General features: G+C 51.8%; 105 protein-coding genes and 2 riboswitches (1 of these 107 running past the window's edge). Of the genes, 74 read left to right on the forward strand and 31 right to left on the reverse strand.

The window, feature by feature from the left end:
* Positions 1-395: 395 nt before the first annotated feature.
* Complete coding sequence (locus T320_RS13860; protein ID WP_051608590.1) at positions 396-1,112, forward strand: DUF6033 family protein; 717 nt, start codon at positions 396-398, stop codon at positions 1,110-1,112.
* A gap of 129 nt (positions 1,113-1,241) precedes the next feature.
* Here T320_RS13860 and T320_RS04395 read toward each other — a convergent pair whose 3' ends face one another.
* The 3 genes from T320_RS04395 to T320_RS04405 form a co-directional block, all read right to left on the reverse strand.
* Positions 1,242-1,532, reverse strand: a complete 291-nt coding sequence (locus T320_RS04395; RefSeq protein WP_026759773.1) for a hypothetical protein — start codon at positions 1,530-1,532, stop codon at positions 1,242-1,244.
* Positions 1,533-1,622: 90 nt separating this feature from the next.
* Positions 1,623-2,102 carry a Gx transporter family protein gene (locus T320_RS04400; protein ID WP_037353386.1) on the reverse strand — a complete coding sequence of 160 codons (480 nt, stop codon included), beginning with the start codon at positions 2,100-2,102 and terminating at the stop codon, positions 1,623-1,625.
* 5 nt (positions 2,103-2,107) lie between these two features.
* A complete protein-coding gene (locus tag T320_RS04405) occupies positions 2,108-2,488 on the reverse strand; it encodes a NusG domain II-containing protein (protein WP_197019371.1) in 381 nt (126 codons plus the stop codon).
* A 60-nt stretch (positions 2,489-2,548) separates the two neighbouring features.
* On the opposite strand from T320_RS04405, the gene alr reads away from it, so the two are divergent.
* Positions 2,549-3,655, forward strand: coding sequence for an alanine racemase (alr, locus tag T320_RS04410; RefSeq protein WP_037353389.1), 1,107 nt, complete (start codon positions 2,549-2,551; stop codon positions 3,653-3,655).
* 259 nt (positions 3,656-3,914) lie between these two features.
* Here alr and T320_RS04415 read toward each other — a convergent pair whose 3' ends face one another.
* The 3 genes from T320_RS04415 to T320_RS04425 form a co-directional block, all read right to left on the reverse strand.
* Positions 3,915-4,196, reverse strand: a complete 282-nt coding sequence (locus T320_RS04415) for a DUF4160 domain-containing protein (RefSeq protein ID WP_037353390.1) — start codon at positions 4,194-4,196, stop codon at positions 3,915-3,917.
* The gene (locus T320_RS04420; protein ID WP_026759778.1) at positions 4,189-4,458 is read right to left on the reverse strand and encodes a hypothetical protein; all 270 of its coding nucleotides are present in this window, start codon (positions 4,456-4,458) and stop codon (positions 4,189-4,191) included. Before T320_RS04420 ends, T320_RS04415 begins: the two co-directional genes overlap by 8 nt.
* A 345-nt stretch (positions 4,459-4,803) precedes the next feature.
* On the reverse strand, positions 4,804-5,274 hold the full coding sequence (locus tag T320_RS04425; RefSeq protein WP_177166225.1) for a hypothetical protein: 471 nt from the start codon (positions 5,272-5,274) through the stop codon (positions 4,804-4,806).
* Positions 5,275-5,428: 154 nt separating this feature from the next.
* Here T320_RS04425 and T320_RS04430 point away from each other — a divergent pair, with 154 nt between their 5' ends.
* The 17 genes from T320_RS04430 (at position 5,429) to T320_RS04510 (ending at position 24,344) form a co-directional block, all read left to right on the forward strand.
* A complete protein-coding gene (locus tag T320_RS04430) occupies positions 5,429-6,235 on the forward strand; it encodes a Cof-type HAD-IIB family hydrolase (protein ID WP_037353393.1) in 807 nt (268 codons plus the stop codon).
* A 14-nt stretch (positions 6,236-6,249) separates the two neighbouring features.
* Positions 6,250-7,191: an RNase adapter RapZ gene (gene rapZ / locus T320_RS04435; protein ID WP_051608591.1), complete on the forward strand. Its 942-nt coding sequence runs from the start codon at positions 6,250-6,252 to the stop codon at positions 7,189-7,191.
* A gap of 3 nt (positions 7,192-7,194) precedes the next feature.
* Positions 7,195-8,511, forward strand: a complete 1,317-nt coding sequence (yvcK, locus tag T320_RS04440) for a gluconeogenesis factor YvcK family protein (RefSeq protein WP_037353396.1) — start codon at positions 7,195-7,197, stop codon at positions 8,509-8,511.
* A 21-nt stretch (positions 8,512-8,532) separates the two neighbouring features.
* A complete protein-coding gene (gene whiA / locus T320_RS04445; protein ID WP_037353399.1) occupies positions 8,533-9,474 on the forward strand; it encodes a DNA-binding protein WhiA in 942 nt (313 codons plus the stop codon).
* A gap of 17 nt (positions 9,475-9,491) precedes the next feature.
* Positions 9,492-10,289: a polysaccharide deacetylase family protein gene (locus tag T320_RS04450; protein WP_081824773.1), complete on the forward strand. Its 798-nt coding sequence runs from the start codon at positions 9,492-9,494 to the stop codon at positions 10,287-10,289.
* A 26-nt stretch (positions 10,290-10,315) separates the two neighbouring features.
* Complete coding sequence (locus T320_RS04455; RefSeq protein ID WP_037353402.1) at positions 10,316-11,566, forward strand: hypothetical protein; 1,251 nt, start codon at positions 10,316-10,318, stop codon at positions 11,564-11,566.
* 56 nt (positions 11,567-11,622) lie between these two features.
* Positions 11,623-13,572 carry a methionine--tRNA ligase gene (gene metG / locus T320_RS04460; RefSeq protein WP_037353403.1) on the forward strand — a complete coding sequence of 650 codons (1,950 nt, stop codon included), beginning with the start codon at positions 11,623-11,625 and terminating at the stop codon, positions 13,570-13,572.
* Between the two features lies 1 nt (position 13,573).
* The gene (locus tag T320_RS04465) at positions 13,574-14,353 is read left to right on the forward strand and encodes a TatD family hydrolase (RefSeq protein ID WP_037353405.1); all 780 of its coding nucleotides are present in this window, start codon (positions 13,574-13,576) and stop codon (positions 14,351-14,353) included.
* A gap of 193 nt (positions 14,354-14,546) precedes the next feature.
* Positions 14,547-15,362, forward strand: coding sequence for a G5 and 3D domain-containing protein (locus T320_RS04470; RefSeq protein ID WP_037353406.1), 816 nt, complete (start codon positions 14,547-14,549; stop codon positions 15,360-15,362).
* Between the two features lie 132 nt (positions 15,363-15,494).
* Positions 15,495-15,676, forward strand: a riboswitch (cobalamin riboswitch).
* A gap of 124 nt (positions 15,677-15,800) precedes the next feature.
* Complete coding sequence (locus tag T320_RS04475; protein WP_037353408.1) at positions 15,801-16,793, forward strand: ABC transporter substrate-binding protein; 993 nt, start codon at positions 15,801-15,803, stop codon at positions 16,791-16,793.
* A gap of 13 nt (positions 16,794-16,806) precedes the next feature.
* Positions 16,807-18,651, forward strand: a complete 1,845-nt coding sequence (locus T320_RS04480; protein WP_081824774.1) for a TonB-dependent receptor plug domain-containing protein — start codon at positions 16,807-16,809, stop codon at positions 18,649-18,651.
* The gene (locus T320_RS04485) at positions 18,651-19,478 is read left to right on the forward strand and encodes an ABC transporter ATP-binding protein (RefSeq protein WP_037353411.1); all 828 of its coding nucleotides are present in this window, start codon (positions 18,651-18,653) and stop codon (positions 19,476-19,478) included. Before T320_RS04480 ends, T320_RS04485 begins: the two co-directional genes overlap by 1 nt.
* 20 nt (positions 19,479-19,498) lie before the next feature.
* Entirely contained in the window at positions 19,499-20,494 is a 996-nt protein-coding gene (locus tag T320_RS04490; protein ID WP_037353593.1) for a FecCD family ABC transporter permease, read from the forward strand.
* Positions 20,495-20,500: 6 nt separating this feature from the next.
* The gene (locus tag T320_RS04495) at positions 20,501-21,142 is read left to right on the forward strand and encodes a MotA/TolQ/ExbB proton channel family protein (protein ID WP_037353412.1); all 642 of its coding nucleotides are present in this window, start codon (positions 20,501-20,503) and stop codon (positions 21,140-21,142) included.
* Positions 21,129-21,542 (forward strand): ExbD/TolR family protein, encoded by a 414-nt coding sequence (locus T320_RS04500; RefSeq protein WP_037353414.1) that lies wholly within the window; start codon positions 21,129-21,131, stop codon positions 21,540-21,542. The genes T320_RS04495 and T320_RS04500 overlap by 14 nt, the downstream gene beginning before the upstream one ends.
* 1 nt (position 21,543) lies before the next feature.
* On the forward strand, positions 21,544-22,338 hold the full coding sequence (locus tag T320_RS04505) for an energy transducer TonB (protein ID WP_037353418.1): 795 nt from the start codon (positions 21,544-21,546) through the stop codon (positions 22,336-22,338).
* 23 nt (positions 22,339-22,361) lie between these two features.
* Entirely contained in the window at positions 22,362-24,344 is a 1,983-nt protein-coding gene (locus tag T320_RS04510) for a TonB-dependent receptor plug domain-containing protein (protein WP_231465846.1), read from the forward strand.
* 91 nt (positions 24,345-24,435) lie between these two features.
* Here T320_RS04510 and T320_RS04515 read toward each other — a convergent pair whose 3' ends face one another.
* Complete coding sequence (locus tag T320_RS04515) at positions 24,436-24,744, reverse strand: hypothetical protein (RefSeq protein WP_026759797.1); 309 nt, start codon at positions 24,742-24,744, stop codon at positions 24,436-24,438.
* Between the two features lie 94 nt (positions 24,745-24,838).
* Complete coding sequence (locus T320_RS04520) at positions 24,839-25,165, reverse strand: helix-turn-helix domain-containing protein (protein WP_037353420.1); 327 nt, start codon at positions 25,163-25,165, stop codon at positions 24,839-24,841.
* 415 nt (positions 25,166-25,580) lie between these two features.
* Between T320_RS04520 and glpA the strand changes: the two genes are divergently transcribed.
* The 6 genes from glpA to T320_RS04550 all read left to right on the forward strand — a co-directional run bounded on the left by glpA (position 25,581) and on the right by T320_RS04550 (position 32,415).
* The gene (gene glpA, locus T320_RS04525; protein WP_037353423.1) at positions 25,581-27,191 is read left to right on the forward strand and encodes an anaerobic glycerol-3-phosphate dehydrogenase subunit GlpA; all 1,611 of its coding nucleotides are present in this window, start codon (positions 25,581-25,583) and stop codon (positions 27,189-27,191) included.
* Complete coding sequence (glpB, locus tag T320_RS04530) at positions 27,188-28,432, forward strand: anaerobic glycerol-3-phosphate dehydrogenase subunit GlpB (protein WP_037353426.1); 1,245 nt, start codon at positions 27,188-27,190, stop codon at positions 28,430-28,432. Before glpA ends, glpB begins: the two co-directional genes overlap by 4 nt.
* Positions 28,433-28,450: 18 nt before the next feature.
* Positions 28,451-29,683 (forward strand): anaerobic glycerol-3-phosphate dehydrogenase subunit C, encoded by a 1,233-nt coding sequence (locus tag T320_RS04535; RefSeq protein ID WP_231465847.1) that lies wholly within the window; start codon positions 28,451-28,453, stop codon positions 29,681-29,683.
* A gap of 27 nt (positions 29,684-29,710) precedes the next feature.
* Positions 29,711-30,019, forward strand: a complete 309-nt coding sequence (locus T320_RS04540; protein WP_026759802.1) for a PTS sugar transporter subunit IIB — start codon at positions 29,711-29,713, stop codon at positions 30,017-30,019.
* A 62-nt stretch (positions 30,020-30,081) separates the two neighbouring features.
* Entirely contained in the window at positions 30,082-31,581 is a 1,500-nt protein-coding gene (gene glpK / locus T320_RS04545) for a glycerol kinase GlpK (RefSeq protein WP_026759803.1), read from the forward strand.
* A 93-nt stretch (positions 31,582-31,674) separates the two neighbouring features.
* Positions 31,675-32,415, forward strand: coding sequence for an MIP/aquaporin family protein (locus T320_RS04550; RefSeq protein ID WP_026759804.1), 741 nt, complete (start codon positions 31,675-31,677; stop codon positions 32,413-32,415).
* Between the two features lie 101 nt (positions 32,416-32,516).
* On the opposite strand, the gene T320_RS04555 is transcribed toward T320_RS04550, so the two are convergent.
* Entirely contained in the window at positions 32,517-33,260 is a 744-nt protein-coding gene (locus T320_RS04555; protein ID WP_037353429.1) for a hypothetical protein, read from the reverse strand.
* Between the two features lie 156 nt (positions 33,261-33,416).
* On the opposite strand from T320_RS04555, the gene T320_RS04560 reads away from it, so the two are divergent.
* From T320_RS04560 to ychF, 7 genes are all read left to right on the forward strand, one after another.
* Entirely contained in the window at positions 33,417-34,109 is a 693-nt protein-coding gene (locus T320_RS04560; RefSeq protein WP_037353432.1) for a hypothetical protein, read from the forward strand.
* A gap of 41 nt (positions 34,110-34,150) precedes the next feature.
* Entirely contained in the window at positions 34,151-35,647 is a 1,497-nt protein-coding gene (locus T320_RS04565; RefSeq protein ID WP_037353606.1) for a flotillin family protein, read from the forward strand.
* 236 nt (positions 35,648-35,883) lie between these two features.
* Entirely contained in the window at positions 35,884-37,380 is a 1,497-nt protein-coding gene (glpK, locus tag T320_RS04570) for a glycerol kinase GlpK (protein WP_037353435.1), read from the forward strand.
* Positions 37,381-37,762: 382 nt separating this feature from the next.
* Positions 37,763-38,203, forward strand: coding sequence for a ribose 5-phosphate isomerase B (gene rpiB, locus T320_RS04575; protein ID WP_026759815.1), 441 nt, complete (start codon positions 37,763-37,765; stop codon positions 38,201-38,203).
* Positions 38,204-38,284: 81 nt separating this feature from the next.
* Positions 38,285-39,538 carry a serine hydroxymethyltransferase gene (gene glyA, locus T320_RS04580; protein WP_037353438.1) on the forward strand — a complete coding sequence of 418 codons (1,254 nt, stop codon included), beginning with the start codon at positions 38,285-38,287 and terminating at the stop codon, positions 39,536-39,538.
* A gap of 13 nt (positions 39,539-39,551) precedes the next feature.
* Positions 39,552-40,190: a uracil phosphoribosyltransferase gene (gene upp / locus T320_RS04585; RefSeq protein WP_026759817.1), complete on the forward strand. Its 639-nt coding sequence runs from the start codon at positions 39,552-39,554 to the stop codon at positions 40,188-40,190.
* A gap of 73 nt (positions 40,191-40,263) precedes the next feature.
* Positions 40,264-41,370: a redox-regulated ATPase YchF gene (gene ychF / locus T320_RS04590; protein WP_026759818.1), complete on the forward strand. Its 1,107-nt coding sequence runs from the start codon at positions 40,264-40,266 to the stop codon at positions 41,368-41,370.
* A 21-nt stretch (positions 41,371-41,391) separates the two neighbouring features.
* On the opposite strand, the gene T320_RS04595 is transcribed toward ychF, so the two are convergent.
* Entirely contained in the window at positions 41,392-42,186 is a 795-nt protein-coding gene (locus tag T320_RS04595; RefSeq protein ID WP_037353439.1) for a carbon-nitrogen family hydrolase, read from the reverse strand.
* A gap of 34 nt (positions 42,187-42,220) precedes the next feature.
* Between T320_RS04595 and T320_RS04600 the strand changes: the two genes are divergently transcribed.
* Positions 42,221-42,421 (forward strand): DUF951 domain-containing protein, encoded by a 201-nt coding sequence (locus tag T320_RS04600; protein WP_026759820.1) that lies wholly within the window; start codon positions 42,221-42,223, stop codon positions 42,419-42,421.
* Here the strand turns inward: T320_RS04600 and T320_RS04605 are convergent.
* A complete protein-coding gene (locus T320_RS04605; protein ID WP_026759821.1) occupies positions 42,406-42,732 on the reverse strand; it encodes a hypothetical protein in 327 nt (108 codons plus the stop codon). The two genes, T320_RS04600 and T320_RS04605, sit on opposite strands and share 16 nt — an antisense overlap.
* Before the next feature lie 133 nt (positions 42,733-42,865).
* Between T320_RS04605 and T320_RS04610 the strand changes: the two genes are divergently transcribed.
* The 3 genes from T320_RS04610 (at position 42,866) to nagE (ending at position 48,267) form a co-directional block, all read left to right on the forward strand.
* A complete protein-coding gene (locus T320_RS04610) occupies positions 42,866-43,651 on the forward strand; it encodes a response regulator (RefSeq protein WP_037353442.1) in 786 nt (261 codons plus the stop codon).
* Positions 43,652-43,668: 17 nt separating this feature from the next.
* Positions 43,669-46,800, forward strand: coding sequence for a response regulator (locus tag T320_RS13865; RefSeq protein WP_051608593.1), 3,132 nt, complete (start codon positions 43,669-43,671; stop codon positions 46,798-46,800).
* 87 nt (positions 46,801-46,887) lie between these two features.
* A complete protein-coding gene (gene nagE, locus T320_RS04620; protein WP_026759823.1) occupies positions 46,888-48,267 on the forward strand; it encodes an N-acetylglucosamine-specific PTS transporter subunit IIBC in 1,380 nt (459 codons plus the stop codon).
* 41 nt (positions 48,268-48,308) lie between these two features.
* On the opposite strand, the gene T320_RS04625 is transcribed toward nagE, so the two are convergent.
* Positions 48,309-48,509 (reverse strand): helix-turn-helix domain-containing protein, encoded by a 201-nt coding sequence (locus tag T320_RS04625; RefSeq protein ID WP_037353444.1) that lies wholly within the window; start codon positions 48,507-48,509, stop codon positions 48,309-48,311.
* 67 nt (positions 48,510-48,576) lie between these two features.
* Positions 48,577-48,756, reverse strand: coding sequence for a 50S ribosomal protein L32 (gene rpmF / locus T320_RS04630; RefSeq protein WP_026759825.1), 180 nt, complete (start codon positions 48,754-48,756; stop codon positions 48,577-48,579).
* Positions 48,757-48,966: 210 nt separating this feature from the next.
* On the opposite strand from rpmF, the gene T320_RS04635 reads away from it, so the two are divergent.
* The 3 genes from T320_RS04635 to T320_RS04645 all read left to right on the forward strand — a co-directional run bounded on the left by T320_RS04635 (position 48,967) and on the right by T320_RS04645 (position 52,516).
* Positions 48,967-49,872, forward strand: a complete 906-nt coding sequence (locus T320_RS04635) for a DMT family transporter (protein ID WP_197019373.1) — start codon at positions 48,967-48,969, stop codon at positions 49,870-49,872.
* 342 nt (positions 49,873-50,214) lie between these two features.
* Positions 50,215-51,084, forward strand: coding sequence for an NAD(P)-dependent oxidoreductase (locus tag T320_RS04640; RefSeq protein WP_037353613.1), 870 nt, complete (start codon positions 50,215-50,217; stop codon positions 51,082-51,084).
* Between the two features lie 94 nt (positions 51,085-51,178).
* Entirely contained in the window at positions 51,179-52,516 is a 1,338-nt protein-coding gene (locus T320_RS04645; RefSeq protein ID WP_037353446.1) for an amino acid permease, read from the forward strand.
* A 103-nt stretch (positions 52,517-52,619) separates the two neighbouring features.
* Here the strand turns inward: T320_RS04645 and T320_RS04650 are convergent, their stop codons facing one another.
* Together T320_RS04650 and T320_RS04655 are read right to left on the reverse strand one after the other, a co-directional pair.
* Positions 52,620-54,617 (reverse strand): molybdopterin-dependent oxidoreductase, encoded by a 1,998-nt coding sequence (locus T320_RS04650; protein WP_037353449.1) that lies wholly within the window; start codon positions 54,615-54,617, stop codon positions 52,620-52,622.
* A 33-nt stretch (positions 54,618-54,650) separates the two neighbouring features.
* Positions 54,651-55,547 (reverse strand): ATP-binding protein, encoded by an 897-nt coding sequence (locus T320_RS04655; RefSeq protein WP_037353452.1) that lies wholly within the window; start codon positions 55,545-55,547, stop codon positions 54,651-54,653.
* 126 nt (positions 55,548-55,673) lie between these two features.
* On the opposite strand from T320_RS04655, the gene T320_RS04660 reads away from it, so the two are divergent.
* Positions 55,674-58,850 carry a DEAD/DEAH box helicase gene (locus T320_RS04660; protein WP_037353454.1) on the forward strand — a complete coding sequence of 1,059 codons (3,177 nt, stop codon included), beginning with the start codon at positions 55,674-55,676 and terminating at the stop codon, positions 58,848-58,850.
* A 61-nt stretch (positions 58,851-58,911) separates the two neighbouring features.
* Here T320_RS04660 and T320_RS04665 read toward each other — a convergent pair whose 3' ends face one another.
* Complete coding sequence (locus T320_RS04665; RefSeq protein WP_037353456.1) at positions 58,912-59,871, reverse strand: bile acid:sodium symporter family protein; 960 nt, start codon at positions 59,869-59,871, stop codon at positions 58,912-58,914.
* A gap of 172 nt (positions 59,872-60,043) precedes the next feature.
* Here T320_RS04665 and T320_RS04670 point away from each other — a divergent pair, with 172 nt between their 5' ends.
* The 5 genes from T320_RS04670 to T320_RS04690 all read left to right on the forward strand — a co-directional run bounded on the left by T320_RS04670 (position 60,044) and on the right by T320_RS04690 (position 66,019).
* The gene (locus tag T320_RS04670; protein WP_037353458.1) at positions 60,044-60,571 is read left to right on the forward strand and encodes an ECF transporter S component; all 528 of its coding nucleotides are present in this window, start codon (positions 60,044-60,046) and stop codon (positions 60,569-60,571) included.
* Between the two features lie 177 nt (positions 60,572-60,748).
* On the forward strand, positions 60,749-62,299 hold the full coding sequence (locus T320_RS04675; protein WP_156032744.1) for a gluconokinase: 1,551 nt from the start codon (positions 60,749-60,751) through the stop codon (positions 62,297-62,299).
* A gap of 12 nt (positions 62,300-62,311) precedes the next feature.
* Complete coding sequence (gnd, locus tag T320_RS04680; RefSeq protein WP_037353459.1) at positions 62,312-63,721, forward strand: decarboxylating NADP(+)-dependent phosphogluconate dehydrogenase; 1,410 nt, start codon at positions 62,312-62,314, stop codon at positions 63,719-63,721.
* A 37-nt stretch (positions 63,722-63,758) separates the two neighbouring features.
* Entirely contained in the window at positions 63,759-65,075 is a 1,317-nt protein-coding gene (locus T320_RS04685) for a gluconate:H+ symporter (RefSeq protein ID WP_037353462.1), read from the forward strand.
* A gap of 98 nt (positions 65,076-65,173) precedes the next feature.
* Positions 65,174-66,019, forward strand: coding sequence for a MurR/RpiR family transcriptional regulator (locus T320_RS04690; RefSeq protein ID WP_037353464.1), 846 nt, complete (start codon positions 65,174-65,176; stop codon positions 66,017-66,019).
* Here the strand turns inward: T320_RS04690 and T320_RS04695 are convergent.
* Positions 65,997-66,461 (reverse strand): low molecular weight protein-tyrosine-phosphatase, encoded by a 465-nt coding sequence (locus T320_RS04695; protein WP_037353466.1) that lies wholly within the window; start codon positions 66,459-66,461, stop codon positions 65,997-65,999. The two genes, T320_RS04690 and T320_RS04695, sit on opposite strands and share 23 nt — an antisense overlap.
* A gap of 150 nt (positions 66,462-66,611) precedes the next feature.
* Here T320_RS04695 and T320_RS04700 point away from each other — a divergent pair, with 150 nt between their 5' ends.
* The 6 genes from T320_RS04700 (at position 66,612) to T320_RS13875 (ending at position 72,819) form a co-directional block, all read left to right on the forward strand.
* A complete protein-coding gene (locus tag T320_RS04700; protein ID WP_037353468.1) occupies positions 66,612-67,166 on the forward strand; it encodes a 4Fe-4S dicluster domain-containing protein in 555 nt (184 codons plus the stop codon).
* The gene (locus T320_RS04705) at positions 67,153-68,328 is read left to right on the forward strand and encodes a PucR family transcriptional regulator (RefSeq protein ID WP_037353471.1); all 1,176 of its coding nucleotides are present in this window, start codon (positions 67,153-67,155) and stop codon (positions 68,326-68,328) included. Before T320_RS04700 ends, T320_RS04705 begins: the two co-directional genes overlap by 14 nt.
* Positions 68,329-68,695: 367 nt before the next feature.
* On the forward strand, positions 68,696-69,274 hold the full coding sequence (locus T320_RS13870; RefSeq protein WP_051608594.1) for a TorD/DmsD family molecular chaperone: 579 nt from the start codon (positions 68,696-68,698) through the stop codon (positions 69,272-69,274).
* The gene (locus T320_RS04715; RefSeq protein ID WP_037353473.1) at positions 69,264-71,453 is read left to right on the forward strand and encodes a molybdopterin-dependent oxidoreductase; all 2,190 of its coding nucleotides are present in this window, start codon (positions 69,264-69,266) and stop codon (positions 71,451-71,453) included. The genes T320_RS13870 and T320_RS04715 overlap by 11 nt, the downstream gene beginning before the upstream one ends.
* A 14-nt stretch (positions 71,454-71,467) precedes the next feature.
* Positions 71,468-72,031, forward strand: coding sequence for a 4Fe-4S dicluster domain-containing protein (locus T320_RS04720; RefSeq protein WP_037353476.1), 564 nt, complete (start codon positions 71,468-71,470; stop codon positions 72,029-72,031).
* Positions 72,028-72,819, forward strand: a complete 792-nt coding sequence (locus tag T320_RS13875) for a dimethyl sulfoxide reductase anchor subunit family protein (RefSeq protein WP_081824775.1) — start codon at positions 72,028-72,030, stop codon at positions 72,817-72,819. The genes T320_RS04720 and T320_RS13875 overlap by 4 nt, the downstream gene beginning before the upstream one ends.
* Positions 72,820-73,080: 261 nt before the next feature.
* Here T320_RS13875 and T320_RS04730 read toward each other — a convergent pair whose 3' ends face one another.
* Together T320_RS04730 and T320_RS04735 are read right to left on the reverse strand one after the other, a co-directional pair.
* Positions 73,081-74,202: a GGDEF domain-containing protein gene (locus T320_RS04730; protein WP_037353478.1), complete on the reverse strand. Its 1,122-nt coding sequence runs from the start codon at positions 74,200-74,202 to the stop codon at positions 73,081-73,083.
* Between the two features lie 128 nt (positions 74,203-74,330).
* A complete protein-coding gene (locus T320_RS04735; RefSeq protein WP_037353480.1) occupies positions 74,331-76,904 on the reverse strand; it encodes a cell division FtsA domain-containing protein in 2,574 nt (857 codons plus the stop codon).
* A gap of 135 nt (positions 76,905-77,039) precedes the next feature.
* Between T320_RS04735 and T320_RS04740 the strand changes: the two genes are divergently transcribed.
* Positions 77,040-78,296 (forward strand): DAK2 domain-containing protein, encoded by a 1,257-nt coding sequence (locus tag T320_RS04740; RefSeq protein WP_037353481.1) that lies wholly within the window; start codon positions 77,040-77,042, stop codon positions 78,294-78,296.
* A 167-nt stretch (positions 78,297-78,463) separates the two neighbouring features.
* Here T320_RS04740 and T320_RS04745 read toward each other — a convergent pair whose 3' ends face one another.
* A complete protein-coding gene (locus T320_RS04745; protein ID WP_037353484.1) occupies positions 78,464-79,531 on the reverse strand; it encodes a glycosyltransferase family 9 protein in 1,068 nt (355 codons plus the stop codon).
* Positions 79,532-79,610: 79 nt separating this feature from the next.
* Here T320_RS04745 and T320_RS04750 point away from each other — a divergent pair, with 79 nt between their 5' ends.
* Positions 79,611-82,934 carry a DEAD/DEAH box helicase gene (locus tag T320_RS04750; RefSeq protein ID WP_037353487.1) on the forward strand — a complete coding sequence of 1,108 codons (3,324 nt, stop codon included), beginning with the start codon at positions 79,611-79,613 and terminating at the stop codon, positions 82,932-82,934.
* Between the two features lie 124 nt (positions 82,935-83,058).
* Here T320_RS04750 and T320_RS14805 read toward each other — a convergent pair whose 3' ends face one another.
* Entirely contained in the window at positions 83,059-83,256 is a 198-nt protein-coding gene (locus T320_RS14805; protein WP_197019374.1) for a hypothetical protein, read from the reverse strand.
* Positions 83,257-83,277: 21 nt separating this feature from the next.
* Here T320_RS14805 and T320_RS04755 point away from each other — a divergent pair, with 21 nt between their 5' ends.
* From T320_RS04755 to T320_RS04805, 11 genes are all read left to right on the forward strand, one after another.
* Positions 83,278-83,637: an arsenate reductase family protein gene (locus T320_RS04755; RefSeq protein WP_037353490.1), complete on the forward strand. Its 360-nt coding sequence runs from the start codon at positions 83,278-83,280 to the stop codon at positions 83,635-83,637.
* Positions 83,638-83,684: 47 nt separating this feature from the next.
* On the forward strand, positions 83,685-83,840 hold the full coding sequence (locus tag T320_RS14810) for a hypothetical protein (protein ID WP_197019375.1): 156 nt from the start codon (positions 83,685-83,687) through the stop codon (positions 83,838-83,840).
* Between the two features lie 400 nt (positions 83,841-84,240).
* A complete protein-coding gene (locus T320_RS13880) occupies positions 84,241-85,242 on the forward strand; it encodes a hypothetical protein (protein WP_051608596.1) in 1,002 nt (333 codons plus the stop codon).
* A gap of 389 nt (positions 85,243-85,631) precedes the next feature.
* Positions 85,632-86,057, forward strand: a complete 426-nt coding sequence (locus T320_RS04770) for a SoxR reducing system RseC family protein (protein WP_037353495.1) — start codon at positions 85,632-85,634, stop codon at positions 86,055-86,057.
* Between the two features lie 33 nt (positions 86,058-86,090).
* Entirely contained in the window at positions 86,091-87,470 is a 1,380-nt protein-coding gene (gene rsxC / locus T320_RS04775) for an electron transport complex subunit RsxC (protein WP_037353497.1), read from the forward strand.
* Positions 87,467-88,486: an RnfABCDGE type electron transport complex subunit D gene (locus T320_RS04780; RefSeq protein ID WP_037353499.1), complete on the forward strand. Its 1,020-nt coding sequence runs from the start codon at positions 87,467-87,469 to the stop codon at positions 88,484-88,486. The genes rsxC and T320_RS04780 overlap by 4 nt, the downstream gene beginning before the upstream one ends.
* A complete protein-coding gene (locus tag T320_RS04785) occupies positions 88,483-89,043 on the forward strand; it encodes an RnfABCDGE type electron transport complex subunit G (RefSeq protein WP_037353500.1) in 561 nt (186 codons plus the stop codon). The genes T320_RS04780 and T320_RS04785 overlap by 4 nt, the downstream gene beginning before the upstream one ends.
* Positions 89,043-89,681, forward strand: a complete 639-nt coding sequence (gene rsxE / locus T320_RS04790; protein ID WP_037353502.1) for an electron transport complex subunit RsxE — start codon at positions 89,043-89,045, stop codon at positions 89,679-89,681. Before T320_RS04785 ends, rsxE begins: the two co-directional genes overlap by 1 nt.
* Before the next feature lie 3 nt (positions 89,682-89,684).
* Positions 89,685-90,260 (forward strand): electron transport complex protein RnfA, encoded by a 576-nt coding sequence (locus T320_RS04795; RefSeq protein ID WP_026759855.1) that lies wholly within the window; start codon positions 89,685-89,687, stop codon positions 90,258-90,260.
* 10 nt (positions 90,261-90,270) lie between these two features.
* Positions 90,271-91,101 (forward strand): RnfABCDGE type electron transport complex subunit B, encoded by an 831-nt coding sequence (gene rnfB, locus T320_RS04800; protein WP_037353504.1) that lies wholly within the window; start codon positions 90,271-90,273, stop codon positions 91,099-91,101.
* 304 nt (positions 91,102-91,405) lie between these two features.
* On the forward strand, positions 91,406-92,278 hold the full coding sequence (locus tag T320_RS04805) for an NAD(P)/FAD-dependent oxidoreductase (protein WP_037353508.1): 873 nt from the start codon (positions 91,406-91,408) through the stop codon (positions 92,276-92,278).
* Here T320_RS04805 and thiD read toward each other — a convergent pair.
* Genes thiD through thiM form a run of 3 tightly spaced genes read right to left on the reverse strand, consistent with a single transcriptional unit; the run spans position 92,271 to position 94,526 of the window.
* The gene (gene thiD, locus T320_RS04810) at positions 92,271-93,068 is read right to left on the reverse strand and encodes a bifunctional hydroxymethylpyrimidine kinase/phosphomethylpyrimidine kinase (protein WP_037353510.1); all 798 of its coding nucleotides are present in this window, start codon (positions 93,066-93,068) and stop codon (positions 92,271-92,273) included. The two genes, T320_RS04805 and thiD, sit on opposite strands and share 8 nt — an antisense overlap.
* Before the next feature lie 2 nt (positions 93,069-93,070).
* Positions 93,071-93,715, reverse strand: coding sequence for a thiamine phosphate synthase (thiE, locus tag T320_RS04815; RefSeq protein ID WP_037353512.1), 645 nt, complete (start codon positions 93,713-93,715; stop codon positions 93,071-93,073).
* Positions 93,702-94,526 (reverse strand): hydroxyethylthiazole kinase, encoded by an 825-nt coding sequence (thiM, locus tag T320_RS04820; protein WP_197019377.1) that lies wholly within the window; start codon positions 94,524-94,526, stop codon positions 93,702-93,704. The genes thiE and thiM overlap by 14 nt, the downstream gene beginning before the upstream one ends.
* Positions 94,527-95,000: 474 nt before the next feature.
* On the opposite strand from thiM, the gene T320_RS04825 reads away from it, so the two are divergent.
* The gene (locus T320_RS04825; protein WP_037353517.1) at positions 95,001-95,975 is read left to right on the forward strand and encodes a LacI family DNA-binding transcriptional regulator; all 975 of its coding nucleotides are present in this window, start codon (positions 95,001-95,003) and stop codon (positions 95,973-95,975) included.
* A 320-nt stretch (positions 95,976-96,295) separates the two neighbouring features.
* Here T320_RS04825 and dcuC read toward each other — a convergent pair whose 3' ends face one another.
* Positions 96,296-97,681 carry a C4-dicarboxylate transporter DcuC gene (gene dcuC / locus T320_RS04830; RefSeq protein WP_037353520.1) on the reverse strand — a complete coding sequence of 462 codons (1,386 nt, stop codon included), beginning with the start codon at positions 97,679-97,681 and terminating at the stop codon, positions 96,296-96,298.
* 271 nt (positions 97,682-97,952) lie between these two features.
* On the opposite strand from dcuC, the gene T320_RS04835 reads away from it, so the two are divergent.
* The 3 genes from T320_RS04835 to nirJ2 are packed head-to-tail and all read left to right on the forward strand — an operon-like array spanning position 97,953 to position 100,783.
* The gene (locus T320_RS04835; protein ID WP_037353523.1) at positions 97,953-98,561 is read left to right on the forward strand and encodes a TetR/AcrR family transcriptional regulator; all 609 of its coding nucleotides are present in this window, start codon (positions 97,953-97,955) and stop codon (positions 98,559-98,561) included.
* 29 nt (positions 98,562-98,590) lie between these two features.
* On the forward strand, positions 98,591-99,772 hold the full coding sequence (nirJ1, locus tag T320_RS04840; protein ID WP_037353525.1) for a putative heme d1 biosynthesis radical SAM protein NirJ1: 1,182 nt from the start codon (positions 98,591-98,593) through the stop codon (positions 99,770-99,772).
* A 12-nt stretch (positions 99,773-99,784) separates the two neighbouring features.
* The gene (nirJ2, locus tag T320_RS04845; RefSeq protein ID WP_037353528.1) at positions 99,785-100,783 is read left to right on the forward strand and encodes a putative heme d1 biosynthesis radical SAM protein NirJ2; all 999 of its coding nucleotides are present in this window, start codon (positions 99,785-99,787) and stop codon (positions 100,781-100,783) included.
* 535 nt (positions 100,784-101,318) lie between these two features.
* On the opposite strand, the gene proC is transcribed toward nirJ2, so the two are convergent.
* Entirely contained in the window at positions 101,319-102,101 is a 783-nt protein-coding gene (gene proC, locus T320_RS04850) for a pyrroline-5-carboxylate reductase (RefSeq protein ID WP_037353531.1), read from the reverse strand.
* A 180-nt stretch (positions 102,102-102,281) separates the two neighbouring features.
* Here proC and T320_RS04855 point away from each other — a divergent pair, with 180 nt between their 5' ends.
* The 5 genes from T320_RS04855 to T320_RS04875 all read left to right on the forward strand — a co-directional run bounded on the left by T320_RS04855 (position 102,282) and on the right by T320_RS04875 (position 108,139).
* On the forward strand, positions 102,282-103,628 hold the full coding sequence (locus tag T320_RS04855) for an MATE family efflux transporter (protein WP_037353534.1): 1,347 nt from the start codon (positions 102,282-102,284) through the stop codon (positions 103,626-103,628).
* Positions 103,629-103,718: 90 nt separating this feature from the next.
* On the forward strand, positions 103,719-105,167 hold the full coding sequence (gene hydG / locus T320_RS04860) for a [FeFe] hydrogenase H-cluster radical SAM maturase HydG (protein WP_037353535.1): 1,449 nt from the start codon (positions 103,719-103,721) through the stop codon (positions 105,165-105,167).
* 69 nt (positions 105,168-105,236) lie between these two features.
* Positions 105,237-105,340, forward strand: a riboswitch (TPP riboswitch).
* Positions 105,341-105,395: 55 nt separating this feature from the next.
* A complete protein-coding gene (thiC, locus tag T320_RS04865) occupies positions 105,396-106,709 on the forward strand; it encodes a phosphomethylpyrimidine synthase ThiC (protein WP_037353537.1) in 1,314 nt (437 codons plus the stop codon).
* Between the two features lie 126 nt (positions 106,710-106,835).
* Entirely contained in the window at positions 106,836-107,351 is a 516-nt protein-coding gene (locus tag T320_RS04870; protein ID WP_037353539.1) for a nitroreductase family protein, read from the forward strand.
* Positions 107,352-107,455: 104 nt separating this feature from the next.
* Positions 107,456-108,139 (forward strand): hypothetical protein, encoded by a 684-nt coding sequence (locus T320_RS04875; RefSeq protein WP_037353541.1) that lies wholly within the window; start codon positions 107,456-107,458, stop codon positions 108,137-108,139.
* A 64-nt stretch (positions 108,140-108,203) separates the two neighbouring features.
* Here T320_RS04875 and T320_RS13885 read toward each other — a convergent pair whose 3' ends face one another.
* The 3 genes from T320_RS13885 to T320_RS04890 are packed head-to-tail and all read right to left on the reverse strand — an operon-like array spanning position 108,204 to position 112,883.
* On the reverse strand, positions 108,204-110,729 hold the full coding sequence (locus T320_RS13885) for an ATP-binding protein (RefSeq protein ID WP_051608597.1): 2,526 nt from the start codon (positions 110,727-110,729) through the stop codon (positions 108,204-108,206).
* Positions 110,722-111,840, reverse strand: coding sequence for a BMP family ABC transporter substrate-binding protein (locus T320_RS04885; RefSeq protein ID WP_051608598.1), 1,119 nt, complete (start codon positions 111,838-111,840; stop codon positions 110,722-110,724). The genes T320_RS13885 and T320_RS04885 overlap by 8 nt, the downstream gene beginning before the upstream one ends.
* Positions 111,837-112,883 carry an HD domain-containing phosphohydrolase gene (locus tag T320_RS04890; protein WP_026759878.1) on the reverse strand — a complete coding sequence of 349 codons (1,047 nt, stop codon included), beginning with the start codon at positions 112,881-112,883 and terminating at the stop codon, positions 111,837-111,839. Before T320_RS04890 ends, T320_RS04885 begins: the two co-directional genes overlap by 4 nt.
* Before the next feature lie 138 nt (positions 112,884-113,021).
* Here T320_RS04890 and T320_RS04895 point away from each other — a divergent pair, with 138 nt between their 5' ends.
* Positions 113,022-114,341, forward strand: coding sequence for a sensor histidine kinase (locus T320_RS04895; RefSeq protein ID WP_037353543.1), 1,320 nt, complete (start codon positions 113,022-113,024; stop codon positions 114,339-114,341).
* Positions 114,342-114,417: 76 nt separating this feature from the next.
* On the opposite strand, the gene T320_RS04900 is transcribed toward T320_RS04895, so the two are convergent.
* Positions 114,418-114,807 carry a P-II family nitrogen regulator gene (locus tag T320_RS04900; RefSeq protein WP_026759880.1) on the reverse strand — a complete coding sequence of 130 codons (390 nt, stop codon included), beginning with the start codon at positions 114,805-114,807 and terminating at the stop codon, positions 114,418-114,420.
* Positions 114,804-115,343, reverse strand: the end of a protein-coding gene (locus T320_RS04905; RefSeq protein WP_037353545.1) for an ammonium transporter. Its footprint extends 771 nt past the window's final position; only the last 540 of its 1,311 coding nucleotides appear in the window; the start codon falls outside the window, past its right edge; its stop codon occupies positions 114,804-114,806. The genes T320_RS04900 and T320_RS04905 overlap by 4 nt, the downstream gene beginning before the upstream one ends.

Genomic DNA, 115,343 nt, shown 5'->3' on the forward strand with positions numbered 1-115,343 from the left:
TCGTAGTACATTTTTTGTTTACATCTATGTGGTAAGCCGCCGTGGTGGCAGATAATACTTTTCCTTTGCTTATACAGGCTTGTCTAACGCGCCGGAAAAACATCATCTGCCCCCACGGCTTTTGTACGTTGTATACGCCGCTTACAATTTCGTGCTAAGATTAAGGCGGGCTGGGGAGGCAATGGCTTTCGGTCGCGTTAGGCAAGCCTGCATAAGCAGACGAAAGTTATTGCCTCCCCGGCCCGCCGCCTTATGTATCGAACAAAAATCGTCTGTATACATTTTTTGCACCTTGTAAGTGTCTGAAAATATATGCTATACTGATAATAACGAGCTATGCCCTGTGGGGGCTGGCGTTGAAAAGGATTTCGGTTTTGTCACAGGAGGAGATTGACATGTCAAACAACATCAGTGCGAATTTTGCGGCCTCGTTTTATCAGAATATGGGGCAGGTAGGGAAGAAGGGGCAGGGTGCTCAAAAGAAAGAGCAGGCACAGGAGCCTTTTTCACAGTATATGCAGGATACTCAGGTGGAGTTTTCGGCAGATGGGCTGGCATTAGCGGGACAGCAGAAGGCTGGGGGTACGCAGCTTTCACAGAAGGCGCAAGATTTATTTGCCAAGCTGCAGGAAAAGTATGGGGACTATGATTTCTTTGTGGCGGAAAATCAGGACGACATGAAGAATTACATGGACAAGGGCACCAAGCAGTATTCCGTGGTCTTTACCAAGGAAGAACTGGAGAAGATGGCAAGTGATGAGGAATATGCCGAGAAGGTTATCGGTCAGATGGAATCGGCGATTGATATGACCAAGCGCATTGAGAAAAGCGGCCAGCTTGGTGAAGGCGTGCACTTTAAGCAGGTTTCGATTACCTTTGACGGTGAAGGTAATATGAAGCTCTTTGCCCAGTTGGAGAAGATGAGTGCTGACCAGCAGGAACGGCTCGAAGAGGCGAAAGAGAAGAAGGCTGAGGAAAAAGAAAAAGCCGCCCAGGAGGCGGAGAAGGAGAAAAAAGAGGAGCAGGCCAAGAAAGTCCAAAGCAATATCGTGGAGATAGAGGCCAGCTCCGAAGAAGAATTTTTGGAGAAGCTGTTGGGAATCAAGTGGTAAAACGATGTATAAAACGTGGTATAAAGACGCCCGCCCTGTGGGTAATAGCTTTCCTTCGCTGAGACAAGCTTGTCAAACGCTACGGAAACCTATTACCCACAGGGCGGGCTTTATTGCGTGCTTAATGGCTTAGTTGCTTAATTCTACTCTAAACGCATCCTGGGCGTAGTGGTCCATTTCCTGCTGCTCGCTATTGATATCCACAGCAAAAGCGGGCTGGGGAGCGTGGCCTAAGTTTTCCAGTTCCGTGGCGCCTTGTACGGCGTCCAGACTGGCCATCAGTGAATGAAGGGGGGGCAGGCTGCTGGCAGCATCCTGATTTTCCGTTTTCACTGCCGTGATGGCACTGATAAGACGGCCTTGCTGGCTTTTTAGTACATCAACATTATTATGCGGCAGTACTGACATCTTTACATCCATGTTCGCAACCTCCTCTACTTATGGTTCTGTAAATAAAAGTTTACACTTTGATGGTAGCAGAAAAAAAGGTGGAAGTCAATTAGAGGTGGATTAGAATTGTCGTTGGATTTTGGCGGCCAGCCAGCCGATAAGCAGGCCAGTGATAAGGCCGCAGGTGCCCAGGATGGGAAGGTAACGGAAGATGTTCAGTGTCTCTGCGGCAACGGCGGCAACTATGAGCTGCCCGAGGTGATGGCAAAAACCGCCAGCGGCGCTGATGCCCATAATGGAGAAGCGGGCGGTATGCTTGAGTGCTGTCATGGCAGCAAGGCTTAAGAGGCCTCCTGCCAGGCTGAAGAGAAAAATCGTGGGCCCGCCGCCGAAAAAGGAGGCCAGTCCTGTGCGCAGCAGGATGATAAAGAGACAGCTGCGGGGACCGATGGTGTAGAGCGCATAGACTGTAACGATATTAGCCAGCCCCAGTTTGGCACCCGGCGCGATAAAGGGCAGGGGGATAAGGCCCTCCACCAGAAACAGCACCAGAGAGATTGCTGTCAGCAGGGCGATATGAAGATAATTTCGCAGTTCCATAGGGATTACTCACTTTTGATTTCAATGATTAATTTATGGGGCAGGCAGGCGATGATTTCTCCCGGTTTAGAGATGGCACCTGTCTGTACACAGATTTTGTCGGGGCAGTCGGCTTCGTCGATGGCGATGGTTTCATTTTTTACGCGGATGTGGTTGTGATGTTCCTGCATGTCCGACTTATAAGGCACATTTAATTCGGTAACTCCCACATGGCCGGTGAGCTGGATGCGCTCGATAACCTGTCCGTCCTGCCGGACTTCGGCAAAGCAGGCCGCTTCGGGCTGCCCAAATTTTGCCAGTGGCACGAGGGAAAAGCCAAAGAGCAGGACAATCAGCACAATATCCGCTTTTTTCAGCAATTTCATCATAGCTATATCATAACACATTTGGTATACTAAGAGGGTGATTTTTCGCATAGAGTTTAATATAAAAGGAGCGTGGGACTAATGCCAAATCGTCCGGTCTGGGCCGAGGTAAGTTTGCAGGCGTTACGTCATAATTATAGAGAGATAAAGAAACAGCTGGCGGCAGGCGTGAAGCTTTGTGCTGTGGTCAAGGCCAATGCCTATGGTCATGGTGCGGTAGCTGCCGCCAGAGTAGCAGTTGAAGAAGGTGCAGAATATCTGGCCGTAGCAACCTTGTCCGAGGGCATAGAACTGCGGCAGGCCGGCTTTACGACGCCGATTTTGGTACTCGGACTGGTTATGCCGGAGGATGCCAAGGATGTGGTGGATTATGAACTGACCCAGGTGGTCTGTGAATTGTCTTTGGCTGAGGCCCTTTCCCGTGAAGCTGTACGCCAGCAGAAAAAAGCCCGCGTCCATCTTAAAGTGGACACGGGCATGGGGCGCATTGGCGTGCGTCCGGAGGAAATCGGAGATTTGTCGGCAAGTATTGCCAAGTTGCCGAATCTTGCGATTGAAGGCATGTTCTCGCATTTTGCCATGGCGGACTGCAAGGACAAGAGCTATACGCAAAAGCAGCTGGCGGCGTTCAAGGAGGCCGTTGCCGCAGTGGAAGGCCGGGGCGTGAAGCTGGCCATTAGGCATATTGCAGAATCGGCGGCGATTTTGGAAATTCCCGAAGCGCATTTCGATATGGTGCGGGCGGGGGTTATCCAGTATGGCCTTTGGCCGTCGGAGGAAGTGACCCATCCCATTGATTTGCAGCCGGTGATGAGTCTTAAGGCCAAAGTCGTGTGGCTTAAAACGCTGCATAAGGGCGAAAGCATTGGCTACGGGCGGCAGTTCATTGCCGAGCGGGAAAGCCGCATTGCGACCTTGCCGATTGGCTATGCGGATGGTTATATAAGGGCCTATGGCAAAGAGGGCTTTGTGGAAATTCGCGGCCAGAAAGCGCCGATTGCCGGCCGGGTGTGCATGGACCAGGTCATGGTGGATGTGACGGATATCGCTGATGTGGAAATTGGGGATGTTGTTACATTGTTTGGCAGTGACAGCTTGACCATTGATGAGGTGGCGCGCTGGGGTGATACCATCAATTACGAAATTCCCTGTTTGCTTAGTGCGCGGGTGCCGAGAGTATATCGTTAATTTGCAGTACGAAGTACGCCGCCAGCGGTGATGCTTGCCACGCGGTGCTCGGCGGCTCGCTAAAAAATCTCCTTTGCCTTTAATTAAACATGGCTAAAAGTCAAAACTCGCTGCGCTCAAACAGTAGACTTTTAACCATGATATTAAGGTGGGCACAGGAGATTTTTCTTTACGCTCGCTCGCCTAACGCTCCGCTTAGGTAAGCATCACCGCTGGCGGCTAGTTGGGCCGGTCAGATTTTGATTGTCAGTATCTATGATTATTTTTCCTTAAAATCAGTTCTGCCGAATCTGGTGGCCCACTCAACGATAACGGTATTTTTATTCTCGTTAATGAAGTTTAGTAGTTCCTTTAGTTCGTTGCGGGGGATTTGACTGTTGTTGTGTTCAAGTCTGACACCGTTTCTTGTCACCCATATCTTGGTGGCGTTGGGAGTGGGGCGGCCTTTGGATACGTGCACATGTACTGGTTCCAGTGGTTCGCTTTCGTTGAGCCAAAAGTAGATTGCGTAGCCAAGGAAGTCAACTAACGCTTTAGGCACAGAGCTCACCCCTTGCCATGCGCCAAATTGTGACGGCGTTATCTTTGAGGAAATTTTTTATCTCCATTAATTCGCTTTCTTTGAAGCCATAAGCATGATGGCAATGGTAAGCGGGGAGGGTGAATTCGGCATAGATGTCCATATCGTCCTCGCATTCCACGCGCATTTCCAAATTTTCGCCGTTCTCGTCCGTTTCCCATATCCGCATAATGGCGAATATGAGCGTATGGTTCTCCTTGTAGAGTTTGCAATACTCTTTCATAAGTAGTTCTCCTTTCGCCTTTTGTTACCTAAATTATATCATGGTACTAATTTTTTTACACCAATTTATTATGTAGTTGTTAGAGGGAAACTCTTTTGCTGTAGTATCGTCAATAAAGACGGAGGCGGGGCCGGGCAGATTTTGCCCCAGCGAAGCGTTGGGCGGCAGGCGTTAAGAACCTGTTTTTTGCCCACCTAAATATTAGCGGGAAAAGGCTTTTGTTTGAACGAAGTGAGTTTAAGCCGTTCCCGCTAAATCAAGGCAAAAAATAGGTTTAGCCTGTCGCACAAGCGCAGTCGGGGTAAAATCTGTCCGGTCCCGCCGGACTAACTTATTACAACGAATTTATTGTACCTGTCTTTTCCAGTATTCCAAATCCGGCTCATTCAGCGGCAAGTCGATTGTCTGTCCATTATCGTAGTAGAAGCGGAACCGTACGGTTTCCGCTTTTTTGATGGCGGGCAGGCTGGAGCGAGGCAGTTCGACGAAGAGTTTGTTTTCGTTCTGCCAGGCATGGTCGCGGCTGTCATGGGGGGGCGGGGTTTGTTTGGTGGCGGCTTTCATTTCCCAGGCATCTCCATCGGTGTAGAGGACGGCTTCGTTTTTGAGCTTGGCATTGTCGTAGCGCCAGTCCCAGATGGTCAGCACTGCTCCTTCAAGTTTTCCCTGTGCCGTATGCGACGTTTGGAAATCAATGCGGCAGTAGGCTGACAAACTCTCGGCTGTGCGGTGGTCGATATGCCAGGTGTAGGACAGGCCGAAGATGCCGATAACCATCAGCAGCAGGCCGATACCCATAAAGATTTTTTTTATCATCAGTAAGATTCCTCTCTATCATTCATGAATTTTACGAATTTACATAGATAGTATAACATATTCGAGTTTTTCCTTGCAATTTCAGCGGGATGTGAGAAAATAGAAGTATTGATTATAAATAGGAACAGTAAAAATACCACGAGGGGGCATTTTTATGACGATAAAATTGTTGGCAACGGATTTGGATGGCACCCTTTTGCGGGGAGGCCAACCTGTGTCGGCAGGCAATATTGCAGCGGCGCAGGCAGCGGCCAAGGCGGGTACCATTGTGACCATTGCCACCGGGCGCATGTACCGGGCGGCTATGCCGGTGGCTGAGGCTTTAGGGCTGGATGTGCCCATCATTACCTATAATGGAGCCCTCATCAAATCCACTTCCGGCAAGATTTATTACGAGCAGTATTTAGATGAAGATATTTGCCGCCGGATTACGGATTTTGCGGCAGCAAGAGGCTGGTACCTGCAGACCTATAGCGGTGATGAACTCTATTATTCCGATTACGGCGAATTTTCCAAGCGCTATGAGCACAGCCAGAAAGTCATTGGCGAAAATATCGGCTATGCAGGCATGCGGGAAAAGGTCAGCCAGATGTACAAGATGCTGATTATTACCCCTGACCCTGCGGTTACGCAGGATTGGATGGCAGAACTTGAGGCTGAATTTGGGGATAGTGTTACGCTGACCCAATCTTCCAAGGACTTTATTGAGATTATCAGTCCGGGTGTGTCCAAGGCTTCGGCGCTGGTGCGGCTGGCAGAAATGCTGGATATCGACATCAGCGAGACCATGGCGATTGGCGATGCAGCAAACGATCTGCCTATGCTGAGGGCTGCTGGTTTCAGCGTCGCCATGGGCAATGGTACGGAAGAAGTCAAGGCCGTAACCGATGCCGTGACGGGCAACTGTGATGATGACGGCTGGGCGCAGGCTGTGTATAAATACGTTCTCAAGACAGAGTAAGGCAGGTGGATTAGATGGAACAGGAATTTGAAGAAGGCAAAGAAGTTCAGGAACAAACCAAAGAAGATAAATTCCGGCTGGTGGTTGTCACTGGCATGAGCGGCGGCGGTAAGACCCAGGCCTGCCGTTATATGGAAGATTTAGGCTATTTCGTGGTGGATAATCTGCCGCCTGTCTTTATACCCAAGTTCGTGGAACTTTGCAAGCATGCGGGTGACCATGTGGGCAAGGTTGTGCTGGTGGTGGATACCCGCAGCCGGGAATTTTTTGACACCTTCATCCATGTGCTCGACGATATGGACAAGGAAGATGTCCCCTATGAAATGCTCTTTATGGATGCTTCCGATGCCTGCATTATCCGGCGTTATAAGGAGACTCGCCGCCGCCATCCCATGGCACCGTCTTCCCGCATTTCCGACGGCATTGCCAAGGAGCGGGAACGTCTGTCCCCGGCCAGAGCCAAGGCAACCTATATTATCGATACGTCGGAACTCAAAAAGGTGGAACTGCGCGACAAGATTCACCGGATTTTTGGCAACAGCGACGGAGAGCAGATGAGCATCAACGTGCTGTCCTTTGGCTTCAAGTTCGGTATGCCGCTGGATGCGGATATGGTCTTTGATGTGCGCTTCCTGCCCAATCCCTTCTATATTGAATCCATGCGCCATAAGAGCGGTGCTGTGCCGGAAGTGGCAGAATACATTGCGGGCTTCCCAGTGACGCAGGATTTCATGGAGCATTTGGACGGCATGATGGATTTCCTTGTGCCCCAGTATGTGAAGGAAGGCAAGAGCCAGCTGGTCATTGCCGTGGGCTGTACCGGCGGCATGCACCGCAGCGTCTTTATTGCCAAACATGTTTTTGACCGGCTCAAGGACAAGGGCCTGCCGGTGAAACTGGAGCATAGGGACTTAATGAAAAACGATGTGTGGGAACACGTGCGTGAGGAGTGCTAAGATATGCATTTGTTAAAATGGCTGTATCCTGGCATGAAATTCAAGCGCTGGCTCGTGCTGTTTTCGGCAGGAGTTATGCTGGTGAGTCTGGGATTGGCCCTCGTTTTTAACTATAAATATCTCGATGCCATTGAAGAAGCCATCTTTCAGGCGGTTTACCTCTGGAAGGGGACGTATGATTATTCCATCACCACGATTATCGGTATTCTCGTAGTGGCGCTGGGGGCGGTATTGATGCTGGCGGCTACCCGCTACGTCATTCGCTCGGTTATCATGGTGCTGCTGCCGGATAATTCCGAACGGCTGGTGGATATTATCTATGAAAAGCGACGGCTGGGCAAAGGCCCTAATGTTACCGTAGTGGGCGGCGGCCATGGCCTGTCGGTACTGCTCAGGGGCATTAAGGCTGCCACCAGCAATGTCACCGCTGTGGTGACAGTAGCCGATGATGGCGGTTCCTCTGGCCGCCTGCGGGAGGAATTTGGCATTATCCCTCCGGGAGATTTGCGCAACTGTCTGGTGGCGCTGGCCGATACAGAACCGTTGATGGAAAAACTCTTCCAGTACCGCTTCAAAGGGGAGTCGGAACTGGCAGGTCACAGCTTTGGCAATCTCTTTATCGCCGCCATGAATGAAGTGACGGGCGATATGGAGCAGGCCCTGCGGGAATCCTCCAAGGTTTTGGCGGTGAAAGGTCAGGTACTGCCGGCTTCGAAAGACCATGTGCGGCTGGACGCCATCATGGAGGATGGTACTGTAGTGGAAGGGGAATCCCAGATTCCCGAAGTCCATAAGAAAATTCATCGGGTGCGTTTGTTCCCGGAACAGGTGCAGCCGGTGCAGTCGGCGCTCGATGCACTTACCAATGCCGATGCCATCATCTTAGGGCCAGGCAGCCTTTACACCAGCATCATGCCGAATCTATTGGTGGACGGCGTGGCGGAGGCTATCCGCAAGAGCAAGGCCATCAAGATATACATCTGCAATGTCATGAGCCAGCCCGGGGAAACCGATGGCTATACGGCTTCCATGCATGCCAAGGCCATTATCGACCATGGCGGCAAGGGCATCATCGACTACATGCTGGTCAATGATTCGCCGATTTCGCCGGAGATGCAGGATTACTATGCGGCTAAGGGCGCCTATCCGGTGGAAGTGGATGAAGATGCCATCAACGCGCTGGGCGTAGGCTTCGTCAAGGCGGATATCATCAACGAAAAGGAACTCATCCGTCACGACCCGGATAAGCTCAGCAAGGCGGTTATGAATATGGTTTACCATCTTCAGCCCAGTGCCTTGAAGAAATACGAAATCAAGTAACTTGGGAAAAGGAGGAGGCTTATGCCATCCTTTGCCACAGAGGTAAAGAATGAACTGGCAAGGCTTTATTATGAGGATGCCTGCTGCCGGGGAGCGGAGCTGGCGGCGCTCTTGCGCATGGGAGCCAACCTTACCTTTGGCGCCGGTCATACCTTTGGCCTGAATTTTACCTCGAAAAATGCGGCTGTGGCCCGCAAGGTGCTGCAGCTATTAAAAAGCGAAGGGGAGAATCTGCGGACGGAAATCACCGTGCGCCGCTCCCGGCAGCTCAATAAGAATAACAGTTATACCGTGCGGGTAGTGCCATCCCTGAAGGTCAACGAGCTCTTTACAAGGATTGGCTTTCTCCATGATGACAGCCTCAATATGGAAAATGACCGGGGCATCCTGAAGAAGCAGTGCTGCCGCATTGCCTATCTGCGGGGGGCTTTTCAGGGGGGCGGCAGTGTGAACCGTCCCGAGGCGGCCTATCATCTGGAATTGGTGACGGGGAGCTTCGAGCTGGGCAATCTGCTCTATGATTTGCTGCGACGCATGGGCTTTCCGGCGGGCTTTGTGGACCGCAAGGATTCCTATATCGTCTACATGAAGGAAGGCGATTCCGTAATTGATTTCCTGGGCATGTTGGAAGCGGATGAAGCGGTGGAAAGCTTCGAAGTGGCCCGCAATGTCAAGGAAGTCCGGGAGCAGGTGAACCGGCTGGTGAACTGCGAAACCGCCAATTTGCAGAAGGCGGTGGATGCTGCCGGCCGGCAGCTGGCGATTATCCGGGCGCTGGAAAAAGATGGCAAACTGGCCAGCCTGCCACCCAAGGTGCGGGCGGCGGCCAAAGCCCGTCTGGAGAACCCCGATGCCACTTTGCAGGAACTGGCGGAAATGCTGGGCATCAGCAAGTCCGGCATGAACCATAGAATGAGAAAACTAAAAGAGATAGCAGAACAGCTCGAAGCTGCTATAAAATAAGGAAGAGGGATGTAAGTTTGCGTTATGTGAAGTATGGGCTGGGCATCTTGGCCTTTGTCCTGTTGGTTTTTATTTCCTGGCTGACCATGACACCGGCGCCACGGGGCGTACTGGTGCTCGAATATCATCATGTCTGTGATGATGTGGATGAGGAAGGCTGGTCCTATGCAGTGCCGGTGGCGGAGTTTAAGGAGCAGCTCGATTATCTGCAGGCACAGGGCTATACCACCATTTCCATGCAGGATTTTGTGCGGGCCAAGAAGGGCAAGCAGGAATTGCCGGATAAGCCGGTGATTCTGACCTTTGATGACGGCTATGAGGACAATTACACCGTTCTTTTGCCCATGCTGGAGGAAAGAGGCATGAAGGCCACAGTTTACATGGTCACCAACAGCATTGGCCGCAAGGGGTATCTGTCCTGGAATCAGCTGCGGGATATGCAGAACCGGGGCATTGAGCTGGGGAGCCATACGGCCAACCATCAGCCGCTGACCACTTTGGACAGGGAGAAGCAGGCAGAGGAAATGAAGCTTTCCAAGCTTCTGATGGAGTGGAACGGCCTCAAGACCATCTTCACCTTTTCTTATCCGAACGGGGCTTATGATGAAGGCATGCCGGAACTTTTGAAGGAAAACGAATACCTCACAGCAGTGACCGGTGATGGGGGACTCAATACATTCAAGACCAATCCCTATCTGTTGCAGCGCACCAATATTCCGCATCCCCGTTTGGGGCTGACGGAGTTCAAGCTGCGTCTGTTCAAGGGCGAGGTCATGACCCGTCTGGGAATTCATCAGCATATAGTCAACGAGTAATACTTTAGTAAGGATGTTTTGATTTAATGAAAGGAACTAAGAAAATACTGGCTGTGCTGGCCGCGGGCATCATTATGATGCCTGCACTGGCACAGGCCCGCCATGCAGAGGATAAGGGCGCTGCGATTGTGCGCACCGACCGAACTGCAGCTCATCAGCAGGTAAAGGGGGCATCGGATACGAAAATCCTGGACCGCATAAAAAATATTCTGCAGTCGCGAGACGTAAAGCAGACACAGGACGAGCAGAACCCGCAGGGGCTGGCCCGTTGGGATATGGACAGCCGGGATGAAGGGGGCACCCTGATTTTCTCCGACAGTCCAGAGTATGTGGACCAGAACGGCATTCTCTATCAGGATTCTGTCAAGGGGGATGCCCGTGTGCTGTTTTACCATCTCAATAACACCAGTGAACCCAAGAAACTGGCGGTCGTACTCAAAAATGAGTATAACGGCGCCAATACGGTAACCATTACCCGCGGCGGCAATGGCCAGCCCAGCAGCGATTACCTCAAGGTGGGCAAGGCCACACAGCTGGAGTATTTCAGCCAGGAAAAGAATCAGAAAATCGACCTGCAGCCCGGGATGTCCCGCCTGCTGCAGGAAGATATGAATATGACCATTTTGCAGCCCGGAGAACTGACCTATGGTGTCTTTGACTTCCATGCCGATCATTCCGTGCTGGTGTCGGTAATCATGTTGGATGCCTATGGCGACCCTGTGACGGCAGTGAGCAATCTGCCGGTACTGCCCAAGGATGAAATGCGCCTCAGAGGCACGTTTAAGGGCATGAATCGGGTGCTTTCGGCCCGCAAAGTGTATAACCCTGGCGAGGATGGGGGCGTATACTTCATGCTGGCTGATAACAAGTCTGATAAATACCGTAAGGGCATTGATGCCACCGATGGCAGTGCCGTCACCAACTACGGCAACTACGGTATCAATTACCGCATTGAACTGCCGGTGCAGGACGGGGATGTAGACTACTATCTGAGTCCCCTTGGCGGCGTTTACGCTGGAGCCATGCGCAGCTTCCAGGCCACCAAGACATATACGCTGTTCCCCACGCCGGGTGCACGCGAATACTTTGGTGACAGAACCGCACCGGAAACCGATACAATGCAGGCTCAGCGTGAAGCGGGCAAATGGCAGCTGGCCCAGAATACGGAGCTCGCGCCTTTAGGTGAAAGCATCGGCAAAGGGGAAACCGTTTTTGAATTCTCCCCGCCGGGCGCGTCCAATCTGCCGGTAGCTGTGGTTATGCTGCCCAAGAAGTAACAACGCATACAACACCCGAATCATTTGCGGGTGCAATATAAGGAGGATCATTTTCCATGTCTGAAAAGAAACCATTTTACATTACCACGCCGATTTACTATCCCAGTGCCAAGCTGCACATCGGTCATGCTTACTGCACGACCATTGCGGACTCCATTGCCCGCTACCACCGCCTGGCCGGGGATGATGTATTTTTCCTGACGGGCTCGGATGAGCACGGCCAGAAGATTCAGCAGAAGGCCGAAGAAGCCGGCATTAAGCCCATCGAATACACGGACAAAATCGTGGCTGGCTTCCAGAACCTTTGGCAGAAGCTCAACATCAGCAATGATGACTTCATCCGCACGACGGAAAAACGCCATGAAAAAGTGGTGCAGGAAATTTTCCGCCGCATTTATGCCAAGGGCGATATCTACAAAGGTTCCTATAAGGGCCTCTACTGCACGCCCTGCGAAAGCTACTGGACGGAGCATCAGCTCGATGAAAACGGTTGCTGCCCGGACTGCGGCCGTCCTGTGCAGGAAGTGTCCGAAGAAGCCTACTTCTTCAAGATGAGCAATTATCAGGATAAGATTCTCGCCTATATCGAAGAACATCCGGATTTCATTCAGCCGGTATCCCGCCGTAATGAGATGATTAACTTCATCAAGCAGGGCCTCGAAGACCTTTGCATTTCCCGTACGTCCTTTGACTGGGGTATTCCTGTGCCCATTGACGAAAAGCACGTTATCTATGTGTGGTTCGATGCACTGACCAACTACCTGACGCCGATTGGCTTCCTCGATGACCAAGAGAAGTTCAATAAGTACTGGCCGGCTGATTTGCACCTCGTGGGCAAGGAAATTGTGCGTTTCCATACCATCATATGGCCCTGCATCCTCATGGCCCTCGACCTGCCGCTGCCGAAAAAGGTTTACGGCCATGGCTGGCTGATTGTGGACGGCGACAAGATGAGTAAGTCCAAGGGCAATGTCATCGACCCCATCGGCCTCATTGACGAATTCGGTGCAGATGCTATCCGCTACTTCCTGCTCCGTGAAATCAACCTCGGCCAGGACGGCAACTTCAGCCGTGATGCGCTGATTGGCCGCATCAACAGCGATTTGGCCAACGACCTCGGGAACCTCCTGCACCGCACCCTCAACATGGTGGGCAAGTTCCAGGATGGCGTGCTTATCGCTCCACAGGGCGAAAGTGACGTGGATAAGAGCCTCAAGGCCGACGCCGCTGAAACGGTTGCTTACTTCGCCGAAAACATGGAGAAGATGGAACTTTCCCTGTCCATCAAGAAGGTCTGGGCATTCATCAGCCGTGCGAACAAATACATTGATGAAACGGCTCCCTGGGCACTGGCCAAGGATGAGAGCAAGAAGCAGGAACTGGCTAATGTCATGTACAATCTGGCTGAATCCCTGCGCCATATCAGCGTGCTGATTAGCCCCTTTATGCCGATTACGGCAGAACGTATCTGGCAGCAGCTCAACCTGTCGGGCAGCTTTGCTGATGTTCAGCTTGACGATATTAAGACCTGGGGTGGCATCGAAGGTGGCCACAAGGTTGGTACGCCGGAACAGCTTTTCCCGCGCATTGAAGTAGAGAAGGAAGAAGCTCCTGCCAAACAGGAAAAACCGGCTAAGAAAAACAAGCAGGAAAAGAAAGCGGACAAAAAAGAACAGGCTGACGATAATGCAGAAGTCAGCATTGACGATTTTGCCAAGATTCATCTGCGGGTAGTCAAGGTTCTCGCAGCAGAACCCGTGCCCAAGACGGAAAAACTCTTGAAACTCACGGTGGATTTGGGCGATGAACAGCGTGAAATCGTGTCCGGCATTGCCAAGCACTATGAGCCTGCTGAACTTATTGGCAAGAACGTGGTCATGGTCATCAATCTGAAACCAGCCAAGATTCGCGGCATTGTTTCCCACGGCATGGTGCTGGCCGCTTCTCAGGGCGATGAATTGAAGGTTGTGTCGGTGGATATGCCGGTCGGCTCCACGGTGCGCTAAGATGGCAGCTTTTGAACTGGTAGACACGCATACTCACCTTAATGATGGGAAATTTGCGGGACAGGAAGCGGAAGTCATAGCCCGGGCAAAGGAAGCCGGTATTACCCGCTTGATTAATATGGGCGATACCTTAGAAGCCTCTGCCAAGGCGGTGGAACTGGCCGCTGCTTATGAAGGTGTATACGCCGGTGTGGGTATCCATCCCGAGGAAATCTATGAACTGACTTCTGCCGATGATGACCAGCTGGCTCGCTGGTCCGAAGCGGAGCGTGTGGTGGCCATCGGCGAAATCGGCCTTGATTACTACTGGGAAAAGGATGAAGATAAGCGGGCGCTGCAGCGGCGCATGTTTATCCATCAGCTCGATTTGGCCCGGCAGCTGCATCTGCCGGTCTGCATCCATGATAGAGAGGCACATGGGGACACGCTGGCCATCCTCAAAAAGGAAGGCAAAGACCTAAAAGGTGTCCTGCATTGTTTCTCCGGTAGCTTCGAAATGGCTCAGGAAATCTATAAAATGGGCTGGTATATCGGCGTGGATGGCCCGCTGACCTACAAAAACGCTGCGAAACTTCCAGAAATCGTGGAAAAATTCCCGTTGGAACGCATTTTAGTGGAGACAGATGCCCCATATTTGGCACCTGTACCCATGCGCGGCAAGCAGAATGAGCCGGCTTTTGTCCGTTATGTGGCGGAGAAAGTTGCCGAAATAAAGGGAATTTCTGTGGAAATGGTGGCTAAACAAACCTCAGAGAGCGCTGAGGAATTATACGGTATCTAAAACGGGAATTTGCCTGTTTTTGAGCAAAAGTGGTGGACGAACTATGAAAATAGCCGTCCACTGCTTTTTTATTCCCATTTTTCATGTGTTTTTCAGCTAAATGTGGGAGAATATATCGGTGGGATTTGACAAGGGTTCAAATCTCATGCTATACTGCTAAAAGTTCTTCACCAAACCTTGAAGGGGGCTTTTAATGAGTTTAAAGAAGCTGTTAACATTCAATCATAAAGAACAGAAAATCGTAATGTGCGTGGTGCTGGCCATTATGATGATGATGACAACTGGTTTTACCAAAACCACGTTGCCGGACGATTGGCACCAGGTGACCATTGTGGCCGATGGCAAGACAATTACGACCACGACTAATCATACGAATCCAGCTTTTATCTTAGGAAAAAATGGCGTGAAACTTAGAGCCAATGACGAATACCATCTGGAAAAGGATGGCAAGAACACGAAAATCACCGTTTACCGCGCGGTTCCGGTAACGGTAACGTACAATGGTCAGGCAAAACAGATTGTGACCAGCAAGCAGACCGTAGGTGACGCCCTGATCGAGTTGGGCTATAATCTGGAGGACGTGGAAACGCCTCTGGGACTGGATGCGAAAATTCAGGAGAACCTAGACATAGTAGTATCTGACAGTGCCAAAAAACGCGAGGCACTGCAGCGTATGCGTGAAGAACAGATGAGACCCAAGGTGCAGACGGAAATGGGCATGATGGCCTATACCGCCGCCTACACTATGGAAGCAACGGCTTACCTCCCCACAGATGGGAGCGGCGCAGGCATTACCGCCACTGGTATTCCTGCCCGCCGCGGTGTCGTTGCGGTTGACCCTGGGGTCATTCCATTGGGGTCCCGGGTATATATCCCGGGGTATGGCGTGGCTATCGCTGCCGATACCGGCGGTGCTATCCGCGGTCAGAAAGTGGACCTGTGCATGGAAACTTACGGCGAATGCATGAACTTCGGCCGGAGAAACATTGAGGTTTACGTACTAGCTTAAAAAGTGGGCTGCTACACGAGTATTGAACGTGTAGCAGCCCACTTTTTGTATGAATGGCTTTTAGAAGAACAAAGTTACTAGCATTGACAACAAATATAGATAATGATATTATATAAAACATATTGTAAACAATAAATTTTATAGGGATTAGGTGTTGTAATACTTAATAGAAAAGCCGGTTAAATTCCGGCGCGGTCACGCCACTGTAATGGGGAGCGAATCTGCAAAAGTAACGTCACTGGGGGAAACCTTGGGAAGGCGCAGAGGTGCAACGAACCAGAGCCAGGAGAACTGCCTAATTGACAATCACCGTTATTACCTGCGAGGGATGGGGAGGGGATTAGCCGTATTTTCTGTGCCATTAGGTAATTTTATAGTGCAGGCTTTCAGCTGTCCTTTTACGAGGATGGCTTTTTTGATTGTTTGGAGGGATGGAATATGCAAAAACCTTTTCGCTGGATATTGGCAATAATGTTGGTATTGAACCTGGCATGTTTGGCTGGATGTAAAGGGAATACGGCAGAACAAAAAGATAACGCGGCCTATACGGTGATGGATGTACAGGGGACGTCGGTTAACATCCAATCAAAACCACGGCGCATTCTGACGATGTCCATGAGTACGGATGAAATAATGTTGGGATTGGTAGAACCAGAGCGCATGGCAGCAGTTAATGCCATGCTGGATGATCCAGCGAGTTCCAACGTAGTAGAGTTGGGAAAACAGGTGGCGAACAAAATCCGTTATCCTTCGGTGGAGGAGATAGCTGCTTTGCAGCCAGATTTGGTGATTATTCCTGATTGGGGAGATTTGTCCCGTGTGGCAGCGCTGCGCGATTTAGGGATTCCAGTGGTGGTTTGTAAGGGGCCTCGCAGTTTGCAGGAGATTAAGGAGACAATCACGCTGCTGGCTCAGGCTGCTGGCGAACCAGAGCGAGGGGCGATATTGCTATCCAAGATGGATAAAAAGCTTGCGGATATTGGGGAAAAGGTGGAAAAAATACCTGCTGAGCAGCGACGCAGTGTGGTGCTGATTTCCTTGATGAAGGGCTATGGTGGTGCAGGCTGTTGCTTTGATGAAGCATGTCAGTTGGCTGGTGTAATCAACGGGCGAGCAGCCGCAGGCATTAAAAACGGCGAAGAGATGAGCAAGGAAAAATTGGTGGAGATAAATCCAGATATTTTATTTTTACCAACATATAATAATCATGGTCAATTTGATATTAACCGCTTCCGGTCCGAATATCTGGATGATCCTTCGCTGCAAAATATGCAGGCGATAAAAAATGGTCAGCTGTTAGAACCGGATGAAGGATATATATATAATTGTTCACAGGATTTTGTTTTTGCTGTACAAGAGATAGCCTATCGCGTCTACGGCGACAAGTTTAAATTGCCACCACAGCAGCACTTGTCAGCAATCGAGAATTAAGGGGGAATCTTAAGTGCAGAATAATTTGACGAGGAAGGCATTGACGGCATGTGCTATGGGGAGTTTGTGCTTGGGGGCGACAATCTGTCAAGCTGAAACAGTAAATGAGGACTTGGGTGATGTCGTGGTAACGGCAGAGCGTATGCCCTCCACCCGGATGCGCACGCCGGCAGATGTCACGGTAATTACGGCTCAGCAGATTGAGGATAATCGCTATCAGACCGTAGGGGAGGCTCTGCGTAATGTCAATGGAGTGGTCATTACCAATGGGAATGCCAATGGCGATGCGGAGGTAATTATCAATGGTGATCAACGTGTGGTTGTTTTGCTTGATGGTCAGCGCCTAAATAATGACCAGGGGTCGATGACTCGTGGCAGTATTAGCTTGGGGATGCTGCCATCGGTGAAAAATATTGCGCGTATTGAAGTGGTCAAAGGGGCGGGCTCTGCGCTTTACGGCAGTGATGCAGTAGGGGGCGTCATCAATATCATTACACGACAGGGAGAAAAAGCCGAGACTACTTTGGATATGAATATGGGGTCTTTCGGTCAGCATAACTATGAATTGACAAATCAGGGAATAGCAAATGGGTGGAGCTGGTTTGTAACGGGAGGCTTACAGAAACGGGGAGACTTCAATTACAAAGGGGGCGGAAGTTCCAGCAACCAAATGCCAAATAGCGACTATGACAATCAGAGCATATCGCTGCGGCTCGATAAGCAATTGACGAAGCAGGAGTCTTTGCGTTTTACTTTTACGCATCGTTCATTGGATGCCGGTATAGCTGGTAAGAGTAATGGCAGACAGGAACATATCTATAATTATGGTGCTTTAACATGGAATTTTAAACAGAATAAGCCGGTAACTGGTTTTCTGCGTTATTTTGCCAACTATAAGTCCACATCATATCAGGGAAAATTTGACACCCATATGCAAGGCCTAGACTATCAGAATGGCTGGCAGCTGGGAGCGAATAATAAACTGGTATGGGGCGCTGAATGGCATCAGAGTCAATCCTCGAATAAGCAGAGTGGCTACGAAAATAAGACGATTACCACGCAGGCGCTTTTCGTACAGGATACCATGCGCTTGAGTGACAAGTTTTACGTGGTACCGGGGCTGCGTATGGATCATCATGATGCTTTTGGCATCCATTGGACGCCGAAGCTTGCTATGAATTACCGGCCTGATAAACATACAAAGATGTATGCATCTTGGGGAAGAGTTTTTAAGGCACCAACGGCTGATGATATGTTTTATACGGATGCCTGGATGCGTGGTAATCCCCATTTGAAACCTGAGTCTGGCCATGCGGAAACCGTGGGAATCAGCCATGAATTTTCCCCGAAAGCAGCGGTGGATGTAAGCTACTTTTGGAGCTCTTTGGATGATGCCATTAGGTGGGTATATGATCCAGTAACTTCCTTGACAAATGCCGAAAATGTCAATCATGAGAAAAAGCAAGGAATTCAGATTACCTTTACCGGCAAAACTTCTGCACATTGGTCATATGATATTGGCTATTCCTATATCGACAGCAAGTTGAATGGCGATAAGGTGGCTTTTTATCAACCAAATGGATATCGGCTGGGGATTCACTATAAATGCAACCGTTGGACGGCAAATCTTTTAGGACGTATGGGCAGCGGACTGGATGCTGATCTTTATGGTTGCCGCAGTTATGCAGTTTGGGATTTCAACACCACTTATGCGGCAGAAAAGAATGTTGATGTTTATTTCAAAATAAACAATCTGACGAATCAGGTTTATAATCTCTATGCCAAGTCCAGTTATACCGGCTTTGCTTATCCGCTGGCAGGTCGCTCCTTCCAATTGGGAATAAAGGTTAGATTCTAATGGCTGAACGATTATTGTATGTGCGAAATTTGCAGGCTGGTTATGGGAATAAGCATGTTTTTAGCCAGGTTACTTTTGCTGCCGGCGGTGGGGAACTTATCGGTATAATCGGTCCTAATGGTGCTGGTAAAAGTACGCTGTTAAAGTCTCTGCTAGGTCAGCTGACGGCTTCAGGCAGGATTGAATTGATGGGAAAGAGTTTATCTGCTTATAGGCAGCAGTCATTGGCACGAATGGTGGCGTATCTGCCACAGCAAAGTCAGATACCCTTCGAATTTACGGTGCAGGATGTGGTGTTAATGGGAAGAGCGCCGCATATGCGTTGGTGGCAGAGGGAAGGGACGCAGGATATAAGAATCGCGCAGGCGGCCATGGAGTACATGGCAGTGGCTGATTTTGCAGCGATGTCGGTCAATGACTTGTCTGGCGGTCAGCGTCAACGGGTATTGCTAGCTAAGGTATTGGCACAGCAGACTCCGCTGCTCCTACTGGATGAACCAGCCAGCGGTTTGGATTTATTTTATCAGGAAGAATTGTTCCGCTTTTGTCGGGAACTGTGTCAGGCTGGACGAACCATTTTGGTGGTGGTACATGATTTGGCTCTGGCGGCTAGATTTTGTTCGCGACTGTTATTGTTAGGAAAAGGGAATCTGCTGGCTGATGGTCCGCCAAGGATGGTTTTGCAGCCGCAGGTATTAACGCGAGCTTATGGTGTGCCTGTATGTGTCGATTTTCATCCCCATACTGGTCACGCTGATATTTATACCAGACGGGTGGTACAGGATAGTAAACTGCTGCCTTTATTGGTGGGAGGTGCTATCCATTGAAGACAAATTTTGCCAAGGTAATGGCGGCTATGTTTTTTATTTTGTTGCTTTTATCGGTACTCTCCCTTAGTTGGGGGCAGATGGACATCCCTTTTACGCATGTGCTGGATGCTATGGGCAGTGTGGCAGGAATTGCACCTGTGCATGGATTGACACCAAATGAAGAGGCAGTTATCTGGCACATTCGTCTGCCTCGTACGTTGGTGGGGCTATTGACGGGAGCTGCTTTGGCTGCCGCTGGGGCTACGCTGCAGGGACTTTTTGCCAATCCTCTGGCAGATCCTGCGATTATCGGTGTGTCCAGTGGGGCTTCAGTGGGGGCTATTGTCGCCATAGCCACCGGTTTTTCAGCAGTAACGTTATTTGCATTGCCCCTATGTGCACTATTGGGTGCTTTGTTGGCCGTGAGCCTGACGATTGCATTGGCTTTTCGACGTGGGCGAATTCCAGTGCTGACATTATTATTGGCTGGTGTGGTCGTTGGTATGTTTCTGGCGGCGGTGGCAGCTATGCTGTTGACAGCATTAAATGAAAACAAATTACAGGAGTATCTCTTCTGGACAATTGGGGGACTGGATTACCGGCGTTGGGAACATGTATGGCTGGGCCTGTTGCCGATTTCCCTATGTGTAGGTTTTATGTGTTTACTGGCACGTCAGCTTAATATTCTGTCACTAGGAGAAACAGAAGCCAAGGCTGTGGGGCTTCCGGTAATCCGTTTTCGCCTGTTGTTCCTGTTTTTGGCAGCTTTTTCCACGGCAACTGGGGTGTGTATCAGCGGCAATATTGGTTTTGTAGGTCTAGTCGTGCCGCATATGCTGCGGATGCTCATCGGCCCTGACCATCGGCGGCTGCTGCCAGCAAGTGTTTTGGCTGGAGGTATCTTCCTGCTTTTCTGTGATGTTGCAGGCCGAGTGCTTTGGGATGGCACAGAGATTCGCGTGGGTATCATGACGGCCTTTATCGGTACACCGTATTTTTTGTATCTATTGAGAAAACAACAGCGAATGGAGTAGATGTCAATGGAAAATATTGTTGCAGGTTTGGCGCTCTTTCAAAAGGGCGGACTGGTTATGTATGTACTGCTTTTATGTTCTTTGTTTGTCATGGCCATCGGCTTGGAGCGTTTCCAATATTTCCGCCGCATGGATTCGGGGCGTGATTTTGCCCGGTCGTTTGCTGAATTAATGGAAGCGGATGATTATGCGGGGGCGTTGAGATTGGCGCAGGAAACATCCGGAAATATAGCTGATATTGTTGTGCAGGCAGCAGTACGGGCCGCTGACGGTCAGGATGTCAGCAGCTTTATGGAAATTCAGTCAGGTGTAACGCTGGCACATTTTCGGCAGCGCTTGTATTACCTGCATGTCATTGTGACGATGGCGCCGTTGTTAGGGTTATTGGGAACAATCAGCGGCATGATTTCGGCTTTCAGCGTTTTCAATATGCAGTCGGCACAGGCTGCGGCCATTACCGGTGGGGTCGGGGAAGCTTTGATTGCCACGGCCTTTGGCCTATGTGTAGCAATTATGGCTTTAGCTGTACATGCTTTTTTCGTGCAATGGGTAGAAAATATTGTCACGGATATGGAACAGGTTTTTTCGTTGGTTGAGGCCAGCCAGGCGGAACTGACAAAGGTGGGTGCTGCTTATGCGTTTGCGTGATCGCCGTCATATGGAGAAGCCGGAAATCATCATCATTCCTATGATTGATATTATGTTTTTCCTGCTTGTGTTCTTTATGCTGAGCACGCTCTACATGGTGAATCTCAAGACTGTGGATATCAATATGCCTCAGGCAGTCCATGCCGAAACACAGCTCAAGGTGACCTATGTAATTACGATGAAAAATGATGGCAGCTTGTGGCTGGAGGATAAGCCGATTGCCGAGCAGGAACTGTTGCAAAAAGCAGCCCGCCAGCAAGCTAGTAATCCGCGGTTTTCTGTGGTGGTGCGGGCTGATCAGAAGCTGGATTATGGCATGGTCATGGGACTGTTGGACAAGATAAAAGGCGCTGGGGTGAGCAGGGTTGGTCTGGCTGCAGCCAGTGCCGGGGGACAGTGATATGCGGCCGGAAAAGAAAGCAGAACTAAAGGCCTGGGCAGTTTCGTTGGGCCTGCATGGTGTTGTATTCGTATTGCTGGCATTTAGTGGCTTGTTTCTGCTGGTCAAACCGGTACAGGAAGCAGACCCGGTAGATGTGGCGCTGTTAGATGATGATGGCGCTGCTGGCGGTAGTTTGGTCGGTGGAGCAACTCCGGCATCAGCGCCTGATTCTGTTGCCCCGCCACTGGATGTGGTTTTGCCCACCCATAATCTGCCGCCAATTCAGGAAAGCTATACGCAGGAGCCGCAGAAGCAGCAGGAATACCGCCAGCAGCATCAGGTCCAGGCAAGCGTTTCGACAACAACTGTGGCGGGAAGTGCGGCAGGCGAAAATAAATTCGCTGCCAATGGGCAGGGCAGCGGTGTAGGTACAGCGTCAAGTAATGGGCAAGCTGGCGAGGGCATGGGCAGTGGTGCTGGCCATGCTGCCAGTGTAGGCAATGGCAATGGAACCGGCGCGGAAAATATGCAAGCCGGCACGGAACGTGTGGCGGCACGCTGCATCTATCGCCCCAGTCCTGTCTATCCGGAAAGTCTGCGTCAGCAGGGCGTGGAAGGTTCTGTGCAGGTACTGATATTAGTGGCCGAGGATGATTCCATCGAAGCGGTGGAAGTGGTGAAATCCTCTGGGTATCCGGACATGGATGCTGCAGCAGTAAACGCAGCCTATGGCTGTCACTTTCAGATGAATGGCCACCGCGGACGCTATACCACAACTTATGGATTTCAGCTCATTGATGAAGATGACTGGTAATAGAGAATGTAGTTTTTAGAGAGATGATGATTTTGCAGAATAAAAAAATATGGTCACAGCAGATTGCTTTGGGGGTGACGGCGGTAATGCTATCTGGCAGCTATTCTTTGGCGGAGGCTGCTGACAAACAGATAGTGACGGAAAATCTCGGTGATGTGGTGGTAACGGCAACACGCAGCCACAAACGGGAAGTAGATACTCCGGCAGCTACGGAAGTCATTACGGCGCAGGAAATCAGGGAATCTGGCAGCAAGACGGCGGCGGAAGTATTAGAAAAAGCAGATGGCGTGGCATATGGTGCTTTTGGCCATAACGGAGCAGCTATGGGTACTATGTCTAATGAAATCAATATCCGCGGCGTGGACAATGGTACACTGGTACTTATGAATGGTAACCCCATTTCCTGGCGTGGCAAGTATGATTTGTCTGCGATTCCTGCCGATACGATTGAACGTATTGAACTGGTTAAGGGCAGCGGCTCGGTACTTTACGGTAGTGAGGCCATGGCCGGTGTGGTAAATATCATTACCAAGAAAAAAGCAGCCAATATGGTAACGGTGGGAATTGGGAGTTCCGGGCAGCATCATTATGCTTTAAATGTAGGGGATGACCGATTGGTTATTCATGGTGACTTCAGCGAATGGAAGCATGGTGTGGACGTCAGCAGGTCAGATGTTGGTACTGCGGGGCATACGCGTACGAATCTGAATAATGTCAAGAAACAATCCATAGGGATAAGCTACGCCATAACCAAGAACCTGGATTTCTTGTATAATCATTTTGAGACTGAGTCTACATATGATCGTTGGCTTACGGATGTAGTCAAACCTGCGGATGCGGCAAAGGTGGGGACACTCTTCAACAGCCGTACGTACGAAACACAGCGTCATATTACCCAACTTAATTATCATGACAAAAAATGGAAAGCTAGTCTGTATTGGAATGATGGTACAGTAGAATCACATGGGCCGACTAGCTGGACTTCGGCATTGAAAAAGACTACAGGCACGGGTAGATTTTACAACACCAGAGAGAGAAATGTGACCTATGGTCTGGACGTGCAGCGCCGTTGGCAGCTTTCTCCGCGCACCAAATGGATTGGTGGCTTGAGCCTGCAGAGGGAAAGGTACCAGAAACTCTATGCGCACAGTACTGCGAAAGCAGAAGACTATTCTCGCAATAATTGGGCCGTATTTGCCCAGCTGGAGCAAAAATTTGATGATAAAAACACAGGGATTTTTGGCATACGTCAGACGTGGACAACAGGTGCATGGCGTAGCCAGAATTATCATAATTTCAGTGCTTCGGGGCAGTGGCTGCATAAAATGGACAAGGCGAATAACCTCTATGTTAACATTAGTCAGTCGTTTATCATGCCGACATTTTCCCAAATGTATGGAGCTACGGACGCAGGAGTTCCCAATCCGGACTTAAAGCCGCAAAAAGGTGTAAATTATGAGATTGGCTGGAAACAAAATCATCATAATCATGCTTGGAAATTGGCATTGTTCCATATGGATATTGCCGATAACATCAGCGCAAAATGGATTTCAGGCCGCAGCCAATATACCTATGAAAATGAAGACTTTCGCAATACTGGTGTGGAATTAGCTTGCGATATCAAAAGCAATAATACATTGTCTTATCATTGGGGAATCACCTGGCAGAATCCACAGGTAAAGAGCACGAAGAAAGACTACTGGGACAGAAAATTTGGCAGGTTGCAGTTGACTGGTGGCGTTACCTATAAAAAGGGTAAATTGATTTCAAATCTTTCCGGGTCGTATCTTTGCGAACGGGTACAGACACCGTCCAGTGAACACTCGTTTGAGACAAAGCCATATTTCCTTACCAGCTGGCATACCAGTTATAAGCCGGATGCTGTCCAAGAAATTACGCTGACCGTAAATAATGTGTTAAATCGCCATGATGTAATTTCACATTCAGCATCAACCTATTATGATGCTCCGGCAAGTTACATGCTGAATTATACATGTAAATTTTAAAATGGAAAAAGAACAAGTGTAAATAAATCTTTGAGGATACAAAACGAGGTCGTTGCACGTTTCATGCAACGACCTCGCTTTGTATGCGTTACTACTCGACTTCGACGCCGTGTTTTCTGCATTCGTTGAAGAAGAAAACGGCATTGGTGTCCTTGGGATTTTCGCTCCAGAATTTGATAAGTTTCTTGGCCATATCGTACTTCTCCTGCATGAAGGGCAGGAGGTTTTCGGCGGTTACAGGGCCACCGACGGTCATAAACACATCAATGTTATGGCTGAGGGTTTCAAGCATTTCCTCGGTACATTCATTCTTCGCCAGAGCTTCAGCAAAGCGTATACCCTGTTCCACATCATCAGCGTAGCCACGCTTTAACAGCCAGACGGCGATTTGTTTTTCCATGGAAGTCCCTCCCTTTTTCGCTATGTGTTAGACTTATTCGCTATCGGGTTGGGAATTTCCTGCCTGCTGGCAGGGAATATATTCGTGTTATGAATTACTTGTCGGCCAGTAACAGTTTTAAGGCAATTTGCTTCTCTGTCGGCAGGTTTTGCAACAGTTTTAACAGTTGCGGGTCAATGCCGGCTGTTTCAGAAGCAGGAGGCTCGTCCGTATCCATTTTATCCGCCAGATTGTTGAGGTCTTCAATGCGGATGTTCAGAGCCCCACAGATTTTCAACACGTTGTCCATGGCAGCACCGCCAATGGAGCCATTGAGAATGGACAACAAAGTAGTGTAAGGCATATTGATTAACTTGGCGAAGTCTTTCATGGTGTAACCATGGGACTTAATCAAAGCCTTGATGTAATCCTCTCTGTTCATTGTAACTAATCCCTTCCTCATCCCATAAATAACTAGTTATTATTGTACAAGTAAATCGCGAAAAAGAAAAGACCTCAGGCAGGAAAACTACGAAAAAAATTCTCAATAAGAAAAACGATGAAAAATAATAAATAAAAATCATATTTCGTATTGACTAGTATGGAATTTTGTAGTAGTATAAGCATGTAAACGAAATATAGTATTTATGACGGGCACAAAAACGAAATTCCCTTTTTGTGAGAAAATATCGAAACGACTAACGATATGGAGAAGGGATTCGCGCCCTAAAAAAATGTACTTTTTATGATTGAAAATTTATTATTACCCAAATTGTCTATAAATTTACAATCATAGAAATAAATAATCGCTTAGGCGGTTAAAAATGTGTGTTATTCCGGAGAGGATGAGATTTACGATGGAAAAAGCAACGGTCGTTGTTATTGGCGGCGGGGCTACTGGCGTAGGCATTCTGCGCGACCTTTCCATGCGCGGGGTAGATACGCTGCTGGTGGAAAAATGCGACCTGGTAAATGGTGCCAGTTCCCGCTATCATGGTTTGCTGCACAGCGGTGGCCGCTATGCGGTGAAAGACCAGGAGGCAGCCAAGGAGTGCATTATCGAAAATCAGATTTTGCGAAAGATTGGCAAGTCCTGTGTAGAGACGACCGGGGGGATGTTCGTAAGACTCAACATTGATGACCCGGATTACGAAGAAGCCTGGGTAAAGGGTTGTGCGGAGAGTGGAATTGAAGCCAAGCCGATTACCTTGGAAGAAGCCTTTCGGCTGGAGCCGCTGCTCTCGAAAAATGTGCAGTCGGCATATCTGGTACCAGATGCCGCCATCGACGGTTTCCGCATGAGCTGGCAGAATGTAGAATCTGCCAAACGCTATGGCGGACGCAGCTTGACCTACCGCGAGGTCATCGGGATTGAACAGGCTAATGGCGAGCTTAAAGGCGTGAAAGTACGAAATACCATCACCGGTGAGGAAGAAATCATCGAATGTGAAGTCGCCATCAATGCGGCCGGTGGCTGGGCTGGCAAGGTTGCCGCTCTGGCAGGCCTCGAAGTTGGTGTTCAGCCGGATAAGGGCACGCTCTTAGCCTTCAACCAGCGCATTACCAATCACGTAGTCAACCGTCTGCACAAATCTTCCGATGGTGATATCTTCGTGCCGCATGGTTCCATCACCATTCTGGGTACTTCTTCCATGAGTATTCCCGATGCGGAAGATACCAGCACTTCCCGCGCGGAAGTGGAAAACCTGCTATCTATCGGTGAAAAGACCTTTGAGCATCTGCGGGATTACCGCATGCTTCGCGCCTTTGCCGGTTCCCGTCCGCTCTATATACCGCCAGGAGGAGCAGTCGGACGCAGTGCTTCCCGCGGCTTTGCCATCGTTGACCATGAGGATGACGGCCTCAAGGGAATGTTCACCATCGTGGGCGGCAAGTTCACCACCTACCGGCTCATGGCTGAAAAGATGGCCGACAGGGTTTGTGCAAAGCTCGGCAACACGGAAAAATGCCGTACCGCCGAAGAACCGCTGGTTCCGGAGGTCAGCGAGGATGCCAAGAAGGCAGCCCGCAAGTACTTCCCGGCTTATGGTACGAATCTGGCCGCAACCCGCTTAGGCCCCGAACGTTTCGCCAAGGTCGTAAAACGCTTGGAAGAAGCGCCGGAGAAACGGGAACTCGTTTGCGAATGCGAAAACGTAACGCTGGCTGAATTTGAAGAAATTGCGCAGGAAGAATCCTGCTATCAGATTAATGATATTCGCCGCCGTACCCGAGTGGGTATGGGCACCTGCCAGGGCAACTTCTGTGCCCTGCGCTCCGCCGGCCTGTTTGCTAAATACGGCAAGCACGAACGGGCGGCAGAAACACTTACTCGCATGAAGGAATTTTTGCAGGGCCGCTGGAAGGGCATCCGTCCGGTGCTCGTCGGCAGAACCCTGCGGGAAACACAGATGACTCGGGCTTTATATGAACTGTCCTTTCATGTGAATGGAGGCAAAAAGGAATGAAACATGCGGATACCCTGGTAATTGGCAGCGGCTTTGCCGGCCTGATGGCGGCTTTGGTCAGTGCCAATCAGAGAAAAAAAGTGACCTTGCTAACCTGCGGGTCAGGTTCACTTTCCTTAAATAGCGGCGTAATTGATGTGCTGGGCTATGATGAGAAGCACAATTATGTAGAATGTCCCAAAGAGGCCATCAAGAGCCTGCCGGCTGAACATCCCTATAGCAAAATCGGGATGGAAACGGTGGAAAAAGCCGTGAACTTCTTCCTGGACTTCACCCGGGATTACGGCTTCCCCTATCGTGGTTCTCTGGACCATCAGCTGCTGGTTCCCACCGCTGTGGGCACCATGAAGCCGACCTGCCTGGCACCTCATTGCCTCGATGGCACCAGCCTCCATGGTGAGGAACATATCGTCATCGTAGGCATCAAGGGACTCAAGGATTTCTATGGCAATATCCTGCAGGATAACCTCCAGCAGTCCTTAAATGGCCAGACCAAGTTCCCGGTAGTGGAAGTGGAAACGCCGCTTCTGGGCGGCCGCGACATCACCACCATTGATGTGGCCCGCTGGCTGGATACGCAGGAAGGCCGCGATTCCTTTGCTTCGCAGCTTCGTCCTTATGTTCAGTCTGATAACACGGTGTTCCTGGTTCCGCAGGTACTCGGCACGAAAGGTCAGGAATGTGCCGCCTATATCCATGAGAAATTAGGCGCTGAAGTTTTGGAAACCACCTGCCTGCCGCCATCTGTCAACGGCCTGCGTCTGCAGAAGATGCTGAAACAAGCCCTGAAGGATATGAACGTGGAAATTGTGGAAAATACCAAAGTTCTCCGGGCGGTAAGCGATGGCAAAAAGGTTACGGGAGTTGTAGCTGAAGCTTCGATTCGCGAAAAGACCTATTATGCAGATAAGTTCATTCTAGCTACCGGCGGCCTCTACAGCGGCGGCATCACGGTGCGGGAATTTGAACATCCGCAGGAAATGATTTTTGATTTGCCTGTATATATTGAATCCGGCGAGGAAAACTGGAGCAATGCAGAACTGTTCTCTGCAAAACCTCAGGGCTTTGCCAAGACCGGCGTGCGCACGGACACGAGCCTGCGCCCTGTAGATGCTAATAACGAGCTCGTCTATGAGAATGTCTATGTGGTTGGCAGCAATCTGGGTGGTTATGATTTCTGCTTTGAACATTCCGGCAACGGTGTGGCGTTAGCTTCGGCCTACAAAGCCGCATTGATGTGAGGAAGGGAGACTTTGGCGATGAGCGATATTAGTAAGAAAATAGAAGAAATGGAATCGGCTCTCTCGACTGCTGACCATTGCCTGTCCTGCACATCCTGCATGTCCAGCTGCCCGGTGATGGAAGCAGAAAAGAGCTACCGTGGCCCGAAACTTGTGGGCCCGGCCCACAGCCGCATGCATTTTTCGCAGGATGATTTTGAAGACAGTCTGGACTTCTGCTCCAACTGTAAGAGCTGCGATAGAGCCTGCCCCTCCGGGGTAGCGGTATCCACGCTGAATATGCTGCAGCGGGCCAAGTATTATGAAACGCATGAGCATTCCCAGCGGGATGATATGCTGGCTCATGGTGAGCGCATGGCAAAACTTGTCCGCTCTCTGCCCTTTGGTGCAACCTTTGCCAACTTAGGCATGAGCATCGGCAAGAGCCTGGGCGTGTTCTCGGCTATGGGCATAGCCGGTGAGCGCAGCATGCCGGCTTACGCTTCGGAAAGTTTTATGCAGCTTTTCAAGGGAATCAAGCAGCCCAAGAGCGACAAAAAGGTGGTGTTCTTCCCCGGCTGCTTCATCAACGACAACGAACCGCAGGTGGGTGTGGCCTTTGTCAAGGTCATGAATGCCAACGGCTATGAAGTCCTCGTGGATGAGAAGTTCAACTGCTGTGGCTCGCCGCTGGTGGTTACGGGGTATCTCGATGAGGCTCACGAACACGCAGATAACAATGTGTCCCGCATTTTGGAATGGAAGGAAAAAGGCATCCCCGTGGTTGCCTGCTGCACCAGTTGTTCGCTGATGCTCAAACAGGAATATCACGAGTTATTTAATGAAGAAAAGATGCACGAAGCGGGCGAAAACGTCTATGACGCTTTTGAATTCCTGGAGATTCTCGCCGATAAGGGGCAGCTCAATACAAACTTTAAGCAGGTCGGGGAAAAACTCATGTATCACGTTCCCTGCCACCTCAAGAGTCAGGGCTTCGGTGTTCCGGCCGCCAAGATTTTGGCGCAGGTTCCCGGGGTTACGGTAGAACAGGCTGATGCCGGTTGCTGCGGCATGAGCGGTAACTACGGCTTCAAGGGAGATAAATACGAAATCTCCATGAAGATTGGTGAAAAACTGTTCAACCGGATTAAGGAATCTGCTAGTGACGAAGTCATCTGTGACTGCGGCACCTGCAGACTACAGATCCAACATGGTACGCAGGCCAAAACCTGCCATCCCGTTGAGATATTAGCCAAGGCTTATGGGAAATAACCCATAGTTAAGGAAGGAGGATTTTCGATGATTCGGAGAATTGTACTGATTTGTTCTGCCGGTGTGTCCACCAATATGCTGGTGCGCCGCATGGAGCATGAGGCAGCAAGACTGGGGTATCCTTGCTCGGTGACTTTCTATCCTATTCAGGAAGTCAAGGAAGCAGCCCAGTTCGCTGATGTAATGCTTCTGGCTCCCCAGTCCGCATTTGAACTGCCGGAGATTCAGGTCAAGTATCCCAATGTCAAATCAGCGGTCATTCCCAAGGATTTGTATGCCAGCATTGACTCGGTAAAAATCCTGGACCTGGCACAGAAAATTGCCGGGGATTATTAAGAATTATCTAAATCTTAATTTGAGTCTTAATTGACTTCACAAGAAAGAAGAGGGGTTTCACAATGGCAAAGAACTATGTAATGGCTTTGGATGCAGGTACGACGAGCAATCGCGCAATCATTTTCGACAAGAACTCGAAGATTGTCGGCGTTTCCCAGAAGGAATTTACCCAGTACTTCCCGGAACCGGGCTGGGTTGAGCATGATGCTGATGAAATCTGGAGCTCCATGACCACGGTTATGAAAGAAGCTCTTGAACAGTCTGGTCTCGTAGCCAGCGATATCGCTGCTATCGGTATCACCAACCAGCGCGAAACTACGGTTGTATGGGATAAGAACACGGGCCGTCCTGTGTACAATGCTATCGTTTGGCAGTCCCGCCAGACGGCTCCCATTGCTGAAGACCTGAAGAAAAAAGGCCTTGTGGATGAGGTTAAGGACAAGACTGGTCTTCTGATTGACGCTTATTTCTCCGCTACGAAAATCAAATGGATTCTCGACAAGGTGGAAGGTGCCCGCGAAAAGGCAGAAAAGGGCGACCTGCTCTTTGGTACCATTGACACCTGGCTGATTTGGAAACTCACGGGCGGCAAGGCTCATGTGACGGATTACTCCAACGCTTCCCGTACGATGCTCTACAACATCAACGAACTCAAATGGGATGACGCACTCCTTGGTTATCTCGATGTTCCTAAATGCATGCTGCCGGAAGTTAAACCGTCTTCCTGCGTATACGGCGAAACCATTCCGTCCATCCTTGGTGCGCCGATTCCTGTTGCTGGCGCTGCTGGTGACCAGCAGGCAGCTCTCTTCGGCCAGAACTGCTTCGAACCGGGCATGGCTAAGAACACCTACGGCACTGGCTGCTTCATGCTCATGAACACCGGTACGGAAATTCACAAATCCAAGAACGGCCTCGTAACGACCATCGCTTGGGGCCTGGATGGCAAAGTTGAATACGCTCTGGAAGGTTCCATCTTCGTAGCTGGTTCCGCTATCCAGTGGCTCCGTGACGGCGTCCGCATGGTAGACTCCGCTCCGGACTCCGAATGGGTTGCCAAGAAGGTGAAAGACAACGGCGGCGTTTATGTAGTACCTGCTTTCGTAGGTCTGGGCGCTCCGTACTGGGATATGAATGCCCGCGGTGCTATCATCGGCATCACTCGCGGCACGACGAAAGCCCATATCGTTCGTGCAACCCTCGAATCCCTGGCTTATCAGACCCGCGACGTTCTGGAAGCTATGGAAGCTGATTCCGGCGAAAAACTCTCCGCTCTCAAAGTTGACGGCGGTGCTGTTGCTAACAATCTGCTCATGCAGTTCCAGGCTGACCTCCTCGGCGTTCCTGTTGACCGTCCGCAGATTACGGAAACCACGGCTCTCGGCGCAGCTTACCTCGCTGGTCTTGCTGTTGGCGTTTGGACGAACAAAGAAGAACTCAAGAGCAGCTGGAAACTGGATTCCCGCTTTGAATCCCAGATGGAAAAAGAAGAATCCGATCGCCTCTACAAAGGCTGGCGTAAAGCTGTTAAACACTCCATGCATTGGCTGGATGAAGAGTAATTCAAGAGAGGCTTGTTGAGATAGTTTAGCCGGGCGGTTCGTCCGTCCGGCTGCTATACAGCTATAATCTATTTATAAGAAAGAGGGATAATCATGGTAACAGGTACGGAAAACTTGTTCGGCGAGTTCATGGGCACGATGGTCCTGCTCGTCTTTGGTTGCGGCGTTTGTGCAAATATGACGCTGACCAAATCCAAAGGCCAGGGTGGCGGCTGGATTTGCATAGGCTTCGGATGGGCATTTGCCGTTACTCTCGGTGTATTCACGGCTACGACGCTGGGCGCGCCTCAGGGGGATCTGAACCCGGCTGTTACGTTGGCTAAGATGATGGCTGGTATTTATACCTTCAACCAGTTCGTGATGACTTCTATCGTACAGATTCTCGGTGGTATCGTTGGTGCTGCTATCGTATGGCTGGCATACCTGCCGCATTGGGCTGAAACCGAAGATCCGGCTGCTAAGCTCGGCGTATTCTCCACGGGCCCGGCTATCCGCAATCCGGCTGCTAACTTCCTCTGCGAAGCTATCGCTACGTTCTTCCTGATGTTCGTCATCTGGATGATTTTCTCCAAACCGGTTGGCACGCTCGTTCCGGGCTATGGCCCCTACATCGTTGGTATCTTGATTCTGGCTCTTGGTCTTTCCCTGGGTGGCCCCACGGGTTATGCCATGAACCCCGCCCGTGACCTTGGTCCGCGCATTGCCCATGCAATCCTGCCGATTGCTGGCAAAGGCAGCTCCGATTGGGGTTACGCTTGGATTCCTGTTGTTGCTCCTCTGTGCGGTGCACTGGTAGCTTATCTCGTTGCTTCCAGCTGCGGCGTTCTTGGATAAAAAATCTCCTAAGTTCATTTTTCCCCTAAAGATTCCATAACAACAAATACGCTGCGGTCATGAGAAATTCTCATGACCGCAGCGTATTTTAGTAGGAAAAATTATTTCGATTCCGGCATTTGCAGATAGTCATTGCCGTCTTCGCCGAAGAGGTATTCACCAGAGAAGAATTTGATGGGGATGGCGGTAAGCAGGCCACCGAGCAGGAACATGAAAGTTGTGGGAATCAAAACAGTATAGCGTATAGCTTCGTAGAAGGTCTGGCCACTGGCAATTTCCTTGGACAGAAGCTGCCAGAGAAGCGCGGTGCTGCCCAGTCCTTCAACCAGACTGATGAACAGAATCATATTCACAGTACTGGGGGTAGCAATTCCGCGCGTCAGGGCTGCTACGATAACGGAGCCGACGATTATAAGAGCCGTGCACCAAACGATGAAGCGAAGGTAATTCTTGCGCAGGGCAAGAATCTTAAAATATTTGCGATTCACATAGATAGAAGCAACAAACCATAAAACCAGAGCAGCGGCACCAAGTATGTTGCTGAAGATGTTCATCAGAATCATGCTGACAAATACACAGGGCAGTAAGCGCAGCAGATAGTGCAAAACCTTATTCTTATAATAAATGTAGAGACTGACGACAATCAGACTGAGCGAGACAACGACCTGCAGCAGAGCTGCGGGCTTAAGAAAAGTCCGGATGGATAAATCTGTGGAAAATAAAGTGTACTGGAAAAAGAAATTGACGAGAGCAAAGACCGCCAGGAATGAAATAAACTTGTTGCAGCGGCTTTGTTCTTTAGGAGAAAAATCGTTTTGGTCTAAACATGCTTTTACTGTACTCATATAAACCTCCTGAAAATGAAAATAACATGAAAACAATGAGAGTATAACAAGCTTAGATTAAAGTTTGCTTAAATTGCTACAATTCTAATACAAATTTAATAAATTTATCGTAGCATAATTATTGTCCGATGAAACAGGATATGGAGAGCGATAACTATGGATAGTCAGGACTTCAAAAAACGCTGTGAATATGAACTGCTGCGGGAGAATATGGCAGAGCTGTTTCAAAAATATGAGACGGGAGCCTTAAACTCCAGCGCTGCCTATGGGGAGTCTGGAAATCTGCTGGAATATGACAAGCATTGTGCAGAAGGGCTTTTTTTGAGGTTCTATGCCCTGCGGCATCTGGTGAAGCCGGAGCAGAAGAATCCAGATTTCTTTGCCCATGAAGACCGGGCGGAGGTTAAAATCCTGCGGCAGCTAATGACGGCAGAGCTTCATTATTACCTGCTGGATAAGCAGGCGATATTGGACCGTGTCAGCAAGGAATTTTACGGCTATCTCCATGCATTTTATGCGGCGGATAATTATCTGGCGATGGTGCAGAAAATCAGCCTGTTTGAGGGAATCTGCATAGGAAGCAAGCTTCCTATGGATGCGCACTGCCTGAGGTTTGTCCAGCCTTACCTCAACTATATAATCGGCATGGCCGGTAATATGACGGCAGCGGAAGCCGGACGGTTCCATAGCATCTTTGCCAAAATCAGCGGGATTATGGCAGAAAAAGCCCGGGAACTGTCGGAGCGGCAGGCGTCGCTCCGGGAGATTGAGTTCAGCGTACTGGAAAAAGAGCTGGACGGTATTTTACAGGACATTCAATCGCCAAAGCGGATTGAACATAAATTATAGATTTCCTTAAAGAAAGGGTGTTGATTTTGGTATTTTATTTGATGTTGGTTGGTCTTTTGGCCTTTATCGTTATGGCGATTGCCCTTACCTGTTGGGTAAAGGCACCGCCCGATGTCGCGTTTATTCTCTCCGGCTGGCGGGCTAAGCCGCGCATGCTCGTGGGCCAGGGCGGCGTGAAGGTGCCGCTTCTGGAACGGGTTGACCGTTTGTATCTCGGTCAGATGACGGTGGATATCCGCACTCAGCAGAGTGTGCCCACCAATGACTTTATCAACGTCAAGGTGGATGCCGTGGCTAAGGTTTCCGTGGATGATTCCGATGAAGCTCGCTTGCTGGCTTCCAAGAACTTCCTGAACCTCACGCCGGAACTCATCGCCGACCAGCTGCGTGATTCTCTCGAAGGCAATATGCGTGAGATTGTGGGCACCTTGTCCTTGAAGGAAATCAGCACCAACCGCGATTCGTTCTCGGAACAGGTTAAGGCTGCCGCTGCACAGGATATGGAACGCTTGGGTATCAAGGTGATTTCCTGCAACATTCAGAACATCACCGATGAGACGGGCCTCATCACGGATTTGGGTGCGGACAACACGGCCCGGATTCGCAAGGACGCTTCCATTGCCAAGGCTTTGGCTGACCGGGATGTCAGCGTAAAACAGGCCGAGGCCATGAAAGAAGCCAATGATGCCAAAGTCAAGGCGGAACTGGAAATTGCCCAGCGTCAGAATGAGCTGGCCATCCGCAAGGCAGAGCTCAAGCGGGAATCCGACATCAAGCAGGCAGAGGCCGATGCGGCTTATGCCATTCAGGAACAGGAACAGCGCAAGGCCATCGAGACGGCCACGGTGGATGCGGAAATCGCCAAGGCCAACCGCGAAGAAGCTCTGCGCAAACAGCAGGTAGCTGTCCGCGAGCAGGAACTGGCGGCAGAGGTTCAGAAGAAAGCGGATGCGGAAAAGTACAACATCAGCAAGCAGGCTGAAGCTGAACTGGCCAAGCGCCAACGCGAATCCGAAGCAAAACTCTACGAACAGCAGAGAGATGCCGAAGCCCAGAAAGCCCAGGCCGAGGCTAAGAAATATGCCATGGAGCAGGAAGCTGCCGGTATCACCGCCAAGGCGCAGGCCGAAGCCGAAGCCATCCGCTTGAAAGGTGAAGCAGAAGCAGCCGCCATGGACAAGAAAGCCGAAGCGCTCAAGAAGTACGGCAAGGCCGCAATGGCACAGATGGCCATTGAAATTTTGCCCAAGGTTGCCGCTGAAGTGGCTAAGCCATTAGGCACCATCGACAAGGTCACGATTTTTGGCGGTGGCAATGGCAGCGGCATGTCCTCCATGAGCGACAACGTGCCCCTGGTCATGGCCAAAACCATTCAGACCATCAAAGAAGCCACCGGCGTAGACATCGCCGAAATCATGCGGGCGGAATCCTATGACGCCAGAACGACGAAGAATATCAACGTCGCCGGCATGACGGAAAAAGAAGCCCGGGAAGCAGTAGCCACTGCCACCATGGCCGAAGCCATCCCTGCAAAATAAGCAGAAATAAAAGCCATATACAGAAAAATACAGTTAATACAATAAATAAGTAAGACCTAAGAGTCCGGTATCCCCTTTTCCACAGCGTTTGGCAAGACTGTTTGAGCGTAGGGAAAGGGGATACCGGACTTCGTCTTGTCATAACGATGTATGCACGGTCTTTCTATTGCGCAACGAAACTACTTATTATATACTATTCCTAGTGATTTAATGGAATGAAGGAAGGGATTTTCTCAATGAGTGAAAAGTATGTTTTGGCGCTGGATTCGGGTACGATTAAAAACCGCGCAGTTATTTTCAACTCTAAGGGCGAAATGGTTTCCTATGCGGAAAAGAAAATCAGCGTGAACAAGCCGCACAAAGGCTGGGTGGAGCAGGACCCGGATGAAATTTGGAGCACGCAGCTCTGGACGGCTAAGGAAGCTATTCAGCTGGCGAAGATTTCCCATCGGGACATTGCAGGCATCGGTGTCACCAACCAGCGGGAGACGACCATTGTCTGGAACAAGAATACGGGCCGTCCCATTTATCCGGCTATCAGCTGGGAATCCCAGCAGACGGAAGACATCTGCAAACGTCTGGTTAATGCTGGCTTGCAGGAGGAAATCAAACAGAAGACCTCGCTGGTTATCAATCCCTATTTCTCGGCTACAAAACTCTGCTGGATTTTGGAAAATGTGCTGGGCGCCAAGGAGATGGCAGAAAACGGCGAACTGCTGTTCGGTACGGTGGATACCTGGCTCATGTGGAAACTCAGCGGCGGGGAGATTTTTGCTACGGATTATTCCAATGCTTCCCGTACCATGATGTTCAATCTGCGCAATCTGGACTGGGATGATGATATTCTGGAACATCTGGGTATTCCTCGCAAGATGCTGCCGGAAGTGTGCCCTTCCAGTCATGTTTACGGCGAGACGGATGCGGCGGTTATCGGCTCCCGTATTCCCATTGCGGGCTGCATCGGCAACCAGCAGGCGGATTTGTTCGGCGAAGCCTGCTTCAAGAAGGGCATGGCCAAGAATACTTATGGCGAAGGCTCCTTCTTCCTGATGAATGCGGGCAAGAAGTACCACAGCTCGAAGAACGGCCTGATTACTACGATTGCCTGGGGCATTGGCAAGGAAATCACCTATGCATTGGAAGGCAGTGTGTTGGTGTCCGGTGCCACTTTGAAATGGGTCAAGGAAGGTCTGGGGCTTATCGATTCCCTGTCGGATTCCGAGTGGCTGGCCAAGCAGGTGCCGGATGCGGACGGCGTTTATTTCGTTCCCGCCTTCCGCGGCCTGTCGGCGCCGTACTGGGATATGGAAACCAGCGGCATGATTATCGGCATCAACGAGGATACCCAGCGTGCCCATATCGTGCGGGCGGCTTTGGAAGCGCTGGCTTATCAGGTGCGTGATGTATATGAATCCGTTGTCTCGGATACGGGCATGGATATCAAGAGTCTGCATGTGGATGGCGGTGCCAGCCAGAACCATGCGCTAATGCAGTTCCAGGCTGACCTCCTGAATATCCCGGTAATCCGTCCTTACGTGGCGGAAACCACGGCGCTGGGTGCTGCCTTTATGGCAGGTCTGGCCACCGGCGTATGGGAAAGCGTGGATGAGCTCAAGAAACTCTGGCGGGAAGGCATGCGCTTTAAGCCGTCCATGAGTGAGCGGGGCCGTGCGACCCTCTACGATGGGTGGCAGGAAGCTGTTTCCCGCGTAATGGGCTGGCCTAACAAATAAAAAGTTATTACGATGCGTGGGGCTGGCGGTTTGCCACCGCTCAGCTCTTGCTGTCGCAGGTGAAGTGCAAAAAAGAAAAAAGTAACTACGAGTGGGGCGGGCATCCCTGCCGAAAGCGAAGCGTTTTGCCTAAGGGCGTCCGAAAAGGATTTTTGCTTACCTTAGTGTTATCGGGAAAAGTCTACTGTTTGAGCGCAGCGAGTTTTGACTTTTCCCGATACTTAATGGAAGAGCAAAAATCCTTTTCAGCCCGCAGGCAAGAGCTGAGCGTCGGCAGGGCTGCCCGCCCCACGAAGGCAATTATTACCTGTTAATTTTGGGTAGGATTTTTTCGCTTATTGTGCTAAAATGTACTTTAGTATGTATGAAAGGCGGGAATTTCATGAAAATAACGATTGGCAGCGATCACGGCGCTGTCCAGCTCAAAGAAGAAGTCAAGATGGTTCTGAAGGAATACGGCGACGTTGAGGTAAAAGATGTCGGCACCTTTGGTACCGATTCTGTTGATTACCCGGATATTGCCGAAAAGGTTTGCGGTGATGTTGTAAGCGGTAATGCCGACCGCGGCATTGTGCTCTGCGGCACCGGCATTGGCATTTCCATTGCCGCCAACAAAATCAAGGGCATCCGCTGCGCACTCTGCAATGATGTGTTCTCGGCCAAGATGAGCCGTCAGCACAATGATGCCAACGTGTTGGCCATGGGTGGCCGGGTCTTGGGCTTTGGCCCTGCCGGGGAAATCGTCCGGGCCTTCGTGGAAGGCAAGTTTGAAGGCGGCCGCCATGAACGCCGGGTAAATAAAATCATGGCTCTGGAAAAATAAGCAAGATTAAAGCAAGTAAGGTAGTGAAAGTCAGGTAAAGTTTTTTGGTCCGAGCCACAGTGGCTCAAAGGAGGCAACCACATGAATCTTATGGAAGTTCTGCAGCAGTCGGATCCGGATGTAGCAAAGCATGTAGGCAGTGAGCTGAACCGCCAGCGGGAAAAGCTGGAGCTTATCGCGTCGGAAAACATTGTAAGCAAAGCTGTGCTGGCAGCTCAGGGCAGCGTGCTTACCAATAAGTATGCGGAAGGTTATCCCGGCAAGCGTTATTATGGCGGCTGCGAATTCGTGGATGAAGTGGAGACTCTGGCTATTGAGCGGGCCAAGAAACTCTTTGGTGCAGAGTATGCCAATGTGCAGCCTCACTCCGGTGCTCAGGCCAATATGGCCGTGTTCTTTGCCCTTTTGCAGCCCGGTGATACGGTGATGGGCATGAACCTCAACGATGGCGGTCATCTGACGCATGGTTCCCCGGTCAATATGTCCGGTAAGTATTTCAAGATTGTGCCCTATGGCGTGGACAAGGAAACGGAAACCATCGACTATGATGCGCTGGAGGCGCAGGCTAAGGAATGCAAGCCGAAACTGATTGTGGCAGGCGCTTCTGCCTATGCCCGCACGCTTGATTTCCCGCGACTGGCGGAAATTGCGCAAGGTGTTGGCGCCTATCTGATGGTGGATATCGCGCATATTGCCGGCCTTGTGGCGGCAGGTGAACACCCCAGCCCCATTCCCTACGCGGATGTGGTGACGACCACCACCCACAAGACCCTGCGCGGCCCGCGCGGCGGCATGATTCTCTGTAAAGATGCAGAGTTCGGCAAGCAGTTCAACAAGGCGGTATTCCCCGGCATTCAGGGCGGTCCCTTGATGCACGTTATCGCGGCTAAGGCTGTGGCTTTGGGTGAAGCGTTGAAACCGGAGTTCAAGGAATACGCCAAGCAGGTCATTAAAAATGCGGCAGTGCTGGCGAAAACCTTGCAGGAGGAAGGCTTCCGTATTGTGTCCGGCGGTACGGACAACCATCTGATGCTCGTAGACCTTACGAACAAGGGAATTACGGGCAAGGTGGCGCAGACGGTGCTCGACGAAGTGAACATCACCGCCAACCGCAACACCATTCCCTTCGAGCCACTGTCTCCCTTTGTGACCAGCGGCCTGCGTTTGGGAACGCCTGCCCTCACTACCCGTGGCTTTAAGGAAGCCGATTTGCAGGAAGTCGGCAAAATCATCGCTCTGGTTCTGAGCGATGTGGAAAATGAGGAAAAGAAAGCAGAAGCACGTAAGCGGGTAGCCGCCCTGTGCAAAAAATACCCGCTTTATGCCGGTATGTAAAAGGAGAAAGAAAATGTCTGATAAGCTTAATGTAAATGTAATTGACCATCCCCTGATTCAGCATAAACTCACCATGATGCGCCAGAAGGACACGGGCACGAAGGATTTCCGCGAACTTCTCGAAGAAATCGCCATGCTCATGACCTATGAAATCACCCGGGATTTCCCGCTGAAAGACATTGAAATTGAAACCCCGGTGTCCAAGTGCACGGCCAAAGTGCTGGCTGGCAAGAAGGTGGGCGTTGTGCCTATCCTGCGCGCAGGCTTGGGCATGCTGAACGGTGTGGTTAACATGATTCCCGCTGCCCGCGTTGGTCACGTGGGTATGTACCGTGACCCCAAGACCTTGAAGCCGGTAGAATACTATTGCAAGCTGCCCGGTGATGTGGAAGAACGCACGCTGATTGTGGTTGACCCCATGCTGGCCACGGGTGGCAGTGCTTCCGCAGCCCTGACCCTCTTGAAGGAAAAAGGCGCAACCAGCCTGACGCTCATGTGCCTCGTGGCTGCTCCCGAAGGCATCAAGGTTATCAACGAAGACCATCCCGATGTGCCGGTTTATGTAGCCGCTGTTGATGAAAAACTCAACGAAAAGGGCTATATCGTACCGGGCCTCGGCGATGCCGGTGACCGTATTTTCGGTACGCTGTAAGAAGAAGTAAGAGAGCCTTCTCCTTGAGGAGAAGGTGTCAGCCGACAGGCTGACGGATGAGGTGTTTTAGAAATTGAGTAATTTAGAAGTCGGCATTGTGGGCCTGCCCAACGTAGGCAAGAGCACCCTCTTTAATGCCATCACTAAGGCCGGAGCAGAAGCGGCCAACTTCCCCTTCTGCACCATCGAACCCAATGTAGGCGTGGTAGCCGTTCCCGATGAACGACTGAATGTCCTGCATAAGATGTATGATTCCAAGAAGACGACTCCGGCTTCCGTCCGTTTCGTGGACATTGCGGGCCTTGTAAAGGGCGCTGCCAACGGCGAAGGCCTCGGCAACAAGTTCCTCGAACACATTCGTCAGGTAGATGCTGTGGCTCATGTGGTGCGTTGCTTTGACGATGCCAACATCACCCATGTGGAAGGTGGCGTTGACCCGCTGCGCGATATCGACATCATTCAGACGGAATTGTGCCTGGCTGACCTCGAAGTTGTGGAAAAGCGCATCATGCGTCTGGCTAAGATTGCCAAGTCCGGCAATAAGGAAGCCAAGGTGGAAGATGAAATCCTGCGCCGTATCAAGGAAAGCCTCGACAATGGCAAACCGGCCCGTCAGGTGGAACTCACCGCAGACGAGCTTGAAATGATTAAGGACATTAACCTGCTGACATTGAAGCCGACTCTCTATGTCACGAACGTGGCTGAGGATGAAGTGGCTACGGCTTATGAGGAAAATGCCTATGTGCAGAAGGTCAAGGAATTTGCCAAGGCTGAAAACGCTGAGGTTGTGGCTATCTCTGCGCGCGTAGAAGCGGAAATCGCTGAACTCGATGCCGAAGAAGCCAAGGCATTCTTGGAGGATTTGGGCGAAACGGAAAGCGGTCTGGACAGACTCATCAAAGCTGCTTTTGACCTCTTAGGTCTGCAGACATTCCTGACCGCCGGCCCGGATGAATGTCGTGCCTGGACGATTACCAAGGGCACCACGGCACCGAAGGCCGCCGGCAAGATTCACACGGACTTTGAGCGCGGCTTTATCCGCGCCGAAATCGTCAACTACGATGACCTCGTGGCCAACGGCAGTGTAGCTGCTGCCCGCGAAAAAGGTCAGGTTCGCGTGGAAGGCAAGGACTATGTGATGCAGGACGGCGACGTAGTAAACTTCCGTTTCAACGTATAAAAGCATAAGAAAAAACTCCCATTAGTTGGGAGTTTTTTTATAAAGTTCCGGCCGTCTGTCGCCGAATATATCCATTGTCTCTTTGATTTGGGCCTGTATGGGCAGCCGCAAGTTGCCCTGAAGGATTTCTTCATCTTCCCCGGCTTCCGCCAGGATTTCTCCCCAGGGGTCGATGATGGCGGAGTGGCCTGCCAGCTGTTCCTCACTGCCGTCGATACCTGCTTCGTTGCAGGCAACGACAAAGACCTGATTCTCAATGGCCCGTGCCCGAATCAGGGTCTGCCAGTGGATGAGCCGCTTCAAAGGCCAGGCGGCGGGGAGGAAGAGTACCTGCGTGTCCTCCAGTGCCAGTTTCCGTGCGGCCTCGGGAAAGCGGATATCATAGCAGACTAAGATGCCGCATTTCACGCCGTCCAACGTGAAGGTCACGAGGTTGTCCCCGGCGGTGAAATCTTCGTGTTCCCCGCTGGGGGAGAACAGATGGGTTTTGTGGTAGGTGGCCAGCATGCGCCCATTGCGGTCGAATATGTAGCTGGTGTTAAAGACTTTATCGCCAATGGCGTTGGCCACGGTACCGCCGACCACATTGACCTGATATTTTTGGGCGATAGCAGCAAGCGCCTGCCGGGTCTCCTGCCCATCGGCATCGGCATAGGAGAGCACAGGCTTTGGATAGAAACCCAGCCGCCAGAGCTCCGGCAATAGCAGGACATCCGGCCGCGCCTTCATGGCCTGAGCGGCCAGACGGTAGAGAGCGGCGGTATTTCTTTCCGGTGCACCGAGCGTCACCTGCATTTGCAAAACTGCGACCTTCATAACAGTACCTCATTACTCAGGAAAGGAACGAAACATGGAAAAGATAACCTATGAACTGGGCGATATTGTTCGTCTGAAAAAGAAACACCCCTGTGGCAGTTTCAACTGGGAAATCCTGCGGGTTGGCATGGACTTCCGCCTGAAATGCCAGGGGTGCGGCCATCTTATTCTCATTCCCCGCACCAAATTTGAAAAGATGGTCAAGGGAAAAGTGGAAAATCAGCCGAAGAACTGATAGTAGAGGTTAATCAGGAACAGGGCCACAGCCAGACCGATGGAACCCATGCTGGCGGCATTGACATAAGCCTTGATTTTTTCCGAGAAGTTCCCGTGACGGTAGAGATAAGTCAGCGTCAGAGAAAGCGTCAGCAAGAAGTACATGGCCCGATTGGTGTTATCGAAATGCTCCCAGCCCACGAAGGTCAGGACGAAGGTGATGGCAATCATAATCAGCAGCAGATAATCTTTGCCTTCCTTGTACTTCGGTTCCTGTTTCACTGCTTTGGGATGCAGCTTGTTCTGCAATTTCTTGTATTGTTTGGACATACTTATAGCTCCTATCTAATGGAATAATATAAAACCTGCTCTTAGTATACCATAGAGCAGGTTTTTTGGCTATTGTGGCGAAGTAAGAAAACAGAGTGACGCAATTAAAAAGTGAAGGGGAGGGCAGACCGTCATGCAGAAAAAAGTCCTGCTGATTCATAAAGGCAAGTCCTTTATGCTCAATACCATTGTAAAAAATCTGGTGGATGATGGCTATGAAGTAGTGGAAGCGGCACCGGAGATGGAAGAAATTGCCGCCCATAAGGGGGAAACGGAACTCATACTCATGTATCTGGGGGATTATGTGGATGATGCTGCCGGTGCTTTGGTATATTTGAAGGATATCTGCACCGAGGAAGATAAGCTCTTGGTACTCGTGGGCACAGCTACGGAAATCGAAACCGTGAACAAATCCATTCCTGCGGCATTGGTGGCGGCTACCGTGGAACGTCCTTTTGATATGAAGAAACTGGTGGAACAGCTGGACTGGCTGCTGTCCGCTAATGATGACTTAGCCCGGAGAAAAAATATTTTGTTGGTGGATGATGACAGCACTTTTCTAAAGATGGTCAAAGACTGGCTTTCTACGAAATACCGCGTGACCATTGTGACCTCCGGCGCCCAGGCGCTTATGTACATTGCCGACAACAGGCCGGACTTAATCCTGCTCGACTATGAAATGCCGGTGACCTCGGGGCCGCAGGTGTTGGAGATGATTCGTAGCGAAACCAAGGTGGATTCCATTCCCGTGATTTTCCTTACGGGCAAGGGAGATAGGGAAAGCGTCATGAAGGTCCTGGCCTTGAAGCCTGACGGTTATCTCCTGAAATCCATGGACCGGCCGAAGCTGATTGCCGCCATTGATGATTTCTTCGAGAAGCGGAAGTATCAGAAACTCCACGACAATAACATCCAGTAAGCCGGGAGGTGAACACGGTGCTGCAGGAACATTATGAGTTGTCCCTGGAAATCGGACGGGAAAATTTTTTGACCGGGGTAAAGGCACTGATGATGCAGAAGGCGGAGGAAGCTGCCCAACGGCAGGACAGTGCCGTCTACATTCATCTGCTCTTTTGCATGATTGAAAAGGATGTGGCGAAGGACGTTCGGGAAACCATCCGCCAGTATCTGCCACAGGCAGTTGTTACGGGGATGTCGGAAACTTTGTTCGGCAGCGACCGCAAGGAGATTTCCGTCAAGATAAATTTCACCTTCTTCGCATCGTCGCAGGTACAGCTTATCTGTTACGATGGCTTTCCTGCTGATTATGGGGAGGAAGGCCAAGTCATGGGCAGGCAGCTGGCGGCAATCAAGGGCGCGAAAGCTGCGGCGGTCTTTGCTTCCGGTATGTCCACGGAGTTTCATAAATTCCTGCGCGCGTTTGCGCAGGACAATGAGAATATCGTGATTTTTGGTTCGACAGCCGGGATGTTTGAATACAGTGCTGACGAGCCGGAAAGTTATCGCAATCTCCATGCCTTCAATAAGAAGAATAAAATTGAGCAGCAGTATGTGATGGGCAATAAGCTCTGTTCCTTTGGGGTAGTGGCAGCAGTGTTCAGCGGCGATGAGCTGCACGTGCAGGGGGATTATGTCTTTGGCTGGAAGCCGCTGGGCAAGGAGATGAACATCACCCATTCCAGTCGGGAAAATGTCATTGACCGCATTGACGACATGCCTGCCGCTGAGATTTACCGCTGTTATCTGAAGGTGAAGCCAGACGAAAATTTCGTGATGAATATTTCGGAGTTTCCGCTGACGATTCTGCGCAATGAATGTCTGATGGGACGTGTTCCCCCGCGTTATGATGAGGAAGGGCGGCTGTTTTTCAGTGCCGATGTATATCAGGGGGAAAAACTGCGGCTGTCCTATGCGGTGAAGGATGATTTGCTGCAGTGTACAGAACGCGCCAGTGAAGATATGTGCGGCTTTGCACCGCAGGCGATGTTTCTGGTGCTCTGCGGCAACCGCACTCTGTTCTTGCGGGAAGATGCGCATAAGGAAGTGGATTATTATCGCCGTTTTGCCGCGAAACTCTCGCTCAACTATGGCACATCGGAGATTTTCTGCTATCAGGGGCAGGGCGGTATCTTAAACAGTGCCCTGTTGGCCGTGGGTATGCGTGAAGGTGTTGCACAGCCGGCGGACTGTTATTTGGAATTCGTGCAGCGTACCGAGGAGGATCACCGCCTGATTCCGTTGGAGGAACGCATGGCGGCCTTTTTGGAGGCGGTGACGGCAGAACTGGGAGAGATGGCACAGACTGCGGAAGCGGCCAGCCGGGCCAAAAGCCAGTTTCTCTCCGGCATGAGTCATGAAATCCGCACGCCAATCAATGCAGTGCTGGGCATGGATGAGATGATACTGCGGGAAACGCAGGAGGATAACATCAGGCAGTATGCAGAAAATATCCGTACGGCCGGTACGACGCTTTTGGGCCTTATCAATGATATTCTGGACTTCTCCAAGATTGAAGCGGGCAAGATGGAACTCATTCCCGTGGAGTATGCGGTGAGTTCCTTGCTCAACGATTTGGTGAATATGATTCGGCAGCGGGCGGATAAAAAGGGACTGGCTCTTTACGTCGAAGCGCCAGAAGATATGCCCAGCATCCTGTATGGAGATGAAATTCGTTTCCGTCAGGTGGTTACCAACATACTCACCAATGCGGTGAAATACACGGAAAAGGGCAGTGTTACCCTGCGGATGACGTATGAGAAAACGGGGGAGAACAGCGTTGACCTGCGTGTCAGTGTCAAGGATACGGGCATTGGCATCAAGCAGGAAGATATTGACAAATTGTTTCATCCTTTTGAGCGCATAGAGGAAAACAGGAACCGTACCATTGAAGGCACTGGTCTGGGCATGAACATCACCCAACGGCTGTTGGCGATGATAGGGCGGAAGCTGGAGGTCAACAGCGTTTACGGGAAGGGCACGGAATTTGCTTTTACCGTCACCCAAAAGGTGCTGAATTGGGAGCCCATGGGCAATTATGAAGAAGCCTACCGCCGGGCAATGGCGGCGCGTCAGACCTATAAGGAAAGTTTTATTGCGCCCGAGGCGCAGATTCTGGTGGTGGACGATACGGCCATGAACCTCACCGTGGCCAAGGGGCTGCTGAAGCAGACGCAGGTACAGGTCAAAACCGCGATGAGCGGCTATGAATGTTTGAAGCTGGCGGAGGAAACTGCTTATGATGTGATATTCCTCGACCACCGGATGCCGGGCATGGATGGTGTAGAAACTTTGCATAAACTCCAGGCACTGGGAGAAAAGGCGGATTTCCCCAATGCGCATACACCGGTTATCGCATTGACGGCCAATGCGGTGAGCGGGGCGCGGGAAGAATATATGGCGGCAGGGTTTGATGATTATCTGACCAAGCCCATCGACAGCCACAAGCTTGAGCAGATGCTGCAAAAGTATCTGCCTGCCGCCAAGGTCAAGCAGGTGGAGGCGGTAGCGTCCACAGATGCAGCAGACGAAAAATTGCCTGACTGGTTGGAATATGTCAGTGGTCTTGAGCCGCATAAAGGCGTGGAACATTGCGGCTCGGTGGCGGCCTATCTGGATGCCCTGCGTGTCTTTGCCGAATCCATTGAAAGCAACGCTGCGGAGATACAGCGTTACTTTGAAGTGGAGGACTGCCGGAACTATACGACCAAAGTCCATGCGCTCAAAAGCACGGCCCGGGTTATCGGTGCCACGGAACTATCCGAAAAAGCCCGCCGTCTGGAAGATGCCGGCAACAATGGCTATGCGGAGGAAATCAAGGCCAACACCCTGCCATTGCTGGAACTGTACCGCAGTTTCGCCGTCAGTTTGTCACCGATTATTCCCAAGGAAGACACGGAGGAAAAACCTCCCATCAGCACCGAGGAATTGGCTGAAGCTTGGGAATCTATGGGCGAGATTGCGGCAAGCTTTGACTACGACAGCCTGATGTATATGCTGGGCGAATTGGATGGCTACAGCCTGCCTGTGGCCGATAAGGAGAAGCTGGCAAAAATCAAACAGGCAGCCAGTGTCCCTGACTGGGAAACATTGAAACGTATTTTGTATTAGCATTGTAATATTTAGATAATTGTGCTAAAATGAGCGAGGCAGTATTAACTGCCTCGCATTAATTTTTCCCTATAAGGAGTGAATTTTATGAGCAATTGGTTTACCAAGCTGCAAAGCATTGGCAAGGCCTTGATGCTGCCTATCGCGGTTCTGCCGGCAGCGGCTTTGCTGCTGCGTCTCGGTGCGCCGGATGTGTTGAACATTCCGTTTATCACCAAGGCCGGTGGAGCGGTCTTTGATAATCTGGCGCTTATCTTTTCTATCGGTATCGGTGTGGGTCTGGCTAAGGACAACAACGGTGCGGCAGGTCTGGCCGGTGCTATCGGTTATCTGATTCTGACCTCGGCTCTCAAGACCATTGACGAAACGTTGAACATGAGTGTTCTGGCTGGTATCGTCAGCGGTATTGAAGCCGGTATCCTCTACAACCGCTATCATACGACGAAACTGCCCGAATATCTGGGCTTCTTCGGCGGCCGCCGTTTCGTACTGATTGTGACGGCAGCAGTATCCATTATTCTGGCCGCTATCTTCGGTGTAATCTGGGGGCCGTGCCAGACCTTTATCCACGCAGTGGGTGAATGGATTATCGGCGCTGGTGCGCTGGGCACCTTCGTCTATGGTGTGCTCAACCGCCTGCTGATTCCGGTGGGCCTGCACCACATCCTCAACAGCTTCATCTGGTTCGTGTTCGGTGAGTATACCAATCCGGTGACCGGGGCTGTGGCTACCGGTGACCTCAACCGCTTCTTTGCGGGCGACCCCACGGCAGGTATGTTCATGGCAGGCTTCTTCCCGATGATGATGTTCGGTATGCCGGCTGTGGCTCTGGCTATGTATCATGCCGCAAAGCCGGAGAATCGTGCTAAAATCGGCGGTATGCTGGCTTCTGTAGCCTTCACGGCTTTCCTGACCGGTATCACGGAACCCATCGAATTCATGTTCATGTTCCTGGCTCCGGCACTCTACGCCGTGCATGCGGTACTGACGGGCCTGTGCCTGGCGGTTACGTATTCCTTCGGCGTACTGGACGGCTTCGGCTTCTCGGCCGGGTTTATCGACTATGTAATTGACTGGGGACTGGCCACCAAGCCGGAAATGATTCTGGTCATTGGCGTAGGCGTATTTGCACTCTACTATGGCATTTTCAGCTGGGCTATCCGCCAATTCGATATTCCGACCATCGGCCGCTATGATGAGGATATGCCTGTTAGCAGCGAGAAAGTCACGATGAGTGAACTCTCTGAGCAGGTGCTGGCAGCCTTGGGCGGCAAGGAAAATCTGGAGGAAATCTCCAATTGTGCGACCCGCCTGCGCTGCACGGTCAAAGACGTCAACAAGATGGATTTGGAGCGCGTCAAAAAAGTTAACGGCGTACGCGGCGCCTTTGCTACGGGCAATGCGGTACAGGTCGTAATCGGCACCAATGCTGAGCATGTGGCCAACGAGATTATCGCGCAGTCATAATAGTATAAGAAAAACCTTCCCGATGTTTGGGAAGGTTTTTCTTATACGGTGGCAATATCGAGACGGCCGAGAGCTGCCAGAATCTTATTGTAAGTTTCGCGGCAAATGGGGCGTTTGCCTTGTTCAAATTCGATAATCAGGGAAGGCCGCATGCCGCACATGATAGCCAGGCGGCTGCAGGACAGGCCCTGGTCTAAGCGGGCGCTGCGCACGAGGGAAATTGACTTAAATGATTTAACCATACACACACTCCTGGATAAAAATAAAATAACCGGATAATCGCAAGATTATCCGGTTAAGAGGTACTGCTTATTCAGCAGCGGCAACCACTTCTTTGCCGTCATAGTAGCCGCATTCGGGGCATACATGATGAGGCATTTTCGGTTCGTGGCACTGCGGGCAGGAAACAAAGCCCGGTGCTTCTAACTTCCAATTAGCACGGCGCTGGTCGCGGCGGGCCTTGGACATTTTTCTCTTTGGTACTGCCATTTTGGTTTCACCTCCGGAACAATCCGACTTACTGTTTAGTGAAATCCATACAAACTAGGGTTGATGCTGAATGGATTCATTTCACAATTGATATGTGCATTGACACATGATAGTATTTTACCGTTTTTGGCGGAATAATGCAAGCTTTTTTTGGCAAAAATTGTCAGCTGGCGTTATAATGGAAGTAATTGGTTTGGGAGGAGGAATTTTGTGAGCGATAAAGTCAGGGGCAATGTGATGCTCTTGCTCACTGCTATGATTTGGGGCGGGGGCTTTGTGGCCCAGAGTGCGGGCATGGATTATATCGGCCCCTTTACCTTTTGCGCGGCGCGCTATGTGCTGGCCATGCTGGCGCTTATCCCGGTGATTTTTTTCTTCAGCGTGCAGGTACGGAAAAATCCGCAGGCCAGCTTGGGGAAAAAGTTTGCACCGGACAGAGTTACCCTTTGGGGCGGCTTATATTGCGGCCTGACTTTGGGCGTGGCCGATGCTCTGCAGCAGGTGGGTATCTGTTATACCACGGCAGGGAAGGCGGGCTTTATTACGGCGCTCTACATCATTATGGTGCCGCTGATGGGGCGCGTGGTGGGACAGCGTATTCCCAAGGTTCTGGCCTTTTGTGTGCTGATGGCCATTGTGGGCTTTTATTTCCTTTGCGTCAATGAGGAGCTTAGCGTGGGCTATGGAGATTTTCTGACTTTGTGCTGTGCGGTGTTTTTCTCCCTGCATATCTGGGTCATTGATTATTTTATGAAGCGCAAGGCCGATGGCATAAAACTGTCGTGGGTGCAGTTTGCGGTGGCCTTTGTATTTGCCAGCGGGTTGGTGGGCGGTTTTGAAGCGCCTAGCTTGGAAAGCCTTTGGGCGGCCCGCTATCCGTTGCTGTTTGCGGGCGTGATTTCTAGCGGCATTGCCTACACCCTGCAGATTTTGGGGCAGAAGTACACAGACCCCACCATTGCCACACTCTTGATGAGTTTGGAGTCGGTGTTTGCAGTAATCGCTGGCTGGGCGGTGCTCGGAGAAGTGATGAATGGGCGCGAGATTTTTGGATGTGTGCTGGTGTTTATCGCGGTGCTGTTGGCGCAGCTGCCATTGCCGGCGTTAAAAAGATAGGCAACGGCACTGGAGAGGGTCTTAATTTGCAGATTGCGCTAAATGTCTGGCATGGAAGGTCGAGGTGTCCAGCAGCTTGCGCCGGTTACCACGGCGCGAGTTTTCCATTATTTCCAGTGACGTTTGGTTTGCCAGCCAGCGGAGCAGTCGCTCCATCTGCAAATCAAGCCCCTCGCCATAGCTTCTTTCGCAGAATGTTGGTTTGCATTATAAGCCTTCCCCTTGAGGGGAAGGTGCCCCGTAAGGGGCGGATGAGGTGTTTTGCAGGAGAACGAGACAAGTATAGCGAATTTCTTAGTGTTCATAGTTATAGTGACATTCAGGAGGTTGAACGTAATGGGCATCAAGAATATCGGCTTTATTGGTACGGGCATTATGGGCGCGGCTATGGCTGGGCATTTGATGGATGCGGGGTTTAAGGTTAGCGTTTACAACCGCACGAAGGCTAAGGCGGAAGAATTGCTGGCCAAGGGGGCTAAGTGGTGTGACAGTCCCGGTGCCTGTGCCAAGGGGCAGGATGTGGTGATTACCATTGTGGGCTATCCCAAGGATGTGGAGGAAGTTTATCTGGGGGATGACGGCATTCTGGCCAATGCCAAGGCCGGGGCTTATGTGGTGGATATGACTACGTCTTCACCGATTTTAGCGGAAAAGATATTTGCCTGCGCGAAGGAAAAGGGTATTTTTGCCGTGGATGCTCCAGTGACCGGCGGGGATGTCGGGGCGAAGAATGCCACGCTTTCCATCTTGGTGGGCGGCGAGGAAAATGATTTTGAAGCTCTGCGGCCGGTGTTCTCCGCCATGGGGACGAATCTGGTCTATATGGGGACGGCTGGAGCCGGGCAAAAGGCCAAGGCCTGCAATCAGATTGCCATTGCTGGTGCCTTGGCAGGCGCCTGCGAAGCCTATGCTTATGCGAAAGCTTCTGGTATCGATTTGGAGAAAACATATCAGGCTATTTCTGCAGGAGCTGCAGGCAGCTTCCAGATGAGCAATGTTGTGCGCCGCGGCTTAGATGGTGACTTTGAGCCGGGCTTTATGATGAAGCACTTCGGCAAGGACTTGGCCATCGGCACGGAAACTTCGGCGGCTTATGGTGCGGCTCTGCCGGTATTGGGCCAGGTTTTGAGCCAGGTGCGGCAGATGGAACGGCTGGGCGAGGGAAATAAGGGAACCCAATCGCTGTTGCATTACTATGGTCTGGGTAAGTAAGAGAACATATTTTATAGTACTGTAATATTGTAAGGTACCTGCCTGAAATGGTATAATAGGCAGGTACTTTTATTTTTAGAAGGGGAATAATTTTATGAACGAGAATGGTAAGTTAAAGCGGGGGCTTAAGAACCGCCACCTGCAGATGATTGCCTTGGGCGGAGCCATTGGCACCGGGCTGTTCTATGGTTCGGCATCCACCATTGCTCTGGCGGGGCCTGCCGTTATGTTGGCTTATTTAATCGGCGGCATTATGATTTTCTTCATCATGCGCATGCTGGGGGAAATGGCGGTGGATGAGCCGGTATCAGGTTCTTTCAGCCACTACGCGACAAAATATTGGGGCAAGTTCCCGGGCTTTATGTCCGGCTGGAATTATTGGTTTAACTATGTGCTGGTATCCATGGCGGAACTTACGGCCGTGGGCATCTATATGCAGTTCTGGTTCCCGGATTTGCCGCAGTGGATTGCGGCGCTTATCTGTCTGGTGGCCATTACGGCGCTGAACCTCATCAATGTGCGTCTTTATGGCGAAACCGAATTTTGGATGGCGCTTATCAAAATCACCGCCATTGTGCTGATGATTGTGCTGGGGCTGTACATTCTGGTGGGAAGTCCGCAGCCCTTCCCGGATAATCTCAGCAATCTCTGGTCTTATGGTGGTTTCCTCCCCAATGGTGTATGGGGCTTGGCATTGGCCATTGCAGTGGTCATGTTCTCTTTTGGCGGTATCGAGCTTATCGGTATCACTGCCGGGGAAGCGGAAAATCCCGACAAGACCATTCCCCAGGCCATCAATCAGGTTATCTGGCGTATCCTGATTTTCTATGTGGGCACCATGGCGGTGCTGATGGCCCTTTGGCCTTGGAAGGAAGTAGGCATGGAGGCCAGCCCCTTTGTGCAGATTTTCATGAGCGTGGGGATTCCGGCGGCGGCACATATTCTGAACTTCGTGGTGCTGACGGCGGCGGTATCGGTTTATAATTCCGCCATCTACAGCAACAGCCGCATGCTCTACGGTTTGGCGGCCAAGAATGAAGCACCGAAATTCTTGGGCAAGCTTTCCAGCCACGGTGTGCCGGTGCGGGGCATCCTTGTTTCTTCGGGCATAACGCTTATCTGCGTAGCTTTGAACTACTTTTTTCCGGGAAAGATTTTCATGCTCTTGATGTCCATTGCCACCATCGCGGCCACCATCAGCTGGCTGACCATTGTCATCACGCATCTGAAATTCCGGGCCCATTGCCTGGCAACAGGGAAGGCGACGAAGTTCAAATCGCCCCTGTATCCCTTGGTCAATTATCTCTGTATAGCCTTCCTGCTGAGCATCTGGGGGCTTATGACCCAGATTGAAGGCATGGATTTGGCAGTTTACATTTTGCCCGCTTGGCTTTTGTGCTTGTGGATTGGGTTTAAGTATCAGAACAAATAAGATATACAGTAACTTGAAAAGGCCGGTATGACTTTTTCCGTAACGTTTGAAGCGCAGCTTCTAAGTGAAGGAAAAAGTTATACCGGCCTTTTGTGCGTGGCTTTTATTTTGGTCTGATATTGACGAATACATCATAGAAGGCCAGCCCGGAGGCGGCTGTGGTCAAAATCCCTAAATCTGTGGGCACTCCGGCATTGAGGAGGTTAAGGCCTCCTTTTTGACTGGCGCCCTGAATACTCAGGATGATATCCGGCGACAGGTCCTCGCGGAACTGGACGCTGACAGGCACTTCGCCCTGTTCATTCCAGACAATGGCGGGATGTTTATCCTGCAGGTGAAGTGCCTGCCCCACAGCGGGATGGATATAGACCCAAGGATATTCCGGCAGTTTGTGCTGCTGGGGGTAGCTTTGGCCATTGATATGTTCCTGTGAGTGTGGGGTGAGGAAATGGAAGGGATATTCCTCGCTGGGGAGCAGCTGGGAAAAATTATCCGGCACGCTGCAGCAGTGGAATTTGCCATCATCTGTGGCAAATTTTCCTCCGGCCCAGGGGAAGGGCTGGTAGCGGAAGCGTACGGGGCCGTTGTATAGGTCCTGCCATTTTTTGATATGCAGAGCCTGACAGACTTCCGGGGTAAATTCTGCGTCGAGAAATTCCTCATCGGTAAGCTGAGCGGGAAAGGTGCTTGTGCCCGGAGCCAGTTCATTCAAGCGGCGGGTCAGCAGGCGGGCGATTTCCAAATCGCTTTTGGCTTCTCCACGCGGGGGAATGGCGGGCTCGTTAATGCTGATACGGTGGCGGAAATAACCGCCGTAGACATCCAGTTCTTCAAATTCTGTGGTCACGGGCAGAACAATGTCAGCCATCTGCGTAGAGTGGGTCATAATCTTGTCGGCGGCCACCACCAGTTCAAGCTGGGGCCAAAGTTCTTTCAGCTCCGTCAAGCCCGCATCCTGACGAAGCGGGTTACGACAGGCAATCCAGAGCAGTTTTACCGGTGGAGCATTCAGATTATGCAAGCCATGAGCGAAGTTATTGATATTGATAAAACGGGTGTCTGACCGCTTTTGCATAATGTGGTAGGGGAAAATATCCATGCCCATGTCGGCAAAATTCACCCCGCCACCGGGAATGCCGATATTGCCGGTGAGCATGGAGAGGGCATCGATGAGGCGGATGGTCAGACCACCCTGAATGTGGCGTTGAAGGCCATAGCCGCACCAGATATGCATGGGGCGGTTTTGCAGGATGAGCTCTGCCAGAAAATCAATGACTGCTGCTGGCTGACCTGTAGCTTTTAACAAGGGGCGGGCAGGAGTTTTTGCGATGGCGGCTAGCAATTCCTTGGCGCCGGTGATGTTGTCCTCGTTATAGGATAGTTTATTGTAGGCGGCCAGCTTTTTGAGCAGTAAAAGGGCCAGCGCGGCGTCGCCACCGGGGCGCAGCTCGATAAAATAGTCTGCCTTGCGGGCGGTTTCTGTGTACACCGGGTCAATGACTACCACCTTGGCGCCCCGTTCCTTGGCAGCGTAGATGAAGGGCATGGAATGGACGGAGGTCCAGGCGGGATTTATGCCCCAGAGGATAATCAATTTTGCTTCGAGCAGCTGACGGATATCGGCGGTTTCATTGGCGCCAAAGTCCAGCTTCTGGGCGTCCAGTCCGGAAGAAAAACAAGGCGTGCCGGTGGTTTGGGTGGTGGGGCCCAGACTGTTGAACATGCCCTCTATGGCATAGTGCAGCAGGCTAAAATTGCCGGAATACTTGTTGAGGCACAGGGGCAGGGCGGAGTGATAGCGCTCCTTTAGTTCCAGAATCTTTCGGGCAATGGTATCAATCGCTTCGTCCCAGGAAATCCGCTGCCAGTTCCCGGAACCGCGGACGATTTGTCGTTGGGGATAGAGCAGGCGCTGAGGATGGTAGACCGAGGCGAGAATTTCCGCCTGTTTGCTGCAGAGCCGTTCGGAAGCGCCGTCCTGCTTGTCCCCCTTGATGTACTCGATTTTCCCGCCACGGGTAAAGGCCAGCATGGGACAGGAATCGTAGCAGTTGCGGGGACAGATATGACGGGTGACCTGATAATTATCCTGTAAAAACATACATAGCCTCCTTTCCGGGATGTAATCCGTTAATCAGCCGCGCTGCAGGGTAAAACTGCTGTCAGCAGGTGGAGCAGGTGGAGTTTCCTCCTGCAGAGAAAATTCTGTCTGCCCCGCAAAGCTGGGCAGCAGTTTTAGGATGCTTTGCGGACAGTTGTTGACACAAAGACCGCAGGCGGTGCATTTGATGGGATTGAAATGGAGCTTTTTGCCCGCTTCGCTGTCGCTGATAATCAGAGCCTTTTCCGGGCAGAGCATGGTGCAAAGGCCGCAGGCCGTGCAGGAAGCTGTAAGCTCCAGACCGGGAAAGAGTTGGCAGGGAGATGTGTCCTGCTTGTCCAGCCAGATGGTTCCATCAAAGGCATACTGGCGTTCCGTCTGAGCCTGGGCGATTTCTGCGGCGGTGTCCGAAGCGGCATGAAAGAGGGAGCGGAAGAAGGAACGGCGGGCCACTGCTTGCGGCTCTGGGGCAGAATCCTTCACATGAACCAGTTTGATGGTTGCTTTGCCTGCTTCCTGCAGAGCCTGATTGCAGGCGGCGATTTCCTGAGCCAGCCAATTCTGCACGGCAGGATTGCACTGCGCGCAGCGGCTGGTGTCCATGGCCAGAGGCTGCTTTTCCGCCAGCGCCCAAAGCAAGCGGCGGTTCAAGGCCCCCAGACAGGCCATGGCCTTTTGCGAAACCTTCCGGCACATAAGCACCTGCGGGGCGAGCTTTTGCGCTGCGGTAAGGCAGCTGTCATAGTCCGTATCGCTGGTGATGGCTCCTGTGGGACAGACCGCGGTGCAAAGACCGCAGTTATCACATTTTTCGCGGTCGATTTCCCGATTATGGATTGCTCCTTGGGGACAGATTTCCTGACAGCGGTTGCAGGTGATGTTGGTATAGTGAAACAGGCATCGGTTCAGGTCGATATCGCGCCGGGCCATGGATTCAGCCCCTTTCTGAAGATAGTTTCCTTCATTATACCGCCAGTGGGGAGGATTTGACAAATGAAAAGGCGTATAATTAGCAGTGAGAATTGCGTAGGATAAGTGACAGAAGGATGGAACATTATGTTGAAAGATGGCTTGTATGAAAAAGTAGTCAGCGATTCATTGTCAGATGAGCTGGCTGCGTTACCGCATAAATATAAAGAACTGGCTGCTATTGATAAAGCAGAGGCGGCTAAGATTTTAGCGCAGTATGTGGCTGCTGTAGTCGAGCGGGGCTTAAAGTCGGTGCGGGACAATAGCGAAGATATTGCGAGCCAGGTGTCCCTGGTGAATGAAATTATCGCTACGGTTCAGGAGAAAACGCAGGAACAGGATTTTTCTGCCATGAAGGTGGAGGAGACAGGACAGCAACTGTTGGCATTATATGACCGGCAGGATAGCATTCTGGCTTTGGGGGCTAAAGGGAAGGATAAAGTTGACCGGCCGGAGACTTCGCTGGCGCAATCCAGTCTGTTTACTGGGGCTGTCCATGAACCGCAGATGTATACGGAGCTGAAAAAGGAAATTGCCAGTTGTAATCGCATTGACATGTTGGTGTCCTTTATTAAGTGGAGTGGCTTGCGGTTGCTGATGGATGAGCTGCAACACTTCACCCAAAATGGCGGCAAGTTGCGGATTATCACCACTTCTTATATGGGGGCTACGGATGTTAAGGCAATCAAAGAGCTCAGCAAATTGTTTAATACAGAAATCAAAGTCAGTTATGATACCCAGCGTACGCGGCTGCATGCCAAGGCGTATGTGTTTTATCGGGATACGGGGTACACGACGGCTTATATCGGTTCATCCAATCTTTCGCAGGCGGCCATGTCCAGCGGCTTGGAGTGGAACGTAAAAATTACGGCGCAGGACCAGCCGGAGACTTTGGCAAAGATTGCGGCTACGTTTGCCAGCTATTGGGAAAGCCGGGAGTTTGAAACTTACACAGAGGCTGAGGAACTGCGCCTGTACAGGGCTTTGCGTGATGAGAAATATTTTAAGGAGGGCAATATCACCCGCTATACGCTGGATGTGCGGCCCTATTCTTATCAGCAGGAAATACTGGATAAACTGGCGGCAGAGCGGGCTGTGCGGGGGATATATCGCAATCTCTTAGTGGCTGCCACTGGTACAGGCAAGACGGTTATTGCCGCCTTTGATTATGCCCGCTTTTGCAGGGAGAATCCTGGGCGGCCCAATCGACTGCTTTTTGTAGCGCACCGACAGGAGATTTTGAAGCAAAGCCTTTCTACCTTTCAGGCGGTGCTGAAGGATAATAATTTTGGTGAACTTTTTGTGGGGCAGTATACGCCAAAGGCTATTGACCAACTTTTTATCTCCATCCAAACCTTTAATTCGCAGGATTTTACCACGAAGACCAGTCCCGACTTTTACGATTTTATCGTGGTGGATGAAATTCATCATGGCCCGGCTGACAGTTACCAGAAGCTGCTGAATTATTACCAGCCCAAGATTTTGTTAGGGCTTACAGCCACACCGGAACGACTGGATGGAAAAAGTGTCCTGCCTTACTTCGGGGATAGGATTGCAGCAGAAATCCGGTTGCCGGAGGCCATCGAGCGGAAGCTATTATGTCCCTTCCAGTATTTTGGTGTTACCGATAATGTGGACTTGACGGATGTGAAATGGACGGCAGGCGGTTACGATAAGCAGGCACTCAGCAATGTGTACAGCCTCAGCGGCAAGGTCGCAGAACGGCGGGCGGATTTAATCGTCAACTCGCTGCAGCGCTATGTGACGGATGTATTGGCAGTAAAGGGACTGGGCTTTTGTGTCAGCGTTGAACATGCCAGCTTTATGAGTGACTATTTTAATCAGATGGGGATTCCCTCCTTGTGCCTTACGGGGCAATCTCCCCAGGCTGATAGGGATAGCGCACGAAAGCGGTTGGCGCAAGGGAAGCTGACCTTTATCTTTGCTGTGGATATTTATAATGAAGGGGTAGATATTCCAGAAATCAATACGGTACTCTTTCTGCGCCCGACGGAATCCCTGACCATCTTCTTGCAGCAGTTGGGACGTGGATTGCGTCTTTCGCCGGATAAGGAGTGTTTGACCGTGCTGGATTTTATCGGGCAGGCCAACAAAAAATACAGTTTTACGCACAAATTTGCGGCGCTTTTAGGCAATACTTCTCATAGTGTGCAGCAGGAAGTGGAAAACGGCTTCGTTTCTGCACCCAAGGGCTGCTATATTCAGCTGGAAAAACAAGCGGCTAAGTATATTCTGGATAACATCAAAGGGGCTTATGATACCCTGCGGGGGATAGCTGGACATATTGCCAGCTTTGCCGATGATAGTGGGTTGACCTTGACGCTGGCAAATTTTTTGCACTACCATCACATGGACCCGCGTCAGCTTTACCGGCAAAAGAGTTGGCAAAGTTTTACCCGCATGTGTGTGCGGGCGGGCGTACAGGCTGATTTTGAGCCGGAACCATTGGAAGAGCAGGTAAATCTGAGTATCGTCTTTCAGAAGCTCGCCGTGGCAGATTCCCAGCGGTGGATAAAATTTTTGCTGAACTTGTTGCCCCGCTTGGCGGAGACGGATTTTGACCGTCTTTCCTTGTTAGAAGCACGGATGCTACAGATGTTTTACGTAACGGTATGGGGCGAATATGCAAGTGATTGGCAGGCCGGGAACGTGCGGGATAATCTTGCAGCGTTGGCGAATAGTCCCCATATTTTAGCCGAAATGCAGGAGCTTTTGCGTTATCAACTGGATGGCATTGACTTTATTGATGAACCGGTGGATATTGGCTTTGCCTGTCCGTTGGATTTGCATTGCACTTATACCCGTGACCAGATATTGGTGGCGATGGATTTTGACAAGCCAAACACTGTGCGGGAGGGGGTTAAGTGGTTGGAGGATAAGAAGGCGGATTTGTTCTTTGTAACTTTGAACAAGGCGGACAAGGAATATTCGCCCACGACCATGTATGATGATTACTCACTAAATGAATGGCTGTTTCATTGGCAGAGCCAGAGCGTAACGACGGTGGAATCGCCTACGGGGCAGAGATATATTCATCATCAGGAACAGGGAAGTAACATCCTTTTGTTCGTGCGGGAGTTCAAGAAGGACAATCTGACTGGCGGCGCCGCGGCCTATACCTATTTGGGGCGGGCGAATTACGTAAGCCATGAAGGAGAAAAGCCCATCAATATCGTGTGGAAGCTGGAACAGCCCATTCCAGCAAAATTCCTGAAAAAGACCAATAAACTCGCGGTGGGCTGATATATTTTTATGATAAAAAAAGCTGTTGCACATTTTCGCGCAACAGCTTTTTCTTGTTCAATTATTTTGCGGTCTGCACTTCCGGCAGTTCTTCCTTGTTCATTTTACTGGACAGGTAGTTGGCGGCAAGTGAGCCGGAGATGTTGTGCCAAACGCTGAAGATGGCGCCGGGGATGGCAGCGGCAGGGCCGAAGTGGAGCATGGCCAGGCTGGTTGCTAAGCCGGAATTTTGCATGCCGACTTCAATGGAGATAGCCTTGGCTTTGGCAATATCCATGTGAAGGGCCTTGGCCAGCAAAAAGCCGGTGCCGTAGCCCAAAAGGTTATGGCACATAACAACCACCATAATCAAGAGACCTGTTTCCATGATTTTCTGAGAGCTTACGGCAACTACGCCGCCGACAATCAGCACAATGGCGATAACGGAAACAAGCGGCAGGACTTTGACGACTTTCTGTACCTGCGCCTCAAAGAAGGAATTGATGATAAGCCCTGCAACAATGGGGAGAATGACCACCTGTACAATGGACATCATCATGGCCGCCAGGGAGATTTCCACCCAGGCGCCTGCCAGCCACCAGGTCAGGAGCGGGGTGACAATCGGAGCCAGTACGGTGGTGGTCATCGTCATGGATACCGACAGCGCCACATCCCCGCGGGCCAGGTACGTCATGACATTAGAAGAGGTGCCTCCGGGGCAGGTGCCGACGAGGATTACACCAGCGGCCAGTTCCGGCGGCAGGCCGAAAGCTGTGGCCAGAAAATAAGCCAGCAGGGGCATAATGGTGAACTGGGCCAGCGCACCGATGAATACATCCCGAGGCCGTTGGAACACCAGCTTGAAATCTGCAAGCTTTAAGGTCATACCCATGCCGAACATGACGATGCCCAGCAGCATGGTGATGTTCGGGGCTGCCCATTTGAAGCTCGTGGGTTCAATCAGGGCAATGGCTGCGATGGCGATAACCAGTACCGCCATGTACTTGGAGATAAGAGCACTTAGTTTTTCCAGATAATACATAAGACCAAATCCTTTCCTCTATGATGTTTACAATGTTACAAGTGTATATAAGAAAAGTCAAGGATAAAAATGGATAATTGTTTCTATATAACGGAAAAATATTACACCTAGTATTGAACTGGGTGAGGAAAAGTGCTACAATGTGTCCATATTGAGCAGAAGGAGGAGTTTTATGCATACTTTGAACGTAGAAAAAAGCCGCTGGACGGCGCGAGAGATTAGTCTTACGGCGGCCATGACGGCTGTGGTGTTCTTATTGACGTTTGTGCCCAAGATTCCCATTCCTTTGGGCTATGCCCATTTGGGAGATGCGGCCATCTTTGTGATGGCCTGCCTGGCAGGGCGGCGGGAAGCCTTGGTGGCTGCCTGTGCCGGTTCCATGCTGGCGGATTTTATGGGAGGATTTCCCCTGTGGATAGGGCCGACCCTCATCATCAAATGGGCCATGGCTGAAACGTTCCTGCACGTATCTGACATGTCAAATGAGGATTTTATAAAATCTCCCCGCACGCTGCTGGCGCTCGTGTTGGCCTGTCTGGTGATGGCGGCCGGGTACACAGCCTTCGGGGCGGTCCTCTATGACAGTCTGGCCGCAGGACTCGCTTCAGCCCCGGGGCTTTTGGCTGAAGGTGCCGTGAATATTCTGGCCTTCTATGGTGCTATCAAGCCGTTGGAAAAACTGTTTCAAAGCCGTTTGTAATTGTATAAGTCATGAAAGGCTGCTAACAAAAAGCAGTCTTTTTTACATCTTACAATGATATAGAAATAACAAAAATGATATATGATATTGTTTTTATCCTTGCAAATAACAGGAGGGCATGTTATAATGACTTTGTAAATGAAAGATATATAACATTTTATACAAGGAGTGGTGATAGTGAATATTCAATATCGTCAGGAATCCGTTTGGATTGGCATTGATGTGGGAACCACCGGGGTTCGTGCTATTGCCTATGATATTACCGGCAGAAAGGTAGCGGCAGCAGAAGCCTTTTATCCGTTGCTTACGCCGCACCCGAATTGGGCTGAGGAAAATCCGGCGCAGATTTTTTCAGCAGTGCAGGAGGTAGTTGGCAAGGCAGCAGCTGACTTGAGATACAAGAGCCGTCAGCTGGCAGGTATTTCGTTGAGTACGGTCATGCATAGTTTTGCCGGATTGGACGCGAACTATCAGCCGCTGATGGATATGCAGACCTGGGCAGATAGCCGCAGTGCGGAAATCGTGCGGGAAATGAAAACAGATGAAGACTTATGCCACCGTTTTTATGAGAAGACCGGCTGCCCAATCCATGCCTCTTATCCGCTGGCTAAAGTGCTTTGGCTGCGCAAGAATCATCCGGATTTGTTTAGGCAGATGCGCTATGTGGGTTCGTTGAAGGATTATATCTTCTACGGGCTGACAGGTAAATGGCTCATTGATCATTCGGCAGCCAGTACCAGTGGTTTATACAACGAAGTGAAGATGGATTGGGATGATGAAATACTCGACTATGCAGGGCTAAAAAAGGCACAGCTGCCGCCAGTTGTATCTACGACACATATGGAGAAATTGCAGGATGGTGCAGCTCAAGCTATGGGATTGCCTGCAGGCCTGCCGGTGGTTATCGGCGCGACGGACGGTGTGCTGGTCAATGTGGGCATTGGGGCCGTACAGCCGGGGCAGCTCAGTGCGACAATCGGCACCAGTGGCGCTCTGCGGATGCTGACGGAAAAACCGCTGACGGATAAGAAGATGCGTACATGGTGTTATAATCTCGTGGACGATATGTGGGTAGCCGGTGGAGCTATCAATAATGGCGGTATGATTCTGCGTTGGGTGCGGGACAAGGTTTGTCACTATACGCCTCATCATCTGGAAAATCTCGATGTGGATGGTTATGACCTCATGACCATGAAGGCAGCGCATGTGGCGGCTGGAGCGGAAGGCCTCATCATGCTGCCAAGCTTTACCGGAGAACGCGCGCCTTATTGGAATTCAGAACTTCGGGGGATGTTTTTTGGACTGTCCCTGAATCACAGCCGTTCCCATATGATTCGTGCCTGCATGGAGGGGATTGCTTACAGCATGAACGCGGTAATGCTGGCCTTGCGGGATTTTGGGGAAATCAAGGATATTCGGGTTAGCGGCAGTTTCACAAAGTCAGAACTTTGGCTGCAGATTCTGGCCAATGTTCTCAATGAAGAACTGATTTTGCCCGACAACAGTGAAGGTGCAGCTTTTGGGGCGGCGGTGCTGGGCTTTATTGCCAGCCAGGAACTGGCGGGTATCGGCGCGACCAGAGATTTGGTCAAACCCAAGCGGATTATTCGTCCGGATAAGGATGATGTAAAAGTTTATCAGGAACTTTATCGGATTTATGACCAGTTGTATTGGAAATTGCAGCCGGAACTTGCGGCTATCGCAGCGTTCCAACAGGCGCAGGCATAAGGAGGCAGGATAATGGAAAAGAAAATGGATATCGGCATGGTGGGGATGGCCGTGATGGGCAGTAATCTGGCCCTCAATATGGCTGACCATGGCTTTGACGTAGCCTGTTACAATTACACGCCAGATTTGACAGAAAAAGTGTTGCGGGAGCATCCACATAAGCATATGCATGGGTTTTTCAATCTGCAGGAGTTTGTGGATTCCCTGCAGAAACCTCGCCGCATTATGTTGTTGATTATGGCAGGGGAACCGGTGGATTCCATGATTGAGCAGCTCACGCCACTTTTGGAGCCGGGGGATATTATTCTCGATGGGGGGAATTCTTACTTTGGGGATACCCGGCGGCGACAAGCAAAGCTCCAACAGGCCGGTATCCATTATTTCGGGGTGGGAATTTCCGGCGGGGAAAATGGCGCTCGCAAGGGGCCGTGCATCATGCCAGGGGGAGATAAGGAAGCTTATGAATTTGTACGGCCGGTCTATGAGGCTGTAGCGGCTAAGGTAGATGGTCAGCCCTGCTGCAGTTATATCGGTCCGGATGGAGCCGGGCATTATGTGAAGATGGTGCATAACGGCATTGAATACGCGGATATGCAGTTGATTGCCGAAGCTTATCTGCTATTGAAATATGCTGGGGGGTATCGCAACAGGCAGATTGCCGAAATCTTTCATCAGTGGAATCAGGGAGAACTCAGAAGTTTCCTGATTGGTATTACGGCAGATATCTTTGCTGAAGATGATGAGTCAGGCGGACAATTGCTGGATAAGATTGTGGATAGCGCCGGGCAGAAAGGTACAGGCCGCTGGACCAGTATCGAGGCTTTGCGGCAGGGGGTGAATACTTCTCTGATTACGGCGGCCTGCAATGCGCGGGTGATGTCTAATCTGTTATCGGAGCGGCAGGAATTGGGCAGAATCATTCAGCCTGCCTGTGCGGAGACTAAGCTAGATGGTGATTTTGTGGAAATGGTGCGGCAGAGTCTGTACTTGGGCAAGATTGCCGCTTATGCACAGGGGTTTGCTCTTTACCGTTCCGCAGATGTGCATTATGGCTGGCAGTTGGATTTGGGGCAGATTGCCGCGATTTTCCGGGCAGGCTGTATCATTCAGGCAGACTTCCTGAATCGAATCACCGCAGCCTTTACCGCTAATCCGCAGCTGGATAATCTGTTGCAGGATACGTTCTTCGCAGGCAAGGTCAATGAAAATCTCGCGGCTCTGCGTCAGACGGTGGCCCATGCTGTACAGCTGGGGATTCCGGTGCCGGCACTGGCTTGTGCGGTGGAATACATGGATGCCCTGCGCGGTACGCCGTTAGGGGCTAATTTGATTCAGGCACAGCGGGATTATTTTGGAGCACACACCTTTAAGCGTATCGATAAAGAAGGCTCGTTCCACCATGAATGGCAGAAAAATTTCTAAAATTCGCATTCAATTTTGACAAGGGAGGTCTATGATTATGCCGCTTATTATTTTGGCAGTTGGTATTCTCTTTTTGTTTTTCCTGATTGTGAAGGTAAGGCTTAACAGTTTTTTGGCCTTGCTGCTGGTTGCTGGTCTGGTCGGGTATGCCGAGGGACTGCCCGAGGGCCAGATTATCCCCGTGATTGAAAAAGGTCTGGGGGGAACCTTGGGGGGCTTGGCTATTGTTGTTTCTTTCGGCGCCATGCTGGGCAAGCTCATGGCAGAAAGCGGCGGTGCCCAGCGCATTGCCACCACGCTGATTGATGTGTTTGGCCGCCGTTGGGTAAAATGGGCTGTAGCTTTGACCGGTTTCATTGTCGGCATAGCGTTGTTCTATGAAATCGGCTTTGTGTTGCTGATTCCTCTGGTCTTTACCATTGCCACGGCAGCGAAAATTCCCTTGCTGGAAGTGGGCATTCCGATGGCAGCAGCTTTGTCCGTAACCCACGGCTTTTTACCCCCACATCCCGGTCCTACGGCCATTTCCATCATTTACAATGCCGACATTGGTTTGACACTGCTCTATGGTGCCATCATTGCCATCCCTACGGCCATCGTGGCTGGCCCGGTCTTTGCCAATACCACGAAGCATATTCAGCCGGAAGTGCCTGAGGGCATGCAGAGCAGCAAAGTATTTGCTGATAATGAAATGCCGGGCTTTGGCCTTTCGGTGTTCACAGCTATGGTTCCCGTGGTATTGATGGCAGCTTCGGCTATCGCCAAGCTGACATTGGCTCCCGCTTCGGCCATTTATCAGTGGCTGACCTTTTTAGGAACGCCGGATATGGCGCTGACCATTGCAGTGGCTACGGCTATTTACACCTTTGGCCTGCGGCAGGGCAAGTCCATTCCTGAAATCATGAAAATATGTGAAAGTGCTGTACTGACCATTGCCATGATTCTCTTGATTGTGGGCGGCGGTGGTGCGCTGAAACAGATTCTTATCGACAGTGGCGTAGGCAATTATATCGGTGAGATTGCCGCCAAGTCGCAGTTATCTCCCCTGTTGCTGGCGTGGACGGTGGCAGCAGTAATTCGTACGGCTTGCGGCAGTGCAACGGTAGCTGCCCTGACTGCAGGGGGCATCGCCGCACCGGTGGTGGCCGTGACCGGTGTGAATCCCGAACTTATGGTGCTGGCTACAGGTGCTGGCAGCCTGATTTTCAGTCCCCCGAATGACCCAGGGTTCTGGCTCTTTAAGGAATTCTTCGGCTTGACGGTCAAGCAGACCGTGCGTACCTGGTGCGTGCTGGAGACAATTATCTCCGTGATGGGGCTGGCCGGGGTCCTGGTTCTCGAAGCGATAATCTGACATTATACAAAAAGCCTTCCGTTTCATTTGGAAGGCTTTTTACATAGGGAAAAATCATGTATAATATCCCTGAAGGATGTTAGAAAAGAGGAACCAATATGAAGGATCTGGTTTTACCGATTTTACGCAGTGCTTATGAGGATTTGACAAAATCGGAAAAAAAAATAGCCGATTATATAACCGGCCATAAGGATGAGATTATGGGGCAGACTGTGGCGGAAATTGCCAAAAACACCGCCAACTCGGAAATTACGATTTCCCGCTTTTGTAAGAAGTTGGGATTCAGCGGTCTGCAGGGATTGAAGATTGCATTGGCCACGGAACTGTCGGCGGCAGGTGAACAGTCCTATCAGGACATTAATAAGACGGATGATGAGGCCGCTGTGGCGGGTAAGATTTTCCGTAATATCACAGATGGTCTGCAAGATACATTGAAGATTTTGGATTTTTCCCTGATTGCAGCAGCGGTGGATCTTTTACAGTCAGCCCGCCGGGTAGCCATTTATGGTTTTGGTAATTCAGCCACGGTCTGTCAGGACATGGAAACGCGCCTTTTGCGTTTTGGCATGGCCGTACAGGCTTTCGATGATGTGCATATGCAGGTGACTTCAGCCGCGTTACTGGATGCCCGCGACGTGGTGATTGCCGTTTCCCATACGGGCGCGAACAAGGATATTTTGGAATCCTTGCGCATAGCCCGCCAAAATGGGGTGAAAATCATTGCGATCACGAGCTATGCACAGTCGGAACTGGCCCGCAATGCCGATATTGCGCTGGTGGGCATGGGGCGAGAGGTCCATTACCGTTCGGAAGCAGCGGCTTCACGGCTGGTGCATATGGCTATCGGCGATATCCTTTATACCTGTCTGGCTATGAAAATGCCAGAGCAGTACCATGCCAATCTGCAGAAGATGCGTGAAGTCATTGCGGCCCGCCGCTTGTAAGCTGTTTCAGCAATGCGCGGCAGCCTTTATCGGCATCCTGATAAGTTACTTCGAAGTTGCCGGTGTACCATGGGTCCGCAACTTCCCGTTCTTCGCCGGCAAAGGTCAGGAGCAGATGGCATTTTCCTTGCGGATCGCCGCCGGTCAGGCGATGGAGGTCGCGCATGTTTTCTTCATCCATGGCGATAATATAGTCAAAAGCATCATAATCAGCCCGCTGAATCTGGCGGGCTTTTCGTTTGGAAAAGGGAATGCCGTGAGCCTGCAGGGCACGCTTGGTGCCAGGATGGGTGTCACTGCCGATTTCATCCGTGCGGCAGGCTTTTGATTCCACGAGGATTTCCTGCTCCTTACCCGCCTGACGAACCAATTCTTTCATGACAAACTCGCACATTGTGGAGCGGCAAATATTGCCGTGGCAAACGAAAAGTATCTTAATCATTGTTGACCTCCTGGGAAAGTTTTTTTCTATCATAGCATGGGCAGCTTCATTAGGGAAGGTATATTTGGCGGTCATTTTTGCAAATTTTACAGGTGCAAGCTGTGCCTTTGTGGTATCATATAGGGAAGGATATTGCGAAGGGGGATTATTATGGAGCCGCAGCAGTTGGGCTTTCAGGTGGATTTATCTCGGTGTGTGGGCTGCCGGGCTTGTGAAAAGGCATGTCAGCACAAGCATCCGGATTTGCCGCGGGCCTTCCGCCATGTAGATGAATGGGCGGGTGACAGGCGGGAGCAGGGGTTTTTGTCCATGTCCTGCAATCACTGCACATCACCGGAATGTATGCGGGTATGTCCTGCTGGCTGTTATGAGAAGCGCCGCAATGGCATTGTCCTGCATAACAGCGCCAAGTGCATTGGCTGTGGCCGTTGTGTAGGCGCCTGTCCTTTCCATGCCCCCAGAATTTTGCCCCATACGGGGAAAGTGGGCAAGTGTGATATGTGCCGGGAGCGGCTGGCCGAGGGAAAGCAGCCGCAATGTGTGGAGGCCTGCCCGGTGGAGGCCTTGCGGCTCTGTGTAATGGATGGGCAATATATGAACTCGCAGGATTATCCCTTGGTGCGTTACACCCAGCCTTCGTTGAAATTTATCAAGGCTAAGCAGCCGAAGTGCTTTTGGCGGGAGGATAGAGATGGAAAAAGATAAGGAAGAACTTTGGCAGGCGGAAGATATCACTGGCAAGCTGATGGTGGTGCAGCGTTACACTGGGCTGGAAATGGTCTTGCTGGATAATTTGGGGGAACTGCGGGGCACGACGCCGAAGTTTCGGGCGGAAAATCTTTCTTTGCTGCGCCGCAAGCGGCAGGCTCTGCAGAAAAATGAGTTAAAGACCTTTGCGGGCTTGACGGTTTTGCCGTTGGAGCAGAATAAGCAGCCTTGGGGCTGGCTGGTGGCGGATTGTCCCCAGGAAAGCATGTCGGAACCGGTCTGGTGCCTGTTCTTGGAACTCAGCCTGCAGCTGACCTTCCTGCTCTGGCATGAGGGCGAGCTTAATGCCATGGTGCGCAGGCACAGGGAGCAGTTTCTTTACGATATTCTCTATCACAATTTTGCTTCTTCCGAAGAGGTTATTAACTTAGGAAAAAATTGGAATATGCGGCTGGACAAACCGCATCATGTGGTGGTGGTGGAATTTGACCGCCCCTTGCAGGGAAATCGGCAGGAGCAACTCTTGGCGGAGCTGGATAAGGAATGGACGCGGGTGCTATCGGTTCGCTTTGTGCAGCCGGTTTTGATGCTCTTGCGGATGCAGCTGGTGATTCTCTTTGAAGATGACCGCACGCCGCCACGCAATCAGAGTGAACTGGCCGAGATTATGACCGATGCCATGGCCAGTATCAAAGAGGCCTTCCCCACGATTCCGCCGTTTTCCGTGGGGATTGGCCGCTTGCATTACTCTGTGTCAGAAATCTGCCGCAGTTTTCAGGAGGCACGGCAGGCGCTTAGTTTGGGGCGCTTCCGTCAGCCGGAGAACGGCATTACCTGTTATGATGAATTGGGCGTCTTGAAATTGTTGTCGCATATCCGCATGGAGGAATTGGACGACTTTGCCCAGGAGGCACTCGGAGTGCTGATGGAGTATGATGATGCCAACGGCACGGAACTTCTAAAGACGCTGGAAATTTACTTTCAGGAAAATGAATCCATGCCGCTGGCGGCAGAACGGCTCTTTATTCATGCCAATACCCTGCGCAATCGCTTGAAGAAGATTGAAACGGTGCTGGGCGTGGAGCTGAATCAGGCGGATGTGCGGGTGCGGTTCTATGTGGCCTGTCAGGCGCTGCGGATTGTGCGGCATAGTATGTAACATGTTTTCAGCAAAAGGCGCGGGGACTGTGCAGGGGTGACATCCGCTAATCCGTTGGACTAAAAATATTTTTTGCATTTTATTAAGCAGACTAAAAAATCAAAACTCGCTGTGCTCAGACAGTTGATTTTTTAGCCTGCTTTTTGGTTTGCAAAAAATGTTTTCTTAACGTCCAACGGCTTACGCTGCTGTCACCCCTGCACAGTCCCCGCTTAATGCCGTCATTTTATTTGCTGTCAATTGCGGTTGTATTTTTTTACAAGATAAGTTTGAATCCTTGGCGAAAGTTACAGAATAAATCAGTATTATCTGTATTATAATAATTTTTAATGAGGATATTGTTTTAGGCTATATAGGCGGTGACATTATGGAAGATGTGAGGAAGTGGCGGCAGAAGGCGGCTATATACCGGCTTTTGGCGAAGTTTTATGCCGGGGATTTGTCGGCGGGGCAGGAAGCGGCTGTGCGGATTGGCGCTTTGCTGGGTATCAGCCCGTTGGTGCCGCCGGTGGATGATGAGGGCCGGTATGATTTTAACCGGCTGTTTGTGGGGCCACAGAAGCTATTGGCACCGCCCTTGGAGTCCTATTACCGCAATGAGGAGCATTTGCCCATGCAGGAAGAAACCATGGCGGTGCGGGCGGCTTATGGGGAGGCTGGGCTGGAACTTATCGCGCAGAATAAAATCCCCGATGACCATGCGCAGTTTGAGTTTTATTTTTTGAGCTGTTTGCTGGAAGCGGTGTGCCGTTATCAGGGCGAGGCACTGGCGCGGCAGGCGGCGGACGCGTATCGGCGGTTTTTGCAGGAGCATCTGCTGCTCTGGGTCTTTGCGCATCTGCGGGCAGTGGATAAGGGCTGTTCTTCTACGTATTGCCGGGAAGTGGCCGGTGCCATATATCATTTTATGCGGTGGGAAAAGGAGGCTGTAAGCCATGAAGTTTGACACGAAAGAGTTTAGCCGTCGCACGTTTATCAAGGGGAGTCTGGCGGCAGGAGCGGCCTTGGGGCTGGGAACAGCTCTGGACCTTTCGGGCTCGCCCTTTCAGGCGGCCAAAGCCAAGGGGGAGAGCAAGATAGTGCATAGCGCCTGCCCGCGTAACTGTTACGATACCTGTTCCATACTTTCCACGGTGGAAGACGGTGTATTGAAGCGCGTGGAGGGTGACAAGGCCAATACCTATACCCGCGGGCGGCTCTGCGCGAAGGGTTTTTCCTATACCCGCAGTGTCTATAGTCCTGACCGCATCAAGTACCCCATGCGGCAGTCAAAACGGGGCGGTGGCAGATGGGAGCGCATCAGCTGGCCGGATGCCTTTGACATCATCGCCAAGAAGATTCTGGCTATCAAGAAGGAATACGGTAATACCCTGCCCATCTGTCTCGATAAATACTCCGGTAACTTCAATCTGCTGAACTACTGCGTGGAAGGCATGATGTCCAGTATCGGCCATACCACTCGGGCTACGGGTACGCCTTGCTGGCCGGCGGGGATTGACGCCCAGACCTTTGACTTCGGCACGATTTGGAATAATGACCCGGAGGATATGGTCAACAGCAAGTACCTGATTATCTGGGGGGCAAATCCCTCCTGGTGTTCCGTTCACTCCATGCACCTTGTTATGGAGGCCAAAAAGCGGGGCTGTAAGATTGTGGTCATTGACCCCATTTTGACGCAGACGGCTTCCAAGGCAGACTGGTTTATCCAGATTAAGCCCAGCACTGACGGTGCTTTGGCTTTGGGTATCGCCAAATACCTGCTGGACAATAATATGGTTGATTACGGCTGGCTGGCCGCTAACGCCAAGGGCTATGAGGAATTCTTCCAGTATGTGCGGGAAAAGATTACCTTGGATTGGGCCGCAGAAAAGACCGGCGTCAAGAAGGAAATCATCGAGCAGTTGGCTCGCGAATACGGCACGGCTAAACCGGCTAGCATCTGGATTGGCTACGGCATGCAGCGCCATACCAATGGCGGGCAGAATGTCCGCAGCATTGACGCTTTGGCGGCTATGACAGGCAATATCGGTAAGAGCGGCGGTGGTGCTCAGTATGCCCAGCTGCAGACCTGGGGCGTCAAGTACAACGTCATGGGCATGAAGGCTCCGGCGGGCACTACCACGACAAAGGACAGGATTATCAACATCAACAATTCGGCCCAGGAAATCCTCGACGCCAATGACCCTCCCATCAAGATGCTCTGGATTGCCTGTCGCAGTCCGCTGACCCAGGCGGCAGAACCCCAGAAACTCAAAGAGGCTTATGACAAGCTCGATTTGATTGTGACGGCAGACCTCTTTATGAATCCCACCGTGCGGATGAGTGATATCGTCCTGCCGGTGACCACGCCCTTTGAAACCTGGGGCCTCAATGTGTCCTATTGGCACTACTGGTGTGCCCTCAATGAACCGGCCATCGAACCCCAGTATGAAGCCAAGAGCGACTTGGAAATTGCCATGGGGCTGTCCAAGAAGCTAAATGAACTGGAGCCGGGCAGCTGCACATTCCCAACAGAGGGCAAACTAGAAGATTGGGTAGCCGCAGAATTTACCCCGGACTTTTTGAAGCAGTTCGGCCTTACAAGCTGGGATGAACTCAAAAAAGGCCCCCGCAAGGCGGTTACGGGGCTGATTGGCTGGCAGGATGGCAAGTTCAAGACACCTTCGGGCAAATACGAATTTGCTTCGGAAACGGCGGTCAGCGAAGGCCATGAACTGCTGCCGGTCTGGACGGAAGAGATGAAGACGCCGGAGAAATATCCGTTGCGCCTCATGTCACCGCATTGGAAGCTCAGCATCAACGGCCAGTTCCAGAATCTGGATTGGATGATGGATATTCACAGCGAGCCAGTGGTGGAGATGCACCCGGAAACGGCAGCGCGCTATCATGTGCAGAACGGCGATATGGTGAAAATCTATAATGAGCAGGGCGCGATTACCCTCAAGGCAAAACTCACGAAGGTTACGGCCCCTGATACGCTGGTGGTTTATGAAATGTGGCTCAATGACAAGGATTTCAACGTCAACAACACCTTAAAATCCCTGCCAGCCGATATGGGCAAAAAAGCCACAGGAGCACCGGGCATTGCCTTCCATGATAATTTTGTAGCGCTGGCGAAAGCCTGAAAGGAGTGAGAAGAATGGGAAAAAGATATGCCTTTTTGGTGGACACCAGCCTCTGCATTGGCTGCAATGCCTGTGAAAATGCCTGCAAGAACTACTATCAGCAGGAGGCTTCCGTACACTGGCGCAAGGTTTACTATATGCAGGAAAAGGATTTGCCCCAACCGCTGCGGGTGGGCGTGTCCCTGGCCTGCAATCACTGTGATGACCCGGCCTGTCTGAGAGCCTGCCCTGCCGGCGCTTACAGTAAAGACCAGCATGGTCTGGTGCGTCACGATAATGACCGCTGCATTGGTTGCAAGCTCTGCACCATGGCCTGCCCCTATAATGTGCCTTGCTATGACAAGAATCTGGGCAAGGTGACGAAATGCGAAATGTGTGCTGATAGGCTGGCCAAAGGAGAAGAACCGGTCTGCGTAGCCAGCTGTCCGATGGGGGCCATTCGGGTGATTGACTTAAACGACCCGGAAAATGCCCAGTATGCAGATAATCTGCCGGGCCTGCCGCCTGTGAATATGACAAAACCTGCCACGCGGTTTGTACTGCCGTTGGAACAGAAACAGGATTGGAGGGCTGAATGATGATGGACTTTAGCGAACTGCCCTTGGTGATTTTCACCACCTTATCCCAGATGGCTGTGGGCGCTTATGTGACCATGTATCTTTTGGGACGCAGCAACCATATCGGGGAAAAGACGATTTCTTTGACCTCTAAAATCGTAGTGGTGCTGATGGCACTGGCTATGGCGGGTGCCTCCACCCATTTGGGTGACCCGCTGGGCGGCCCGCGGGCCCTGCTGGGACTGGCGCATTCGTGGCTGAGCCGGGAGATTTTCCTGATGGGGGCCTTCTTGGGGCTGGCGTTCCTCTATGCGTTGCCTCAGTTGCAGAAAGTGCGGCGCTGTCTGGGATTCTGCGGTTCTGTGGCCGGCATCCTGGGCATTATTGCCACAGCGATGGTCTATACCTTGCCGGCAAGACCTGCCTGGAATACGGCTTATCCCATGATGTTCTTCTTCCTGACGGCTTTGGTAGCAGGCCCGCTGTTGACGGCATTCATTGCGGTTAAAGCAGAAGGGCATGTCTGTAAGCCTGCACTGCAAATGGCCGAGCTGTTATTACTGCTGGAACTCTTGGTCACGGTATTTTATCCCATTACCCAGGGGGCGAATCTCAATATGTCCATGGGCTGGCTGGCAGTACGCTGCGCCGTGGGGCAGCTCATTCCGGCCGTTATGCTCCATCGTCAGGCTGCGACGGCTGGAGAACATAATCTGCTTTTGTCGCTGCTGCTGGTTATAGTCGGTGAACTCTTAGGCCATCAGCTGTTTTACGCCAGTGTTTTGCCCTATCCGCTATTTCCCCAGTAAGATGTGAGATTAGAAAAAAGGAGCTGAATGTATATTTTTACAATCAGCTCCTAATATTTTTGTAAAATATTACAGTATAACAAAGACTTATATGTCGTATAATATTTTACATGATGTTCTGCGGCACTGTTCCATCCCTAATCCCCATTGGTCAGTGCTGTCGGCGAGCTTCCCCAGTTCGCAATAAAAATAGCGCCCCGACTGGAAATTTCCCCAATTATTCCAGTCGGGGCGTATTGTTTTGCCTGTGAGAGAAAATGTTCACCGCTTAACCTGCAGCAGAGCCAGCATCATCTGGCGCATACCGTTGATGGTATCCTGCAGCTGTTCGATACGTGCTTCCAGCAAAGCGACGTTTTGTTCCTGGTCCTGCGGCATGGAAGGATCCAAGGCAATGGGTTCCGTCATAGGTTTCTTGTCATCAACAGCCTGTTCTGACATGTCAGGCTGATAGAGGACATACTGACCCTTGCCCTGTCCCTTGGCTTTATAGAGGGCCTGGTCGGCATGGGCAAAGAGTTCCTTGTAACTTTGTCCGTGCGCCGGATATTGGGCTGCACCAATGCTGATGGAAAAGGACTGATGCTTGCCATCGGCATGAAAAACTCGTGTGAGCCGGCGGCAGAGACCGTGACAATGACGGGCAAGAATATCGGTGCATCCCATACCCGGCAGAAGGATAATGAATTCATCGCCGCCAATACGACCCTTGATGTCACTTTGACGGAAGTTGCGGCGGATGGCCTGACCCACTTCGTGAAGCACTTTATCCCCAAATAGATGCCCGAAGGTGTCATTTATCGCTTTGAAATCATCGGCATCAACAATCAGCAGCGTGGCCGTGTCCTTCTTGGGACACATGCGCCGCAGAGCAGCCCGGATTTGCGTTTTGACGGCGCCTTTGCTCAAAAGCCCCGTCAAATCGTCTGTGTTGGCACGGCGGCAGACGCGCTCCTGCCAAAGTTTTTCTGCCTGAATGTTGCGGATGTTGCCAAAGGCCATGGCAGGACGCTGTCCCTGGTAATAGGTAACCAGATGGACTTCCGACCAAAGCCAAAGCGGCTTTTTGGTGCTGCGCAGGCGCAAGCGAGCTGTCAGATGGTTGTGCCTGCGGCTGGCAGGTCGTGAATGATAGAGGCGGTGCAGATAGTATTCTAATATGCTGGCATCGTCCGGGTGAACAATGCCTTCCAGCGCTAACCGCGTGGAGGCCCGGGGAAAATGGTCAGGCAGGTCATAGCGATGAGCTGCGTCTGACGCCCGGAGTTGAAATGTGTCGTCGGTCAAATCCCATTGAAAGAAGATAACATCGTTTGCAGCGTCTAAAGCTTCGTATACGGCGGGATTGAAATGGCTGGGAACGACCGCATACGGTATAGCCATAAGAAACTCCTTTTGTTATAATTTTTCCGTAAACTTTATATCATTATAACAAGTAGTAACAACTGTTGCAAGCACAAATTGGGACTTTAGCACTAAAAGCCGCCCCGATAAGGGGGCGGCTTTGCTAATTAGTCCCGCCGAATAAAGTCGGCAATGGATTTGCGGATGGGTTTTTCTGCTGGGGGTGTTCCTGTACTTTGTCCGATGGCTTCGGCAAGTCCCGGAATGTGTTTGCTGGGCTCGGCGTGGTGCATAGGCGTAGCACCGGCTGCGTTGACGGCAGAGAGGCCGGGGATGTTTGGCAGGGAGTCTGCGGGAGCAGCTGGTGCCTCTGCGGCGGGCATGGCAGAACTTGCGCTCAGAGGCGCAGCGGACAGAGATGGCGTGATGGGCACATCCCGGCTGGTGAGTTTTACTTCCAGCGTGTCTCCGTTTTTCACCGGGTCGGTGAAGTCTACGGGCTGGCCGTTGACGAGAATGGTGAAGTTCACCCGGCTGGTGGCAGCGGGGGGCTGGAAGTTTACCGCGAGCAGGGCATCGCTGACGGTTGTGGTCAGGCGCTCGCTGGTATGATAGGTGACTTCACAGCCATCATCAATGATGGTGCCGGGGCTGGCGGTACGGCCATTGACCATCAGCTCCACATTGGCAGAGGGGATGGCAAATTCCTTATCTTCGTAATAAATCATCACGCTGGTATCGGTGTTCTTGATGTTCAAAATCTCGCCGAGCTTCGGGTCTTCGTCGGCGATGTATTCCACATGGTCGCCTTCATGGATGGGCATGGAAATGCTGGCCGGGGCATCGTTCAGCAGAATTTCCGGCGTGCAGCTGTAGAGGGTATCCTTGCCGTTGAGCTTATAGTGAATCTTGCGTCCTGTGGGGGGATAGCCTGCAGCCAGCAGGGCTTCGCCAAGGCTTTTGAATTCCCGGCTTTCGATTACATCACCGTCTGCCAGCAGCTGGTCAGCTTCGGCTTCTTTGCCGTTGACCGTGACCCGTTGGCGGATGTGTTTTTCGCGGCCGTTGATATAGATGGTGTATTCCTGTCCGGCCGTGACCAAATCGCCGAGGCGGACCGTGGGCGTAGTGCCGTTTTCGCCGGGGATGACCGTGATGCGGGCGCCGTCGCGGATGACGGTATCTAAGCTGGCTTCTTCCTCACCCAGCATGATTTTGGCAAAGGTGCCCAACGTGCCCGGGAAGAATTTTTTCTCGGTGCCGATATTGACCATCAGGCCCAGGCCGGGATGTCCGTTATACTTGCGCAGATTGATGCCGGCATTTAAGAGGGCATCGGATACGGTGAGCTCCCGGAAGTTGAACAGGCTGTATTCCTCATCGTTGACATAGACGGAGAGGAAGTGCAGGGTGTTGAGGGAGGCGATTTTGAGAATGCCCAGCGGGGTCACGGCATCGGGATAGTGAAGTTCTTCGGGAATGTCCACAATGCCGTCCACCATGTCAGGTTTGCGCACGGCGACGCGGTTTTCCGGCATGCCCAGGGCATCGGCCACGAACTTGGCCAGGCCCGGCGTCTGGGAGCCGCCGCCTACCAGCATGACGGCCTGCGGCGTGTCACCATTGAGCTCGAAAATCTGCTTGGCAATGGCGTTGGCCAGGTTTTCGATATTGGGCATCACAGGCTCCAGAATTTCCTTGGCGGTCAAGGTGTATTCCGTGCCCAGAATATCGGTGAATTTCACATCTTCGCCGCTGGAGGCCTGCCGTTTGATGCGCTCGGCAATATTGAAGTCCAGCAGGAAGCGCTGGCTGATGGCTTCCGTCACTTCATCACCGGCCAGCGGCACCATGCCGTAGGCAATGACGGAGCCGTTCTTGGTGATGGCCACGTCGGATGTGCCGGCGCCGATATCCACGAGCACCAGATTCAGATGGCGCATGGTGGGCGGAATCAGCACATTGATGGCGGCAATTGGCTCCAAGGTCAGGGCGCGCATTTCCAAATTGGTCGCATGAAGGGCGCTCTGCATGGAGTCGATAACCTGCCGCGGCAGGAAGGTGGCAATGACGACGGCTTTGGCTTTTTTGCCCCGCTGGCCAATCAACATCTTGAGTTGTATATCGTCCAAAACATAGCGGATGGTGCTGTAGCCCACGCAGTAATAGCGGCTGGGGTCGTCCACCGTGTGACTTTCCGCCAAAGCGGCCTGTGCGGCCTGCACGCCTGCAAAGTCGAGGTTGCGCTGTTGTTCGGCGGTAATCAGGCCGTTTACTTCCATCTCCGCCTCGGCGGTCATGGTGTAGAGGGCACGGCCGGCGGCAGCTACAGCAGCGGTCTTTATCGGGCCCGTCTTTTCAATCAGGGAATTTTTGACCTTTTCCACGATGGCGGCTACCTGGGGCACATCGTGAATCTGGCCGTCCAGCATGGCACGGGTCTTGTGTTCCAACCGGTCGGTCGCAATAACGTGGAGGTTTTCATCGTCGCCTTCCTCGGCTACGATGCCGATAACGCTGCGGGTGCCGATGTCCAGCGCAAAGATGCGCTCATGCTGTTTCACCGCTTTGGGGGGCGGCGTTTTGATGACATTGATGGCCTCTACCACTTCGGGGCTCAGTTCCTCGACGGGAGGTTCAACCGCTTTGGCCTTCTTAGGCGCGCGGGAAGCTGTCTTTTTCGGTGCCGCCGCTTTGGCGGCTGTTTTTATATCGTCAGTACTTTTCTTTGTGGTCGGCATAAAAAAACTCCTCACTGCTTGTAAAATTGTCAGGAAATTAAAGGTTATTTCTATTATTTCGCGAAGTATACATTATAATCCTGTTTTTACGAGGAAAATCTTATATTTAGTCGTTACAGAAATGAGAGTGATACTATGACAGGAAATAGAGAAGTAATTACCGGCAGTGATTTCAAGCGCATGGTTTCTGGTGCTTACAGTGAGTTCTTGCTGGAGTATGAGGAAATCAATCGCATGAAAGGGGCAGGCAGCATGCCTGGTACCCATGTGCTCAGAACGATGGGCGCAGCCATTATGCCGTTAAAAGACACGAAGGATGATAGCATTGGCGGCCTTAGCCGCCGGGTCGCCGCCGGAGCCCAGTTCGGTGCCCGGGGCAGTGCCGGTGTGGTGCTGGCGCAGATGTTCAGAGGCTTGGGCAAGGGCCTTTTGGGCAAGCACAATGCCACGAGTACAGAGTTTGGTAAGGCCTTTCAGTACGGCATTCTTTATGCCCAGCGGGTTATCCCTGAGCAGCCGGAGCGTCCCATCATCACCTTGGCGAAGGAAGTGGCCAAGGGTGCCTATCATGCAGTGCGCGCCAACAAACCCATTTCGGAGATTTTGGAGACGGCCATCGCTGCAGGCGAAAAGGCTTTGGCTAAAGTAGGCGAGGAAGATGCCGGTGCCCGGATTATGTTCTCCTTCCTGCAGGGCTGCCTCAAAGGTCTGGATGGCAATTTCGTCTCTCCGGCAGTAAGCCTGTCCTTGGGACTCGAAGCGCAGCAGGCCGGATTGCCTGACCCCCGCAATGATGTAATGCGTCCCTACTGCGTGCGGTTCTCGGTGAAGAATGTTCAGGTGGACATGGAGGAACTGGAAGCGCACCTGAAGGAATTTTCCACCTTTGCCTTGGTGGAGCGGGCGGCAACCGGTGTGGATGTGCATCTTCATACGGACCATCCCGGCAAGGTCATTGAGCAGGCCATTGGCTGGGGCCCGCTGAAGGGAATTCACGTTACCAATATGAGTGAACCCCATACATTGGCTGCCCATGATGCCATCATGAAGGTGGCGCTGCTGGCGGTAGCGGAAAACAAGGTGCAGGCCAAGGAACTGCAGGAGCAGGGTGTGCAGATTATCGCTACAGGCAGCGAGATGGAAAGCCCCTCGGTAGCTGAACTGGTCAACGCCGCGCATAGCGATTTGGCGTATGCCTATGTGATGGTGGCCTGGAGCCGCGATTTCTGGCAGGCCTTCCGCCAGGTGAAGCGGCTGCTGGGTGAGCGCATTGAACTGGTGCTCTGCGAGACGAAGCAGCAGCAGGCGGCAGCTATCCATGCGTTTGACCCGAACCTCACGGCGGTGGAAAATGCCATTGTTATGCGGGAAGCGGCGGAAGAAGCAAAATAAAAGAAGTTCGATAGAATATAAAGCATAGTTCGATATAAAAGAGTTCGATGTAAAAGACGCCCAGTGGCTGATAATACTTTCCCTTTGCTTATACAAGCTTGTCTAACGCGACGGGAAAGCATCATCAGCCACTGGGCTTTGTTCGTCTTTATTTATTTTTCCATCGTTTATGCGTTTGTTGCGGAAAAAATTGCCTTTAGTCTTTCGGCTACCATCTCTGGTGTGATGGCTTGCATGCAGGCGTTGGTCTGGTGCTGGCATTTTGTTTTGAGGCAGCGCCGACATTCATGGGGCGTGATTACGAATTCGTGTCCTGCGGTCAGCGGACCGTAGACGTCGGGCTGGGTGGGGCCCCAGAGGGAGAGGGTTTGGCAGCCTACGGCATCGGCGATGTGCAGGGGGCCGGTGTCGCAGGCGAGCAGGAGGTCGGCAGACTGCAGAAGGGCTGCAAGCTCCGTAAGGCTGGTCTGTCCGGCGATGGAGAGGCTCGGGCGCTGCAGGAGGGCCTGGGCTTTTTGGATGTACGTTTCGTCATTGGGGGCGCCGCAAAAGACAATCTGCACCTGTGGAGGCAGGTCTTTCAGCGCTTGTCCGAAGTTTTCCGGTGCCCAGTTCTTGTCCGGCCAGGTGGTGCGGAGGGTGACCATGAGAATGGGGCGGTTCATGTCAATGCCGTGCTGCTGCCAGAAGTTTCCTGCAAACTCCCTGAGGGTTTTGGGCAGGTTAAGCGTCAGTCCGGGGGTGAAATTTGACATGTCAAATCCCAAAGGCATCAGGACACTTAGATAGCGGTGTACCTTATGCGGACTTTCGATATTGGGCGCCATATCGCTCATAAAGAAGGGGTTGCCCTCGTGGCGCTCGTGAATGCCGATGCGCCGTTTGGCACCGGAAAGCAGGGCCAGAATGCCTGTCAGGAACAAGCCCTGAATATCCAAAACCAAATCAAACTGCCGGGCCTTTAAGAGTGCCCGGGCTTTTTTTAGTTCCCGGCAGGCGGCGGGCAGGTTGAAGCTGGCAAAGGCCTTGTCCAAGGGCCGTCTGTCCCAGATAAGGAGCTCATCAATATAGGGATTTTCCGCCAGCAGTTTATCGGCAGGCGGGCTGACCAGCCAGGTGATATGGCAATCCGGCTGCAGTTTCTTGAGTTCTCTGGCCACGGGGGTGGCGTGGAGCACATCACCGATGGCAGAGAGCCGCAGGATAAGGATTTTTTCCCCTATTTTATTTTTCATAAAGGTTGGTTTTGCCTTTCATCCATAGTACAATAAAATGATAGGTTTATATTAGCACACTAACGGGAGATTGTCCAAAATGTTGAAGGATATTACGATAAAATCATTGGCCAGTGATACGGTGTATAAACGGGGGCTTGATTATTACCGTGAAAGAGTCGTGGACGATTTGACGGCTCTGAATGAGGCCAAAACGGAATGGCAGGCCTATGTTTATGGTTCGGAGAATTACGAAGTCTATATAAAGCTCAACCGTCGGGGAGACAATGTGGAGGAATACGACTGTGACTGCCCCGCAGCCAAGCAGTATCTTGGTGCCTGCAAGCACGTGGTAGCGACGCTTTTGGCCATTCAGGATGAGCAGGAGATGGACCTGCCCCGCAGTTTGTCCGCTGAATTTGCCAAATTGGGTGTGACCACGGGCCGCAATATGCTGAAGCAGAAGGAAAAGGAGCAGCAGAAACGGCAGAGCCTGGCCAGCCAGCGGATGTTTTCCTTTTTCCGGGAAGCGGCGGAGGCGGATAAGGCAAGGATAACCGTGGGACAGGCAGAGTACGCCCATCTTGTTCCTCGTCTTTTTGTGGATGAATACTATGGCACCTACAAGCGGTGGCTGGAATTCCGTTTCGGTCTGGATAAACTCTATGTCGTGAAAAATGCGGCATCCTTTGTGGAGGCCATGGAAAAGCACGAAGACTGGCAGCTCGGCACGAAGAACAAGGTGAATCTTTCGCAGGTGCATTGGGGCGATGAACAGTCGGCACAAATCTATGCCTTGCTCCAAAAATATTACCGCACGGAACAGGGGATGTTTGCGGCAGGTTCGACCAATCATTACTACTATATGAGTTATCATTCCTATCTCTTTGACCAGAAGCAGTTCCGCCTCTCGGAGGATGCCTTGGCCGAGTTCCTGGCCATTATGGGCGACTGTCCCTTTGAATTGCGCTTGAACGGGGCCGAAATGGAAACGGTGCAGGCGGTGCAGGGCAATCCCCATATTGAACTGGAATTGCAGGAAAACGAGGGCTATGGTGAACTCTTGGTCAGTGATGCGGAAATTGTGCCCTTGGATGAATCCTGCCGTTTCGTTTATCAGGAGGGAAAGATTTTCCAGACGGAGAAAAAATTTGCCCAAGGCTTACAGCCGCTTTTGCGCACTTTTGAAGCGGCGGAAACGGTCAAAATACGTCCGCAGGATATGACGGCCTTCTTCGGTCAGGTGTTGCCCCAGATAGAAAAGGCGGCCGAGATTAAGATTGCGCCGAAGTTTATGGAAGAATATGTGGTGCATCCTTTGACGGCGGAGCTCTATATCGACTACGAGGGGGACGGCATTGCGGTGCGTCCTAAGTTTGCCTATGGGGACGCGGTGTTCAATCCGCTGGTGGAAACGGAGCCGCCGCTGCGGGATGGACGCAAACTGGTGCGGGACGAGCAAAAGGAGCAGGAAGTCATCTTGCGGCTCACCCACTACGGTTTCAAAAAGAAGCGGGACCAGATGGTGCAGCGGGATGAGGAAAAGAGCTATGAGTTTTTGACCGAGGAACTGCCGAATCTTCCCGAATGGGTGGATGTGTTCTACTCCGATGCCTTTGCCAATCGTCCGGTGCGTCCCATGCCCAAAGTTACGGCGGGGGTCAGCGTCAACGATTCCGATTTGCTGGAAGTGACCTTTAACGCCAAGGATTTGGACTTCAACGAGCTCATGGAAATTCTGGACTCCTACCGGCAGAAGCGCAAGTATCACCGCCTGCGGGACAAGAGCTTCATCACCCTGGGGGACCAGCAGATGCAGGCCATTGCGGATTTCGTGGATAACACGGGGATTGCTGCCAGCAAGGCGCAGGGCATGAAGGTGGAATTGCCTTTGTCTCAGGCCATGTATCTGGATGAACTGGCGCGGGCGGACGAGGCCCTGCGGCTGGAACGCAGCAAGGAATTCCGCACCATTGTGCGGGATATCCGCCATCCCGAGGAGAGCACTGCCGAAGTACCGGAGAGCCTCAGGGGGATTTTGCGTGAATATCAGGTGACGGGTTTTAGCTGGCTGTCCACCTTGTCTCAGTATCATTTGGGCGGAATTTTGGCGGACGACATGGGCCTAGGCAAAACCCTGCAGGTCATCACCTTCCTCGTATCCCAGCAGGATTACAAGGAACCGCCTTCATTGGTCATTGCGCCTACTTCGCTGATGTATAACTGGCTGGAGGAAATCGCCCGCTTTGCGCCAGAGCTCAAGGCCTGCGCCGTGGCCGGGACGAAGGCGGAACGGCAGAAAATACTCGATGAGGCCGACGCCAGCTTCGACGTGCTGATTACCACTTACAATATGCTGAAGCGGGATATCGATATGTACGAAAAGCGGCGCTTCCGCTATGCCTTTTTGGATGAGGCCCAACATATTAAAAATCCCACGACGCAAAACGCAAGGGCTGTCAAGCGGCTCAAAACCAGCGGTTATTTTGCCCTGACGGGGACGCCGATTGAAAATACCTTGACCGAACTTTGGTCCATCTTTGACTTTTTGATGCCGGGGTATTTGCTCTCGCATAAGAAATTCAAAGACCGCTATGAAACGCCTATCGTGCGGGAACAGGATGAGCGCAGCCTCAAAGACCTCAAGCGTCATGTGATGCCCTTCATCCTGCGGCGTATGAAAAAGGACGTGCTGACGGAACTGCCGGACAAGGTGGAGCGCAAGATGGTAAGCTCCATGACACCCAAGCAGGAGAAGGTTTATCAGGGCTGGTTCCTCAAGAGTCAAAAGGAATTTGCCCAGCAGCTGGCGGCAGGGGATGACAGCCGTATCAAGATATTGGCCATCCTGACCCGCCTGCGGCAGATTGCCTGCGACCCCGCGATGTTTCTCGAAGGGTATACCGGCGGCTCCGGAAAGCTCGACCAGCTGGAAGAAGTGGTCAGCGAAGCTGTGGAGGGAGGCCACCGTATTTTGATTTTCTCCCAGTTCACGACCATGCTGGCGCATATCGGCGAGCGCTTGAAACAGCAGGGGATTGGCTATTATTATCTCGACGGTTCCACGCCCTCTTTGGAGCGCATCCGTTTGGTCAAGGCGTTTAACGAAGGTGCAACGCCTGTGTTTTTGATTTCACTCAAAGCGGGCGGCACGGGACTCAATCTTACCGGCGCGGATATGGTTATCCACTTCGACCCGTGGTGGAATCCGGCGGTGGAAGACCAGGCCACGGACAGAGCTTATCGCTTGGGGCAGAAAAATAACGTGCAGGTCATCCGCATGCTGGCCAAGGGCACCGTGGAGGAAAAAATCTATGAGCTGCAGCAGAAAAAAAAGTCGTTGATTGACCAGATGATACAGCCGGGAGAAAACTTCCTGTCGCGGCTGACGGATGAGGAGATAAGAGAGTTGTTCCAGAAGTAAGGTTTATTTGTTTCGTTCGAGGCGCGTATGCACGGGGCGGGTACTTGTGCTTTCGCTTAGCCGTCTGGCTAAAATTATTTTTGCCTTTCAATTCAGTATCCTGACCAGTCAAAACTCGCTTTGCTCAAACAGTTGACTGGTCAAGATAAAACAGCGGTGGGCAAAAAATAATTTCTTCACGCCAGTCGGCAAACGCTGCATTCCAAGCACCCGCCCCGCGCATACGCGAAGGAGTCAAAAAGACTTCCCCTTGAGGGGCGGATGATGTGATATTCGCGTTTTTCTCTTTGCAGGAATCGCCAGTTGCTTTGACGAATTCCAAGGGGGAAAGGATGTGGCGTTTATGCGTGAGAATATTTTCGTATGCTATCCCCGTTGTACCACCTGCAAGAAGGCGGAGAAGTGGCTGGAGGAGCAGGGGATTGCGGTTAAGGTGCGGGATATTAAGGAGGATAATCCCACGGAGAAGGAGTTGCGGCAGTGGCATAAAAAGAGCGGCCTGCCGTTGAAGCGTTTCTTTAACACCAGCGGTCTGAAGTATAAGGAACTGGGGCTGAAGGACAAGCTCCCTTCTATGAGCGAGGATGAGCAGTATACCCTGCTGGCTACGGATGGCATGCTGGTGAAGCGGCCTATCCTGGTCAGTGATAAAGGTGTGCTGGTGGGCTTTAAGGAAAAGGAATGGCTGGAAAAACTTATATAAATGGCAAAATCCCGCATCTTGTTTAAGGTGCGGGATTTTTGCCGTGTGTGGTTTCAAATAGTGCCGCGTATTACACAGTAGGCGGCCATCAGGTCGGTGATGAGGGCGAAGGCAACGCAAAGGGCGATGATGGTTTTGGCGAGCAGGTGATTGCCTTCGGTTTTCAGCCGGCGGTAGAAGAACAGGTACAGGCCGAGGAATAACGCGGCGTTGAAGCCAATCATTTCCACGATAAGGGCGTTGTGCCGAGTGAATTGCATAAGAATGCTTTCACAGAAGAGGGTAAATATGCCCATAAGGATGACTAAGAGATACCTGACCTTAAAGCCCACCCGCTTTATCTGTATGAGAGCGAATAATATCATAATGGCGGCAAGGGCAAGATACCAGGCTGTTTGGGAAAAGATGTGTAGCAGGAAAAGACCGCTGAAAATAAGGAGAAAAGCTAAGAGTCTGCGTACGTTTGGATTCATGGTGATACCTCCTGATCTTTTTTTTCAGCATAGCATAGGGGGATTAAAATTTACTTAAAATTTCCATTAAGTATTTCGCCTTTTCACCGATAGTATGAGTAGAGATGCTTTTGGCAAGGAGGGAGAAGAAATGGCAATGATTGCCCGCGTGGCAGAGGATAAGCAGAGCTTATTGCAGACGGAAACCGTCTGGCAGAAGATGCAGAAGGACACTTCCCTGCAAAAGGAGAAGGAGGACACAGTAATCGGCAAAGCGGCGGAGGTCTATATCAGCAAGGCGGGGAAGAAATTGAGCGAGGAGGCCAATGACCCGCTTAATCGCTTGTCACAGAAGGATTTTATGACGGATGCGGAGAAGGAACTCTCCAAACTCTGGCAGGAGGAGCAGGACAAGGCCGAGTACAAGAAACAGGCCGCAGAGATTGAAGAACGGTTGGCAAAGGACAGCAGTCTTACGGACAAAGAACGGGAAAAACTGCAGGCGCAGGCAGATGAGTTGCGGAAAAAGGGCATGACCACGGATGATAAGCTCTATGACTTTTACGACCAAAAACATGCTATCGAAAAAGATATCGAAAAAAATGATGGCAAGTATACGGCAGGTGACCTCAGCAGCTTGCAGCGGCAAATCAGTGAACTGGCATGGAAGATTCACAATACCGGCATTGATATAATGAATGAAGGATTGAATAAGGACAAGCTTACCCAACAGGCATTGAAGGAACGCGCCTATATCGCCATTGCCGAAAATGAAGCGAGAATCATGGGCGGGGAACTGGAGGAGCGCGACAGCGAAAACGCAATGGTCACCCGTACGGCAGAGCAGATAGCGGCGCAAAGTGCGGAAGATGTTAAACCACAACCCAAGGCGGCAGATGTCGTGCGGGTAGCAGTCGAGGAAGGAAAGAAACGCGCCGAAAAAGCTGAAGATGAAACTGGCAGATTGGCTGACCGTGGCAGGGATAGCGCCATCAAAATGCAAAGACAGATGCAAGTGGGTGCTGAAGCGCAGACTGGCACAGAGGCAGATGACGAGCGTAATACGCCAACCCGAGAAATCAAGAAATTGTCCTATGAGGAATTCATGCAGGATGCTCGCAATAAGGCAAAGGAAATGGAAATGGAACGCTAAGTAAATCAATTTTTAACTGCTCTCACAGCGAGGGCAGTTTTTTATTGCCATGAAAGTGAAAAGTGACTTCTGCCCAAAGCGGAGGCGTGCTGACAAGTCAAGCGTTTGACTGGGCGCGTGAAGAAATTATTTTTTGCCAACCGCTGACTGATGGCACAAGGCGGTTTGTTTGAGCATAGCGAGTTTTGAGCCTTGCGCCATCAATAAAAGGCAAAAAATAATTTTAGCGCCCAGTCTTAGCTTGCGGTCAGCAGGCCTCCACTTTGGGCAGCAACATTGCCATAACGTAAATTAAACAAATTGCACTCAATAATAAAAAAATAAAAACAGGACTTTTGCCGTATGAAATCGAATAGGATATATTGTGTGAGCCTCTGGAGGTGATGGAGATGAAGCAGGAACAAGGTATTGTTTTGGAAACAGATGGCCAAACGGCGAAAGTCAAAGTGGGGCGGCATGAAGAATGCGGCTCCTGCGGAGCCTGCAGCGGCGCTCAGAATGTGGTGGTGGAAGCAGCCAACCCTTTGGGGGCGGAAGCAGGCCAGCGGGTGCGCTTTGAATTCCGGGAGGAAAATGTGCTGACCGGGGCTTTTGTGGTCTTTATCCTGCCCCTGATTTTCGGCGGGGTAGGCGCGGTAATTGGCCACTTCATGGCACCGTGGCTTGATGCCACTGGCAGCCTGCCTTACGTTTTGGGGGCACTGGTGTTCTTCCTGATTGCCTTAGGCCTGGTCAAGAAATTTGACCGGCGAGCGGCGCAGGATAAGGCGGCCAAACCTGTGATTATCGAGATTTTGGATAATCAACAGTCATAATATATTTTAGGAGACTATACAAGAGGTGATTGTATGTTCGAAAGCTTTCTAGGGGGCATTCACCCCAAAGACGGCAAGGAACTGGCTAAAGATAAGCCAATCGAAGATATGCCGGTGCCGCAGGAACTTGTGGTTCCCATGGGCCAGCATATCGGTGCGCCCTGCACGCCGACGGTCAAAGTGGGCGATGAGGTGAAGCGCGGCCAGCTTATCGGTACGAGTCCGGCGTTTATGCACGCTGATATTCATGCGCCGGTATCGGGCAAGGTGGTAAAAATCGAACCGCGCCCCCATTCCGGCATGGGCAGCTGCATGGCGGTAGTGATTCAAAATGACGGCAAGGATGAATGGGCTGACGGCCTGCCACTCACGCGCAATTGGCAGACCATGGAGAATGAGGAAATTCTCGCGGCGATTCAATCTGCCGGTATTGTAGGCATGGGCGGGGCAACCTTCCCTGCACATATCAAATTGAAGCCGAGCAAGTCTGTAGATATTTTGATTTTGAACGGTGCCGAATGTGAGCCGTATCTGACCGCCGACTACCGTTTGATGTTGGAGGAAGGCGCAAAGATTATCACGGGAACGCAGATTCTGCAAAAACTGTTGGGCGTCAAGCGCACGGTTATTGGCATTGAGGACAATAAGCCCGAGGCCATCAAGGCCATGGCGCAGGCGGCAAACGGCACGAACATTGAAGTGGCGGCCTTAAAGACCAAGTATCCGCAGGGCGCGGAGAAAATGTTGATTAAAGTCATCAGCGGCCGCGAGGTGCCGATGGGCGGTCTGCCCATGGATGTGGGTGTCGTAGTGCAGAATGTGGGTACGGTGGCGGCCATTGCCGATGCTGTGGAACACGGCCTGCCTTTGACCGAACGCATTACGACGGTGACGGGCGATGCTATCAAGGAACCGAAGAACCTGCGTATCCGCATTGGCACGCCCTATCAGGCGGCGATTGATTACTGTGGCGGCTTTGCGGAACAGCCCAAGAAACTCATCGCGGGCGGCCCGATGATGGGCATGGCTCAGGCAACTACGGCGGTGCCGGTGATGAAAGGTTCTTCGGGCATTCTGGCGCTGACGGCAGAAAAAGTTGATCACGGCCCGGAGATGAACTGCATCCGCTGTGGCAAATGCGTCAAGGCCTGTCCGATGGGGCTTGTGCCTTCGATGCTCTCTATCTTGTCGGAGCGTCAGGCCTATGATGCTTGTCGTGATGACTACGGTTTGATGAACTGCGTGGAATGCGGCTGCTGCACATTTGTGTGTCCGGCCAAGCGCAATATCGTGCAGTATATCAAGAATGCCAAAGGCGTAATCCGGTCTGAGCAGATGAAGGCAAAAGCCGTGGCTGAGGCCAAGAAAAAAGCTCAGGAAGCAGCTGAGGCGAAGAAGGAGGCGGAAAAATGAGTGAAGAAGCAGTAAAACAGGAAACAGCAAGCTCGCTGTTTACGGTTTCCGTATCTCCGCATATTCGTGATGATGAAACCATCAGCCATATCATGTGGCAGGTCAATGCCGCACTTTTGCCCGCGGCCATCTTTGCCATCTGGTGGTTTGGTGTCCCTGCACTTATTAATATGCTTGTCGGTGTAGTTTTTGCGGTGCTTGGTGAATATCTCTGGCAGAAGGGCATGCACCAGCCCATTACGGCCTTTGATGGCAGTGCCTGCATTACGGGGTTGCTTTTGGCTATGTCGATGTCTCCCGTATTGCCACCCTATATGGTGGCTATTGGTTCCCTGCTCGCTATTGTGGTGGCTAAGCAGTCTATGGGCGGCTTGGGCTTCAATATCTTCAATCCCGCGCATATCGGACGCGCGGCACTCATGGTGTCCTGGCCGGTGGCGATGACGACCTGGACGAAGATGGCGGATGCCAGCGGTGGCGTGGATGCCATGACCTCGGCAACGCCGCTCAATATTTTGAAAATGCAGGGTTATGATGCGCTGATTGCGACTTTTGGCAGTCAGTCAGACCTCTATTGGAATCTCTTTATCGGCACGCGCAATGGTTCGCTGGGCGAAACCAGCACGCTTTTATTGCTGCTTGGCGGGCTGTATCTGATTTGGAAAGGCTATGTCAACTGGCAGGTGCCAGTGACGATGATTGCTACGGTGGCCATTCTTACCTGGATTTTTGGCCCCGCAGGGCTGTTTACTGGTGACCCCATGTTCCATGTGATGGCAGGCGGGCTCATGCTCGGTGCCTTCTTTATGGCGACCGATATGGTGACGATTCCCATGACCATCAAAGGGCAGCTGATTTTCGCGGTGGGCGCAGGCGCACTTACTGTTCTTATCCGTTTGGTGGGCGGCTATCCCGAAGGGGTCTGCTATTCCCTGCTGCTGATGAATGCCGTGACACCGCTTATCGATAGGTTCTGCAAACCGCGGATTTTTGGGGCAGGAGGTGCAAAATCATGAGCAGTAACGAACATTCCACGTTCAAGATTGCCTTTAATTTGGCGGCGGCCTGCTTTATCTCCGGCATTGTCATTGGTTCCGTGTATTTTGTGACGGCTCCTGTGGCGGCGCAGAAAGCCGAGGAAATGAAACAGGAATCGATGAAGTCGCTGGTGCCCGAAGCGGAACACTTCACGGAAGTGGCCGGCCATGATGGCTGGTTTGCAGCCGAAAAAGGCGGCAAGGCTATTGCTTATATCGTGCCCTCTGAAAGCAAGGGCTATGGCGGCAAAATCAAAATGCTCGTGGCCGTGACGGCTGACAGCAAAGTTATTGATTTTTCGATTTTAGAGCATAACGAAACGCCGGGGCTTGGCGATAATGCGCAGAAGCCTGAATTCCGGCAGATGTTTGCGGGGAAGGGTGCAGATAAGTTAGAAGTCACCAAAGAACCCGCCAATAAGGAAAACATTCAGGCCATGACCGGCGCGACGATTTCTTCCCGCGCCGTGACCAAGGGCGTGCGGGAAGCTGTGGAAGCAGTCGCTGCCTACAAGGCTGAGGGAGGTGCGAAGTAATGAAGGAACATTGGCAAATCTTCAGCAAGGGCCTTATTGCCGAAAATCCGATTTTCATTCTGGCGCTGTCCCTGTGTCCGGCACTAGCTGTAACAACGACGGTTATCAACGGCCTGACCATGGGCCTTACGGTGACGTTTGTTATTACCACCAACAATGTCGTGGTGTCCATCGTGCGCAAATGGGTCAATCCCAAGGTGCGTGTGCCCGTGTATATCACCTCGATTGCCACGATTGTTACGGTGGCACAGCTCGTTTTGCAGGCTTATTTCCCTGTGCTCTATAAGGCTATGGGCATCTATTTGGCGCTTGTGGTGGTGTTTGCCATCATCTTGGCGCGGGCGGAGGTGTTTGCCTCGAAAAACGGCGTTTGGAAATCTTTCTTGGACGGCTTTGGCATGGGCTGCGGTTTTACGCTTGCGATGCTCACGATTGCCGTTATCCGTGAACTCTTTGGCGCGGGCACCATCTTGGGTGTGCCGGTTTTCGGGGCAGGTTATGACCCCATGCTGATGATGATTCTGCCGCCGGGGGCCTTTATCCTGATTGGCTATCTCGTGGCGGCCTGCAAGACATGGAACGCCAAGCAGGAAGAAAAAGCCCGCCTGGCGGAGTTAAAAGCAGGAAAGGAGGCCTAAATCATGGGAGAGTATTTAACTTTATTTATCGGCGCAGTTGTGGTCAATAACTTCGTGCTGACAAAATTTTTGGGCCTCTGTATCTTCTTCGGTATCTCCAAGAATTTAAGCGCTTCGGTAGGCATGGGCATGGCGGTAACCTCCGTTATGACCATGAGTTCCATCCTTGCGTGGATTGTCTACTTCTTCGTGCTGGAACCCTTGGGGCTGACCTTCCTCACAACGATTGTGTTCGTTGTGCTGACCGCCAGCTTTGTGCAGCTTCTGGAACTGGTCATCAAGAAACAGGCTCCGGCCCTTTACAATATGTGGGGCATTTACCTCTTGCTGATTGCCACCAACTGTATCGTGCTGGCTGTGCCACTGCTTAATGTTGAGAGCAATTACAGTCTCTTAAAGAGCATCGTTTTTGCCATCGGCTCTGGATTGGGCTTTGCTGTGGCCATCATCCTGATGGCTTCGTTGCGGGAAAAACTGGTTTACGCCAACGTGCCCAAGCCATTGCAGGGCATTGGCATTGCCTTTATTCTGGCGGGAATGCTGTCTTTGGCCTTCCTGGGCTTTGCGGGCATGTTGTGAGGTGTAGTAAATGGAAAAAGCAATGATGATTATCGTCGTGCTGGTCGGTGTCGGTCTGTTCTTCGGCATCGTGCTGGCACTGGCGGATAAGAAATTCTATATGGCGGTGAATCCGCTGATTAACGAGGTGGAGGAAATCCTCCCCAAAGGGCAGTGCGGTGCCTGCGGTTTTGCGGGTTGTGCCAAATATGCCGAGGCTGTGGTCGAAGACCCCAGTGTTGCCCCGAACCTCTGCGTGCCGGGCAAGGCGGCAGTGGCGGCTAAAGTTGCCGAACTGACAGGCAAAAAAGCCGAAGTGACCGAGCCTAAGTATGCCACGCTCAAATGCCGCGGTACGAAAACCGCGGCCGCCATGGCAGCTCATTACGAGGGCGTGCCGGACTGTGCGGCGGCCAAACTCATTCAGGGCGGCCCCAAGGGCTGCAAGTTTGGCTGTATCGGTTTTGGTAACTGCGTCAAGGCCTGTCCTTTTGGTGCGATGAGCATGGGCGCTGACGGGCTGCCTGTGGTGGACAAGGATATCTGTACCGGCTGCGGCAAGTGCGTAGCAACCTGCCCGCAGGCCATTCTGACGCTCAAGACGTTCAACGAGCCTGTGGAAGTGCTCTGCAGTTCCCACGACAAAGGCCCCGCGGCCAAGAAAATCTGCCAGAACGCCTGCATTGGCTGCGGCCTTTGTATGCGGAATTGCAGTCATGGCGCGATTAAGATTGACAATTTCGTAGCCGTTGTGGATGGCAGCAAGTGCGCTGAATGTACGGAGCCGACTTGCCTGGCTAAGTGTCCGACTGGGGCGATAAAGTCTGTTATAGATGTAACCGTAGCACAAAAGACGGCGTAAAAGCAGCACCGCGCCAGCCATTGTGCCCTTTCGCTCAGACCGCTGGCTAAAAGAAAAATTTTCCATGATATATGGGTAAGCACCTAAACTCACTTCGTTCAGACAAAGGTGCTTACCCATATTTTAGTAGAGGGAAAATTTTTCTTTCTTAACGCCAGCTGCCAGACGCTGCAGTGCACAATGGCTGGCGCTCCGTTGCTTTGTCGGACGTGTTTTGCTCATCACTGTGATTGGCTCACGGTTTTTTGTCCGGGTATTTGCTATAGTGATGGCAAAGAGATTGGTTTTGGAGGGAGTGTTTTCCATGTCTAAGGTTTTGATAATTGGCTCCGGGCCTGCGGGCGTGTCGGCGGCTCTTTATGCCCGCCGTGGGGGCGCGGAGGTTACGGTGCTCAGCAAGGGGCTGGCGCTTAGCGGTTTACATAAAGCAGAGAAGATTGAAAATTACTATGGGCTGGCGGAGCCGGTTTCCGGAGCGGAACTTTATGCCCGGGGGATTGAGGGCGTTAGGAAAATCGGCGTGGAGTTTGTGGAAGATGAACTGCTTTCGCTGATGTTCAATGATTCCTTTACCGGCTTTCAGGTGACGGGGAAGGAGCAGGCGTTTGAGGCGGATGCGGTGATTGTAGCCACAGGCGCTTCTCGTCAGTCGCTCAATGTGCCGGGCGTGAAAGAATTTGCAGGCAAGGGCGTGAGCTACTGTGCCACCTGTGATGCGTTCTTTTATCGGGGCAAGACCGTGGCTGTGGTTGGTGCAGGCGTTTATGCCCTGCATGAAGCCCAGGCCCTGCTGCCGCATGCGGCGCAGGTTTATTTGCTGACCGATGGTGCAGAGTTGTCAGCGGAAGTGCCGCCGGAAATCAAAGTGTGGAACGAAAAAATCGCCGCCATAGAAGGCGGCGAGCGGGTTGAGAAAATTGTCTTTGCCGATGGCAAAGAGTTAAAGCTGGATGGCGTATTTATGGCTTTGGGCACGGCCGGCAGTACCGCCATTGCAAAAAAAATCGGTGCCCAGCTTGACGGCAACAACATCAAAATAGATGCCCATGGCGCTACAAATGTACCGGGGCTCTTTGCGGCAGGCGATTGTACCGGCGGGCTGCTGCAGATTGCCAAGGCGGTGTATCAGGGGGCTGAGGCAGGACTGGCGGCAGTAAAATATCTGCGGACTAAATAGCCCAGCCATGGTGCAGCGGCCCTGCGCCATGGCCAAGGTTGAGGCCGGCCTGCAGGGCACCCGTGATATAGGCTTTGGCGTTCTTTACGGCAGTAGTTAAGTCTTGTCCTTTGGCCAGATTGCTCGCAATGGCGGAAGACAGGGTGCAACCGGTGCCGTGGGTATTGGGATTGGCGATATGTTCGCCTTTCAGCCAAAGAGGGCCGTCTGCAGTATAGAGCAGGTCGTCCGCATCCAAGTGGCGGTGCCCGCCTTTGCAGAGCACATTGCAGCCGTAAGTTTCGTAAAGTTTTTGGGCGGCTTGGAGCATATCTTCGTGGCTCTTGATTTCCATAGCGGCCAAAACCTCAGCTTCCATAAGATTGGGCGTAATGACTGTAGCCAGCGGCAGAAGTTGTTCCTTCAATGCCGAGATGGCGTCTTCATTCAGAAGTCTGGCCCCACTGGTGGCTACCATTACGGGGTCAATCACGATATTTTTTGCCTGATACTGCTTGAGCTTGGCGGCGATAACTTCAATCAGTTCGCTGTCAAAGACCATGCCTGTCTTGACGGCATCCGGAAAAATATCGGTAAAAATGCTGTCTAATTGTGCGGCCAGCATTTCCGGAGCAGTTCGAACAACTGCCGTGACGCCTGTGGTATTTTGCGCAGTCAGGGCGGTGATGGCGCTCATGCCGTAGACACCGCTCGCCAGCATGGTCTTGAGGTCAGCCTGAATGCCTGCGCCGCCGCTGGAGTCGCTGCCAGCAATGGTCAGTACGGTTTTGAGTTCGCATTTTTTTACCATGATTAAAACTCCTTTACCATAAGCTGTCGCAGATTCGCGGCGGCTTTTTTGATGTCATCCTGAGCAAAGATGGCGGATACCACGGCGGCGCCGGCAATGCCCGTGCCGGATAATTCGGCGATATTATCTGCACCAATGCCGCCAATCGCCACTACGGGAATATCAACAGCGGCTGTAATGGCTTTCAGTGTATCAAGAGGGACTTCGACGGCATCTGTTTTTGTGCCAGTGGGAAAGACGGCGCCTACGCCTAAATAATCGGCGCCATCCCGGCAGGCGGCGATGGCTTGCTCGACGGTTTGTGCCGATACGCCGAGAATTTTATCCGGGCCTAAAAGTTTACGGGCCTTGGCGGCGGGCATATCGTTCTGTCCAATATGGAGGCCGTCGGCATCACAGGCCAGCGCAATGTCCAGATTATCATCCACGATAAAGGGAACATGATAGCTTTGGCAGAGTGATTTTATTTCCTTGGCAGTGCGCAAAAATTCATCAAAGGGCAGCTGCTTTTCCCGCAGCTGCACGCAGGTTACGCCGCCTGCCAAGGCTTTTTCGACTGCTTCGGCAAGGGCTGCGCCATTCAGCCAGCGGCTGTCGGTGACGGCATAGAGCTGCAAAGCAGCGGCGGTGATATTAGCGGATTTCATACTTTGCCCCCTTTGTCAGTTCCTCAGCCGTCAGGTGACAGATGGCGTCGATAATGCGGTTGCGGTAGGTGGCATTGCCTTCGTGAGGAAGAAGGTGATTATGGGCAATCTCGCCGGAAAGTCCCATAGCCATTACGGCAACTGCGGCGGCTTCCAAAGGTTTTGTGGCATTTGCGGCAATGCAGGCGGCAACGAGCGCCGAGCACTGGCAGCCGGTGCCCGTAATGCGGCTCATTTCCGGATGGCCGTTGCGGATAATATAGCAGTTTTTCGTGTTAGCAACCAAATCAATGGCACCGGTAATGGCCACGATGGTGTTTAACTGTTGGGCAGCCTGCTTGGCAAAGTCGCAAGAATGGTCAAGGTTTTCGTCGGTTACGCTGTCCACGGCGGCGGCATCTACGCCCTTAGTGTTGCCTGTGCCATGAACCAGCGTCTTGATTTCCGAGATATTGCCCCGCACGCAGGTGATGCTGTCCGTCTGTAAGATATCGAGAGCAGTCTGCGTCCGCAGTTTGGTGGCACCGGCTCCCACCGGGTCGAGGACAACCGGATGGTTTAATTCTTTTGCTTTGCGGGCGGCGCTCAGCATGGCCGGGATGGTGCGCTGATTGAGCGTGCCGATATTCAAACAGAGTCCCGTGGCCAGCTGTGTGATTTCAGCCGCTTCTTCCACATCATCAGCCATAACGGGGCTGGCTCCGCAGGCCAGCGTGATATTGGCCACATCATTTACCGTCACATAGTTGGTAATGTGGTGAATCAGCGGCGTGTTCTTGCGAATGTTTTCCCAGATGTTAAACAAATCAATTCCTCCTTCAAGTGGAGGGAAAAGGGCAAACGAAAAGGACTATCCAATTTTGGATAGTCCCGAATGACGTTATTCCTACTTCCCTACGTTGGCATTATCCAAATCAGGTTAGGAACTGAAGGGAAATAAATTGAACAGATTGCGCAGGATGAGTTTTCAATGTCTAGGCGGAGATATGAGGCATAGCGGTGCTATGGCGAATGTCGACAACGAAGACAGTGGAAACTTAGACCAGCAAGAGTTTAATTTATTTGCCGAAAGTTCCGTAACGGTCGAAGTGCATAACTTCCTCTCAGCCCGTCTGCGAGCTCCCGTGTATGTGATTGTTATCTTTTACTTTAGCCGTTAAGTGTTGGTTTGTCAATGGGATTATCTTGGGGGGATTTGCGTTCGCAGTTAAAACTCTGCCGCTTGTTGTGGCGGTGTTTTACTGTTACAATAATTAGCAGAAAGATATTGTCAGCAGGAGGAGCAATGGTCAGGATTAAGGATGTAGCCAGAGAAGCTGGCGTGGCACCGAGTACGGTGTCGCTTGTGATGAATAAAAAGGGCTATGTATCAGAGGAAACCCGCCGCAAGGTGGAAGCGGCCATGAAAAAATTGCACTATGTGCCCAGTGGCGTGGCCCGTAGTTTGTCATTGAATCGGACCAATACCATCGGGGTTATTATGCCTTCGGCAGCTCATCCCTTTTTTGGTGAGCTCATTGGTGAACTGGAAACGGCGCTTTATAATGCCGGGTATAAGATGGTGCTTTGTTGCACGCATGCCAAAGATAACGCCGAACGTCATTTTGTGGAAATGTTGAAACGGCGCAATATGGATGGGATTATCATGGGCGCTCATTCTCTGGATGAAGGGCTTTATGACAATCTTGAGCGGCCGGTGGTAGCTTTTGACCGTTACTTGAATAACTGTATCCCCATTGTGCACTGTGACCATTGTCAGGGCGGAAAACTGGCGGCGGAGGCTTTTTTGCGGCACAGCTGCCGGCACGTAGTGGAAATTGTGGGCAGCAGCATTATGAAAACACCCGCGGATGACTATCATCGGGTAGCAGCGGAAATTCTGACCAGTCAGGGCGTGAAGGTTGACCGGATTGAAAGACCGTGGAATGAACCGTCTTATGCAAGTTTTATGCAGATAGCCCGGCAGCTGTTTGCTGACTATCCGGATGCAGATGGAATTCTGGGGGCAGACCTTTCCGTATCGGCCTGTCTTTATGTGGCGCAGGAGAGGGGACTGCGGGTGCCGGAGGATGTAAAACTGCTGGCCTATGATGGTACGCTGATTACGCAGATGGGAACGCAGCCCCTTACGGCCATTCGGCAGCCGATAAAGGAGCTGGCAGAGTTGACCGTATGTAAGCTCATTGCCATGATTAAAGGCGAACAGGATTCACAGCCGTGGATGATTGCCCCCACGTTTCAGCCAGGGGCAACTTGTTGAAGCCGCTGGCTAAAGGCAAAAATTCTTGACAAAAAGACAGGTGATGTTATAATAATGTTTATCGAACCGGTTCGATAAACTAGAACTGGTTTTTCTCGGCAGCTTCACCCTTTACAGGTCAGGAGCTTTAATCCCCTTTGAAATAAGTGCTGATTGTAAATAGTTTTAGTGACAACCGGTTATCCCCATTCCGGATACAGCTTCCCCAGCTGAAAAATAAAACATCTAAATCTATTACCTGACAACAAGAAGAACTTTATTTCAACGCAAAACAGGCTGGCTATAAGTAATTGCTTATAGTCAGCCTGCTTTTTTTATGTTTAGAAGAACAATATCAGCGTCACCGCGATATTCACTACTGTAGCCACGGCTACCGGGATAAAGGTGCGCTTAGCCAAATCCATGGGGGAGAGGCCTGCGGCACCGGCCACGACAATCATGACGGCGGCGATTGGGGAGAGGGACCGTGCCAGGTTGGACACAAAGTTCATGGGCAGTACCAAAAGTACCGGAGCAATGCCGGACAGGGCGGCCACTTTCGGTGCCAAGGGCACGAAGGCGAAGAAGGTGGCGTTGCCGCTGCCGGTGATGAGGGTGGCGGCGATGATGATGGCAACGAAGACGAACATCATGCCGATACCGCCAAAGCCGGCGTTTTGGGCACTGGTAATCAGCGTGTCAATGGCACCGAGGGAGATAAGACCCTTGGAGAAGGTTTCGGCAGCGACGACGAGGGTTACGACCGTAGCCATCTGCAGGCCCATGCCGTTCCAGAATGCGCCGATATCCTTGCAGGCTTTGAGGCCGTTGCGATGGCGCAGGAATTCAATGAGCATGGTCAGGAAAATACTGATTAAGGTAGCCAGGTTGATGTCCATCTTAATGCCGGTATTTTCATTGAGGCCGAAGAACAGCACCAGAATCAGCGGCAGCATGGGGAGCAGGGCGTAGAAGGAAGGAACCGCAGGAGCTTCCTGTGCTTTTGCCTGTTCGGCTGTTACGGCAGCGGATACATCCTTGCCTGCCATTTCGTCTGGATTTTTGACATCAAGATGTTTCTGGACAAAGAAGTGACTGATGGCCAGCGCCGCTATGGTGCACAGACCGACAGGCACCTGATACTGCATAAAGTAGGGCACAATTTCCATGCCGATGAGTTCAGCGGCAAAGATGTTGTCGGCACCAGCGGGGCCCCAGCCGGGAGCGGAAGTGGTCGCGATAACGGCGCAGGCGGCGATGCGGCTGACGCCTAAACGCACCAATACCGGATACATGGTCACCATGAGCAAGAGGCCAAAGCCGGATGCAGAACTGATGAACATGGCGAGAAAGTTGCCGAGTACAGAAGTCAGAGCCAGTACCATATAGGGATGGCCGAGCTTTTTCAAGGGCTTGATAGCGATGCGCACTAACGCGGTGCTGGCGCCGATGCTGTCCATATACTTGGAAAAACCGCCAATCAGCATGATAATCATGCCGAGTTTGGCTGCGCGGCTGCTAAAAGCCAAACTGATGGACTGAATGATATCCAGCCAGGGTGAGCCAGTGGACTGCTTGGCCGGGAGAATTTCGCCCAGACCAAAGACGAGGGTCAGCACCATCATCACGATGCCGGCGGTAAAGAGTACTGGCTGCGCCGGGTACTTTTTGAGTACGAAGCGGGCAACCCAGGCCACCACCACGATGGCAATGAGAAGACCTAACATAATAAAACCTCCAAAGTTAGCAACGTTACAATCGTTTTGCTTGACTGTGTACGCTGTTGATATAATATTGTATTATCTAAACTTATCGCAAGATAATAATTAATAATACATAATTATCATACAATATGTTTAACCCTGTCGCAAGAGGGATTTTTGAGGATGTAGGATTGTACAAAAATATGAATCAAATTCATTTTTTCCTTCACACGCCAGACTTTTTTCGATATAATAGAAAACAGAATGAAATACATATGAACGGGGCGATGCGATTATGGAAGAAAAAATGGGCCGCCGGGAGCGGAAGAAAATGTTATCCCGGCAGGCGATACTGGATGCGGCCGTGGTGGTGTTCAGCAAGAAGGGCTTCCGTGAAGCATCCATTGCGGATATTATGAATGGTGCCGATTTGGGCACGGGGACATTTTACAATTACTTTCAGTCCAAGGAAGAATTGCTGGTGCATTTGCTCGGGCGTTTGGTGGCTGACGTAAATAAAGCCATTGAAGAATTGCGGAAAGATGGCCGGCCGGCCTGTGAACTTTTGTCGGTGGCTTGTATGCTGACGGCAAAATTTCTGGATGAGAACCGCTATGTACTGCCTTTGTTTTTAGCGGCGGCTGACCATTCGGGGCTGCCGGAGGACGCCGAGGAACGCAAAAAAGTGCCCACGCCGGGCTTTAAGCCGCTGTATGAGCGGATTTTGCGCGAGGGGCAGGAAGCAGGCGAGGTGCGTGATGATGTGCCTGCTGAACTCATCACAGAGATGTTCCATTCCATTTATCAGGCCACGGCGTTCAGCAAACTCTCGATTTCCTTTCAGGAAAACGTGGCAATGAAAATGCGGCTGCTTTTGGATGGGATTAAGAAGCAGACGAAATAATGTGTATTGTGTTTTAGGAGAAGGATTAGATGATTAGTGTAACGAAACTGTTGTTCGCGCGGGAATATTATGGGGATAATCTGCGCTATACGAAAAATGCCCACACGATGCGAAATGGGGCGGCCGAAGGTATGGGGCCGGTGGTGGTCTGGAACTCCACGAAAACCTGCAATCTCAAGTGCATGCACTGCTATATGCAGTCGGATGCGCAGAAATACAAAGACGAACTGACGACGGAAGAAGCCAAAAAGTTTATTGACGATTTGGCTGATTTTCATGTGCCTGTACTGCTGTTCTCCGGCGGGGAGCCGCTGATTCGTCCGGACTTCTTTGAACTGGCGGAATACGCGCAGAAAAAGGGCGTAAGACCGACCCTTTCGACAAATGGCACCCTGATTACGCGCGAAGTTGCCCAGCGTATCAAGGATATCGGCGTGGGCTATGTGGGCATTTCCTTGGACGGACTCAAGGACGTCAACGATAAGTTCCGTGGCGTGGAAGGCGCTTATGAAAAGGCCATGCAGGGCATTGAAAACTGCGTGGCTGTTGGCCAGCGTGTGGGCCTGCGCTTTACCATCAACCACCATAATATTGAGGAACTCGATAACATCTTCGATTTTATCGAGGAAAAGGGCATTAACCGCGTATGCTTCTATCATCTCGTGTACTCCGGCCGCGGGGAAAAGATGGTCAATCAGGATGTAACGCCGGAGCAGTCCCGCAAGGCGATGGACACGATTATCCGCCGTACTCGCGATTTTGAGGAACGGGGCCTCGAAAAGGAAATCCTCACGGTGGACAATCATTGTGATGGCGTCTATATGTATCTGAAAGCGCTGGCCGAAGGCCGCGATGAGACGGCAGAGCAGATTAAGAAGTACATTTCCATGAACGGCGGCAACCGCTCCGGCATTGCCTTTGGCGAGGTTGACCCGCTAGGATATGTGCACCCGGACCAGTTCACCCAGCACCATACCTTTGGCAATGTGCGGGAAAGAAAGTTCGGCGATATTTGGACAGATGTTTCGGCAAGTCCGATTCTGGCCGGCTTAAAGGATAGAAAGCCGCTGCTAAAAGGCCGCTGCGCCAAATGCAAGTTCCTCGACAACTGCAACGGCAACTTCCGTACGCGTGCCGAAGCGGTGACAGGGGATTTCTGGGAATCTGACCCTTCCTGTTATCTGACCGATGAAGAAATCGGCCTTAAGTGAGGTGGGCGCAAAATGAAAATTGTATCCTGGAATACGACCAATAATTGCAATATGTACTGCGCCCATTGCTACCGCGATGCAGGCTGCAAGGCGGAGGATGAACTCTCCACGGAAGAAGCCAAAAAACTTCTGCGGGAAATTGCCAAAGCCGGTTTCAAAATCATGATTTTCTCCGGTGGCGAGCCATTGACGCGCCCGGATATTGTGGAACTCGTGAAGTATGCGTCTGATTTGGGGCTGTTTCCCGTGTTCGGTACCAATGGCACGCTGATTACGCTCGAAATGGCCAAGGCCTTGAAAGAGGCCGGGGCTAGAGGCATGGGCATTTCGCTGGATTCGCTGGACAAGGAAAAGCACGACAAATTCCGCGCCTTCCCCGGTGGCTGGGACGGTGCAGTACAGGGCATGAAAAACTGCCGCGAAGTGGGCCTGCCCTTCCAGATTCATACGACGGTGATGGATTGGAATCAGCAGGAACTCGAAGCCATGACGGATTTTGCCGTGGAAATCGGCGCTAAGGCCCACCATTTCTTCTTTTTGGTGCCGACCGGCAGAGCCGCAACGATTGAGGAAGAATCCCTGCGGGCGGAGCAGTATGAAGATGTGCTGACCCGCATTATGAAGAAACAGCAGGAAGTAGATATTGAATTAAAGCCGACCTGCGCACCGCAGTTCCTGCGCATTGCTGACCAGCTGGGGATTAAGACGCGATTCCACCGCGGCTGTCTGGCAGGGCTTAGCTATTGCATCATCAGCCCGCGGGGCAAGGTACAGCCCTGCGCTTACCTCAATATGGAATTGGGTGATGTGCATGATACGCCCTTTGATGAAATCTGGAATAACAGCGAAGTGCTGAAGAAACTGCGTACACTCGAATATAGCGGCGGGTGCGGCAGCTGCAACTATAAGGGCGTCTGTGGCGGGTGCCGGGCTAGAGCGGCTTATTACCATGGCGGGGACTATATGGCGGAGGAGCCTTGGTGTCTCTATCATGGCAGACGCGGGGAGTGATTACCACCGTGGGTTCGTGGTAGTCGGGCGGGACCGTCAGGCTTGCCACGACTTCGCTTTGCTCTCTCGCTAAAATCATTTTTTGCCTTTTATATAACGGGAAACGTCTAAACTCACTGCGTTCAAACAAAGACGTTTCCCGTTATTTTTAGTGGTATGGGCAAAAAATGATTTCTTAACGCGATAGAGCAAACGCTTCGCTGCGGCAAGCCTGACGGCCCCGCCCTGAGTTACTTGCGCATCGGTTCCCTGGCGCCGGTTGACATCGGCGTTGTCAAATAGCAGGTACTAAGGCGGAGCGGCCGGGAACTGGCCACAGCGAAGCGTATGGCCGCTGGCGTAAAGAAAATCATTTTTGCCCACCACAAAAAGAAACGCCAAGCACTTTTGTTTGAACGCAGTGAGTTTAAGTGCTTGGCGTTTTATCCTAGGCAAAAATGATTTTTAGCCAGCGGTCTTAGCGTAGTCGGGGCCAGTTTCCGGCCGCTCCGCCGTCTTCTCTGATGATTTGTAGCCTTTAAGCTACCAGGCGCGGTTACTTATTCATAATCGCATCCACGGACTTAATGCATGCATTGCGCAATCCGTATTCTTCAAGTGCCGTAACCCCGCGAATGGTAGTTCCCGCCGGGCTGCATACATTATCTTTGAGCACGCCCGGATGGATGCCAGTCGCGAGCTGAAGTTTTGCCGAGCCCAGCACCATTTGGGAAATCAGCTTATAGGCATCTTCGCGTTTTAAGCCATATTTTACTGCCGCATCGCCATAAGCCTCGATAAAGAGGTCGACAAAGGCCGGGCCGCAGCCGGTGACTGTGCCGCCAATGCCCATGAGGTGACTGGGGAGTTCCTGCACCAAACCCACGGCGGCAAAGAGTTTCTTGGTTTCGGCGTGTTCCTCTGCTGTAAGGGTATTGCGCTCCTCAAAGAGCAGTACCCCTTCACCAACCATTGCCGGGGTATTGGGCATGATGAACTGCAGGCGGACACCTGCAGGCAGGACGCTCTCATAGCGGGCAAAGTCCCAGCCGGCGGCGATGGAGATTAGGGCTTTGCCCTTTAATTTATCGCCAAGTTCTGCCAGGACGCTCTCAATCTGGTAGGGCTTGCAGGCCATTACCAATGTATCGCAGGCATCGGCTAGTTCCTGCACGGTCTTAACTGCCGTAAAGCCGATAGCGGCGGCATTTTTAGCCAGTTTTTCCTGATTGGGGGCAAAGGCGTAGACTTTTTCCTTGGCAATGGCGCCGGCGCTAATAAAACCTGCGGCCAGTGCCTGCGCCATATTGCCCATGCCGATAAATCCGAGTTTTTCCATCATGTACCTCCTGTAATATATAAAGATGTTTTTTCGACAATCACTGCTCTTATTGTAACATAAAATACAGGCCTCCAAAGTCCCGGCAAGAAAAATTTTTAGCGGGGGTTGTTTATTTTAGATTGTGCGTTATAATAAGTAAACCGTTTGCTTTTTGGCGATTAGTTTGAGGTGAATAGAATGTTAAACACAGGGGACATGGATATGCTTCATGGCTCTTTTTGGGATAAGCTGATTATTTTTGCGATTCCCCTGGCCCTTACCGGTGTTCTGCAGCAGCTCTTCAATGCGGCTGATGTGGCCGTTTTGGGGCAGTTTGTGGGTAAGAATGCCATGGCGGCCGTGGGCAATAATATTTCTGTTATCGGGATATTGGTCAATCTTTTTATGGGGCTTTCGTTAGGCTCGAATGTGGTGATTGCCCGCTTTATCGGGGCGAAGAAGCCGGAAAAAGTTGGCACAGCTGTGCAGACGTCTTTTGCTTTAGCCGTGGCGACAGGTTTTGCCCTGCTGTTGTTTGGTGAGCTGATGGCCACGCCGATTATCAACTGGTTGGATGTGCCGGCCGAAGTTGAGGAAATGGCGGAAACCTACTTGCGGGTGTATCTGCTCGGCCTGCCTTTTATCGGCATGTATAACTTTGAAGCGGCTATCCTGCGTGCCCGCGGGGATACGCGTACGCCGCTCTTGGCTCTGGCTGTGGCCAGTGTGGTCAATATCGCACTGGACTTGCTCTTTGTCCTTTGGGGCTGGGGCGTTATGGGTGTGGCGCTCGCTACGGTTGTCGCGACCGGCGTCAGCGCCTTTATTCTGTTCTGGTTCCTGACCCATTCGCAGGACATTTTGCGCCTGCATTTTGACGGCTTTGCCTTGGACGGTCGCCTGCTGCGGGATATTGTGGCCATTGGCCTGCCTGCGGGCATTCAAGGCATGGTCTTTTCATTCTCGAATATCTTGATTCAGGCGGCGGTGAACAGTTTGGGGCCGGATGCCATGGCGGCATCGGCGGCGGCTTTTGCCATTGAGGTCAATGTTTACTGCGTGCTCAATGCCTTTGCCCAGGCAACCACGACTTTTGTGAGCCAGAACTATGGTGCGGGCAATCTGCCACGCTGCTTCCAGATTACCAAGGTGGGGCTGGGGCTGGATATTGCCTTTACCGTGGCGATGGGCGTTATCGTGATTGGCTTTGCGCGGGAGTTCCTGTCCTTGTTCAATGCGGATGAAATGGTAGTGGAGTTAGGCATTATCCGCTTCTGGTACATCGTAGCGCCGCAGTTTCTGCAGGTTTTTATCGATGTGCTGTCCGGCGCACTGCGCGGCTATGGCTTTTCGCTCCCGCCGGCAGTGCTCGCGCTCGTGGGTATTTGCGGCGTGCGCATTACCTGGCTGTATACGCTGTTCCCTGCTAGCCCCGATTACGCCACATTGATGGCCTGCTATCCCGTGAGCTGGTTGATTACCGGTATCTTTATCGGGATACTTTACCGCTATTGCCGTGGGCATATTAAGTTAATTCGCGTGTAAATAAGATAAATTTGGAAAAATAATCATCATAATATGGGGATTGTGCTATACTAATTAGTGGAGAGCTATTCTGAAAGGAAGATGACCACTATGTATGAGTACAATCCCCGTTCTTTACGTGCAGAAGAATTTATTAATGATGCAGAAATCCGTGAGACTCTTGCCTATGCGGAAGCGAACAAGGACAATTTTGCCCTGATTGATGAGATACTGGAAAAAGCCCGGCCGGTTAAGACGGGCACAGGTTATATCTGTAAGGGCTTGACCCACCGGGAGGCCTCTGTATTGCTGGCCTGTGAAAATCCGGAGAAGATTGCCCGCATGTATGAAATCGCCGAGGAAATTAAGCAGGCGTTTTACGGCAACCGGATTGTGCTCTTTGCACCGCTCTATCTGTCCAATTACTGTGTCAACGGCTGTGTCTACTGTCCCTATCATGGACAGAACAAGCATATTCCCCGCAAGAAACTCACGCAGGAGGAAGTGAAGGCGGAGGTTATCGCCCTGCAGGATATGGGCCATAAGCGGCTGGCCATCGAGGCCGGGGAAGACCCGGTGAACAACCCGTTGGACTATATTCTGGACTGCATTCATACCATCTACAGCATCAAGCATAAAAACGGCGCCATCCGCCGGGTCAATGTGAATATTGCCGCCACCACTGTGGAAAATTACCGCAAGCTCAAAGAGGCAGGTATTGGCACCTATATTCTCTTTCAGGAAACCTACAATAAGGAAAGCTATGAGCGGCTGCATCCCACGGGGCCCAAGCATGATTATGCCTGGCATACGGAAGCCATGGACAGGGCCATGGAGGGGGGCATTGACGATGTAGGCTTAGGGGTGCTCTTCGGGCTGGAAGGCTATAAGTATGAATTTGCCGGTCTTTTGATGCACGCCGAACACCTCGAGGCGGTGCATGGTGTCGGTCCGCATACCATTTCCGTGCCGCGTGTGAAAAAAGCCGACGATATCGACCCCGATGCCTTTGACAATTCCATCAGCGATGAAATCTTCACGAAAATCGCCGCATGTATTCGGTTAGCTGTACCGTATACCGGCATGATTATCTCCACCCGCGAATCTGAGCAGGTGCGGGAGCGCATGCTGCAGGTGGGTATCAGTCAGGTCAGCGGTGCGAGCCGTACGAGCGTGGGCGGTTATACGGAAAAGGAACGGCCGACGGATACGGAACAGTTTAATGTGTCCGACCAGCGTACTCTTGATGAGGTTATCAAGTGGCTGATGGAGACGGGCCATATTCCTTCCTTCTGCACGGCCTGCTATCGGGAAGGGCGCACGGGGGACCGCTTTATGAGCCTTTGCAAGAGCGGGCAGATTGTCAACTGCTGCACGCCTAACGCCCTGATGACGCTGACGGAATATCTTACAGACTATGCCAGCGAGGAAACGCGGGAATTAGGCTATCGGCTCATTGATGAGGAGTTAAAGAAGATTCCCAAGGAAAAAGTCCGGCAGATTGCCGCAGAGCATATCGAAGCCATCAAACATTCGGATAAGCGGGATTTCCGCTTCTGAGGAAGCTCTTGTATTTGCTGGGCAAACCTGCTAGAATGAACAATAGGTTTCCCTCGTGGGACAAAAACAAATAAATAGAACGGGAGCTCGCAGACGGGCTGAGAGGAAGTTGCGCACTTCGACCGCACCTGATTTGGATAATGCCAACGTAGGGAAGATTTTTATAGACCGGGAAGGACTTTATTCAAAGTCCTTCCCTTTTTTGTGTTTTGGAGGAGGCAATAACAGATGAGCAGAATTTACACAACGCAGATGGATGCAGCACGTCAAGGAATCATCACGAGGGAAATGGAAATCGTGGCGGCCAAGGAAAAGATGGCGGCAGAAGATTTGCGGGCGCTGGTGGCTGAAGGCAAGGTGGCTATTTGTGCCAATAAGAACCATAAGGCACTGAATCCCGAAGGTGTGGGCAGTATGCTAAGGACGAAAATCAATGTGAATCTGGGCGTATCCCGGGATTGCAAGGATTACGATTTGGAAATGCAGAAGGTCATGAGTGCCGTGGATTTGGGGGCTGAATCCATTATGGATTTATCCAGTCATGGAAATACGCAGCCTTTTCGCCGCAAGCTGGTGGCCGAGTGCCCGGCCATGATTGGCACAGTGCCCATCTACGATAGTGTCATACATTATCAGCGGGACTTGGCAGAACTTACGGCGCAGGATTTTCTCGATGTCATACGTCTGCACGCTGAGGATGGCGTGGACTTTGTGACTCTGCACTGCGGCATTACGCGGGATACAGTGCGGCAGATTCGGAATCAGTCGCGCAAGATGAATATCGTCAGTCGCGGCGGCAGTCTGGTTTTTGCCTGGATGAGCATGACCGGGGAGGAAAATCCCTTTTATGAATACTTTGATGAGATATTGGACATCTGCGCGGAGTATGATGTGACGATATCGTTAGGCGATGCCTGCCGTCCAGGCTGTCTGGCCGATGCCACGGATAACTGTCAGATTGACGAACTCTCCCGTCTCGGGGAACTTGTGGAGCGGGCCTGGAAGCGCAATGTGCAGGTGATGGTGGAAGGCCCGGGGCATGTGCCGCTCAATCAGATTGCTGCCAATATGGAAATTCAAAAGACGCTATGCCATGGTGCGCCGTTCTATGTGCTGGGGCCATTGGTTACCGATATTGCGCCGGGCTATGACCATATCACGGCCGCCATTGGCGGGGCAGTAGCCGCCATGCATGGCGCCGCGTTCCTCTGTTATGTGACGCCAGCAGAACATTTGGCTTTGCCTAATCTTGACGATGTGCGGCAGGGAATTATCGCCAGCAAGATTGCCGCGCATGCTGCTGATATTGCCAAAGGATTGCCAGGGGCACGGGAAGCGGATGATAAGATGGCGGCGGCCCGCCGGGTGCTGGATTGGGAAGCGCAGTTTGCCTGTGCACTGGATGCGGAAACGGCGCAACGAATCCGCCAGAGCCGTATGCCGGAGGACGGCCATAGCGAAACCTGCAGCATGTGCGGCAAGTTCTGCGCCGTGCGCAGTATGAACAAGGCCTTGAATCACGAATATATCGATATTCTTTGATGTGTGCGTGCTTTTTAATATCGCAAATTATAATTGCGGGAAACTGTAACTGCGGCAGGATTTTTTTGCTTGGTTCGCGAAATAATGCTTGTTGATATTGTTTACGACTGCAAGGAGGTTATACGAATGGATTTTATTGAACTGGCCAAAATGCGTTATTCCTGTAAAAAATTCCAGCCGGATAAAGAAGTGGAACAGGAAAAACTCGACCGGGTTCTGTTGGCGGGCCAGCTGGCTCCTACGGCCAAGAACAGCCAGCCGCAGCATGTCTATGTATTGAAATCCGAGACGGCGTTGAAACTCGTGGATGAATTGACGCCCTGCCGTTATGGTGCGCCAGTGGTTTTGGCTGTGGCCTACAACAAGACGCAGTGCTTTACCTATCCCGGTGATAAGTATGACTCCGGCGCTGAAGATGCCACCATTGTGGCCACGCATATGATGTTGGCGGCCGCAGATGCGGGGCTCGACAGCTGCTGGCTGAATTTATTTGACCCGGACAAGGCGGCAGAAGCCTTGGAACTGCCGGCAGATGAAACGGTTGTCATGCTTTTGGATGTGGGCTATGGAGCAGAAGGTGTACGGCCCCTGCCGAACCATGAAAAGACGAAACCCATGGAAGAGTTGGTCTCTTATCGTTAATCTTCATTTTGTTTTCATAGTCAATCATCATATTTTCATTTAACTTTGTTATACTTCATATTGTTCGAAGGTTAGCTTTTAGCAAGACTGGAGGAAACAAGATAATGAATCAGATGAAGAAGATTAGCAAGAACATTACCAGCAACATTATGAAGAATATGCGTCTGCAATATGTCCGCACCTCGCTCGCCAAAATCACCGCTGTGATGGTGGTGACCATGACGGTGCTGGCCCAGAGCTTGATTGCCGAAGCGCAGGAGGCTGAGCCTGACATTACGCGGGATATGCGGGCGCTGGAGCAGAATGGAGTTTACCTTACCGGACTGACGCATCGCATCAAGGCTGAGGACAGCCTGATGCAGAAGATTTTGTCCGATGCCGTGAAGGATAACGTGAACTTGGGGCAGGCCGCTGACGGTATCAGTGATGTACTGCGCTATACCCTCGTAATAAAGGACGAGGATTACAGTCATCGGGTGCCCGAAGCCATGAAAAAACTCACCGCCAGCGGCTATGAGGTGGTGAAGTTCAATAATGCCTGGGGCGGCAAGTTCTATCAGGGTATCAATGTGCAGCTCATCAGCCCTTCGGGCGTCAAAACGGAATTGCAGTTCCATACGCCTAAGTCCTACGCCATTAAACAGGCCTCCCATGGCGTTTACGAAATCCGCCGCAATCCCGAAGCCACGCCGGAAGAAGTGGCCGAAGCAACGGTGAAGAGTATCGCCTACAACAGGCAGGTGAAGATGCCGCCGGGGGCCAAGGAGATTGTCTGGGAAAACATTTAAGAACGTATAGCATAAAAAGGTGCTGTGTCGAAATGGAAAATCATTTCGTCACAGCACCTTTTGGCTATTGCGGATTTGCTGCTTCCGCAGTTTTGCGGTAGAGCGCCATGATATCTGCGTGGTGTTGCTGGAGGTAGTCCAGAGCCTGTTGCTTTTGGCTGGGCGTTGCGTCTTCTGCCAAATAGTCCTTGGCGGCCTGTTCCTGCTCCTTGGCCTTTTGATTGAGACTACGGCAGCCGATGGTCAGTGCGGTGGACTTCAGCGCATGGATATTGATGCGGTAGTCATTCCAGTTGCCCGTGGCAAAATCTTCGTCCAGCCGTGCAATCTTGCCGATGGACTGTTTGCTGAACATGCCCAGTATGTTGTGGTAGATGGCCTCCATATTGTTGCAGTATTTCATGCCCAGTTCGCGGTCAATAAGCGGCGAGGGCGGTGTGTCTGCTGCCGTGGCTGGAGGTTTCTCTGTGGCAGGGGCGGGTGCAGGCGCTGCCATCGGCGGCAGGGAAGCCGGAGCCGGTTTTATCAGTTCTGCTGGCAGATAGCGGTGCAGCATGGCGGTGAGCTCATCACCGGTCATGGGTTTGCTGAGGTAGTTGTCAAAGCCTTCGCCGAGAAATTTTTCTCGGGAACCCGAAAGGGCGGTGGCTGTCAGAGCGATAAAGCGGGTGCTGCTGATGCCCTGCAGCTGCTTGGCCTTGTGCAGGGTTTCCACCCCGTCCATGCCGGGCATCATGTAGTCCAGCAGAACCACATGGAAACTTTGTTTCTGTAGGGTTTCCAAGGCTTCGGCACCACTATGGGCAATGGTGGTCTGCATCTGCGTTTCCTTGAGCAGACTGCTGGCCACAAAGCAGTTCATATCGTTATCGTCCACGATGAGCACACGGGCATCGGGGGCGATAAAGCTGGCCTGATGGCTGAGGTTTGTATCGAGGTCAGGCTGGGCATTGAGATTGAAAACACCAATCGGGTCAAAGGAATGGACTTTCTGAGGCAGTTCGATGGTAAAGGTGCTGCCTTCACCATAGGTGCTGTCCACCTGAATGGTGCCCTCCATCATGTTCAGCAGGCGATGGGTGATAGCCAGTCCCAGACCGGTGCCCTCAATCTGGCAGTTGCGCTTGATGTCGAGGCGCTCAAAGACATGGAAAAGGCGCGCTCTATCTTCCTCGCGAATGCCGATGCCGGTATCGGTGACGGCAGCCCGCAGGCGCAGGGTGCTTGCACTGCGCTGGCCGCTGATGTCCAGTGTGACGGAGCCTGATGGTGTGTACTTGATGGCGTTGTTCAGCAGGTTGATGAGAATCTGGCGCAGGCGCCCCGCATCACCATAGAGGCCGTTGGGCAGATAGGGGTCAACGTGAATCTTGAAGGCCAGATTTTTGGCCTGAGCCCGCACGCCTACCAGAGTGCCGACCTCCCGCAGCACCTGGGCCAGCTGATAATCTGTGGGTACGATTTCCATATGCCCGGATTCGATTTTCGAGAAGTCAAGAATTTCGTTGATGATGGTCAAAAGAGCCGCTGTGGCAGATTTGATATTGCTGGCGTACTTTCGGACTTCCGCAGGCAGCTCCTGCCGCAGAATCATTTCATTCATGCCACTGATGGCGTTGATGGGGGTACGGATTTCGTGGCTCATATTGGCCAGAAACTGGCTTTTGGCCTGATTGGCGGCATCGGCAGCCTGGCGCGCCTCGCGCAGTTCCTCCGTCTCGGCCACGCTGGTCTGGGCCATGAGCAGATAAATGCTCAGGCAGGCGAAGAGAATCAGCATAAAGGAAAAGAGGAAGAACACCCGCTGATAGATGCTCGTAATCTGACCGGCCACTGCTGACCAGGGCATATAGCCAATCAGGGAGAAATCGGTCTGGGGCAGGTCAGCACCAAAGACGAAGAATTTTCCTTCGGCTCCTTCGGTATAGACGGCGGCAGCTTTGCTGCGCTGCAGGCGGCGGTGAACCTCCTTCATGCCCTCCTGAATCGTGTCGTCGGCCCAGAATTTGGTATCATCCGTGGTGTAGTTTTCGTAGGGTACGGCCAAGGTGCCATCGCGGTATTGGATGATGACATGGGTAAAGGCATCATAATCGGAAAGGGCAAACAGCTGGGGCAGCATCTCCGGCGGATAGACCTGATAGAGAACATAGCGGACATTGTCGCCATAAAAGACCGGCGTGGCCAGCAGGATGCCAATGTCGGGATTGTAGTCAATGATGGTGTTGCCATGGAAGGCCAGCTGCAGGCGGGGAAAGGAATCCCTGGACAGGAATCTGCCCATGGTATGATGCTGGAAGTCGATAAGTCCTGCCTGCCCCTGGGGATTTTGTTGGACAAGCATCTGCAGGACAGCCTCTTTGTCCTGTTCGTGCGTAGACAGATGGTTGGCAGCTGTCTGCAATGGCGTCAGAAAACGGAGGAAGCGTTCCCCAGCCAGCATGGAAAGGTCTTCGGTCTGGCGGGACACGGAATGTTCAGCGGCATTGTTGAGCATAACTACAATTCGCTGCTGTATGAAAATTCCTGCGAGGAAAATCAAAAAGAGCGTCATAAAAATGGTCAGCAGCATTTTTTTGCGATTATTCAAGAATCTCCACCCCCTTCACCAGCCAGTCCATGTGCTGCAGCAGACGGTCATCCCGGATGGATTCATCCGGACGGCAGCGCAGGTTGCCCTGACGGTCGTAGATTTCACCGGCAAAGACGAAGCGCCCGCCCAGCATCGTTTTCTTTATCTGGTCAAGCCGTGCTTTTTGTTCGTCGGTGACAGCGGGGGAGAAGTCGCAAAGTTCCACAAAGCCAGCTTCCATGCCCACCCATTGCTTATCCATGTAGTTTAGTTCGCCCTTGAGATAGCGGCGGATGATGTCCTCGTAGTAGCGGTCCCAGTTGCAGACCACGGATGTCAGGGCATGGCTGGAGCGCCAGCTGTGCTTGCCTAAATCTTCGTAATAACCAATGTAATCGATGCCGAGTTCTTCGGCCACATCAGCGGCTGCGGGTTCGTCCTGATGGTAGGTGAGGATATCAGCACCGGCGTCCGTAATCAGGCGGCGCGCTTCTTGTGCTTCTTTTTCCTCGTCCTGCCAACTGCCTGTCCACATGACGACGACCCGGGCGGCAGGATTTGTCTGCTGCACACCCAGGGTGAACGCGTTGATGCCGCGGTTGACTTCAGAGTTTTCCATGGCGGCCACGTAGCCAATCACATTGCTCTTGGTGCGCATGCCGGCCAGTGCACCAGCCAGATAACGGCCCTGATACATGCGCACGAAATAGGAGGTCATATTGCGGGCATGACATTCAGCGGAGTTGGTGCCAAAGGCAATCTGAGGATATTCACGGACGAGTTTTTTGGCTTCCTGGGAGTAGGAGTAGCTGGCCAGGAAAATCATGCCGGCCCCCTCGCTAGCGAGTTCATGAACGGCCTGGGTGCAGGCGCCATCACCGATAATGCGTTCCTTGGTGATGAGGCCTATGCCCATAGCAGCACAGGCCTTGCGGATGCCGCGGTACTGAGGTGCATTCCAGCCTTCTTCGTCAATGCCACCCAGCAGGACAATGCCGGCTTTGGGCTGGGGCTGGTCGAAGGTGCTGCTGGAAAAAATCCAACAGGCGGCAGCCAATACGATTAAGATAAAACTGACAATGAGCCGGGTAGCCCATTGGGATAAACTGTGATGCAGCCAGAAATTCATACCGTTCCCTCCCGAAGCTGATAGTCGCTGTCCTCATCAATCATCTGCAGCATGATATCGGTAAAATAGGGATCAAGCTGCTTTCCACGGGCTTTGAGCATTTCCTGACGGACTTCTGCCTGGGGCAGCCCGTCCCGGTAGCTGCGCTTGGAGGTCATGGCGTCGTAGACATCAGCCACAGCAATGATGCGTACCTTTTCCAGTATGGCCGTGCCAGAAAGACCGTCAGGGTAGCCGGTGCCATCATAGCGTTCGTGATGATGGCGGGAGGCGCATAAAAGTTCTGGCATTTCTTTCACATGGGCGAGAATATCGCCGCCAATAATGGTGTGCTGCTGCATGGCGGCGTATTCCTCGTCGGTCAGCCGGCCTTTTTTGTTGATGAGGCTGGAGGGGATACCAATCTTACCGATATCATGGAGCCGGGCCATATAGTAAACGGCGTTTTGGTATGCTTCTGATTTGCCTGCCCGACGGGCAATTTCCCGGGCGTAATCCGCTACGCGGCGGGAATGGCCGTTGGTGTACTTGTCTTTGGCATCGATGGTGTCTGCCAGAGTTTCTACCATCTGCCGGAAGAGGCGCCGGGTAGAGGCCAGCTGTTCCTTGGCGATGGCGGTCTGTTGGTCGATTTCCTGCTGCATGTGGTGCTGCAGGGACTTGAGCTCCAGGGTGCGCTCGATGCGGCGCAGGATAAGAGTGGGAATGAAGGGTTTATGGACGAAGTCAAAGGCCCCGGCCTGAATGCCCTGCACCTCGGTTTCCTGGTCCGAGTCCCCCGTAAGTATGATGACGGGAATGTCCTTGGTGGCCTCATTTGCTTGCAGGGCCGCCAGTACCTCAAAACCATTCATTTCCGGCATATTGATATCCAGGAGTATGAGGTCTACAGATTGGTTGGGAAGCTGGGCCAGGGCTTCAGGTCCGCTGGACACTGCGGTGAAGTCGTAATTGACGCTGAGGATAGCTTCCAGCGTCATCTGATTGATGATATCGTCATCTACAGCCATTATGCTGCGGCGTTTTTTCGGTAGAAAATCCATAGTGAGGTTTCCCCCTTTGTCGAATAAATTAGTGAAAATTTAATCTAATTATAATTTTAGCAAAAAGGTAGCGAGAAATCTATACTTAGGTTAAAATATAAATGCAGGGAATTGCAGCTCGGAAGGCGAGGGATGAGAATGGAGTATTTTTTGGCGTTAATGATGGTGCTTCTGCAGTTTTCCGGTGTCTGGCTTCGCTATCTGCCTTTTGCGAAAACAGTTACCGTTGTTCAGCGGCGCAAATTGGTGCAGCTGGCAGTAAGCTGGGGCATTTTGGCGTTTGCTATCTATGCAGCCATTATGAGCATGGACGACGGAGAAGTTCTGCGCTTCAAGCTGCTGGTAGCTTTCGGCTGGGTGCCGTTCTTCCTGATTTCTTATTACTGCATTCCGCGGGACTTTGTGCAGCATTTGTACGTGCTCGGCATGCAGAGCCTGTTTGCGGTACTCCTGCATACCATCAGCGGTTTTGTCGTGGGGGCGGTACTCTCGGCTGATTATGGTGAACGCATGCATATGCTGGCCATAATCAGTTGTTATCTCGTGCTATTTACGCTGCTGATTCCATTGGAACGCCGTTGGTTTAGCACATTGGTACTGGCGCAGCGATTTTTCCAATTCCGTCATCTGGGCCTCTACATTGCTCTGATGCCGCTGATGGTTCTGTTCGCCTATGCCCTGCCCTGGCTGGATGGGCAGCTTTATCACAGCGTGCCTGAGCGGGTCGGGCGGCTGGCCCTGCCGATATTTTTCTTCCTGATTTTCCGGCTGGTGTTCAAAGCGGCCCATCAGATGTCTGAGCATATGACGGAAATCGGCCGCAACAATATGCTGGCCCAGCAGCTTTATTCCTTGAGAGAGTACACGCGCCTGACGGAGGAACGTCGTCAGACCTTGCGGGTTCTGCGTCACGATATGCTTCATTATACCCGCTTGCTCAGTGCACTGCTGGACAGTGGGCGTATCCGTGAAGCAAAGGAATTGGTGGAAAAGCAGGCGGCGGAGCTTGAACGCACGACGATTCGGGAATTTTGTGTCAATGACCTCATCAATGCGACGCTGTCGATTTATCATTATCATCTGGGCAATCTGGAAATCCCGTTGCAGCAGAAAATCAGTCTGCCCAAGGAGATGGCCGGCATGGATACGGATATGGCCATTGTGCTGTCGAATTTGTTGGAAAATGCCCTGCATGCCAGCATGAAACAGCCGGTCATGAATCGTGAGATTAAGGTGTTGGCTCAATATGAGGGAGGACGGTTTGTTCTGTCGGTGGCTAATCGTTTCGAGGAACCGCTGCTCTTTGACCGTGACGGACTGCCCTATAACGAAGAGCCAGGACATGGTACGGGAATGATAGCGCTGCGGACCTTTATCCGCAAGTACAAGGCGCAATGCAATTTTTGCCAGCAGGATGGCTGGGTTACGGTGACACTTAATTGGCATGGGGAAGATTAGTCCGGAGAAGGCAAGAAGAGAGGCGCTATCATGGTAGCGCCTCTCTTCTTGTTGGTCTTATGTATGAGCACAGGCTTTAAGCACTGATGCTTCCGGTTGTTTCTCCGGGAATATCCCGGATGGCATCATCACCGTGCTGACCGGTGCGGATGCGGACGGCGTCCTTGAGCTCGGTGACGAAAATCTTGCCGTCACCGAACTGGCCGGTGCGCAGTACCCGCTCGCAGGTGTCGAGCACCTTGTCCACGGGAATTTCGGAAACCACGGTTTCCACTTTGATTTTGGGCACTAACTTTACGTCGTATTTTTTCCCGCGGTAAACTTCCTGATGACCTTTGGACAGGCCACAGCCGAAAACCTGACTTACGGTGATGCCCATGACCCCGATTTTGTTCAGGGCGCGGAGCAAGTCATCGAGTTTGGTGGAACGGGTGATGATTTCGATTTTTGTCAGCATGGCAATCATCCTTTCTCCATATTCATCTGCATTACCGTGTTGGCCAGCATTTCGCTGGAAGTCTCAAAGGAACCGAGGAGCGGGCTGGAGGTCAGCACGCCGCGGGTGTAACCGCGCTCGCCATGTTCGATGATATCGAGGCCCGTAAGTTCCTCCGCTTCGTCAGCGCGGGTTTCCATAAAGGCATGGACCAGCTGATAGAGCACGAAGGAACCGGCAACGGCCAAAGCGTAAGCCACTACGATGGAGATGAGCTGAGCGACGAACAGATGGGTGTCACCGTAGAAGAGGCCGTTGGCACCATCGGGGTTGACTTCCGTGGTGGCCCAGAGGCCGGTAGCGATAGCACCCCAGGTGCCGCCGATGCCATGAACGCCGAAGGCATCAAGAGAGTCATCATAACCAAGTTTTTCCTTGAGGACAGCTACGGCGAAGTAGCAGACCACGCCGCCGATGAGACCGATGATTACCGCAGGCATGGGAGCCACGAAGCCGGCAGCCGGAGTGATGGCTACAAGGCCGGCGATGGAGCCGGAGACGGCACC

It is taken from the genome of Selenomonas sp. FC4001, assembly GCF_000701565.1.
GTDB lineage: Bacteria > Bacillota > Negativicutes > Selenomonadales > Selenomonadaceae > Selenomonas_A > Selenomonas_A ruminantium_B.

Bases quoted from the DNA above. Each gene is read 5' to 3' on its own strand.
- T320_RS04565 (WP_037353606.1), top strand. From the start codon at position 34,151: ATGTTGGTTGGTCTTTTGGCCTTTATCGTTATGGCGATTGCCCTTACC.
- yvcK (WP_037353396.1), top strand. From the start codon at position 7,195: ATGCATTTGTTAAAATGGCTGTATCCTGGCATGAAATTCAAGCGCTGG.
- alr (WP_037353389.1), top strand. From the start codon at position 2,549: ATGCCAAATCGTCCGGTCTGGGCCGAGGTAAGTTTGCAGGCGTTACGT.
- gnd (WP_037353459.1), top strand. From the start codon at position 62,312: ATGGAAAAGAAAATGGATATCGGCATGGTGGGGATGGCCGTGATGGGC.
- T320_RS04795 (WP_026759855.1), top strand. From the start codon at position 89,685: ATGGGAGAGTATTTAACTTTATTTATCGGCGCAGTTGTGGTCAATAAC.
- T320_RS04770 (WP_037353495.1), top strand. From the start codon at position 85,632: ATGAAGCAGGAACAAGGTATTGTTTTGGAAACAGATGGCCAAACGGCG.
- glpK (WP_037353435.1), top strand. From the start codon at position 35,884: ATGAGTGAAAAGTATGTTTTGGCGCTGGATTCGGGTACGATTAAAAAC.
- T320_RS04825 (WP_037353517.1), top strand. From the start codon at position 95,001: ATGGTCAGGATTAAGGATGTAGCCAGAGAAGCTGGCGTGGCACCGAGT.
- T320_RS04900 (WP_026759880.1), bottom strand. From the start codon at position 114,807: ATGATTGCCATGCTGACAAAAATCGAAATCATCACCCGTTCCACCAAA.
- T320_RS04660 (WP_037353454.1), top strand. From the start codon at position 55,674: ATGTTGAAAGATGGCTTGTATGAAAAAGTAGTCAGCGATTCATTGTCA.
- T320_RS13860 (WP_051608590.1), top strand. From the start codon at position 396: ATGTCAAACAACATCAGTGCGAATTTTGCGGCCTCGTTTTATCAGAAT.
- T320_RS04420 (WP_026759778.1), bottom strand. From the start codon at position 4,458: ATGAAAGAGTATTGCAAACTCTACAAGGAGAACCATACGCTCATATTC.
- T320_RS04655 (WP_037353452.1), bottom strand. From the start codon at position 55,547: ATGGCCCGGCGCGATATCGACCTGAACCGATGCCTGTTTCACTATACC.
- T320_RS04560 (WP_037353432.1), top strand. From the start codon at position 33,417: ATGGATAGTCAGGACTTCAAAAAACGCTGTGAATATGAACTGCTGCGG.
- T320_RS04755 (WP_037353490.1), top strand. From the start codon at position 83,278: ATGCGTGAGAATATTTTCGTATGCTATCCCCGTTGTACCACCTGCAAG.
- T320_RS04400 (WP_037353386.1), bottom strand. From the start codon at position 2,102: ATGGAACTGCGAAATTATCTTCATATCGCCCTGCTGACAGCAATCTCT.
- T320_RS04490 (WP_037353593.1), top strand. From the start codon at position 19,499: ATGGCGGCTATGTTTTTTATTTTGTTGCTTTTATCGGTACTCTCCCTT.
- dcuC (WP_037353520.1), bottom strand. From the start codon at position 97,681: ATGTTAGGTCTTCTCATTGCCATCGTGGTGGTGGCCTGGGTTGCCCGC.
- T320_RS04885 (WP_051608598.1), bottom strand. From the start codon at position 111,840: ATGAATTTCTGGCTGCATCACAGTTTATCCCAATGGGCTACCCGGCTC.
- T320_RS04465 (WP_037353405.1), top strand. From the start codon at position 13,574: ATGGCAGCTTTTGAACTGGTAGACACGCATACTCACCTTAATGATGGG.
- upp (WP_026759817.1), top strand. From the start codon at position 39,552: ATGTCTGATAAGCTTAATGTAAATGTAATTGACCATCCCCTGATTCAG.
- rpiB (WP_026759815.1), top strand. From the start codon at position 37,763: ATGAAAATAACGATTGGCAGCGATCACGGCGCTGTCCAGCTCAAAGAA.
- T320_RS04425 (WP_177166225.1), bottom strand. From the start codon at position 5,274: ATGATAAAAAAAATCTTTATGGGTATCGGCCTGCTGCTGATGGTTATC.
- T320_RS04510 (WP_231465846.1), top strand. From the start codon at position 22,362: ATGATGATTTTGCAGAATAAAAAAATATGGTCACAGCAGATTGCTTTG.
- T320_RS04650 (WP_037353449.1), bottom strand. From the start codon at position 54,617: ATGTTTTTACAGGATAATTATCAGGTCACCCGTCATATCTGTCCCCGC.
- metG (WP_037353403.1), top strand. From the start codon at position 11,623: ATGTCTGAAAAGAAACCATTTTACATTACCACGCCGATTTACTATCCC.
- T320_RS04665 (WP_037353456.1), bottom strand. From the start codon at position 59,871: ATGTATTATCTGGAAAAACTAAGTGCTCTTATCTCCAAGTACATGGCG.
- T320_RS04855 (WP_037353534.1), top strand. From the start codon at position 102,282: ATGTTAAACACAGGGGACATGGATATGCTTCATGGCTCTTTTTGGGAT.
- rsxC (WP_037353497.1), top strand. From the start codon at position 86,091: ATGTTCGAAAGCTTTCTAGGGGGCATTCACCCCAAAGACGGCAAGGAA.
- T320_RS04540 (WP_026759802.1), top strand. From the start codon at position 29,711: ATGATTCGGAGAATTGTACTGATTTGTTCTGCCGGTGTGTCCACCAAT.
- T320_RS04645 (WP_037353446.1), top strand. From the start codon at position 51,179: ATGAACGAGAATGGTAAGTTAAAGCGGGGGCTTAAGAACCGCCACCTG.
- T320_RS04695 (WP_037353466.1), bottom strand. From the start codon at position 66,461: ATGATTAAGATACTTTTCGTTTGCCACGGCAATATTTGCCGCTCCACA.
- rpmF (WP_026759825.1), bottom strand. From the start codon at position 48,756: ATGGCAGTACCAAAGAGAAAAATGTCCAAGGCCCGCCGCGACCAGCGC.
- T320_RS04700 (WP_037353468.1), top strand. From the start codon at position 66,612: ATGGAGCCGCAGCAGTTGGGCTTTCAGGTGGATTTATCTCGGTGTGTG.
- T320_RS04715 (WP_037353473.1), top strand. From the start codon at position 69,264: ATGAAGTTTGACACGAAAGAGTTTAGCCGTCGCACGTTTATCAAGGGG.
- T320_RS04690 (WP_037353464.1), top strand. From the start codon at position 65,174: ATGAAGGATCTGGTTTTACCGATTTTACGCAGTGCTTATGAGGATTTG.
- T320_RS04555 (WP_037353429.1), bottom strand. From the start codon at position 33,260: ATGAGTACAGTAAAAGCATGTTTAGACCAAAACGATTTTTCTCCTAAA.
- T320_RS04875 (WP_037353541.1), top strand. From the start codon at position 107,456: ATGAATCAGATGAAGAAGATTAGCAAGAACATTACCAGCAACATTATG.
- T320_RS13880 (WP_051608596.1), top strand. From the start codon at position 84,241: ATGGCAATGATTGCCCGCGTGGCAGAGGATAAGCAGAGCTTATTGCAG.
- rnfB (WP_037353504.1), top strand. From the start codon at position 90,271: ATGGAAAAAGCAATGATGATTATCGTCGTGCTGGTCGGTGTCGGTCTG.
- T320_RS04500 (WP_037353414.1), top strand. From the start codon at position 21,129: ATGCGTTTGCGTGATCGCCGTCATATGGAGAAGCCGGAAATCATCATC.
- T320_RS04730 (WP_037353478.1), bottom strand. From the start codon at position 74,202: ATGGCTATACCGTATGCGGTCGTTCCCAGCCATTTCAATCCCGCCGTA.
- T320_RS04895 (WP_037353543.1), top strand. From the start codon at position 113,022: ATGGAGTATTTTTTGGCGTTAATGATGGTGCTTCTGCAGTTTTCCGGT.
- proC (WP_037353531.1), bottom strand. From the start codon at position 102,101: ATGGAAAAACTCGGATTTATCGGCATGGGCAATATGGCGCAGGCACTG.
- rsxE (WP_037353502.1), top strand. From the start codon at position 89,043: ATGAAGGAACATTGGCAAATCTTCAGCAAGGGCCTTATTGCCGAAAAT.
- T320_RS04405 (WP_197019371.1), bottom strand. From the start codon at position 2,488: ATGTGTTATGATATAGCTATGATGAAATTGCTGAAAAAAGCGGATATT.
- T320_RS13870 (WP_051608594.1), top strand. From the start codon at position 68,696: ATGGAAGATGTGAGGAAGTGGCGGCAGAAGGCGGCTATATACCGGCTT.
- T320_RS04470 (WP_037353406.1), top strand. From the start codon at position 14,547: ATGAGTTTAAAGAAGCTGTTAACATTCAATCATAAAGAACAGAAAATC.
- nirJ2 (WP_037353528.1), top strand. From the start codon at position 99,785: ATGAAAATTGTATCCTGGAATACGACCAATAATTGCAATATGTACTGC.
- T320_RS04600 (WP_026759820.1), top strand. From the start codon at position 42,221: ATGGAAAAGATAACCTATGAACTGGGCGATATTGTTCGTCTGAAAAAG.
- T320_RS04870 (WP_037353539.1), top strand. From the start codon at position 106,836: ATGGATTTTATTGAACTGGCCAAAATGCGTTATTCCTGTAAAAAATTC.
- nirJ1 (WP_037353525.1), top strand. From the start codon at position 98,591: ATGATTAGTGTAACGAAACTGTTGTTCGCGCGGGAATATTATGGGGAT.
- T320_RS04610 (WP_037353442.1), top strand. From the start codon at position 42,866: ATGCAGAAAAAAGTCCTGCTGATTCATAAAGGCAAGTCCTTTATGCTC.
- T320_RS04720 (WP_037353476.1), top strand. From the start codon at position 71,468: ATGGGAAAAAGATATGCCTTTTTGGTGGACACCAGCCTCTGCATTGGC.
- thiC (WP_037353537.1), top strand. From the start codon at position 105,396: ATGAGCAGAATTTACACAACGCAGATGGATGCAGCACGTCAAGGAATC.
- T320_RS04740 (WP_037353481.1), top strand. From the start codon at position 77,040: ATGACAGGAAATAGAGAAGTAATTACCGGCAGTGATTTCAAGCGCATG.
- T320_RS04685 (WP_037353462.1), top strand. From the start codon at position 63,759: ATGCCGCTTATTATTTTGGCAGTTGGTATTCTCTTTTTGTTTTTCCTG.
- rapZ (WP_051608591.1), top strand. From the start codon at position 6,250: ATGGAACAGGAATTTGAAGAAGGCAAAGAAGTTCAGGAACAAACCAAA.
- glpA (WP_037353423.1), top strand. From the start codon at position 25,581: ATGGAAAAAGCAACGGTCGTTGTTATTGGCGGCGGGGCTACTGGCGTA.
- T320_RS04605 (WP_026759821.1), bottom strand. From the start codon at position 42,732: ATGTCCAAACAATACAAGAAATTGCAGAACAAGCTGCATCCCAAAGCA.
- T320_RS04805 (WP_037353508.1), top strand. From the start codon at position 91,406: ATGTCTAAGGTTTTGATAATTGGCTCCGGGCCTGCGGGCGTGTCGGCG.
- thiE (WP_037353512.1), bottom strand. From the start codon at position 93,715: ATGAAATCCGCTAATATCACCGCCGCTGCTTTGCAGCTCTATGCCGTC.
- T320_RS04735 (WP_037353480.1), bottom strand. From the start codon at position 76,904: ATGCCGACCACAAAGAAAAGTACTGACGATATAAAAACAGCCGCCAAA.
- glpB (WP_037353426.1), top strand. From the start codon at position 27,188: ATGAAACATGCGGATACCCTGGTAATTGGCAGCGGCTTTGCCGGCCTG.
- T320_RS04515 (WP_026759797.1), bottom strand. From the start codon at position 24,744: ATGGAAAAACAAATCGCCGTCTGGCTGTTAAAGCGTGGCTACGCTGAT.
- T320_RS04835 (WP_037353523.1), top strand. From the start codon at position 97,953: ATGGAAGAAAAAATGGGCCGCCGGGAGCGGAAGAAAATGTTATCCCGG.
- thiD (WP_037353510.1), bottom strand. From the start codon at position 93,068: ATGGTAAAAAAATGCGAACTCAAAACCGTACTGACCATTGCTGGCAGC.
- T320_RS04485 (WP_037353411.1), top strand. From the start codon at position 18,651: ATGGCTGAACGATTATTGTATGTGCGAAATTTGCAGGCTGGTTATGGG.
- T320_RS04505 (WP_037353418.1), top strand. From the start codon at position 21,544: ATGCGGCCGGAAAAGAAAGCAGAACTAAAGGCCTGGGCAGTTTCGTTG.
- T320_RS04495 (WP_037353412.1), top strand. From the start codon at position 20,501: ATGGAAAATATTGTTGCAGGTTTGGCGCTCTTTCAAAAGGGCGGACTG.
- T320_RS04750 (WP_037353487.1), top strand. From the start codon at position 79,611: ATGTTGAAGGATATTACGATAAAATCATTGGCCAGTGATACGGTGTAT.
- T320_RS04670 (WP_037353458.1), top strand. From the start codon at position 60,044: ATGCATACTTTGAACGTAGAAAAAAGCCGCTGGACGGCGCGAGAGATT.
- whiA (WP_037353399.1), top strand. From the start codon at position 8,533: ATGCCATCCTTTGCCACAGAGGTAAAGAATGAACTGGCAAGGCTTTAT.
- hydG (WP_037353535.1), top strand. From the start codon at position 103,719: ATGTATGAGTACAATCCCCGTTCTTTACGTGCAGAAGAATTTATTAAT.
- T320_RS04550 (WP_026759804.1), top strand. From the start codon at position 31,675: ATGGTAACAGGTACGGAAAACTTGTTCGGCGAGTTCATGGGCACGATG.
- T320_RS04745 (WP_037353484.1), bottom strand. From the start codon at position 79,531: ATGAAAAATAAAATAGGGGAAAAAATCCTTATCCTGCGGCTCTCTGCC.
- T320_RS04395 (WP_026759773.1), bottom strand. From the start codon at position 1,532: ATGGATGTAAAGATGTCAGTACTGCCGCATAATAATGTTGATGTACTA.
- T320_RS13875 (WP_081824775.1), top strand. From the start codon at position 72,028: ATGATGATGGACTTTAGCGAACTGCCCTTGGTGATTTTCACCACCTTA.
- nagE (WP_026759823.1), top strand. From the start codon at position 46,888: ATGAGCAATTGGTTTACCAAGCTGCAAAGCATTGGCAAGGCCTTGATG.
- T320_RS04520 (WP_037353420.1), bottom strand. From the start codon at position 25,165: ATGAACAGAGAGGATTACATCAAGGCTTTGATTAAGTCCCATGGTTAC.
- T320_RS04430 (WP_037353393.1), top strand. From the start codon at position 5,429: ATGACGATAAAATTGTTGGCAACGGATTTGGATGGCACCCTTTTGCGG.
- glpK (WP_026759803.1), top strand. From the start codon at position 30,082: ATGGCAAAGAACTATGTAATGGCTTTGGATGCAGGTACGACGAGCAAT.
- T320_RS04455 (WP_037353402.1), top strand. From the start codon at position 10,316: ATGAAAGGAACTAAGAAAATACTGGCTGTGCTGGCCGCGGGCATCATT.
- T320_RS04780 (WP_037353499.1), top strand. From the start codon at position 87,467: ATGAGTGAAGAAGCAGTAAAACAGGAAACAGCAAGCTCGCTGTTTACG.
- T320_RS04625 (WP_037353444.1), bottom strand. From the start codon at position 48,509: ATGGTTAAATCATTTAAGTCAATTTCCCTCGTGCGCAGCGCCCGCTTA.
- T320_RS04705 (WP_037353471.1), top strand. From the start codon at position 67,153: ATGGAAAAAGATAAGGAAGAACTTTGGCAGGCGGAAGATATCACTGGC.
- T320_RS04785 (WP_037353500.1), top strand. From the start codon at position 88,483: ATGAGCAGTAACGAACATTCCACGTTCAAGATTGCCTTTAATTTGGCG.
- T320_RS04890 (WP_026759878.1), bottom strand. From the start codon at position 112,883: ATGGATTTTCTACCGAAAAAACGCCGCAGCATAATGGCTGTAGATGAC.
- glyA (WP_037353438.1), top strand. From the start codon at position 38,285: ATGAATCTTATGGAAGTTCTGCAGCAGTCGGATCCGGATGTAGCAAAG.
- T320_RS04475 (WP_037353408.1), top strand. From the start codon at position 15,801: ATGCAAAAACCTTTTCGCTGGATATTGGCAATAATGTTGGTATTGAAC.
- T320_RS04595 (WP_037353439.1), bottom strand. From the start codon at position 42,186: ATGAAGGTCGCAGTTTTGCAAATGCAGGTGACGCTCGGTGCACCGGAA.
- T320_RS04535 (WP_231465847.1), top strand. From the start codon at position 28,451: ATGAGCGATATTAGTAAGAAAATAGAAGAAATGGAATCGGCTCTCTCG.